The sequence below is a fragment of the Furfurilactobacillus milii genome (assembly GCF_009864005.1).
Lineage (GTDB): Bacteria > Bacillota > Bacilli > Lactobacillales > Lactobacillaceae > Furfurilactobacillus > Furfurilactobacillus rossiae_B.
The window spans coordinates 1-115,343 of the sequence record NZ_WEZQ01000002.1; the positions used below are offsets into that span (position 1 = coordinate 1).

Sequence of the window (115,343 nt, forward strand, 5' to 3'; positions counted from 1 at the left end):
CGTTATACTAACAGATGTGCTATTTGCCGGATTAGCTCAGTTGGTAGAGCATCGGTATCGTAAACCGAGGGTCAGGTGTTCAAGTCACCTATCCGGCATAAATTCGAGTGAATACCAAAAAAGCCGTCACATTTTGTGACGGTTTTTTTGATGACTAAGTCTGAAAATACGTGTTTATGTGATGCCATCACCTTAGATAATGGTTTGTTAGCGTCATAAAGCAAAAAATTTGCAATACGCCGACAACAACGCTTCTGCGCATTCTGCCACTTAAACATGAGAAAAACACTTGAAGATGGTTAAAAGATTAGAATTATTCGCCTAAAAATGGCGAATAAATTAAAAGAAGGTTTGACTATCGCCATTTATAACCGCTATAATTGTTGTATCGTTTTTTTAAACGGGGAACTACAACTGAATATTTAGAGCATTAAGAATCCCCGAAAAGTCATGGCCTTCGGGCTGCTATTGGGGGATAAATTAGGAGGATTCTTTTGGAAAACAAGAAATACGATACAGCGTTTTTTGGACAACCTCGTGGGTTGGCAACGCTGTTTTTCACAGAAATGTGGGAACGTTTCAGTTATTACGGAATGCGTGCCATTCTGTTGTTCTACATGTACTTCGCCATTGATAAGGGTGGTTTAGGCTTTAGCCAAGCTACCGCAAGTTCCATCATGGCTATCTACGGGTCACTTGTTTACTTATCCAGTGTGCTTGGTGGATTTCTGAGTGACCGTGTCTTTGGACCACGTCGCACAGTGTTCATGGGTGGTGTCCTGATTATGTTTGGACACATTGCGCTGGCCATCCCAGCTGGTGCAACGGCTTTATTCGCATCCATTGCGTTGATTGTTGTTGGTACTGGACTGTTAAAGCCAAACGTATCAGAAATGGTCGGTGCTTTATACACGACTGAAGACCGTCGTCGTGATGCCGGATTTAACATTTTCGTCTTCGGGATCAACATGGGGAGTTTATTCTCACCATATATTGTTGGGACCTTGGGTGAAAAGGTTAACTTCCACCTTGGTTTCTCCCTGGCTGCTATTGGAATGTTCTTTGGACTGATGCAGTACTGGATCGATGGTCGTAAGTATCTAAGCAAGGATGGTTTGTATCCATCAGATCCAATCGAACGTGATGACATCAAGCCATTAGCTGTTCGTTGGGGACTGGGCGTCGTTGCATTGATTCTAGTGCTTGTTTTAATGAAGTTAATGGATGCGTTGAACCTTAAGAACGTCATTTTGCTGATTAGTATTATTGCCGTTGCAACGCCGGTGGTTTACTTCATTATCATGTTGTCGAGTCGCAAGGTAACGAAGAACGAACGTCGCCATGTGGTTGCGTACATTCCACTGTTTATTGCTGCAATGTTATTCTGGGCTATTGAAGAACAAGGCTCTGTTGTGTTGGCACTGTTTGCACAACAACGGACTAACTTGCAAATTGGTGGCTGGACAATGCCGGCTGCGTACTTCCAGTCACTGAACCCTGCATTTATTATGTTATATACACCATTCTTTGCCATTTTATGGACAAAGTTGGGCAAGCGTCAGCCTAGCACGACGACTAAGTTTGCATATGGATTGGTAATTGCTGGTATTTCATACCTGTTCATGGCTCTACCTGGCTGGCTTGAAGGCACTTCTGGTCGTGTTTCCATCTTGTGGTTGATCGGAAGTTGGGCGATTGTTGAAATCGCTGAACTGTTGATTTCACCAATCGGACTGTCTGTTACAACTCGGCTTGCACCAAACGCTTTCCGTTCTCAGATGATGAGTATGTGGTTCTTGGCTGATGCTGCTGGTCAAGCCGTCAACGCACAAATCGTTCGTTTCTACACGAGTGATACAGAAGTTTCCTACTTCTTAATTGTTGGGGCTGTCAGCGTTGTTTTGGGACTTGTACTGTTTGCCTTCCGTAAGCCGATCTTTGGCCTTATGAAAGACGTCGAGATTGCCCAGGACTAAGAGTCTAAAACGTAATCATAAATAAGTTTGTGCTAAAATGTGCTCAACAGCTGTTGAGTACATTTTTTTGTAGAAGGTGAAGATAAACGATGGTACGTGTGGCCCTGACCAGTGATAATCACTTCGACGTTAATCAACTGGATAGTAATGAACTGTTGAAACATCAGGCTCAAGTATTAGCCGACTTAAAGGTAAACTATTACATTATTGCAGGCGACACCTTTAATGACTTTACGAAGACTGTGCACTATGTTGATGCGTTACAACATGAACTGGGAAGTCAAACGGAAGTTTACTTTTTGGCTGGTAATCACGATATGGCTGCCGGGGTAACGTATGCAGAGCTTGAAACCCGGATTAACGCACATTATCTGCACAATCAGTTTGTGGATATTCCGGGGACTGATTGGCGGATTGTCGGCAATAACGGGTGGTATGACTATACCTTTGCCAGCCAGTTGTTTAACGAACGCTCTGTCGCCGACTTTGCTCAGTGGAAACGCGCTTATTGGTTTGATGGCGTCATCAAGCAACCAATGACGGATCCGGAAAGAGAAGATGTGGTCTTACAGCAGACTACCAACCAACTTTTGGACGCTACAGTAGCTAACAAACGTGTTTTGTACGTCACACATTTCGTGCCACGGGCTGAATATACGCGGATTACGGATGATAATCGTTTTTGGAACATGGCAAACGCAATGTATGGTAGCCGGCGTCTTGGCGATGTATTGACCAAAGGACACGTTGTTTACGCCCAGTTTGGACATCTGCACATCAAGCCTGAGCCACGAACATTTGACCATGTGACCTACTTTAATCAGTCCGTCGGCTACAACACGCACCGTTTGCAAGAATGGCGTCATGCTGACTTTATGAGTGAATGGCAAACTCGACTAAGAATTTTGAACTTACAATAATTCCTGATTACGCTTGAATTCAATGGAAATTTTCGTTAGAATAAAAAAGTTGTCAGGAACGGCGGAATAGCGAAGTGGCTAAACGCAGCGGTCTGTAAAACCGCCCCGAAAGGTTCGTTGGTTCGAATCCAACTTCCGCCATTTATTGGGATATAGCCAAGTGGTAAGGCAACGGACTTTGACTCCGTCATGCGCTGGTTCGAATCCAGCTATCCCAATTATATAAATTAAGAAAGCAGGTATTACCGTCAAAGGTGATGCCTGCTTCTTTACGTTATAGGGATAACTATGGTATTCTTATATGCGAACATACGTTTGAAAAAAGGATAAATTATGACAGAACAAACATCACTTTTTGATCAAAATGACGCAAATCAACCATTAGCAAGTAGGATGCGTCCTCAAACGCTAGCAGAGTTTGTTGGGCAACAACAGTTACTTGGACATGGCAAAGTGTTGCGTCAACTTATTGATGACGACGCCGTCTCTTCGCTGATTTTTTGGGGACCACCGGGTGTTGGAAAAACGACTTTGGCCAGGATTATTGCCAATAAAACGCAGGCCCGCTTCATAAACTTCAGTGCGGTCACAAGTGGTATCAAAGAAATCCGTCAGGTTATGGAAGAGGCGGAAGGTAACCGACAAATTGGTGAACGCACAATTGTGTTTGTCGATGAAATTCATCGGTTTAATAAGGCACAACAAGACGCTTTCTTACCATTTGTTGAAAAGGGAAGCATCACCCTGATTGGTGCGACGACAGAAAATCCATCATTTGAAATCAATTCGGCGCTGTTGTCCCGAACCAAGGTTTTTGTGCTCCAGCCGCTAACGCACGACGATTTAATTCAATTGCTAAACCAGGCGCTTCACGACGATCGTGGTTTTGGCAAACAAAACATTCATATTAGTGATCAAACGATTGCGGCGATTGCGGACTTTGCCAACGGGGATGCCCGGGTAGCCCTAAACACGCTAGAAATGGCTGTATTGAATGGGCAGCAAGTGGGTGAAGTAACGACGGTCGATCAAGAAGATGTCGCCCAATTAGTTTCGCGAAAATCCCTAATGTATGACAAAAAGGGTGACGAACACTACAACATTATTTCCGCATTGCATAAGTCAATGCGAAATTCAGATGCGGATGCCGCACTTTACTGGCTGTCACGCATGTTGGAGGGTGGTGAAGATCCACTGTACGTGGCCCGTCGCTTAATTCGATTTGCTAGTGAAGACATTGGATTAGCTGATTCACGGGCCTTGGAAATTGCGGTGGCCGCCTATCAAGCGTCCCATTTAATCGGAATGCCAGAGTGTACCGTTAATTTGGCTCAGGCGGTGGTTTATTTATCGATGGCACCGAAGTCTAATGCGATTTATACGGCTTATTCAGCTGCCAAACACGATGCGTTGCATTCTATGGCTGAACCAGTTCCTCTACAGATCCGCAATGCGCCAACCAAGTTAATGGCTGACTTACATTATGGTGAGGGCTATCAGTATGCTCACGATACGAAGGATAAGCTGACAACATTACAGACGATGCCAGACAACTTGGTTGGCCACGTTTATTATCAGCCCACCACCCAAGGCTCTGAAAAGAAGTTCGCTGAGCGTTTGGCCCAGATTCGTGAGTGGCATGCCGAACACGATGATCATCAAAATGGTTAGCCAGATAATACTAATTGTTCACAGTTTAAGTAATCTAATATGTTTGGTTAATGACTTAAAAGCACTATAATAACTGCAAGTGTAACCAATAAGAAAATGAGGCGATTATATGGTTCAACCAGTAGCAGTCACAGATTTGTATAAGTTAGTTTCACTTGCACAACCCGTTGCGACACCAGATGCAGTCTTTTTCTTGCAAACGCAGATGCGTGAACAGGAAGACGATTATGCAACATCTATCCAACGGTTTGATTTACATACGCACGCAACGACAACGTGGGGAACATTGTCTGGCAAGGATAACGCGCTAGCAATCAGTGATGATCGGCGCGTACTGACGTTTACCAGCGAAGATACGAATCATCAGCGACAGGTTTTTGCACAATCATTAACTGGTGGCTCGCCAGTTCAAATAACGTTTGATGATTTTGGTGTCAGTGCTTATGACTGGGATGCCAAACATCAAGTCGTATACTATCAAAGCGCACCTAAGAAAGATGGCAAGCGACCGGTTAAAGCAGATCCTAAACGACCACAAACAATCAGTTACACTAAAACAATTTATAAAGATAATGATCTCGGCTATTTTGCTGAGGACGAACGCTATGTTATTAAGAAGCAAATCATTGGTCATAAAACGGCTACAGAGATCTTTGAAAATCCGGAAAAGTTTTCCATGGGCCCACTATCTCACGATGGGAGGTTGCTGACCTATTCAACGGCCGGAAAGCCAGAAGATGACAATGATTTTAGCGAGCTGACATATACGTTAGACACTGAAACTGGTGTAAAAACCGTTGTGACTGGCAGTTTAATGGCAGCTTCACTTAGTCCAGTTGGGTTTAATGAGAGTGACACTGATTTATTACTCTGGGGCACAACCAATGAGATTCCTAATATCTCTGCCTCACATTTATACAATTACCATTTCGCAGACCAACAGCTAACTGATCTAACACCGGATAGAGATGTTGTAGTCGGCGACATGATTATGAATGCTGATTTCCAACAAAACCTTAGTGGTCGTGTAGCAGCGTTCGTTAGTGATCAACAATATGTTTATACTCAGTTATCACATGGGACGTTACGGCTCATGATGGCCACGTTGGGTGATTCACTCAGTGATCATCAAGCAATCGTATCAGGGCCGCGGCATGTTACTGACTTTACAATTTCAGCAGACCATGGCGAAGTTTTCTTCACTCAATCTGCTTGGACGACGGTTGCTAAACTTTCAGCGATTACATTGAAGGATGGCAAGGAACGAGACCTGACTGATCCTAATCGTCATTATGAAACGACTCACCAATTAGTAGAGCCACTTCGGTTTACATTTATCAGTGATGACAATGTGGAAGTACCGGGCTGGTATTTGCCGCCAATTGATGCGCAGGCAAAAACAAATTATCCAGTAATTCTCTATATTCACGGTGGACCCGGTGCTAATTATGGGGAAACCTTCTTCCATGAATTACAATTTCATGCCAGTGAAGGTTATGGTGTGATTGCCATTAATCCACGAGGTTCGACCAGTTATGGACAGGAATTCCAACTTGGCGTCATTGGTCATTACGGTGAGGGCGATTATGCTGACTTAATGAATGGCTTAGATCACGTACTAGAACTGGATCCTAAAATTGATCAAGACCGGTTGTATGTTACTGGTGGTTCGTACGGTGGTTTTATGACCAACTGGATTGAGGGTCACACGAATCGTTTTAAGGCAGCTGTAACAGCGCGTTCCATTGCCGATTGGATCAGTATGTATGGTACGAGTGATATCGGATATTATTTCCTGCCATGGGAACTTACCGGTGAGCGAACGATGAAAGCTACTGATTTAACGCCACTGTGGAATGCATCGCCACTGAAGTATGTGGCCAATGTATCGACACCTACTTTAATTCTTCACAGCGAACAGGATTTTCGTTGTCCAATTGGTCAAGGTGAAGAGTGGTACACATCATTAAAGCTCAATGGTGTTGAAACGAAGATGGTCCGTTTTCCTGGTGAAAATCACGATTTGTCGCGAATAGGTAAGCCGCGTTTTCGAATTGAACGCATGCAACGGATTCACGATTGGTTTGCTACTCATCAATAAACTAGGAGGATAGCTATGGCCCAGTTATATCATGATGTCGTTGATACCAGTGTTGGTCAGTTACAGTTATTAGTTTCCAACAAAGGCTTGGTTTTTGTTGGTTCGCCCAATGCTGCGTTAAGCGAAGCAAAGAGTTATTTAAACAATGTAGATGCTGTTGATCAGGCAATCACTGATGACCAAAAAACGTTGAAGTATCGACAGCAAATTAGCGATTACTTTGAGGGTAAACGCCATGATTTTGATTTGCCGATTGACCATTTTGGCACCGGCACACGTCTTCAACAAGCAGTTTGGGATGCATTGGTACTAATTCCTTATGGGATGACTTGTGATTATACGACCATTGCTGCTAATATCGGTCAGCCGTCAGCAATTAGGGCGGTTGCGACAGCAATTGCGAAAAATCCGGTACTGATTGTAACGCCATGTCATCGAGTTTTGCGTAAGGATGGCGGATTGGGCGGTTATCGCGGTGGTTTAACGATGAAACGGCAGCTATTAGCACTTGAACGTACTGCATAGTATAAGGTGTGCAGCGTTAATCTGATGTGTAAAAAATTATTTAGACAACATAATTGTTTATCATTCACAGACGGATGGATTTAATTAAGCTGTTAGGTAGGCAATGGGCCCTTTTATGTTGTTAGTTACAAAGAACGCAGTTTTAGATTGGAAGGCCAATTTTTGACTACGTTCTTTTTGACCACTCATTTAGAGGAAAATTATTTTTTAGTGACTCGTAGTTGCATTATTGGTCTATATCAGTTACATTCTAATCAGATATGACATTATCTGCATTTTTTGTGACAGTGGTTATAAAAATACAGCATTTTAAAAACAGATGCGGGGAGAGACGGTTCATGCAACTCGGATTTATTGGTGTTGGCGGTATGGCTCAGGCGATTATCAAAGGATTGATTGCTGCAGATGCAGTGACACCTTCAGATATCATTGTGCACAGCGCTCATAAGGAGCACTATCAGGCATTTGCATCATCAACAGGTGTGCGGATGGCAGATAGTAATGCGGAGGTCGTTCAAGACAGCGATTTTGTTGTGTTAGCGGTAACGCCGAATATTGCACCTGAGGTTTTAAAAGAGACACGTGACGAGTTAAACCAAGGGCCTAAAGTATTAATTTCGATTGTTGCAGGTCTATCTTTACAAACAATGGAAGAACTGGCGGGATACGAAATGCCAATTCTGCGGACTTTGCCAAACGTTAACGTAGCCATCGATGCCGGGATGACAGCTTTAGCCGTTAATGAAAATTTAACAGGTGCCAAGTTAGCAGATGCTAAGGGGCTGTTTGATGCAATTGGTAGCACCACTGTCTTGCCAGAAGCAGATTTCAGTACCTTCTCTGCCTTGGCCGGCAGTTCGCCAGCCTATATCTACTTCTTTATTGACGCACTTTCACGTGCCGGCGTTAAGCATGGTCTTAATAAAAAAGAGGCGACGCGGATTGCTGCAGCCGTAACGGAAGGTTCAGCTAAAATGGTGCTTCAATCTGACAAAATTCCGTTTGATTTAATTGATCAAGTTTCTTCGCCAGGTGGTTCAACTGTCGCTGGGTTGCTAGCAATGGAAGAAGCCGGGTTCATGACTGCTGTAGTAAAAGGGATTGATGCCACAATTAAGCGTGATCAAGAATAAACGCGTTGAAAAAGTGGTCTATACCAGCTATACTAGAAAGCGTAACCAAATGAGCTTTTTCAATGGAGCGTGTTAACTACCCCAGTGTTTAAGGCGTAGCGGCACATTTATGAGGAGGAAGATTCAATGAGTACGGTTTTGAAACATGCGATCATCTACACGGGTGAAGAAAAGATTGATGATGGTTATTTGCGGTTTGGCAAAACGATCGAAGCAGTCGGCCCGATGAGTGATTACGTCGCTGAACCAGACGACAATGTAGAATTTGTGACGGGTAAAGTGATTGTACCCGGATTTATCGATGTTCACAGTCATGGTGGCTACAGTTTTGATTCGATGGACGGCGATCCTGACCAAATCAACGAGATGGTCAATGATATGGTTCACGAAGGAATCACAACATTGTTTCCAACTACGATGACGCAGTCTACCGAACATTTAAATCACGCGATGGAAGGTATTGCCAAGGCTGCTGAAGAGAACCCAGTTATTCAAGGAATCCATCTTGAAGGACCATTTATTTCCGCAACTTATAAGGGTGCTCAACCTGAAAAGTATATTTCAGATCCCAACATTGACTTGCTCGATAATTGGAACAAGCTGTCAGGAAACCGTGTTCGTTTGATTACATACGCACCGGAAGATCCTGGTTCGCGTGAATTCGAAAAATACTGTCTGAGTCATAACATTGTGCCATCAGTTGGTCACAGTAATGCTACCCGTGAGCAAATGCTTGCTTCCAAGGCAACGCACGTTACGCATTTGTACAACGCACAACGTGAATTTAAGCACCGTGAACCTGGTGTTACTGGCCATGCTATGTTGGAAGACAACATGTACTGTGAATTGATCTGTGATGGATTCCACATTGTGCCAGATATGATCAAGTTGGCTTATGAACAAAAAGGTGCTGAACGCATTGATCTAGTCACTGATTCAATGCGCGCCAAGGGGATGCCTGAAGGAATCAGTGAACTTGGTGGTCAAAAGGTTATTGTTAAGGATAAACAGGCACGACTGGAATCCGGCAACTTGGCTGGATCGGTGCTACGTTATGACGACGCATTCCGCAACATTCAATACTTTACTGGATGCGGTATTGAAGAAGCTGTTCAAATGTCCTCTGTTAACCAAGCTACCGAATTTGGTTTAACCAGCAAGGGTGGTTTACAGGCTGGTAAAGACGCTGACTTTAACATTATGGATCGTAATCAAAACTTGGAACGGACTTACAGTTATGGTCGTCGCTTTGATGACTAATTAGGTTTCAAATAACTGAATTCCAACCAGGCTTACTAAAACTAAGGGATGAAAAAAATGGCCTCACCTATTTACATTCAAATTCATAATCGTTTACGGAAAGCCGTGGAAGATGGTCAGTGGCAAGTTGGGGATAAAATCCCCTCAGAACGTGAACTTGCCATTCAGTTTGGCGTGAGTCGAATGACTTTACGACAAGCCGTTCAGACGTTAGTTGAGGAAGGCCTGTTAGAACGACGTGTTGGCGCAGGCACATATGTGGCTAATCGCAAGGTGCAAGAGCGTGTTTCTGGTGTGACCAGTTTCACCGAGTTAATGGAACAAGCTGGTAAGGTGCCATCCTCACGGACAGTATCCTATCACATCACAACACCATCGCTTTCAGAAAGTGAAAAATTACAACTGGCACCTAATGAACAGATTTTGCGAATGGAACGAATTCGTTTCGGCAACGATGAACCTATCTGTTTTGAAGTGGCCACTGTGCCTGAACGATTGATTCGACGCTTTAGCAAGGAAGATGTTACTAATTCACTGTACCGCGTGCTGGAAGACGAGGCCGGCCTTAAAGTTGGTCACGCTCAGCAAACGGTGTCGGCGATGACAGCCAGTGAACGGGTAGCAGAATATTTGAATGTTAAGCGTAGTGATCCATTACTGCGTTTGCGTCAAGTTTCATTCCTTGATGATGGTACGCCGTTTGAATACGTGCGGACCCAGTATGTCGGTAACCGATTTGAGTTCTACCTGGAACGTTAGTTGAGTAATAAAACTATGATTAAACGTGTGTCTGTGCGATTGTTTTCCATAATTATGACAAGCAAAGTAGTTCTTTTGTGTGTTGAAATTGTGGGGAATGGTCATGTGGGCACACGTTTTTTGATGCAATGAAGGCATTTAACAAAGAAATTCACAAGATATGGTAAAATATGGGAGTTAAGAAAAATTCGTCTAAACAGAAAGGGAATAATTGCGATGGTTACGCGTTATCCAGATGACAGCCTGACGCTTCATACAGATGCATACGAAGTTAACATGGTCCAAACTTACTTTGAGGATGGAGTGGCCGATCGGCACGCCGTGTTCGAATTATATTTTCGTGACCTACCATTTCACAATGGTTATGCCGTATTTGCGGGCCTAGAGCGGGTTGTCGATTACATTAATCAACTGCAGTTCACTGATTCTGACTTAGAGTATTTAGCGTCCACAAAACAATATTCGGAGAAGTTTTTAAATTATTTGCGGAATTTTAAGTTCACAGGGACGATTCGTGCCGCAAAAGAAGGCGACCTGGTTTTTAACAACGAACCACTGGTCCAAGTAGAGGGGACGTTGGCGGATTGTCAACTCGTTGAAACGGCCTTGTTGAACATCGTTAACTATCAGACTTTAATTGCTACAAAAGCTGCCCGCATTCGTTCAGTAGCTGGCAATGATGGAATCTTGGAGTTTGGTACGCGACGGGCGCAAGAAATGGACGCCGCCATTTGGGGTACGCGTGCTGCTTATATCGGTGGATTTGACGCTACTAGTAACATGCGCGCTGGTAAAATTTTTGGAATTCCAATAAGTGGCACCCATGCTCATAGCTTGGTCCAAACGTACCGTAATGACTATGACGCTTTTATGGCTTACGCTCGTTCACACAAGGACTGTGTCTTTCTTGTAGACACATATGACACACTACGTTCAGGCGTGCCAAACGCTATTCGCGTGGCCAAAGAGATGGGCGATAAGATTAACTTTTTAGGCGTTCGTATTGATTCTGGGGACATGGCATATATTTCAAAACGTGTGCGCGAACAACTTGATGAAGCGGGATTTCCGAATGCTAAAATTTATGCGTCGAATGACTTGGACGAAAAGACGATTACCAACCTTAAGATGCAGGGCGCTAAGATTGACGTTTGGGGCGTGGGCACAAAACTGATTACTGCGTTTGACCAGCCTGCACTTGGTGCTGTGTACAAACTGGTGTCCGTTGAAAATGAACGGGGCACAATGGTTGATACAATCAAGTTGTCGAGTAACGCTGAAAAAGTATCGACGCCAGGGAAAAAACAGGTTTGGCGGATTACGAAGAAGGCGGATGGTAAATCTGAGGGTGATTATGTTGCGTTATCTGACGAACGGCCAGACGAAGCGTCACGATTGCATATGTTCCATCCAAGCTATACGTACATCAATAAGGACGTGACGGATTTTGATGCTCGTCCCGTGTTGGTGACGATTTTTGAAAACGGCAAGCAAGTTTATGAGTTGCCTGAGTTACAAACGATTAAACAGTTTGCTGCAGACCAGCTAGCTTCTTTGTGGGATGAGTACAAACGGGATCTGAATCCGCAAATTTATCCTGTTGATTTATCGCAAAAACTTTGGGATCACAAACAAAATATCATTAAGCAAGTTCACAGTTATGTCAGTGAATTAAAGTTTGACGGACAGTCCTAGGCTATCCATCTATTTCAGTAGTAATTAAGTTATGGAGGCCTTCGGACATGAGGGAAAAACAGGCAGAAATTATTAAGGCACTCGGTGTTAGCGCTGACTTTGATGCGGAACAGGAAATTCGGAAAAGTGTTGAGTTTTTAAAGGACTATTTGAAAAAGAACACGTTCTTAAGGGCACTGGTTCTGGGAATTTCTGGTGGTCAAGATTCCACACTGGCTGGCAAATTATCACAGATGGCGATTGCAGAGATGCGTCAGGAAACAGGCGATGATCAGTATCAATTCATTGCAGTTCGTTTGCCATATGGTGAACAGGCGGATGAAAGTGACGCGATGGATGCCATCACGTTTATGGAAGCCGATAAGGTAATGCGGGTGAATGTTCAGGCGGCAGTTGACGCTGATGTTGCCGCGGTTGAAACTAACGGGCTAACGGTGTCTGACTTTAACAAAGGAAATATCAAAGCACGTGAGCGCATGGTGGCCCAGTATACGATTGCTGGTGAAGTTCATGGCGCTGTCGTGGGCACGGATCATGCGGCTGAAGCGGTTACTGGGTTTTATACAAAGTACGGCGATGGTGGCACGGACATTGATCCTTTGTACCGGCTGGACAAACGGCAAGGAAAAGCGATGCTGAAGGTCTTAAACGCACCGGAACATTTATACTTAAAGGTCCCGACTGCTGATCTGGAGGACAACCGTCCGGCATTACCTGATGAAGTGGCCCTTGGCGTCACATATGATGACATTGATAATTATCTGGAAGGCAAAACGATTAAGGACGCTGACGCTGATAAAATTGAAAATTGGTACAACAAGACGATGCACAAACGTCATATGCCGATTACGATTTTTGATAACTTTTGGCGTTAGTTCGAACTTATTACTTGTGTTTAACTAATCATTTCGATATACTTTTGCTTAAGATAAATGAGGGAGTAACTAATGGTGTCATCGCGCGCAGATATTGTGTTGTGACACCGTGGCAACGCCACCAACAAGATTCGTTCTGGTTTTGTCTTAAATAGTGAGACTCATGGTCTGCACATTTAGTGTGCGTCCATGGGTCTTTTTTCGTCCCATGAGCGATGTACACAGCCGATAATTTAAAGGAGAGATGTTAAGTGAAGCAAAGTAAATTACCGCAAGCAGCGCAATGGACCATTGATGAATCCCTTCAGCAGATGAAATCAAGTAGAGATGGGTTGACTGACCAAATGGTGTCGACGAGACGCGATGAGCACGGTCCGAACGCGTTAGCGGCCAAACGGCAAACAACCTTACTGGAAAAGTTTATTGCTCAGTTTAAAGATTTAATGATTGTAGTGCTGATTGTGGCCGCCATCATTGCTGCAATGACAGGTGAAGTGGTGGATGCCATCATTATCTTACTGGTAGTGGTGCTCAACGCCGTGTTTGGCGTTTTCCAAGAAGCGAAGGCAGAGCAGGCCATTAATGCGCTTCAAGAAATGTCGGCGCCAAATGCACACGTCCGTCGTAATGGCGAAACAGTGACGGTAAAAAGTGACGAATTAGTGCCTGGTGATATTGTACTTCTGGAAGCTGGTGATATTGTGCCAGCGGATATGCGTTTATTAGAAAGTGCTTCGCTTAAAATTGAGGAGTCTGCGCTTACAGGTGAGTCAGTGCCAGTCACTAAACAACTTGCTCCAGTGACGGAAACGAACGTTGGGTTAGGGGACATGAGCGACTTAGCGTTTATGAATAGTAACGTGACCTATGGCCGTGGTGTGGGGGTCGTTACAGCTACGGGGATGCAAACGCAGGTTGGCCGCATCGCTGGGATGCTTGATAACACTAAAGAACGCAAAACACCGTTGCAGGAAAATCTGGCCCATTTAGGTAAAGTGTTAACGGCACTGATTCTGGTGGTTGCTGTAATTGTCTTTGCAGTCGGCATGATTCGTGGTAATGAAACATTGATTAACATGCTGCTGACGGCTATTTCATTGGCGGTAGCGGCCATTCCAGAAGGATTGCCTGCCATTGTGACCATCACATTAGCTCTGGGGACGACGCGCATGGCCAAACTAAATGCTCTGGTTCGTCGTTTGCCTGCCGTTGAAACGCTGGGAAGTACGGATATTATCGCTTCAGATAAAACCGGAACCTTGACTCAAAACAAGATGACGGTTGAAAAACTAGTGGTTGATGGCGAAGTTCGTGAGGCTAAAGCTGGGGTTGGTGCAGCGGCTGATAGTGATGAGGGAATCTTAGCAACCCTGTTGATGTTGAATAACGATACCAAACTGACGTCCGATGGTTTAGTCGGAGATCCAACAGAAACAGCCTTGATTCAGTACAACATGGATCATGATGTAACTGCCGACAAATTTCTAGCTGCACATCCTCGACAAGCTGAAATTCCGTTTGATTCAGAACGTAAATTGATGACGACCGTTAATAAAATGGATGATACTGGCGCATTGTGGATTACCGTTAAGGGGGCACCAGATGAATTGCTAAAACGGGCCACGCAGGTTCAGCGCAATGGTCAGGTTGTGCCATTGACAGACGAGCTTAGGGAACAGTTGTTGACGATCAACCATCAGCTGGCCGTGCAGGCATTGCGAGTATTGGCGTTTGCTTACCGCCCGGTTGAAACCGTTCCGGCAACCATGACTTCAGATAAGGTGGAGCAAGATCTCATCTTTGCTGGATTTGTTGGAATGATCGATCCAGAGCGGCCAGAAGTAGCTGGCGCGGTTGCTGAAGCTAAAAGCGCGGGTATTCGACCACTGATGATTACGGGTGACCACGCGGATACAGCTAAGGCCATTGCCGTTCGACTCGGCATTATTCAGGCTGACGATGACGCTGGCGTCATCACCGGTGCTCAACTAGACGACTTGAGTGATGCCGATTTTGAAAAACGGGTATCGCAATATTCTGTTTACGCGCGGGTGGCGCCGGAGCATAAAGTTCGGATTGTGAATGCCTGGCAAAAGCGTGGCAAAGTTGTTGCCATGACTGGCGACGGTGTGAACGATGCTCCAGCGCTGAAAACTGCTGATATCGGCGTTGGGATGGGGATCACTGGGACAGAAGTGTCTAAGGGTGCATCCGATATGGTTCTTGCTGATGACAACTTCTCTACGATTGTGGTGGCGGTTCGTGAAGGTCGTAAAGTATTTGCTAACATCCAAAAGGCCATTCAATACTTGCTATCTGCAAACTTAGGTGAAGTGTTAACCCTTTTTGTAATGACCATGATGGGGTGGCAAATCTTGGCACCCGTGCACATTTTATGGATCAATTTGGTGACTGACACATTCCCAGCGATTGCGTTAGGACTGGAACCGGCCGAAAAGAATATCATGAAACAGAAGCCACGTGGTCGCACGTCAAACTTCTTGTCTGGCGGAGTATTTGGCAACATTATCTATCAGGGATTGTTGGAAGGTGGGCTGACACTTTTGGTTTACTGGTTAGCCTTGACATTCCCCGTTCATGCCGGTGCAGAACAAATTCATGCGGATGCGTTGACCATGGCGTTTGCAACGCTTGGATTGATTCAGTTGTTCCATGCATTTAATTCAAAATCAATTCATGGGACAATTTTTACGAAGCAGCTCTTTAAGAACCGTGCATTTAACTGGGCCATTCTAGTGGCATTTGTGCTGTTGGCCGCGACAATTCTAGTGCCTGGATTTAACACACTCTTCCACGTTACAACATTGGATTGGTTCCAGTGGTTAATCGTGATTGGTGCAGGTGTGACGATGATTTTAATCGTGGAAGTGGTAAAATTAGTGCAACGTCTAAGAAAGAGTGGTGCCGAAGCTCGGTAATACCCGAGCAATAACGTAAAGGTGGCGGCATGCAAGCGCAGTTCGCTTGTGGGCAGACAGCTTTGGGTTATGCAGAGGGGATTGAGCGATAGGTGCACGTTTAGAAGAGTGGTGCCGAAGCTCGGTAATACCCGAGCAATAACGGACAAGGAGATTATTGTGAAAAAGAACTTAATGATGGTTTACGGGCAGACATTGTCCAGAACGATTGCGGATACGGAAGATGTCCAAAAAGATTTAGAACCTTATTACACGAAGTTAAAAACAGCGATGGATGCCGATAAGTTGGCAGACCTTAGTGACGCTGACTTTGCTGATATTCAGTCAGAATTTCAGGATGGTACGGATCGTTATCTGAGCTACAATGATAAATTGAAAAAGTTACAAGCACCTGCGCGTTTCATGGGGAAGCATCAGACACTTAAGCGTGCCTATGACACTTATGCGAATGCGTGCCAGACGATGACGGACAGTTTGAATGTCAAGGAGCACACGGTCGACACGAAAAAGTTTGCCCAGGCAGAAATTGACCAAAATGAAGCCATGGATCGAATTATTCGTCTCATTCAGACAATCATGGCAACTAACGCTTAGTGTCGTTACATTTAGATTCTTTTACGTATGTAAAGGTATAGAATGTAGTGCTTAGCGTTAACAGAAAGGAACCGCTCATTCTGAACATTGGGATGAGTGGTTTTTCATTGGGTAATGAAATTGTGGAGGAAAATGAATGACAAATGATGAATTACAACGGTTGGTCATGCAAATTTCCACGCGGGAGTTTGGCAAACCGTTTAAACACCAGGTCGTGTTCAACTCGCGGTTGCAAACGACGGGTGGTCGCTACCATCTTCGGGATCATCATATTGATATAAATCCGAAAATGTTAACTGATTTCGGTGAAGATACCCTTGAAGGGGTGATTAAGCACGAGCTGGTTCACTATCACTTGTCGATGGCAGGATTGCCATTTAATCATCGTAGTCGGGAATTTCGAACCTTGCTGGCACAGGTGGGTGGCAGCCGTTTTGCACCGGCACCTAAACAACGACAAGGACAGACAGCTCACTCACGATCACGGCACATCTATATTTATGAGTGTGTAAAATGCGGTCAACGATATACGCGGCGTCGTCGAATCAATACACGGCGATTTGCATGTGGGATTTGTGGTGGTCGGTTAAATTTGGCAGAAGCTTATACTCAAGAATCTTAAGAAACCGTGAAACTCGTCTGTAGAATTCGAATGTCGTAATGGCTATTGTACACTGTATGGCAGAATACGCTATGATAGCTGTATCGATGAATGTGGGGGTAGGGTATGGAACGAATTTATCAGTGGCTTAAGAAAGAGGACGTTCAACTTTATTTAACCTTGGCGTTTTTGATCTTTGTGTTGTTTTGTTTTCGCCACTTTCTCTCCATTATTTTGCTAATTACGATTTTTTCTTTCTTAGCATTAAAAGTGACGACTCGTTTACGACAATGGTTACCCATTGGTCAGGTGCTGGCGACTTTGATTGTGTATGTGGTGGTGATTGGCTTAGTTGTACTAGCTATCTCCTACGCAGCACCCTCTTTGGCTAGTCAGTTTTCTGGCATCCCTCATTTGATTATGAAAGCGATCAATGATCATCCAGTTTGGGATAAGCAATTAGACACATGGGTGAATAAAGCACTCAACAGTAGTGAAATTATGAAACACGGCCAAACGGCTTTGGAAACGGGGCTACGTGGACTGGAAAGTGTCGGCACAGCCTTCTCGCACGTGGGGGTTGCCATTTTCTTAAGCTTGATTTTTACCGCGTCTTACGGCCGGATGAAGCGATTTGGGGACGCGTTTTTACACAGCCGTTTTAAAAAGTTCTTCACCAATGTTTATTTCTTGGTTCGCAAGTTTGTTACTATTTTGGGAACGGTTGTGGATACGCAATTAATTATTTGTTCAATTAACACGATTTTGATGACCATTGGCTTATTTTTCCTAAAGATGCCAAGTTTAATGGTGTTAGCCGTAATTGTCTTTATCCTTGGATTGGTGCCTGTTGCTGGGGTGCTCATTTCGATGGTGCCGTTAACGTTGATCGCGTTTGCTAGCGGCGGTATCTGGCGAGTCGTGGAAGTGATTATCTTAGTTATTGTGATTCACTTCTTTGAATCTTACTTCTTGCACCCACGTCTTATGGCTACTGCCACTGATTTGCCGATTTTTGTGACATTCATGACTTTGATTGTGAGTGAAGAGATATTCGGTGTTTGGGGACTGATTGTTGGATTACCAATTGTGGCATTCTTCCTCGATCTCTTTGGTGTTCATCCCCAGCCTAATGATGGACCAATCATGCAGCAGCTTCGTGGTGATAAATAAGTGCTAAACGGAAATATGCGGGGAGAATGTCAAAGAGTAATTGCCAAGTCTGCGAATGTCTGGTAGAATTATTTTCGTTGATGCGGCCATGGCGGAATTGGCAGACGCGCAAGATTAAGGATCTTGTGATCCCTTCGATCATCCGAGTTCAAGTCTCGGTGGCCGCATAATCAGATTGGTTAACTAGGCTGACCAATCTAAAAAGATCCTCGTAGTGATGATTTCACTACGAGGATCTTTTTTTGTCGTGGATGACTTTTAAAAACTGAGATTAATTTTTCGTTGGCTTAAGCCGGCGTCCACGTGAATATCATGAAGTTTAATTTCATAAGCAACTAGTTGTGGTCCAATGGCATCCCATACGTGCTGGTAATTAGGTACCAACTCTAAATAGCGGGGAAGTAAGTCATCAGCCATCGTTTTTTCAGATGGGGTAATGGTAACGTGATGGGCGCGGACAAAGGGATTTGTCGTTTCACTTTCGTGAGGGATGGTAATCAGGGCCGCATCTGCGTGTTCTGCGTAAATTGCCAATGCGTTACTGCCACGAACGGAAGAAAAATACAGCGTATCCGGCTGATCGGCATACCAGACAAAATTAATCACTTTAACGTCAGCAGTATCATTTAATGATGTACTTAGGGCGAGTTTGTCTGCTGTTGCATAAACCTGTTGCAGTAATTCGATGTCTTGTTTATCCATAATTAAAACTCCTTTTAGGAAACTAGTTTGAACTTTCCGAATCTGATGTGTGGAAATGAAAACGGGTGGATGGAATACCGATGTAGACAAGTAAAAAATCCGCTGCAAGCGCGATGGCGGTGAAAATAAAGACACCGCGGTAATCAAATAAGTTTGAAACAAATCCGCCAAGTAGTGAACCAAGCATACTGCCTAATGCTTGAAATGATTGATTCCAGCTAAATACCCGACCAGTTACATTGACTGGTGAGTTCTTGACCAGCAAAGTTTGAACGGTGGGAAATAACGCGCCATCCGAAATTCCAATCATAAAGCGCAGAACACCGAGCATACCAACGGTGCTGACAAATCCTTGAGGGAAGTACATAAGTACAGCAAAAATAAATCCACCCATGAGAACTTTTTCCGTGCCAATGCGATCGCCAAGCCGACCAAGTTGTGGTGCCGACACTAAGGTTGATATACCGGGTAGCGCCGCAATGATACCAGCAACAATCGTTAGATTAGCAGTATGCGACATTAATTCGCGAACGTACAAACTAAGAATCGGTGTGATTGAATTGTTGCCCATTTGAATAAGCATGGTGGAAATCAACAATATGATGATTGCCCTAGCAGATTTGAAAGAGGCAAAGACCTCTTTAGTTGACTGCATCTTGGCTCGTGGAATCGGTGTGAAATGTTCATGAACTAAAAAGAGACTAAGAAAAAAGACGACTGCGAGCAGGAAACCGGTAATGAAGAAGGTCATTCGAATGGAAAAAATTGCGGCCAATGTGCCACCGAGAATTGGTCCAATTAAGTTACCACTGACATAACCAGTGGTTAGAATGCCAAGTGCACTGCCACTTTTTGATTTTGGTGTTTCCGTGGCAATCAGCGCACTTGCGTTGGGAATGTATCCGGCACAAAGGCCTTGCAGGAAACGTAGCAGAATCAACATCCAAATATTATGAACAAAACCCATTAAGGCGATAACAACGGCCATCCCTGCGCTCGAACGCAGAAGCATCAGTTTTCGTCCTTTACGGTCAGCAAGTTGTCCCCATAACGGCGAGACAATGGCAATGACGAAAAATGTGACCGCATATGTAACACCACTGTAGATGGTTAACTGACCCTTGGTAAAGGTGCCAAGCTGATCAACGTACAGTGATAAAAACGGCATGATTTCACTGAAACCCATGCCGGCAATAAATGTTCCCAGCCAGAGTACAGCTAGGTTTCGAAGCCATCCATTCTGATTTTTCAAATAAAATCGCCTCCTTATTTATTAATCCATTGGATGTTGAATTGTATTTTTGATTTGCGGTTGTGACTGTCGATTGAACGTATTCATCAAAGTAATATTGCGTTCGTGTTCTTGGCGGCTTTGTTTACGATATGCGATGGGGTGGGTACCAATTGTTTTGGTGAAAGATTTGGTGAGGTAGTTGGCATCCAGGCCGATCTTAATAGCAATATCGTTTACGCTTAAATCTGTGTATTCTAAGTAGTTTTGTGCGTGTTTCAAACGAATGTGTTGCAGCAGGTTCATGGGAGTGAGGCCGGTTTCTCTTTTACAGATTCTGATCAGGTAATTCTTGCTGTAGTTAAAGTGGGCCGCTAGTTCGGGTAGCTGAATTGGCTCTGCATAGTGGTCTTGTAGATACTTTAATAGTGGAAAGTCAGTATTGATATCGATGAGTCGGTCCAAATCGTGCGTGCTAGACTCCGCAGGCTGCTGTTTGAAAATTGTTGATAGTAAGAGTTGCTTGAAATCAACATCTAGTTGCAAAGCGGCAGCGGGAAAGCGTTTTTGTTCCGCCGGAATGGCTTCGTTTAAAAGCGCATAAAAAGGAGAAACGTCTTCAACATCAAAAATACGTTGACTAGCGTTTTTTTCAATTAATCCTGCAATGTCGGCCTGAAGGTCAAACTTAACGTCGAGGACGACTGTTTCATGTTCGAAATGAAACGAATGTGTCGTGTATGGCGGAATAAAGACAAGTTGGTTTGCAAACACACTTACTGAAAGTGGATCTGTCCCGTTGGACTGTGTTAGATCAGTATACTCCTGTCCACTGAGGACGAATTGAACCTGCGCAAAATCATGTTGGTGTGGTTCCACAATTTCATGGCGGTGATACAGGCGGCCACTGAGCCATAGGACTTTGAGCTGTAGATCACGAACTTCTGACATGAGTTCTCTCCCAATCATTTTAGTGTGATAAATTCCATAAATCGAGCAAATTAAGGCAAAATGTAAGCGCTTAAGCTCTATTATAATGAATCATGAAAGCGAAGGATAGCTAGCAACTTCATGGAAAAGTTTTCACAAACCATAAAAATTACATGCATAAGGATGTGTTAATGATGACAGAGGCTAAGCAAAGCGCTCTTAAAAAGGTAACATGGCATATACTACCATACCTTTTTATCATTTACTTTATTGCCTTTCTGGATCGAAGTAGTATCACGTATGCTTCTATCGGGGGGATGGACAAAGATTTAGGTTTAACTGCAACCACATATGGGTTCATCGCCGGAATCTTCTTTATCGGTTATTTCCTGTTTGGAATTCCCGGTAACATGATGCTTGAAAAGATTGGTGCTCGTCGTTGGATGGCATTTATCTTGGTTTTCTGGGGTACGGTTACTTTGGTAACTGGGTTTGTTGCCAATGTACCAATGCTGATTGTGCTACGGTTCTTACTCGGTGTTTCTGAAGCTGGGTTGTTCCCAGGCATGACCCTCTACATTACGTATTGGATCCGCAGTAAAGATCGTGCACGGGCTATCGCAGCATTCATGGTTGCACCGCCAGTTGCAAACTCAATTGGTGCGCCAATTGCAACCTGGATTATCACTCAGGTTCACATGGCGTTAAACCTTGAAGGTTGGCGTTGGCTATTCATTATCATTGGGATTCCTGCCATTTTAATGGGTGTTTACACCGTCTTCTTCTTGGCTGACAAACCTAATACTGCTAAGTGGCTAACTGCCGACGAAAAGAGTTGGTTGGAAAAAGCACTTGCCGATGATGTTAAGCAGGAAAGTGAAAAGAAAGTCATCAAAGCCCCATTTGTTGACGCCTTCAAAGACGCTAAGATTTGGAAGATGACAGGGATTAACTTCTTTTATTGTATCGGTTTGTACGGGATTACATTCTGGATGCCACAAATGGTTAAATCCTTATCAAGCAGCTTGACGACAATGCAAGTTGGTTTGATTAGTGCTATTCCTTACCTGCTTGGTGCAGTTGCATTGGTTATCAACGGTCAGTGGTCCGACCGTAGTGGTGAACGAATCTGGCATACTGCCGGTGGTGCTTTGCTTGGTGGTCTTGGATTTATCGGCGCTGCATTAACCACATCTGTTCCTGTTATGTCCGTTGGTTTCATTTGCCTGTCTGCCATTGGGGTTTATGCTTACTCCGGTCCTTACTGGGCAATTACGACGACGGTTGATCCTCGGATTGCTGCCGTTGGTTTAGGAATTGTGAACGCTGTTGGTAACTTTGGTGGTTTCTTCGGACCATATGCAATTGGTTGGTTGAAGAGTGCCACTGGCAGCACTACGGTGGGGATGTACTTCTTAGCCGGTGCGTTGATTATTACCGGCTTGATTGTTCTCAGTTTGCACTCAAGTAAGAGTGCGACTCAAACAGCAAAGGCTTCGGATGAAGAAGTTACCGCCGATGCTGAAACACAGAGTCACCCAATTAACTAGTGATCAAATATTTTAAATAAAGAGAGGTTTTTATCATGGTTGAACGTTTCCAAAAAGATTGTATGTATTGTGCCCATACTGAAAAGCTTGACGCAAACTACATTGAAATCGAATCATTGCATGTTGCTACAGTTTACTTAGCACGTGACCAAACACACCTTGGTCGTGTTGCGGTTGTTTTGAACTGGCACGTTGACGAACCATTCCAGTTGACAGATGTTGAACGTCACGAATTCTACGATGATGTTGCGCACGCTGCCGAAGCTGTTGAAAAGGCCGTTAACCCTGGTAAGATCAATTACGGAACTTACGGCGACACGGTTTCTCACTTGCACGTTCACGTTGTGCCAAAGAAGCCCGGTGACAGTGATTGGAACGATGCCTTCGTTAACAACCCTGAAAAACCTAAGAAGTTGACCGATTCAGAATACGAAGACATTATCAACAAGATTAAGGAAAACCTATAGAGTGATGCCGACGCCCGGGAAGGCTCGAGCAATAACGTAAAGGTGGTAAGGCGCAAGCGTACTTTGCTTGTGGATTAACAGCTTTGGGTTATGCACAGGGTCTTGGGCATCAGGTGCACGTTTTAGACAAGTGATGCCGACGCCCGGAAATGGGCTTAGCACACAATTAAAAAAGGAGCGATTTTAGTTATGACTGTTAAAGGAAAAGTTGTTGTTATTGCAGGTGCTTCATCTAGTATTGGTGCTGCTACTGCTAAGAAATTAGCTGCACATGGTGCCAAGTTATTCATCGGTGCCCGTCGCGAAGACTTGCTCAAACAACAAGTTGAAGAAATTACTGCTGATGGTGGCGAAGCAGCTTACAAGACTGTTGATGTAACTGACAAGAGTTCTGTTGCTGATTTTGTTAAGGCAGCTCACGACAAGTACGGCAAGATTGATGTTATGTACAACAACGCCGGTGTTATGCCTAACTCACCATTACGTGATTTGAAGGTTGAAGATTGGGAACGCGCTTTCCAAATTAACGTTATGGGTGTCCTGTATGGGATTGCTGCAGCATTGCCAATCATGAAGGAACAAGGCTTTGGTCACTTCATCGCAACTGACTCAAATGCCGGTCACGTTATCAACCCTAATGCTGCCATTTACTCAGGTACTAAGTTTGCGCTTCGTGCCATCATGGATGCTCTTCGCCAAGAGGAAGGTCCTAACATGATTCGCTCAACCATCGTATCACCAGGTAACGTTAACACTGCATTATGGAAGACTGTTGGCGATCCTGAATTACAGAAGAAGGCCCGTGCTCGTGAAGAAGAAATCGGCTTGGACCCAGAAGATTTGGCAAACGCAGTTCTTTATGCCATTGACCAACCTGAAAATGTTGGTATCGATGAAATTCTGTTACGTCCAACTGTTCAAGAAAACTAGTTTAGTTTGTGCTCAAACTGACTAATTAATAAATCCCATCATCTCAGTATCAATTGCTAAGATGATGGGATTTTTGTTTGCTAGGCATACTATGACATCTTTTTATTTAAATGGCGGTGGATGACGCTTACGGTTGTCAACATTGATGCGCTCGTCGTGGGACCGGTTCAAGCCTGAAACCCACAGTCTTTCACCTCGCCGCAAAGCCTCGTGGGGAGCCGAGTCTTTGCGACCGTCCGTAATCTAAATTCGAGCAAGTCACTCGAATTTAGATTACTTTCTCGACTCGGTATCAATGTTGACGCCCTCCAGCTTGTATAGTTGCTAATTTAATGCAGATGTCGTTTAACGTCTAACGATCTTTTTTAAATAGTCGAATACCTTATACTATTAGTGGAGCTGACCAGAAACAAAGTTCCGTGTCGGCAACACTTGGCGGCAAGAATTTGGCCGCTTAGTGTTGCGGGATGACTTATGAGACGTGTGCTTCGGCTCATAATCAAGGGTGAAAATCGCGTTTATCGCGAGTTGAACCCGGTTCCACGGAACGGCGTTTCTGGTCAGCGTAACGGCATTGGTATCTCTGGAGCTAATGAAGGTGCGTTTGCGCAACTAAGTATGCAACTGTTCATAAGAAAAAATTAAAATCGCACTATAAACGGTAAATGTTTGCCGTTATTTCTCGCCTTGTGGACAAACTTGGTTTACAATCTGTAGGCGTGAGTAATTAGGAAGAATTAATTCCTTGGGGGACCCGAATATGGATAACGAACCAAATCAAGAACCATCAAGAATGCAACGCCATAATGAACAACCAACGAGTGGTAATAAGGGTGGCAACGGCCATCGCCGTTTTCATCCTTGGCGCTGGTTCTGGGGCATTGTCATAGTCTTAGTGTTAGTAATTGTCGGTTTTGGGGCAATGGCTTATCACAACATCAATTCAGCCAGCAACAAAGCTTATAAATCGGCCGGAATTACTAAGGCACGTGACACACAGTCAGTGCTAAAGAGTAAGAAGCCAATTTCAATTATGTTCCTGGGAACTGATACCGGTGCTTTGGGACGAACTGATAAAGGTCGGACCGACACGATCATGATTGCGACCATCAACCCACGGACTAAGAAGATGCTGCTTGTCAGCTTACCTCGTGACACGATGACAGATATTGCCGGTTACCCTCAGGATTCACCGGCCAAAATCAACGCTGCCTACTCATACGGTGGTGTTGGGACAACCATTAAAACGGTCCAGAATCTGTTAAACATTCCGATTGACTACTATGCACTGTTGAACATGGGTGGTTTGGAAAAAGCAATTAATGAAGTGGGCGGTGTGACGGTTACATCACCATTAACTTTCAATTATGAGGGTGCTTCTTTCGTTAAGGGGCAAACCTACCACATGAACGGCTCAACTGCCTTGAAGTTCTCACGGATGCGTTATGATGATCCTCAAAACGATTATGGTCGTCAAACACGTCAACGGTTAGTTGTTCAAGCGCTGTTTAGAAAGTCCATTTCTGTTCAGACGGTTTTGAACCCTAGCTTTTTAAACTCGATTGCTAATGAGTCACAAACGGATTTAACCAGCTCCGACTTGGTTAAACTTGCATCTAGCTATCGGTCTTCTACTAAAGACATGACCACTGACCACATGCAAGGACAAGGTCAGATGATTAATGGTCAGTCGTTTGAAGTGGTCGGTTCAAGCGAGAAGCAACGGGTTACTAATGAGATCCGTAAGAGTTTGGACCTTTCAGCAAAAACGGATGAATAAACTATTGTAAAGACAAAATAAAACTGCCAGAGTGATGACCAAATTCATCACTCTGGCAGTTTTTAGTTAAAAATTATTTATACAGATTGGACCAATGCATTACCAGCTAGCTTTACGAACACCAGGAATTTTGCCTTGTAATGCGAGCTGACGGAAGTTGAGCCGTGATAGGCCAAACTGACGCAAGTAAGCATGCGGGCGACCATCGATCTTATCACGACGGTGAATGCGTACTGGTGAAGCATTTTTCGGCAGGGTGGCGAGCCCAGCGTAGTCATGAGCCGCTTTCATTTGAGCACGTTGATCAGCGTACTTCGCAACTGTAGCTTCAATACGTTGTTCTTTAATAATCTTAGATTTTTTTGCCATAAACTGAATTCATTCCTCCTAAAATTGACTAACTTAATATGACGATAATAATACTTGTTACCAAGAACTGTAACGATTACTATTTAGTGTAACAGATATGCTTACTAAAACAAAGCATTTTACACACTTGATCCAAATCAAGTTTACTTTGGAATTTACCTGTTACAATATCTTGTATATGAGGAGGTGCCAAGATGCGGGAACAGAAACTGGGCACACACGATTGTATTCAACTGGTACCAATCTTTAAGCAATTGACGACGGTTGAATTGCAGCAGGTGAGCGCCATTGTTCATGAACATGTTTATGAAAAGGGCGAAACGCTGTTTAACGCTGGCGACGAGGCTAATCAGTTGACCATTATTGCCGCTGGTCAGGCCAAAGTTTATCAACTAGCTGCAAATGGACGTGAACAATTATTATACTTACTTCAGTCGGGGGATTTCGACGGCGAGGCGGCGCTTTTCAATCCGGTTACACGGACAAGTTATGCGGAAGCATTGGTGCCAACACAGGTGTGCTCGATTCAGCGTTCGGACTTTCAGACGTTGTTGGCAAGGGCGCCGCAACTAGCTCTAGGTATCCTTAATGAATTCGGCAAACGAATCAGTCAACTAGAGGGTAAGGCAACAAGTGTGACCACGAGTTCAATTGGCGGTCGTCTGGCCGACTATTTAGTCGAAACGGCTGCAAGTTTTCCAGCGCAGACAATGTTCACATTGCCGCTCCAAAAGAAGGAAATAGCCGTATACTTGGGAACTACACCGGAAACAATTAGTCGTAAATTAAATGAATTTCAGACAGCTGGTTGGTTAAAGAAGGGTCACGGTAATCAAATTGCGATTTTAGATGCGGATCAACTTGCATTACAAGATTAATTGCCGACAGGTTACGATTGATTTTTCAATTAAACATGTGACAAAGCTAAAGGAGATAGCGTCTTATGATGATTCAAGACGTTGTCTCCTTTAATTTCTTTAATTAACGAACACACAACACCCTGTACTGTAAATAGGCCACAAAAGGACTAATATTCATATTTGAAAACACGAAAGCGAGAGCACTAGACACCATCTTTTAAACGCGCTAAAAGAGGTTCAGATAAAAGGCAGATAACTTATCAAAAAAATCAAAATTTTTTAAAAAACGGAAAATGCCCGTCTATCAACCTGTCTAGTCCATTTTGAAACTTTTCGGACACTTAGGGGGTAATTTGTACTTGATGTAAGCGCTTCACTACGGTATGCTAGTCACGTGCTTAAGATATTAGGGACAAGCTTTCACGTACATATCAAGATGGGTTCAACGGATTTTTGTAAACAAGATTGTAAGCGCTTTACTGACAATCAATTAACAGCTATAATACGTATGTAGTGAAAAAGTCAATCTTATGCCATATAATTGACATTGTTCCCGATTGAGTCGTGAAGGGAGGTGCACACGAAATGCTAGCAATTGTTTTAGCCAGTCACGGTAGCTTTGCGGACGGCATTAAGCAGTCTGCCACAATGATTTTCGGTGATCAGCAAAAAGTGGCCACTGTGACGTTCATGCCAGACGAAGGTCCAGATGACTTGAAAAAGAAGTTTGACCAAACGCTGGCAAGTTTTGACGATGATGATCAGGTGTTGTTCCTCGTAGATTTGTGGGGTGGATCACCGTTTAATGTTGCTAGTCGGATCGTTGCCGAGCACACGGACCGGATGGGTCTAATCACTGGTTTAAATCTGGCAATGCTGATTGAGGCGTATACCGTTCGCAACCAAACATTGGATCAGGTGATCCCGCACTTAGAAGAAATCGCTAAAGCGGGCGTTAAACATTTGGATTTAACGACACCTGACGAGGAGGTCAACTAATGAGCATGGACATTCGGTTGGTAAGAATTGATTCACGATTACTGCATGGCCAGGTGGCAACGGTTTGGACAAAGGCAATCTCTCCAGATCGGATCCTGGTCGTGTCAGATGGCGTTGCTAAGGACAACTTGAGGAAGACGTTAATCACGCAAGCTGCGCCAGCTGGTGTAGAGGTTAATGTGATTCCGGTTGATAAATTGATTTCAGTTTATCAGGATCCACGGTTTGACCAAGTCAAAGCGTTCTTGTTGTTTGAAACACCACGCGATGTGTTGCGCGTTGTTAAAAGTGGCGTCGAGATTAAATCCGTTAACATCGGTAGCCTGAGCTTTACAGATGGCAAAAAAATGGTGACGGATGCCGTAGCAATTGGTGGGGATGATGCACAGACTTTCCGCGAATTGCACAATGCGGGCGTCGAATTGGAAGTACGAAAGGTGCCAACGGATAAAAAACGCGATTTAATGGCGTTGTTGGCGCAGGAAGGCATCTGATTTGATTTCCGGTAGCGTTTAGTTAAAACTAAACGTTGCGAATAATTAATGGCTTCACATTTTATTAATTTAGGAGGGACACACATGGTAGGGATTATCTTAGCCAGTCATGGCGGCTTTGCTGAAGGTATTTACCAATCAGGTGAAATGATCTTCGGCAAACAGGAGAACGTGCAAACGGTCACCTTGCTGCCAAGTGAAGGCCCAGATGATGTCCACGCCAAGTTCGAAAAAGCAGTATCGACGTTTGATGATCAAGATCAAGTGTTGATTCTGATCGACCTTTGGGGTGGAACACCATTTAATCAGGCAAACAGCCTGTTTGAAGAACACAAGGATAAGTGGGCTATTGTGACCGGCATGAACTTGCCAATGGTCATTGAAGCTTACGGTTCTCGGATGACAATGGATAACGCACATGAAATTGCTGCGCATATCCTACAAACGGCAAAAGATGGTGTACGCATCAAGCCAGAGTCGTTACAGCCAAAGGAAGAGGCTTCCAAGGCTGACGCTGGCAGTAACCAGCCAAAAGCCGCAATAGCACCAGGAACAGTCTTAGGCGATGGGCACATCAAGTTTGGATTGGTGCGTGTCGACTCACGTCTGCTTCACGGGCAAGTTGCCACTGCTTGGACCCGTTCTGTTAATCCAGACCGCATTATCGTTGTTTCAGATAATGTTGCTAAGGATAAGTTACGTAAGAATATGATTGTTGAGGCAACACCACCGGGTGTTAAAGCCAACGTTATCCCAGTCGACAAGATGATTGAGGTTGCCAAGGATCCTCGTTTTGGTGCCACAAAGGCGTTGGTTTTGTTTGAAACACCAGAAGACGCATTACGTGCCATTCAAGGTGGTGTGGATATCAAGACGTTGAATATCGGTTCAATGGCTCACTCAGCTGGCAAAGTTGCTGTCAGCAAGGTTCTGTCACTTGGTAAAGAAGACGTTGAGACCTTCGATAAACTTAAGCAAGCGGGCATTAAGTTCGATGTTCGGAAAGTGCCGGATGATTCATCAGCCAACATGGACGACATCGTTGAAAAAGCTCGTAAAGAACTACAAAATTCATAATTTTTATCACATAGATAGGAGGATTTTCAAATGTCTGCTATATCAATGATTCTGATTGTAATCGTTGCATTCTTTGCCGGCATGGAAGGAATCTTGGATGAATTTCAATTTCATCAACCCTTAATCGCTTGTACGTTAATTGGTTTGGTTACTGGTCAATTGACAGCCGGACTTATTTTGGGTGGTTCCCTTCAAATGATTGCCTTAGGTTGGGCAAACATTGGTGCCGCTGTTGCACCCGATGCCGCATTGGCATCAGTCGCATCTGCTATTATTTTGGTTCAAGGTGGTCAAGGACGCGCAGGTATTGGTTCAGCTATCGCGATTGCGATTCCACTGGCCGTTGCCGGTTTATTCCTAACCATGATTGTTCGTACCATCACGGTTGCTATTATCCATGTTATGGATGCTGCGGCCGAAAAAGGTAACTACCGCACAATTAATATGTGGCAAGTAGTTTGTATCTGTTTACAAGGTTTGCGGATTGCGATTCCAGCAGCATTACTGCTGATTATCCCAGCCTCACAAGTGCGGGCAATGTTGGAAGCAATGCCTAAGTGGTTATCAGATGGGATGGCCATTGGTGGTGGCATGGTTGTTGCCGTTGGGTACGCCATGGTTATCAACATGATGGCTTCTTCCGAAGTTTGGCCTTTCTTCGCGATTGGTTTTGCACTTGCTGCATTGACTGACCTGACTCTAATTGCTATTGGTACTATCGGCCTTTCCATGGCCCTGATGTACTTGAAGCTTGATGAACATGGTTCAAATGGCGGTAACGGAGGCGGTGGCAACAATAACACCGGTGATCCGTTAGGCGACATATTGGACGACTATTAAAATTAGGGGAGGGAAACGAAAATGGCTGATAATAAAACTGATACTAAAAAGATTAGTTTAACAAGAAACGACCGTTTAAAGGTTGCTTGGCGGTCAACGTTCATCCAAGGTTCTTGGAACTATGAACGTATGCAAAACGGTGGTTGGCTATATTCACTTATGCCTGCCCTGAACAAGTTATATACGAAAAAAGAAGACCGAATTGCCGCATACAAACGTCATTTGGAATTCTTCAACACTCACCCATACTTAGCTTCACCAATTCTTGGTGTTACGCTAGCACTTGAAGAAGATCGTGCCAATGGTGCGCCAGTTGACGACGTTGCCATTCAAGGGGTTAAAGTTGGGATGATGGGGCCTTTGGCCGGTGTTGGTGACCCAGTCTTCTGGTACACCGTTCGTCCAATTGTCGGTGCCTTAGGTGCTTCATTGGCGATTGCTGGTAACATTGTTGGACCAATACTGTTCTTCGTTCTTTGGAACTTAATCCGTTGGGCATTCATGTGGTACACCCAGGAATTTGGTTACCGTGCTGGTTCACGAATCACTGATGACTTATCTGGTGGTTTACTACAAAAGGTTACCCGTGGTGCTTCCATGATGGGGATGTTTGTTATTGGAGCCTTGATTCAACGTTGGGTTAAGATTGACTTCAAGCCCGTTGTTTCACGGATTACTCAACAAAAAGGTGCCTTCATCGATTGGAACCATCTCCCAAGTGGTGCTGCTGGTATCCACAAGGCCTTGACTGAGTACCAATTAGGTAAAGGTTTGTCATTAGACAAAGTTAAAGTAACGACATTGCAAGATAACTTGGATCAATTGATTCCAGGTTTGGCTGCCTTGTTACTGACCTTCTTATGTATGTGGCTATTAAAGAAGAAAGTTTCACCAATCATTATCATTCTTGGTATTTTCATCGTTGGTATTTTACTCCACGTGGTTGGTTGGCTTTAATCAAAAGTTACGGTTTGTTAGGGGCACTCATTTTCGGGCAACCGGAAGTAAGTGCCCTTGGCATTATAAATAGGTTATTGTTGCTGCGTTTGAAAATGGTGGTTAACGTAGTATGATGCGGATAGGCGTTTGAATACAGGTTAGGAGAGAAGAACATGGTTGAATCACTGAATACAAAGGTTGAAATGGTTATCGATGGCACTTCCTATATGGGGATGGGCGACTACGGCAAGATTATGGTCGGTGATAAGGCCTTCGAGTTTTACAACGATCGTGACAGCAATAAGTTTATCCAGATTCCATGGGAGGATGTCGATTTAGTGATTGCCTCCGTGATGTTCAAGGGTAAAGTGATTCCTCGTTATGCGCTTCAAACAACTCGGAACGGGACTTACAAGTTCTCTTCGCGACACCCCAAAGCTGTGCTTCGTGCCATTCGTAATCATGTTGATGCAGATCATATTGTTCGCTCATTGACGTTTTTCCAGGTTATGCGCCGCAATTTAAAAGCGCTATTTACCCGGCGGCCACGTTCACGAAAACAAAAACAACAGTAATTAACGATCAAAATTGTAAGCACCACGCATTGTCACTTGTCGACAATACGTGGTGTTTTTTGCCATTTAATCACGTTAAAGGGGAGTGCTATACTAGAAATCATTAACTAAAATATTAACTAACAGAAAGAATGACTGTAAATTCATGGGAATCTTTTTTGAAAGTGCACAGGGTGTTTTAATTATTATTCTGATGGTGGCTGTGGGATATGTCCTCGCAGGCAAAGGGTGGTTCAATGAGAACTCAACGAGATTGTTGGCTAAGTTGGTCACCCAGATAGCTTTGCCCGCATACATGATTATTTCTATTACACGGGATTTTTCCAAACGCGAATTGTATGCCTTATTGCCTGATTTACGTTTCCCTGTCATTTCAATGATGTTGCTGATGATTCTTGCGTGGGGACTGGTATATGTCCTTCGGATTGATCCAAGCCGCAGGGGCCTGTTTACATCCATGTTTTTTAACTCAAACACAGTGTTCGTCGGGCTGCCAATTAACATGGCCATCTTTGGTAGTAAGAGCTTACCGTATGTGTTGGTGTACTACATGGCCAATACGACGATCTTTTGGACGATCGGCGTCTACTTTATTCAACGTGATGGGTCAGTCGGAGAGCATCTCACGTTTGGCATGATTTTGCGAAAAATCTTCTCTGCACCACTGATCGGATTCATGATTGGGGTTGTGCTGGTCTTGGTCAACGTGCATTTGCCAAAGTTTTTGAACCAAACGTTTACGTATCTGGGCGGTTTGACGATACCGTTATCCATGCTTTTCATCGGTGTTTCCGTGTACAATGCAGGCCTTAAGAATATGCGGTTGAATCGAAACAGCTTGGGCGTCTTGTCCGGACGGTTCATCTTCGCGCCGGTTTTGATGATATTACTTGTTATGCATGCAGATATGCCGACACTGATGAAGCAAGTTTTCATTCTGCAGTCTTGTATGCCGGTAATGACAAACGCACCTGTGGTTGCCAAGTTGTATCATGCAGACGCTGATTTTGCGTCAATTATGGTTACAGAAACGACATTAATGTCACTTATCGTGGTCCCAATCATGATGGTTTTGATTCAAAAAGTGGTTTGATCCTTAGTGAATTCGTAACAACTTCACTTTTTCTTAATTTTTTTGTGTCCGCATGTTTGACAATAAGTTGCGCTAAACCGCGTTTTCAAGGGCTTTTCATAGAGCAGCGTAACTCTGTTGTAACATTTGTAATAAAGTGTTATATGGCTGGTATGGACCTGTTACACGCGAAGACTAGTATTAATCACAGTAATTGCTACATAGAGTCGTTCAAACGGGATGAATTGTTTAGGAGTGAATAACGTGAAAAAGTCTATTAAAAACGTATTATTAACAACTGCTGGTGCTGCCAGCGTTTTGGCTGGTGTTCAACTATCAGCTAATGCTTCAACTGTAAAATCAATTAAAGGTGACACTGTGTGGGCTTTCGCACAAAAAAACCACACGACTGTTGATGCTATTGTACAGGCGAACCATTTGACTGATGCCAACTTAATCTATGTTGATCAGGACTTGATTATTCCTGATGATAATGACAGCAAGACGTCATCATCACAAGCTAGTCAAGCTGCGCCAACTGCTAGTCAGGCTCCAAGTCAAGCCGCAACATCAGCTACGAGTGCAGATGCTAACGGTGACTACACAGTTGTTGCTGGTGACACGTTAAACGCCATCGCTTCTAAAACAGGTAAGTCAGTTTCTGACTTGGCTTCCTTAAACGGCATTTCAAATGTTAACGTTTTGATGGTTGGCCAAGTACTACACACAACTGGTACTGCTTCACAAGCTGCTAGTCAAGCACCAGCTTCACAAGCTAGTCAATCATCACAAGCTAGCCAAGTTCCTGCTTCACAGGCAAGCCAAGCATCACAAGCTAGCCAAGCACCTGCATCTCAGGCCTCACAGGCACCTGCTTCTCAAGCAACTAGTGTTGCTAGTCAGGCCGCTTCTCAAGCCCCAGCATCACAAGCCTCACAGGCACCTGCTTCTCAAGCAGCACCTGCAACAACTAACACGCCAGCACCTGCTGCCACTACAGCTGCCTTTGGTGGTGCTCAGGCTGCCGGTACTGCCGGTTTCTACAGCGGTGTTCAAGGTTACCCAGCTGGTCAATGTACTGCATTTGTAGCTGGTATCTTACAAGCTGAAGGTGTTTCCAGTTCTAAGTGGGCCTACCTTGGTAATGGTAACGCCTGGGGTGCTAACGCTGCTGCCCGTGGCGTTGCAGTTAACCAAACACCAACTGCCGGTTCAGTTGCATTCTTTGGCTACATGCACGTTGCTTACGTTACTGGCGTTAACGGTAACGGCACGGTTAACATCATTGAAGGTAACTTCAATGGTCAGGCTTACAACGCACGGACTATCTCTGCTAGCGAAGCTGCTGGATACATCCACTTCTAAATTGAATTTAATTAAAAGAATCGTCCTTGTGGCGGTTCTTTTTTTGTTTGAACTAGTTTCACTTCACCTTACTGGCATGGTACGATAGTTGATGTGAAGTAATAACACGTCAGGCTAAGTGGAAGAATTAAGACGAGTTGGGATGAGAGAAATGGTAGAGTTGGTTATTATTCGTCATGGTGAGAGCACGGCAAATCGTGACAATATTTATACAGGGTGGACTGACGTTCCGTTGACACCTAAGGGAATCGAGCAGGCACAGCAGGCTGGCAAAATTCTGGCAGCAACTGGGTTACAATTTACAGATGTGCACACTTCTTTGCTACAACGTGCGATACAAACCACCCACCTAGTCCTGGACGAGATTCATCAACTTTGGATTCCTGAACACAAAAGTTGGCGGTTAAATGAGCGTCACTATGGCGCCTTACGTGGACTTAATAAAGATCAAACACGAATTCAGTTCGGCGCAGACCAGGTGGCCAAGTGGCGCAGAAGTTTCAATGTTGTGCCGCCACTTTTGGACCAGCCAGATCATTTGTACGATCGACGATACGCTAGTTTTCCAAAGACGATTTTGACTCGTGGTGAAAGTTTAGCCATGGCCTATGACCGTTTGATACCATACTGGGTGGACGAAGTCGCACCACGTCTGCTTGATGGTCACAATCAACTGGTTGTGGCTCATGGCAGCACGCTGAGAGCGTTGATCAAGTATTTGGATCATGTTAGTGACGCAGACATTAGCAAGGTCGAGGTACCCAATGCGGAGCCAATCCACTATACGTTCGATGAGCATTTAAATGTGATTAATAAACAGATTTTGTAATTTTTAAGTAAAACAAAAGGGATTACCAACATTTGCGTGAGCACATGTCGGAAACCCCTTATTTTTTTGGCTTTGTTAGAGGGAAGCTAATGGTAAAAATGGTTCCTTGTGGATGATTGTCAGTGATAGTGACTTTGCCGCGGTGACTGTCAATGATCCACTTAGCGATGGAGAGGCCGAGACCATTGCCACCTGTTGCACGACTTCTGGACTTATCGACGCGATAGAAGCGGTCAAAAACGTGCGCTTTATCTTGATCTTTGATGCCGATACCCGTGTCTTTTACTTGAAGTTCCCAACGATTGCTAACGAGTCGAGCTGAAAAGCTGATGGTTGCACCTGCCTCGGTGTATTTCAGCGCGTTGTCCAAGAAAATGACAATCAATTGGTGGATTCGTTGCTTGTCGATCACTAAATCACGGTCAAGCTGAATGTTCTCCTCAAAGTGTTTATCCTGGCTGTCTGCGATTTCTGAGTACGGTTGAATGACTGTTTCTAAAAATGGTGCCATCGCGACAGACTCAGTTCGAATCTGTGTCATATCCGAATCTGAACGCGCTAGTAACAGTAGATCACTGGTTAGCGAATTCAAACGTCTTACTTCAGAAAGGGACATGGTGATTTGTTCAGTTTGATCCATGACCTTATCATTTGGACGGGTTAACATCATTTCGAGTTTGTTTTGGATGACAGTCAGTGGTGTTCGTAATTCATGTGCAGCATTGGCGACGAATTCGCGCTGTCGTTGCCAAGATCGCAGAATTGGCCGCATATTGAGACGAGCCAGCACATAACTCAGCAAGATTGAAATTAACCAGAAGGTTACCATCGTCCACAATAGTGTGCGTTTGAATACACCGACAGAAACGTGTTCGGAATCGGTGTTAGTCACAATCATTACATAGTAGCCGCCATAACCCAATGCATTGTTGGCAGCTGGAACTTTGATTGTCATCGTGCGAAAGTTGTTTTGGCCGTTCACGCGAATGTCGCGCAGTTCATTCAAATGATGTGGATTGAGTTTAATTTGTTGAAGCACGTTAACATAATCGTTTTGGGAACCATTTTTTTTCTTCTTTTTTGGCTGGTTAGCTGAGTTATTTGCATTTGGTGTGCCGGCCATCGGATTGCCATTGATGAGTGTACCGTCTGAGTCAAAGACCAGCAGGGACGTCCGAAAAGCAATGGCCCGGTATGCGTCCTGGCTAGCCGGACCGCCAGTTACACGTTGTCCAAGCAATATTTGACGTTGCACCTTGATTCCGCGCGTGACACTTTGGTAAATGGAGGGTTGAAAAACCTGCCATAAGATAGTGCCCAATGTGAGAAAGATGACGGCGAAACTGATGAGTTCGCTGACAAATAGCCACCATTGTTGTTTGCCGAAGGCGTGTTGTGCTTGTTTCGTTTTCACTGTTCTGCTCCCACAAGGTAACCAGCGTTACGCAATGTTTTGATGTATGCATCCGCACCGGTTGGCTTGAGTTTCTTTCTGAGGTTTGAAACGTAAACTTCGACTACTGTAATGGATGTTTCAGAATCAAATCCCCAAAGGCGATCAAAAATTTGGTCCTTGGTCACAATCGTTCCTTGATTTTGAATAAAGTACACCAGCAAGTCGAATTCTTTGCCGTTCAATTGCACAGGTTTGTCATTAACAGTAACAGCATGGTTTTGTAAATTAATACTGATGCTGCCCATAGTCAGAATGTTTTCGTTTAGAAAGCTACCACTACGTTTTAGTAGTGCTCGCACTCTTAATAAAAGTTCTTCACGATGGAAAGGCTTGGTGAGATAATCATCTGCGCCTAAGTTAAAACCACGGATTTTGTCATCCAAGCCATCCTTGGCGGTTAAAAATAGGACGGGGACGTCTAAGTGTTGTTCCCGAATGGCCTTGAGAACATCCAGACCACTTTCCAGTGGCAGCATCCAATCGAGGATGATGAGATCGTAAATTCCTTGAGTGGCCATGAATTCACCATCTTCACCATCAAACGCCTGGTCGCAGGTAATCACGTCGGTGAGTAATTCCTTGATGCTGTCTGACACAGTGTGGTCATCTTCAACAATTAAGCCTCGCGCAAGTTGTTGCATAATTTGTCTCCCCCTCGAAGATAAGAATTCTCTAGTTGTTAAACTTGTTTTATCAAATGTAAATTTATTTGGGTATTGGATTACTTTTGATTATTGTAGTCGAAAATGCCCTCCGATGCGACCGCTGGAACCAAGCGACTGGATGGATTAACTAGCCAACCGTTGTCACAGAGTTGGTGATAAGTTTTGGTAACGGGTACCCAGATCCCTTCACGTAAAATGTCAGCGATGGTGGCCCAAAACAATGGATCACGTTTTTGTTGGCGTGTGACGTTCACTTCAAACTTTTGACCGGTTTCTGTTTCGGCCACAAGGGTAGGGCATTGTGCCACAATAACTTTTGCTGAAATTAAATCACGAGAATCCTTTAACATATCGATCACTCCATTCGAACACAAGATGTTTAGTTCATTTCGATTGCTTTGGAACATGATTAATCATATTGAACGCAACATAAAGAGAGCTTAAAAGCTAGAAAAGAAAAAGTAAAGGGCCGTGGAAAATGGCAAACAAAAAACTGTGAGCACTAAACTCACAGTTTTTATCATACATTAAATATGCACTTATTAAGCTAAGGCACCCATTGGATCCCAAGGCTGTAACATTTTCGGCGCTTGTTCCTGAGCCTTTTGCAGGTTTTCAGGCATGAAGTTTTTGTTAACAACTACTTGGTAGCAGTATTCATCCATCCAGGCATCGCTCATAACAAAGTAACCTTTGTCACCAACTTTATCGCCCCATGAATTTTCAACCTTCCACTTAGTTGGCTTGCCATCGACAAGGTCAACACCAGTCAATACCATGGCGTGAGTCATCAGACTTTCACCGTAGTCCAATCGTTCAGCTTTGCTCATGGAGAAGTCAACGTCGAATAATTCATCCTTAGCGTAAACTTTAGTATCCATGATGCCGTTCTTACGGTCAGAACTTTGACCAACATCACAACCGAACCAAACACTTTGACCGGCTTGTAATTGTGCAATGGCCATTTGTTTGAAGTCTTCCATTGAGACGTTCAAATGTTTAACTTCACGGCCGCCGACAACGTTACCTAACATTTCAACGGTGTAGGTCTTGTTATATTCCTTGTCATCAGTTGGCGCATTGATGATAGAAACGTATTGAGACAGATCCCACTTAACATACTTGTCGTAGAATGTTTTAGGTGTTAAATCGCGATCAATATGGTATTCCTTGTTACTGTCACGGTATTCGAAATCAAACTTAGTGACAGGTTCACCGAAGCTGTAAGATAAGATGCGATAAACTTCTTGTAACTTACGATCTTTCATTTCGTCAATTTCTGCGCGGCTAGCCTTGTTAGCAACCAGTTCACGGAATTCAACGGCATCTTTACGTAACTTCAGGTTTAATAAACTGTTGATTTGACCAGAAGCAGATGAGTTAAAGGTTTCTGGCATTGCAGATTGTGGCACAACCCCATATTTTTCAATGATGGCACAAATCATGTCCCATTGACCACCGTCTTGTTGAGGCGTTTCCATCAAGAAGGCAACTTTACGGTCATCTAATGGCTTGTCGGCCGTATTGATGACATTTTCGTAAAAGTAGTTAGCCTTTTCGAACTTGTCCCAGAAGTAGGTGTAGTTTTGGGATAATTCAAAGTCACCAGGCAGGTTGAAGGTATCCTTCATAGCGTGGCGCATGGTGTTCAATGCGGCAAACATCCAGCAACGCCCACTTTGCTTCTGGTTAGCGACATGACCAGTGTCCAAATCAATGGAAAAGATTGGTGTCATGTTGACATTAGCAATGTCGTCTTGGGCAGTTGCTAGGATACCGTTCTTCTTAACGGCTCGTTCCAAAACAGAGGCGTCCTTGCGTTCTGACAATTCGCTTTCGTAACGGCGAATTTGATCAGGTGTAATTTCAGTACTCAAATGGCTCACTCCTTTTTATATGCATGAAAACAGTATACTGCATTAGAAGAACATTAAAAAGAGGTGAGTGGACGCAAACTAGATTTGTGCTTCCACAGTGGGTAAAGTTGTTAAACGAGAGCTGGGTCATGAAGTTTTTCGTTGTTAAGGCTAGTGCTGGATAACAGATAACATAGGTAGTTACGAAAAAAGACAATCAGCAAAATCGCTGATTGTCTTTTTTCGTGCATATTCAATTAACGGTCCAAGACCATGTCATAAGCGACATTTCGTTCGTCTGGCTGGCCGCCCGTGACGGGCACCAAACCGATGTATGAAAAACCATTCGTTTCGATTACATGTTGCATGCCAAAGTTTTGCGGATGAGTGTCAAGCCGCACGCTCTCAACGTCTGGGTCGAGACGGATCTGTTCCAACATGAGATCAAAGAAATCATGTGTTAGGTGATGACCACGAGATGCTTTAGCCATGGCAACGCGGTGAATAGATACGTAATTTGTTTCTGTGCCAGTTACACGCCATGTGCCATCCGTGATTGCTTCATATGGGTGATCGATACCTTTCACGAGAGAAGCAATCGCTAAAATTGTGCCTTCGTCGTCTTTTAAAGCAACGGTTTCGCCGCGATCAATATCACCAGCGATGACGCTGTCTTCTGGATAACCATCTTGCCATTGGTTGATTCCTTGTTCTGCCAAGAAGTCACGGGCATCAGTAATGATGTCCTTAATTGCTGGTAGGTCGTTCATTTCTGCGAAGTGTAGAGTTACGTTAAGCGTTGATGTTGTCATGAGACTCGCTCCTTTTTATTGGTGACATAACGAGGACAGTTCATTAAACGATATCGAATTTACGTTCAATGGCTTATCTGTGTTATGACACGCGCAATGTGCTGCTAATAGCAGCCAGGTTGATTCACGAGGAATCATGACAGTGACCATATTATGGGTGGGTAACTCCTCATCAGTTACACTTTTCATTGGCTGGTCACTGCCTGATGAAAAGGTCATTTTGTCGACCACGAAGAAGCATTTTACACGGTTTACTTACAAAAGGCTAGTGTTTTGAACATTAATTTTTAACTCATAATTTCAATTATAAAAAGGGCTCCAAAGGCTTACTAAATCAGGGAATGTGAAACTTTCACAACAGTGCACAGAGAACTCTAATCAGATGCTGCTGCAATGTCTGAAAGCAAAGTTGCTAGTCGAAAGATGAAACTGTAAAAAGCATAATCCGTTACGACCTTGTCAACAATCTTGTTGAGTTTGAAATATTTGATAAGAAATGCCACGCACGAGAAGTAATATTTTAGGTACTGAAACAAACAGTACAATAACTCATTATTGTTTAATACATCGTAAATGCTTGCCTCATACATGTTTATCGCTGGTTACTGTGACGCACGGTCTATATTGCGTAACTTTTCAGATCTTTTCTTGAAGAAAGAAGTTTATGCCGACTGATGACATTCATTTAGTGTTGAGCAAATTGGACGAAAATAATGAGTTGAAGTGTTGTTTGAATCGTTTGGTTTTTAAAACACTAATTTATAGACGCAAACCACTCTGGACACATTATTAGGAAGTTTAAATATGGCAAAACAGCAGACCGCTGCACAAATTGTAATTGAAATGATGGATGAAAGTTATCTACGTGATTTTCTCAAAGTTGAGCAACATTTAAAATGCATTGGAAAAAGTCTTGGTGTTGGATGGCGTGGACTATCCTTGCTTAGTCAGATTGCAAAAAATGATCGGATTACTTTAGACGTGTTGGCAAAACAAAATCATATTACCAAGGGCGCAATTTCAACACAAATAAAGACGTTGTTACAATTTGGTTTAATTGAAGTTGAAGTCAGTCCGGATGATCGGCGCCAGCATTTTATTCACCTTACACTCAAGGGGAAACGGGTGATCAAAGAATTAGATGTTCACGAAAAGAAAACGGTCGCAGCGATTCTTGAAAAAATGAGTCTCAAAGAAATCACACAGTTGAGTAAATACTTTGAACACTTTGTGGCTGTGTTAGATCAAAACGTAGAGAACTAAAAATATTGCGTGACCGATCACAATATCAGATCAGTTAATCATTTCGTATTGTGGTGTGTCATTGTTATTAAGGGGACACAGACAGTACTTATTTATTGATTCACTGATTTAACGTTAAGTAAAATCACCTTCGCACAGTAAAACGGACATTCAGATTTTCCCCTGAATGTCCGTTTTACTGTTTATTTGCGGTGCGAATTTTGTAAATGGCTTGTCAAAAATAGCCTATTAACTTAACGTGAAGACAACTTACTTGTCGAGTAAATCGTTTATCCATTCGATGGCTAAAGGTAACCAGTGGGCTACGTGTGGCAAATCTGTCCCTGGTTTCCAGGCGGTAACATTGTTGGCAAGCGCCAAGCCGTGTGGTCCGTGGTTAAAAACATGGAGTTCAAGTGGTAAGTTGTGATTATAACTTTCCTGAACGTACGATAATGTATTTGTTACAGGAACTGCTTGATCTTCGTTAGTAACCCAAGCGAAAACTGGCTTATTTTTCACGGTGACGTGTTGTTCAGCTGCATATTTAGTTGGATCATCAGTCCATTGTGCAATGGTTTTTTCATCCTTGGGAAAACCTAATAATGGGCTGATAACGGGATAACCAAGGATGGCGCCGGCTGGTTCCAACACGCTGGCGGTGGCACCGGTGGCCTCGCTTAACCATGATGAGGACCAGTAATCATTGTAGAGTGCCACAATGTGACCACCAACTGACATCCCAAATGGAATGACAGCGTTGGCATCGATTGGCCAATCAGGATTTTGCTTGAGTTGACTAATCGTTTGACCGAGTTCAACTATCGGTGCTGGCAGTAGGGGTGTGACTTCGCCGACGAAGGAATACCGCAAGTAGACGGCATTGAAACCCTTGGCAAAGAAGGTTAAAGCGACACTTTCAGCTTGTGCTTCAGGAATATGGGTGTATGAACCACCAGGCACAATTACGATAGTTGGAAAAGTGGTTTGACCTTGTTGACCGGGTCGATCTTGCATAAAACCCTTATAATAGCTGTGTTGGTTTAACATTTTTTTGACAATTTGCATGACATTCACCTCGTGTTTATGATAGAGCCCAATGATGACGGAGTGCAACTAATTCATGATGTAACGGCAAAATTGATTGGAAGGTAATGAGGATGGCAATACCATTAAAAACGGCACGTTTAGAGCTACGAAGTATTCGAGAATCTGATTTATCGGCTTTTACTCAAATTGTTGGAAATCCGCGTGTTGCGATGCCAGCAGGTTTTCAGCCGGTTCATAATGAATTTGAAGCACGTTTTTTGATGCGTCAAACATTGGGGCAACGCTGGATTTGGGGCGTTACCCGTCAGGAAGAGGGCCAAATTATTGGTACCGTTGGACTCTACGGCAGAACAGGACATGATGGCGCATTGGTGCACGGTGAACGGGACATTGGCTACATGCTTAACGAAAATTTTTGGGGTCACGGCTATATGCCTGAGGCGGTGATGGCGGTCCTAACTTATGGCTTTGACCAAGGGTTACAAGCAGTGTGGGGATCTTATTTTTCAGACAATGAACGCTCGGCGCGTATTTTTGAGCGGTTTGGTTTTCAATTTGATCATGAGATTCAGCATTCGGCAACTGATTTTTTTGCACCAGGGAAAACAGAGCGTTTTTTTCGGTTAACACCAAATGATTTTGCATTGAATCAGTAAAATGTGGTCGATGTTAATGGTTGAGTTACGTTTATCATTACTGTTTGGTATGCTATGATGGCAGTGGTAAGTTATCTCTATCGTGATAATTAGGTTAGGAAGAAATTATGCAATTAACGAGGGGCTTTGAGCAAGCCGCATGTATTTTAGCGTTACTCGCAACCCAAGATACGAACGTACCCATCACATCTGAAGTCATTCACACTAGATTGGGTGGCTCACAAACTTATATGCGAAAAATCATTCGCAAATTGGTCGTTGCTGGTCTAGTTAGATCCGTGTCTGGTAATCAGGGTGGATTTACGTTGGGGCGTAATTCACGTCAAATTACTGTTTGGGATGCGGTGGTAGCGACAGAGGGCGATATTCAAACATATCCCAATAATGGCTTGATTGATCGGGTGTTCGATGATGTTGAACCACTGGCTAACCGTGGCACACAGGTGTTGACAGATATTTTTGTTGCCGCAGACGAGCAGTATAAACATGTGTTACAAGAAACGTCGGTTCATCGGATTTTGGTCCATATTTTTCAGTCACAAATTATCCCGACTGTTGATTGGAATGAAAGTACGGTGAACTATCCGAATTTCACTGCCAAGCTAAAGGCACTTATCCATGGAGAAAATTAGCGTTTTCTCGGGTAAATAGCTGATTGATTTCATGAATACGCTTTCACTTTTGCTAAAAGCCTTGCAATTTGCGGGGCTTCTTTTTATACTCTGGTTATATCGAATGAAGAGGTTGCGACAATCATGAGTCGCCAAGTTGAGAACGTACAGGTTCTGTAACGCTTGGTTAAAGGGTGCGTCGCCGAAATGAGCTACTGCTGTATCAGTATCTTGTTGGGACGTTGGTGAATAATCAACGAACTGTCGTGGTAAATAAAAACGCCACGGAGCGCTATCTAACGATTGACCAGGATGAATTTGACGGTCGGTTTGTTTAGCGTGTCTTTGTGCATGATAAACAAACCGGCCTTTTATTTATTCAGATTACATCAAGTGCTTCTCTTTAGAAAATGGGAGGAACTCGATATGGCAGAAAATGAGAATCGCGCGGTTCGCCGCGAATTGAAGACGCGACATTTATCAATGATCGCGTTAGGTGGCAGTATTGGAACAGGGTTGTTCGTTGCATCCGGTTCCGCAATTTCAGCAGCTGGCCCTGGCGGTGCTTTGGTTGCTTATGTGGCAATTGGAATTATGGTCTACTTCTTAATGACCAGCTTGGGTGAGATGGCAACATACATGCCACTGACTGGTTCATTTGCGGCATATTCGACTAAGTTCGTGGATCCCGCATTAGGATTTGCGATGGGGTGGAATTACTGGTTTAACTGGGCGATTACGTTAGCCGTGGATGTTTCGACGGCGGCCTTAGTTATGCAATTTTGGTTACCAAACGTACCGGCATGGATTTTTAGCATGATCGCATTAGCAATTATTTTTACTATCAATGCATTATCGGTTCGTTCGTTTGGTGAAACAGAATACTGGATGTCCATTATCAAGGTGGTCACAGTTCTGATTTTCTTAGTCATTGGGACCTTAACGATTTTTGGTATCATGGGCGGTCACGCAACTGGTTTTTCAAACTTGACTTATAAAAAGGCGCCATTTGTTGGCGGTGTGCCAGCATTGCTCTCCGTGTTCGTTGTAGCTGGTTTCTCATTCCAAGGGACTGAATTAATTGGGATTGAAGCTGGTGAAAGTGAAACACCTGAAAAGAGTATTCCCAAGGCGATTCGCCAAGTGTTCTGGCGGATTCTGTTATTCTACATTTTGGCAATCTTTGTTATTGCCTGCATCATTCCTTATACAAGTAAGGATCTGTTGGGTTCAAGTGCCACGGACATTGCCATCAGTCCATTTACGTTGGTCTTCCGTCGGGCAGGGTTAGCTGCGGCCGCTAGTGTGATGAATGCGGTTATCCTAACGTCTGTTATTTCATCAGCTAACTCAGGGATGTATGCTTCCACTCGGATGTTGTATTCCTTAGCAAACGAAGGCTACGCACCAAGCTTCTTTGGTAAGACGAACAAGCGCGGAATTCCTATGGCTTCGTTGGTTGGAACCACAGTTATCGGATTATTAACGTTCTTGACCAGTATCTTTGGGCCAAAGTTATACATGTACCTAGTTGCCGCTTCTGGCTTGACAGGATTCATTGCTTGGTTGGGGATTGCGATTAGCCATTACCGTTTCCGTCGTGCCTTCCTTAAGCAGGGACATCAGTTAAGCGAACTCCGTTACCATGCAAAGTGGTTCCCATTTGGTCCCATTTTGGCGTTTGTGCTGGGGGTCGTCGTCATTGTTGGTCAAAACTTGAAGTCGTTTGCACAACTCGATTTGCAAGCTATCTTGGTAACATACATGAGTGTGCCGCTGTTCCTGATCCTGTGGGGTTATTACAAGATTCGTCACCGGACTCATATCATTCCACTGGACAAGGTTGACTTGACGCCAAAAACAAATGGTGAAAGTTACACGGCTGCTGATGCTTCAGCTGCCTCAGGTGATATTGAAAGTAGCGCAACAGTTGAGACGGTTGCACAAACGGGCAAAAAAACCGCAAGCGCAACGTCAGCAGCTCACGATTTGACGAATGACGAACCGGTAGCACCTAAAAATGATTCGATTAAATAATTGATTGATTTCAAATTGAATTAAATGTGAAACAAAATATAACTCGCTTGGTACGAATACAAAAATTTGTACCGGCGAGTTTTTATTATATTCAAAGCTAAATGTCATCAAATAAATATATTTAATTTTGGTCGGGCACAATATGAAAAGGCTATCTTTGTTAGTATAGCTAGTTTTGATAAAAAATAAGGTTGTCCATTTGGTTATGACAGAAAGATTACGTTTTAATTTGTAAGCTACAATATATGGCGAGATTCTCCGAGCGTGATACAATATGTAGGTAGTTAAAGGATAAACACGTTCTGTCACGGTTGACCACGCATTGTGGTGCGGTTGATAGAGATCAGGGGAGATAAAGACATGATTGTTTTAGCAGGAACGATTGGTGCAGGAAAAACGAGCTTAACTGATTTATTGGCAAGTCACTTACACACACAGGCCTTTTATGAATCAGTGGAAGATAATCCAATTCTGCCATTATTTTACAAGGATCCAAAAAAGTACGCTTTTTTGCTTCAAATTTACTTTTTAAATAAGCGAATGGATTCTATCAAGGCTTCTTTTGCCGATGATGAAAGTGTTATGGATCGTTCAATTTATGAAGATTCATTGCTTTTCCACTTGAATGCCGACCTAGGTCGTTCGACGGAAACAGAAGTTGATATCTATGATTCCTTATTAGAGAACATGATGCAGGAATTGCCGGATGCACCGCATGAAAAGAACCCTGATCTTTTGATCCACATCGACATTTCATTTGATACCATGTTACAAAGAATTCAAAAACGTGGTCGTGAATACGAACAAATTGATAACGATCCTTCATTGTACGAATACTACAAACAATTGAACGATCGTTACACAGCTTGGTACAACAATTATGATCATGGTCCTAAAATGCGCATCGATGGTGATAAGTATGACTTTGTTGAAGATCCAGATGCAGCAAATGCCGTTCTTGCACAAATTGATGCAAAATTGAGCACACTTCAATTGGCGACTGCTTAATTTGGGTTAATAAGGGTTGCACAAGTCTTTTAGTTGCTATAAGCTGTCCATAGACATAAACAGATATTAAACACAGTTGCATTTAGTATTGCGATTAAGAGAGCCGGTGGTTGATGAGAACCGGATCGCAATCATTCCAGCAACGTTTTAAGTGGGCGGTTAATCCCGCACGGCGAAAGTCGTTATGATGTTCGAGAGCACCAGCAATGGTGAACTTGGGTGGTACCGCGAATTCACGTCATTCGTCCCAATTGTGATGGGACGAGTGGCGTTTTTTTGTGAAAAAAATGGAGGTAGTTAGATGCTAGACATTAAACGGATTCGTAATAATCCAGATGAAGCTAAGGAAAAGTTGGCAACGCGAGCGATTAAGCCTGAGCAGATTGACGACGTAATCGCTTTGGATGAACAGCGTCGAGATTTACTCAAACAGACGGAACAGTTAAAAGCTAAACGGAACACGGTTTCGGATGCCATCAGCGTTGCCAAAAGAAATCATGAAGACGCCGATAAACAGATTGCCGAAATGCGCGAAGTCGGTGCTGATATCAAGACGTTAGACACCAAATTGGCTGAGGTATTGGACGAGTTCAACGATAAGATGGCCCGTTTACCAAACTTCCCACACGATTCAGATCCTGTCGGCCCGGACGAAAATTATTCTCGTGAAGACCGTAAAGTGGGCGCTATTCCTCACTTTGATTTTGAACCGAAGGCACACTGGGATATTGGTGAGGCTTTAGGAATTCTAGATTTCAAACGGGCCGCTAAGGTTTCCGGTGCCCGATTTGTTTACTACATGGGCATGGGCGCTAAACTAGAACGTGCCGTTTACAACTTCATGTTGGATCAACATGAAGAAGAGGGATACGAAGAAGTTATTCCACCTTACATGGTAAATGGAGCATCGATGTATGGCACAGGTCAATTTCCTAAGTTCAAGGAAGATGTTTTCCAGATTCAGGACCAGGATTTGACGTTAATTCCAACTGCTGAAGTACCGTTGACGAACTACTACCGCGACGAAGTGCTGGATGAGGCACAACTACCTGTTTATGTGACTGCTTTGACACCAAGTTTCCGTTCTGAAGCAGGTTCTGCTGGTCGTGACACTCGTGGTTTAATTCGGATGCATCAATTCAACAAGGTTGAAATGGTTAAGTACGTTAAGCCAGAAGAGTCATACAAAGAATTGGAAAAGATGACTGGGAACGCTGAAAATATTCTGCAAAAATTAGGCTTGCCATATCACGTCATTACTTTAGCAACAGGTGACATGAGCTTCACAGCAGCTGAAACGCATGACCTTGAAGTTTGGATTCCACATCAAGAAACGTACCGTGAAATTTCCAGTTGTTCTAACTGTGAAGACTTCCAGGCACGTCGAGCACAAATTCGTTACCGTGATGCGGATGGTAAAGTTCACTTGGTCCACACGTTGAACGGTTCCGGTTTAGCTGTTGGTCGGACGGTCGCAGCTATTTTGGAAAATTATCAAAATGAAGATGGATCGGTTACCATTCCGGATGTGCTGGTTCCCTACATGCATGGTGTGACTAAGATTACTAAAGAAAACGCCCACGCAAAGCACGTTGAAGACTAATTGATCTGCAATTTAAACAAACGAATCATGTGATGACTACCATTATGGTGGCCAACATGATTCGTTTTTTATTAGTGTTATTATTGGTTCGTTGGTTGAACTGAGTGTTTTTGAGAAGTTTTAATTGGCTTAATCTTGGCGATTCTGGATTGTGTTCACGTAACGCCGCTATTAACTTCGTTGGTTAACTTGCCAGTGCAATGTGAGCGGAAGAGTGTCAGGATTGAAATCTATAGTGAAGGTGTTGTAAATTCGGTGGGGGTTGCCGAATCTATAACACGAACGAGCTTGAAGACTTGTTCTTTAAGGCTTCAAGTCGAAGTGAAAGACCGGTTTTGGGGTTTGAACTGGTTCCACAATGATTTCAACCCTTACAATCGAACGTGGAAGTTTTCTTCAAACAGAATTTGAACAGTAAGAACTATAGTTAACCACGGTTAATGAAAAATAAATGGCAAAAATTGAAGAAAAATGCGGAACAGTGTTGACAGTTTTTGAGCGTAAATGATATTATCTAATAGTTGTCTGATGAGGGAACAGAATCAGATGCTGCGGATGTGGCGGAATTGGCAGACGCGCTAGATTTAGGTTCTAGTGTCTTTTGACATGGAGGTTCGAGTCCTCTCATCCGCATCATGTTGCCGACTTAGCTCAGTTGGTCAGAGCACCGCTCTAGTAAAGCGGGGGTCGGAGGTTCGAATCCTCTAGTCGGCATGGTTCCATTTGTTTTATTGTTATGCGGAAGTAGTTCAGTGGTAGAACATCACCTTGCCATGGTGGGGGTCGCGGGTTCGAATCCCGTCTTCCGCTTTTCATAACGCTGTTATGAGAATGCACCCATAGCGCAACTGGATAGAGTGTCTGACTACGAATCAGAAGGTTGTAGGTTCGACTCCTACTGGGTGCATCATGATGACCGCTGCCAGGTGCTGGCGGCGGTTATTTTATTTATCGGGACATAGCTCAGCTTGGTAGAGCACTGCGTTCGGGACGCAGGGGTCGCAAGTTCAAATCTTGTTGTCCCGATCATTGTTTAAAACGAACAGTCGTTAGTCAATGTTGACTAGCGGCTGTTTTTTTGACTGTTATTGTTGGCTACAACGTAAAACAAGCTATCGTTTTAGTCGTCAAGTTGCGAAAAATATGGCATGATGAACTTATAGACAGATTGAACATTTGAAAATTAATCATTCAGCCGTGTTGGCAATTGCAATAATTATTGCAGGATATCGGTAATTAGAGGGAGTTCAGTTATTATGAGTGACACAACAGCAATTTTTAACGCCATTGAACAGGCGAAGACAATTATCATCCATCGTCATCAGCGACCTGATCCAGACGCATTAGGATCTCAGTTTGGTCTAAAACTGACTTTACAGCACGCCTTTCCGGGTAAGCAGATATTTGCGGTTGGAACGATTCCGGATGATCTTGGTTGGTTAGGCCAGTCAGACACCGTTTCGGATGATCAATACGCGGATGCGTTAGTGATTACCGTTGATACGGCCAATACCGAGCGCATCGACGATGACCGGTTCGATCAAGGCCGACAACTCGTTAAAATTGACCACCATCCTAATGATGATAATTATGGTGACTTATCATGGGTGTTGTCGGACGCATCCAGTACCTCGGAATTAATTGTCGATTTTATTGATGCACATCAAGAAACGCTTAGTTTGACACGTGATGCGGCATTGCTGTTTTATGCAGGAATAGTGGGCGACACAGGTCGGTTCTTGTATCCGGCTACTAGTGCACACACTTTCGCCGTTGCCAGTGAATTGTTGGCAACCGGGATTGACGCTGCTGAAGTGGGGCGTCACGAAAATGAGTTGAGTCGTGGTCTCGGTCATTTGATGGGGGGTGTCTTGGCTAATATTGAAATTGACGACTTTGGTGCCGCACATTATGTGATATCACAGGCTCAGTTGGCTTCTCTTTCATTGGCAGCCAGTGAGGTTCAGCCACTAGTGTCGACTCCCGGTCGCTTGGCTGATGTTCGGGCTTGGTTATTATTTGTGGAGAATCCTGACGGTAGTTACCGAGTTCACTTACGTTCCAAAGGACCAGCAGTAAACGAATTGGCGAAGGCACATCATGGTGGTGGTCACGATTTAGCTAGTGGAGCGAATGCTGCAGATCAACAGGAAGTTGACGACATGATTGCGTCTTTGAGCAAGCTGATGCAGCAATGGCAACAAACGCATTAAGCGGTTGCCTTGTTAAGAATACTAATAATTTATAATAATCATTTTCTTGATAGCTGTATATTTAGGAACTGATTAGTTGGTCGAAAATTGATGCCATGTTACTTTAGGATTAAAGCGTCCTAGGAAGTGATGGCTGTGGATATTAAACATGAACATGCGGTAACCGTTTTTGATGAGTGGCTGACGGTCAAACGAAAGGATCGTCGTCATTTTCGTTTGATTCGTCACTTAGCATACTTAGATGGAATTATGACCGGCGAAGGGGTGGTGCCAGCTGTTGAAGACTTGGCGGCGGCCCAGGCGGTTAGTCAATTGGATAATTCAGAGTTTTTGCAATGTCTGATGAAATTACCGTATCGGCGCCAAGTATTGACAGGTGATGGCGAAGACGTGTTAGCTTGGTTTGATCATGCCGAAAAAACGGCGCACAGCCATCTATTTAGTAATATTGGATTGTTAATGGAAATTGTCTTGGATGAAGAGGCTGGCCACTCAGTCCAACAATGGGATTCAGCCACAATTGCGACTGCTCACCAGTTAGCAGAATTATCTAACGATCAGCTACTAACAGTAATTAGTCAGTTAGCAAGTGCGAAAAGCCAAGCAAAGTTAGCAGAGAGCCGACGTGTAAATCATCGTCAGCATGATCACCGTCTTCATTTGCACGGCCAGATTGAACCCGCTAATGATCCGCGACAAATTTAATGTCATTGAGTTGGTAAATGTAAAAAAGTTTCAACTAGACGAGCTGTGTTATTAATTAGTCATCGGCAATCGATGTGATTGATATCATGGCTCTTTCATGTGGACGACGGGGAATGTTCCGTGCACTCGTGAGCTACTCGCTTTGTGTTAACTGTTAATTCATGGTTATAATAAGTCAGTATGTTCAAAAAGGGGATGGTCAGAATGAATCAGAAGGCGAAACGTGCAACTGTTGCTGTTTGGTTACTGATGATCTTGTGTGTGATTTTATTGACGATTTGGCCGGCCATTCACTACATTACAGTCGCTAGTTTATGGCGGTGGTGGCTAGCTGTTGCAGTTTATAGCGTGGCCTTTGGCATTGGCTGGTACAAACGAAACCAGCGTATTGGTCGCTTCATTTTATCGATTACGGTTGCCTTAGCCGTAGTATTCGGACTATTTGTGCTACTGGTGGCACTTTTCGCTGAAGCGGGGTTAGTCCGGTATTTCGTTGGTCTCATTGCACTACTTGAAATTATTGCCGGTATTGTTTGGTATTCAGTTGTGTACGAACGTCATAACCGACTGAAGAATCGCCATTGGGATGCTTAATTTCTATGCCCAATGACCAGTCGTTGGGGGAGAAATTGTGGAAACACGTAATGGACATATTTTAACGGGAATCTTGTTAGCCAGTGGCGGTTCAATGCTGTGGGGTGTCTCAGGCGTGATTGCCCAAACGTTGTTTGAAAACAACATCGTTACCCCTGCATGGCTGACGACAATTCGGATGACACTGGCTGGCCTTTTGCTTCTTTTATTCAACGTTGTTCGACATCAAGATATTTTTGCTGTTTGGCGGTCATGGAAGACGGCCGGACAACAAATTATTTTTGGATTGGTGGGATTAATTCCTATCCAATACTTTTATTTTTTAGCAGTCCATTATGGCAATGCTGCGATTGCAACTATCTTGCAGTTCTTAGGGCCAATTGTAATCACGGTGTATTACGTGATTTTTCATCACCAATTACCATCACGTTCAGAAACTATTGGGATGGTGTTGGCATTGCTGGGCGCTTTTTTTGTCGTTACTCATGGTCACATTACGCATTTAGCCGTTTCACCAGCATTATTGTTCTGGGGGCTCATGTCGGCGGTTGCAGTAGCAACCAGTACACTATTGCCGCGGCCATTGCTACCGACGTTTGGCTCAGTCAACGTAAATGGCTGGGGCTTACTGATTGGTGGGGTCGCCATGAACTTTATTCAACCAATGTGGGTTGGCGTGCCGACACTGACACCGAAGACGGTTTTGTCGATTGGCGCTGTCGTACTATTTGGTACATTGATCGCGTTTGTCATGTATTCAGTCAGTTTGCTATACATCACTCCGACAACAGCAAGCTTAATGGATGCCTTTGAACCGCTGGCAGCAACGGTCATTTCAATTTTAGTGCTGCACACGGTCTTTACTTGGTCTGATGCACTTGGCGGTGGATTGATTATTCTAGCAGTGGTGATGCTCTCTATCAGTTACCATGCACCTAAGCGTGAGGAGGACTGAATGTTCATTCATAGATATAAATTCAAATAAACACGTCAATGGATTCTCAAAGAGAGTTCGTTGACGTGTTTTGGCGTTATTTTTGAATAGCAGGCGTGTGTTGAGATTATTGCTCAACTGGATGATCAAATGTATCTGACGTGTTCCATGGGAAATCGGTATTGGAAGGATGATGATTTTCCTGCAAAACAGCGTTAGTGCACTGGAGCAGCTGTTGCTGCAGTGCAAGATCCCATGGTCTAGCAGTAAAGGCTTGTTGGGCAACGGCCCAGTAGGCTAGTCGATTGGTGATGGGCACAATGTCTTGGACAATATCAATTTGCACGTGCTTATGTTTAGTTTTGAGAGCGATGACGCATTGATAATCGGTAATGAGGTAAAAGGCGCCGTGTTGCTGATCACGTAGATGGATGATGATAAATCGCTGTTGCAGATTTTGTGTTCGCAATTCTTGCTTTAAAGCGGCAAGTTGGGGAACAGATAGCTGTTGCATTTGATCACCTTCATTTCACCTATATTCTAACGCGTTTAGTTGTGATATAGGTAACAAACTTATAATATCGTAAAATAAAAAATGGATTGAAGCCACTGATACCAACAATTAATGAAAATTACTTTCAAAAAGTGAGGTTCACAAGCCTGAAAACGCCGCCACTACGCGGTTTTTAATGCTATACTAATGATGTAGTTTAAATATACATGGAGGTGTCTGCATTGAAAATTATTGCTTACGGCATTCGCGATGACGAACGTCCATATGTAGAAGAATGGTCCAAGGATCAAAATATTGAGGTTAAAATCGTTAAGGATTTGTTGACTGACGACACAGTTGGTCAGGCAAAGGGCTTTGACGGGGCAGTTGTTTACCAACAAAAGCCTTACACGGCCTCAGTTTTGGATCGTTTGGCAGAATTGGGAGTTAAGAACCTGTCATTACGTAACGTCGGTGTTGATAACGTTGACGCTGATGCTGTTAAACGTAACGACATCAAGGTTACCAACGTTCCTGCCTATTCACCAGCAGCAATTGCTGAATTTACGGTTACTGAATTGATGCGGTTACTTCGTCACACGACCCAGTACGAGCACCGTCAGGCCAAAGGTGACTTAAAGTGGGCTCCAGATATTGCAACTGAATTAAACAGCTTAACGGTTGGTGTTATTGCTACTGGTCGGATTGGCCGTGCTGCCATCCAAATCTACCGTGGCTTTGGTGCTAAAATCGTTGCCTACGATGTTTTCCACAATCCTGAATTGGAAAAGGAAGGCATCTACGTTGATTCTTTGGATGAATTATACAAGCAAGCAGATGTTATTTCCCTTCATGCTCCTGCAACGAAGGAAAACATGCATATGTTAAATGCTGACGCCTTTAACAAGATGAAGGATGGTGTCTACATCTTGAACCCTGCCCGTGGTGATCTGGTTGATACTGATGACTTGATCAAGGCTTTGGACAGTGGCAAAGTTGCTGGTGCTGCACTAGATGTTTACGAAAACGAAGTTGGTATTTTCAACACAGACTTCGGTAGCTTTGATGCTATTCCTGACGATCGTTTGAAGAACTTGATGAAACGCGAAAACGTTTTGGTAAGTCCTCACATCGCTTTCTATACCACCACTGCTGTTCGGAACATGGTTCAATTTGCTTTGAACAACAACAAACAATTGATTGAAACTGGTAAGGCTGACAACGTAGTGGCCTTTAACTAGATAATGAGTCTGATGTTTTATTAGACGATAGAAACATAAGCAACACGCTCAATAATAAATTGGGCGTGTTGTTTTTTGACTTTGCAAACAATCGTTCAAAGATGAATGTTGCGGTGAACCCTTCATTAAACTCATGTAATTGTTCACTGTTTCAGTCTGCAAGAGGATAATGGTCTTGATAGATTGAGTCTGCTGTTGTGGGACTGTCGGTAGGAATCGATACAGTATGGAAGACAAGGAGTCATTGTGATGGATTTTAGTCAGCAAGTTTATCAGCAAAATCAAACGGTGTGGCAGGAGAGCATTCATCATCCGTTTATAAAAAAATTAAGTGACGGCAGCATGACGTTGCCAACATTTCGTTATTATTTAATTCAGGATCATTATTATTTACGTGACTTTGCTCGAATTCATGAATTAGCGGCGGATGCAAGTCAGGACCAGGCAGTCAAGACGTTATTGCAGGAGTTGGCGAATAGTCTGCATGATGGTGAAATTGCAACGCGCAAGACGTTCTTTAGAGAATTAGGCATCTCTCAAAAAGATGAGGTCGATACACCAATTGCGCCGACGACATATGCTTACACGTCACATATGTATCGCACACTAACACAGGCTGGTGCACCGGCAGCCATTGCCGGATTGTTGCCATGTGCGTGGCTATATGCAGATGTTGGTGCGTCACTACAAGGAGTCACCTCACCAGTCCCAATTTTTCAAGCGTGGATTGACAGTTATCAGTCTGATGACTATACGGGACCAGTAGCGAAGCAAATTAAATTAACAGATCAAGTTGCCCGTCAAACAGATGCAACGGGTCGTGATGCAATGGCCAAAGCTTTTTCACGGAGTACCTATTATGAACGTGATTTTTGGCAGATGGCTTTGGATCACCAAGATTGGCAATAAGGTTTAATGTAGCGCACTGACGTTGCTACTAGTGAACTAAAAAACTTTTTAATTGCAATCGTCGTCAATCTTCGTATAATATAGTCAATATTAGTCAAAGATTGGGGTGAGCGATGATGGAAGGACCAACAAATATTTCGGATGTCATCGAAAAGTATCTGAAGGGAATCCTGGAGGATGCTGAGCAGGTAGAAATTAGACGTTCGGATATTGCCGACCAGTTTAACGTCGTTCCTTCTCAGATTAACTACGTCATTAAGACACGGTTTACCATTCAAAACGGGTATATCGTTGAAAGTAAGCGTGGTGGCGGTGGTTATATTCGTATTGAAAAGGTCAACTTACTGGCTGACGCCGATGTGTTGGATAATTTACTGAACGATGTGGTTGGTGATTCAATCAATCAACATGATGCATATGCTATAGTTAATTCCCTATTTAATGATGGGGTGTTAAAGGAACGTGAAGCCAACATTATTCTTTCGGCAATTGATAAAGATACACTCAATGTTGCCGACCGCGAAGTTGAAAATACATTGCGCGCCCGGATTCTAATCGGCGTGCTCAACCGCCTTCGTTTTGAAGACTAATGCTCATTAATATTGATTTAACGACGATTTGCAGGGGTTAATTAAGGCCTGCATTAATGAAAGGCAGGACAGAAGATGGACAATTTATTCACACCTAGTGCTAAAGATGTATTGGTATTAGCACAGGAACAAGCGAAGTATTTTAAACACCAAGCTGTGGGTACTGAACACTTATTGCTGGCCCTGACCATTGAACAAAATGGGATTGCTAACAAAGTCCTGCAGCAATTTAGCGTGACAGAAGAGGACGTCCGTGAAGAAATCGAACGTTTTACTGGTTACGGTACGCTGACGAACGCTGATAAGGATACGTATTTACCATATTCTCCAAAGGCTAAGGACATTTTGACGTTGGCCGGGGATGAAGCAAAACGTTTGGGCTCCACTAAAATTGGGACTGAACATTTGCTCTTAGCGTTGTTGTCTGATGAGAGTATCCTGTCATCGCGTATTCTGATGACACTAAATCTTGATTTAGCACAAACACGTAAAGTGATTTTGCGTAAGCTAGGTGTCGCTGACACACCGCGTCGGCGTCAACAGATGGCAAAAGCGACCAACAACGCAAATAAGCAAGAAGGCACACCAACGCTTGATTCATTAGCGCGTGATTTGACGGCCTTAGCTGCTGACAAGCAAATGGATCCGGTGGTCGGTCGTGCAAAAGAGGTCAAACGGGTGATCCAAATTCTCAGTCGTCGGACCAAGAATAACCCTGTTTTGATTGGTGAACCTGGGGTTGGTAAAACAGCGATTGCTGAAGGATTAGCCCAGAAGATCGTCGCTGGTGATGTGCCTGACGATTTGGCCGACAAACGATTGATGATGTTGGACATGGGATCACTGGTTGCCGGAACTAAATATCGTGGTGAATTTGAAGACCGTTTGAAGAAGGTCATTGAAGAAATTTACAACGATGGTCATGTTGTGCTGTTCATTGATGAACTGCACACGTTGATTGGGGCCGGTGGTGCTGAAGGCGCGATTGATGCTTCCAACATTTTAAAGCCAGCGTTGGCTCGTGGCGAACTTCAAACTATTGGAGCGACTACGCTTAACGAATACCAAAAGTATATTGAGTCAGACGCTGCTCTGGAACGTCGGTTTGCCACCGTTCAGGTTGACGAACCAACGGAAGACGAAGCAACGGAAATCTTAAAGGGTTTGAAGAGCCGTTATGAGGAACATCACCAAGTTGAAATCACTGATGATGCAGTTGAAGCAGCGGTTAAGCTGTCCTCTCGGTACATTACGGAACGCTTCCTACCTGATAAGGCAATTGATTTAATGGATGAAGCAGCAGCTAAAGTTCGCATTGATGCGTCTGGTCACAAGACCAAGTTGGCTAAACAGGAAGACAAGTTGGACGACTTGCGTCAACAGAAGGAAGATGCGATTGAAAACCAAGATTTCGATGGTGCTGCCGCATTGCGTGAAAAGGAAATGGCTTTGCGCAAACGTGTCGACAAGATGATGGACGATCAAGATAACGAAGCGTTGTCCGGTCAGCCGCATTATGAACTAAAAGTCGGCGAAGAAGACGTGGCTGAAGTTGTTTCCGAGTGGACTGGTGTTCCGTTAACGCAGTTACAGAAGAATGAAGAAGCACGTTTGCTGAACCTTGAAAAGGTGCTTCACAAACGTGTGGTTGGCCAAGACGAAGCTATTTCAGCCGTTTCTCGTGCCATTCGTCGTGCTCGTTCCGGTTTGAAAGATCCTAACCGTCCAATTGGCTCGTTCATGTTCCTTGGACCAACTGGGGTCGGGAAGACGGAACTCGCCAAAGCGTTAGCTGAAGCGATGTTCGGTTCAGAAGATAACATGATTCGTGTGGATATGTCTGAATATCAAGAACGCTTTAGCTCAAGTCGTTTGATCGGTGCTGCGCCTGGTTACGTCGGTTATGATGAAGGTGGTCAATTGACCGAACAAGTCCGTAACAAACCATACTCAGTTGTCCTCTTGGATGAAGCTGAAAAGGCTGATACTGAAGTCTTTAACCTATTGTTACAAGTTCTTGATGATGGTTTCTTAACCGATTCTAAGGGCCGCAAGGTTGACTTCCGTAACACGATTTTGATCATGACCTCTAACTTGGGGGCCACAGCCGTTCGTGACGATAAAGAAGTTGGTTTCGGTGCAACTAGCGCGACAGACAACTATGCTGCAATGTCAGACAAGATTCGACAAGCCCTACGTCAAACGTTCCGTCCAGAATTCTTGAACCGAATTGATGAAACAGTGGTCTTCCACTCATTGACGAAGCCAGAATTACACGAAATCGTGAAGATTATGGCCGGCAATGTGTTGGCACGAATCGCCGAACAGGGCATTAAAGTTAAAATTACGCCAGCTGCCATTGATGTTGTCGCAGATGCTGGCTTTGATCCTGAGTATGGGGCTCGTCCAATTCGACGCGCATTACAGACTCAGGTTGAAGATCAGCTGAGTGAGGCATTGATTGCTGGCCAAATAAAGACAAATGACGCTGTTACAGTTGGCGCTAAGGCTGGTAAGATTACGGTTACAACTAAGGAACAACCTGCCAAGAAACCGACAGTTGGTTCTAAGTAGTCTTAGTTGCTAATTGATAATTGCTAGTGAGCGGCTATTGAACTATTTTAAAAACGTTTGTCGAGTTGGAAAACTTGATGAGCGTTTTTGTGCTCTAAACATGTCTGTAAAAATTGCATTTTATGCGGAGAACAGGCACACTGGTGGAGATTAGGGAAAGACGAAGTCGTGCGTAGTTGTTGACGAACGGCTCGATGAGGTGAAAATATGAGTCGTGAGGCGCAGCTGGCTGCCACTCGAGAAAAAATCTTGGAGGCAGCTCGCGAACAATTTTTAATAAAAGGCTATGCGGACACATCCACGCGTGACATTGCGACAGCAGCAGGCATTACTCAACCGGCACTGTACCATCACTTTGCCGACAAAGAACTGATTTTTGTGCAGGTGATCGAAACTGTTGGTGGTGAGTTAGCAGCAAACATGAATCAAATTTTAGATGCTAACAAAGGGGATGGACTTGAAATCCTGACAGACATGTCAGCAGCAATGGTCGCTATTCATCCTCGTGACGCCTTTAGCTTGATTCATGGTAGCTTTCAATATCTGCGTCCTGAGAATCAGGCTCGGCTTGGTCGATTGTTTGCACAGGATTATTTGCAACCCATCATGCGCTTTTTTAAGTCTGATAAAGTGGCTTTACGTGACGGGGTTGATCCGGCAACGGCTGCCAATTTTTACCTCACCAGTTTGGCACCACTGTTTGCTAAGTTTCACCAACTGGGTGGCGCAAACTTGAGTCAGCGTGAGCACATTCAAGTGCTGCTACGCCTCATTTTGTTTGGTGTGGCAGAAAAATAAAAGTTGAGCGTTTCTCGTTGACACATTTAGCAAAACCGAGTATATTATTAATCGTATATCACTGTGAATAAAAATCGTCTTGGCGATCTATTGTCCGTCAAGGCCTTTATAGAGAAGCAAAAGCAGCTTTCATTTAAACTTTAAAAGAAATGGTGCTTTTGCCTTTTTTATGCCCAAAAACAGGGTTACAGGTCATTTGTAATGAAACTGTAACACTAAAACGAGGACTTATTCACTGGAAAATCATTTCGAAGGAGTGAAGAACTTGGCAGGGCATTTAGTTAAATACGGCAAACACCGTACCCGCAGAAGTTACGCACGAATCAAGGAAGTTCTTGATTTACCGAACCTGATTGAAATCCAAACGGACTCTTATCAATGGTTCCTGGACGAGGGCTTGCGTGACATGTTCGACGACATCATGCCAATCGATGATTTCCAAGGAAACTTATCATTGGAATTCGTTGACTACCAGTTACTCGAACCAAAGTACACCGTGGATGAAGCACGTGAACACGATGCCAACTATTCTGCACCACTGCACGTTACTTTACGTTTGACCAACCACGAAACTGGTGAAATCAAGAGTCAAGACGTGTTCTTTGGTGACTTCCCACTGATGACTGATCAGGGGACGTTCATTATCAATGGTGCTGAACGGGTTATCGTTTCTCAATTGGTTCGTTCTCCTGGTGTGTACTACACGGAAGACGAAGACAAGAATGGTCGTGAAGTTTACGGCGCAACTGTCATTCCTAACCGTGGTGCTTGGTTGGAATACGAAACGGATGCTAAAGAAATCTCTTACGTTCGGATTGACCGGACTCGTAAGATTCCAATGACCGAATTAGTTCGTGCTTTGGGTTATGGCTCTGACGACGAGATCATCTCAATCTTGGGTGATAGCGACGGCATCATGTCGACCTTGGAAAAGGATATTCACAAGAATTCCGATGACTCACGTGTCGAAGAATCCTTGAAGGATATTTACGAACGGTTACGGCCTGGTGAACCTAAGACAGCCGACTCTTCACGGAGCCTGCTGACGGCGCGCTTCTTCGATCCAAAACGTTACGACACTGCACCAGTTGGTCGTTACAAATTAAACAAGAAGTTAGACTTGCACACCCGTTTGTTAGGTTTGACGTTAGCGGAAACGCTGGCTGACCCTGACTCAGGTGAAATCATTGCTGAAAAGGGTACTGTGATCGACAAGACCGTTATGGCTAAGTTGGCACCATATCTGGATCAGGAAGACTTCAAGTCGGTAACGTTCACACCTTCTGATGAAGCTGTTGTGACGGAACCAATGAATGTTCAAATGATCAAGGTCTTCTCTAAGAAAGATCCTGAACAAGTTGTGAACATGATTGGTAACGGTCATATCGACTTAAAGAACCACACCATTCAGCCTGCTGACATCATCGCTTCCATCAACTACTTCTTCAACTTGCAAGAAGGTATTGGTTCAACTGATGATATCGATCACTTGGGTAACCGTCGGATTCGTTCTGTGGGTGAATTACTGCAGAACCAATTCCGGATTGGTTTATCACGGATGGAACGTGTTGTTCGTGAACGGATGTCCATTCAGGACTCCGCCACAGTAACGCCACAACAATTAATTAACATTCGTCCAGTTGTTGCTTCAATCAAAGAATTCTTTGGTAGTTCACAACTGTCACAATTCATGGATCAGACGAACCCACTTGGCGAATTAACGCATAAGCGTCGTCTGTCTGCTCTTGGACCTGGTGGCTTGACGCGTGACCGTGCCGGATATGAAGTCCGGGATGTTCACTACACTCACTATGGTCGGATGTGTCCAATTGAAACACCTGAAGGACCAAACATTGGGTTGATCAACTCATTGTCTAGTTATGCGAAGGTTAACCGTTATGGCTTTATTGAAACACCATACCGTCGTGTTTCATGGGACAACCACAAGGTTACTGACCGAATCGACTACTTAACTGCCGATGAAGAAGATAACTTTGTTATTGCCCAGGCTAACTCACCATTGAATGACGATGGTTCGTTTGTTGACGACACGGTTTTGGCTCGTTCAAAAGATGAAAACATTGAAACTTCCATCGACAACGTCGACTACATGGACGTTTCGCCTAAGCAAGTAGTTGCCGTTGCGACCGCATGTATTCCATTCTTGGAAAACGATGATTCTAACCGTGCTCTGATGGGTGCCAACATGCAACGTCAGGCTGTTCCTTTGTTGGATCCTCATGCACCACTTGTTGGTACTGGGATTGAATATAAGGCTGCCCATGACTCTGGTGTTGCTTTAATCAGTAAGGCTGCCGGAACTGTTGAATTCGTTGATGCTACGCAGATTCGCGTTCGTCGTGAAGACAGCACTTTGGACACGTACAAGTTAATGAAGTTCCGTCGTTCAAACGGTGGTAAGAACTACAACCAACGTCCAATCGTTAAGGTTGGCGACAAGGTTGATGCCGACGAAATTTTGGCTGATGGTCCTTCCATGGAAGGTGGGGAACTTGCTCTTGGGCAAAACCCATTGATCGCCTTTATGACTTGGAACGGTTACAACTTCGAAGATGCCATTGCGATTTCCGAACGGTTGGTTAAGGATGATGTTTACACTTCGATTCATATTGAAGAATACGAATCAGAAGCACGTGACACCAAACTTGGACCGGAAGAAATGACCCGTGAAATTCCTAACGTTGGTGAAGATTCCTTGAAGGATCTTGATGAACAAGGAATTATCCGGATTGGTGCTGAAGTTCATGACGGTGACATTTTGGTTGGTAAGGTTACACCTAAGGGTGTGACAGAATTATCTGCTGAAGAACGTTTGCTACATGCTATCTTTGGTGAAAAAGCCCGTGAAGTTCGTGATACTTCACTCCATGTTCCACATGGTGGTGGCGGTATTATCCAGGATGTTAAGATCTTCACTCGTGAAAACGGGGATGAATTATCACCTGGTGTTAACATGATGGTTCGTGTCTACATCGCCCAGAAGCGTAAGATTCAGGTCGGTGACAAGATGTCCGGCCGTCATGGTAACAAGGGGACTGTTTCAATTGTTATTCCTGAAGAGGACATGCCTTACATGCCTGATGGGACACCAATTGACATTATGCTTTCACCAATGGGTGTGCCTTCCCGTATGAACATTGGTCAAGTGCTGGAACTGCATTTAGGAATGGCTGCTCGTAAATTAGGTATCCACGTTGCTACGCCTGTCTTCGATGGTGCGCAGGATAAGGATATCTGGGATGCCGTTCAAGAAGCTGGTATGCCAGCTGATGCCAAGTACGTTCTGTACGATGGCCGTACTGGTGAACCATTCGACAACAGAATTGCCGTTGGTGTTATGCACTACCTGAAGTTGGCCCACATGGTCGACGACAAGATTCACGCACGTTCCATCGGACCTTACTCACTGGTTACGCAACAGCCACTTGGTGGTAAAGCGCAATTTGGTGGTCAGCGTTTCGGTGAAATGGAAGTTTGGGCTTTGGAAGCTTACGGTGCTGCTTACACGTTGCAAGAAATCCTGACCTACAAGTCAGATGACGTGGTTGGCCGTGTTAAGACTTATGAAGCCATCGTTAAGGGCGATCCAATTCCGAAGCCCGGTGTTCCTGAATCCTTCCGTGTGTTGGTCAAGGAATTACAAGCGCTTGGTTTGGACATGAAGGTTCTTGACAATAACAAACAAGAAATTGAACTGCGTGACATGGACGATGATGAAGATGACGTTGTGAATGTTGATGCATTGAGTAAGTACGCTGCTGAACATCCGGTTGACGATAAGTCAGACGATGCTAGTGCAAACACGAACTCAGCTTCAACTCCTGAACAGCCAGCAACTACACCGGCTAATGAGTCAGGAAACACCACAAACGAGTAGTGTGAACCGTCACCATTGAAACTAATAAGGAGGTCAATCCTTTGATTGATGTCAACAAATTTGAAAGCATGCAGATTGGGCTTGCGTCGCCCGACAAAATCCGCAGCTGGTCATATGGTGAAGTTAAGAAGCCTGAGACCATCAATTATCGGACATTAAAGCCTGAACGTGATGGCTTGTTCGATGAACGGATTTTTGGACCAACAAAAGACTGGGAATGTGCGTGTGGTAAGTACAAACGGATTCGCTACAAGGGTGTGGTTTGTGACCGTTGTGGTGTTGAAGTTACTCGTTCTAAGGTTCGCCGTGAACGGATGGGGCATATTGAATTAGCTGCTCCTGTTACTCACATTTGGTACTTCAAGGGTATTCCTAGCCGTATGGGTTTGGTTCTTGACATGAGCCCACGGGCACTTGAAGAAATCATCTACTTTGCTTCATACGTTGTGTTGGAATCAGGCAACACACCTTTGGAACGCAAACAGTTGTTATCTGAACGTGAATACCGTGAAAAGAAAGCCCAGTATGGTAACGAATTCCAAGCCGAAATGGGTGCCGAAGCAATTCGTAAGTTGCTGGCAGCTGTTGACTTGGATAAAGAAGCCAGCGAATTGAAGGAAGAGTTAAAGGATGCATCTGGTCAAAAACGGACTCGTGCCGTTCGTCGTCTAGACATCTTGGAAGCCTTCATTCAATCCGGTAACCGTCCTGACTGGATGGTTATGGATGTTGTTCCGGTTATTCCACCGGACTTACGGCCAATGGTTCAATTGGAAGGTGGTCGTTTTGCCACTTCTGACTTGAACGACTTGTACCGTCGTGTTATCAACCGTAACAACCGTTTGAAGCGATTGTTAGACTTGAATGCACCTGGTATCATCGTGCAAAACGAAAAACGGATGTTGCAGGAAGCTGTTGACGCGTTAATTGATAACGGTCGTCGTGGTCGTCCTGTTGCCGGTCCTGGTAACCGTCCGTTGAAGTCACTGTCTCACATGTTGAAAGGTAAGCAAGGACGGTTCCGTCAAAACTTACTTGGTAAACGTGTTGACTACTCTGGCCGTTCTGTTATCGATGTTGGTCCAACTTTGAAGATGAACCAAATGGGGCTACCTGTGCCAATGGCCATGGAACTCTTCAAGCCATTCATCATGAAAGAGTTGGTTAAGCGCGACCTTGCTTCTAACATCAAGAATGCCCGTCGTAAGATCGATCGTCAGGATAACGATGTTTACGATGTTCTTGAAGATGTTATCAAGGAACACCCAGTTCTGTTGAACCGGGCCCCTACTTTGCACCGTCTTGGGATTCAGGCATTTGAACCAGTACTTGTTTCTGGTAAAGCGATGCGTGTGCACCCACTTGTGTGTGAAGCTTATAACGCCGACTTCGATGGTGACCAAATGGCCATCCACGTTCCGCTGTCAGACGAAGCACAAGCTGAAGCACGTTTGCTGATGCTGGCTGCCGGACACATCTTGGCACCTGCCAATGGTCGTCCAGTGGTTACACCTTCTCAGGATATGGTTATCGGTAACTACTACCTGACTACTGAAGAAGCTGGTCGTGAAGGCGAAGGCATGATCTTTAAAGATCTGAATGAAGCCCGCGTGGCCTACCAAAATGGTTATGTTCACTTACACAGCCGTGTTGGTGTGCAAACTTCATCAATGCCAACTAAGCCATTTACTGATGAACAAAAGAGTCGCATCTTGATTACGACTGTTGGGAAGATGATTTTTAACGCTATTTTGCCTGACGAATTCCCATACTTGAACGAACCAACGAGTGACAACTTGACAGACGGTATTGATGACCGGTTCTTCTTGGAACCTGGTACTGACTTGAAGTCTGTGTTGAGTAATCAACCGTTGAATGATCCATTCAAGAAGGGCTTCTTGGCTGATATCATTGCTGAAGTCTACAAGCGTTACAAGGTAACAGCTACTTCACTGCTGTTGGACCGGATGAAGGATTTGGGTTACTACGAATCTACTAACTCTGGTTTGACGGTTGGGATTGCTGATATCTCAACATTGAAGACGAAGAATGACGTCGTTGCTGATGCACGTAAGCAAGTTGCTACGATTTCTAAGCAGTTCCGTCGTGGTTTAATTACTGATGACGAACGTTATCAACGTGTTATTGACGTTTGGAACACTGCTAAGGATGACATTCAAGAACAACTGGTTGACTCCATGGAGTGGAATAACCCAATCTTTATGATGAGTGATTCCGGTGCTCGTGGTAACATTTCAAACTTTACCCAGTTAGCCGGGATGCGTGGTTTGATGGCTGCGCCTAACGGTCAAACAATGGAATTGCCAATCGTTTCAAACTTCCGTGAAGGTCTCTCTGTGTTGGAAATGTTTATTTCTACTCATGGTGCCCGTAAAGGTATGACTGATACGGCTTTGAAGACTGCCAACTCTGGTTACTTGACTCGTCGTCTGGTTGATGTTGCGCAAGATGTTATCATTCGTGAAAAGGACTGTGGTACTGACCGTGGTTTGACGATTCATGCCATTACTAACGGTAATGAAATGATCGAATCCTTGTACGAACGGATTCTTGGTCGTTATGCAATGAAGTCAGTTAAACATCCTAAGACTGGTGAAACCTTAGTTAAGGCTAACCAGATGATCGATGAAGATGTTGCTCAATCCATCGTTGATGCTGGCGTAACAGAAGTTGTGATTCGTTCAGCTTTCACTTGCAACACGAAACATGGTGTTTGTGAACGTTGTTACGGTCGTAACATGGCCACTGGTGACCGCGTTGAAGTTGGTGAAGCAGTTGGTACTGTTGCTGCTCAATCAATCGGTGAACCTGGTACTCAATTGACTATGCGTAACTTCCATACTGGTGGTGTTGCCGGTGACGATATTACCCAAGGGCTTCCTCGTGTTCAGGAAATTGTTGAAGCTCGGAACCCTAAAGGTAAAGCTGAGATTACTGAAGTGACTGGGACAATTGTCTCAATCGAAGAAAATCCAGCTGAACGGACGAAAGAAGTTACGGTTAAGGGTGAAGCCGAGACACGTTCATACACGTTACCATTACGTGCGCGGATGCGTGTTGCTGAAGGTGACTTTATCCACCGTGGTTCAGCATTGAACGAAGGGTCAATTGATCCTAAGGAATTGCTGAAGGTTCGTGACGTTCTGTCAACTGAAAACTACCTGTTACGTGAAGTTCAACGTGTTTACCGGATGCAAGGTGTTGGTATTGCCGACAAGCATATTGAAATCATGGTTCGTCAGATGATGCGGAAAGTCCGTGTCATGGATCCAGGTGACACTGATATGTTGCCAGGAACATTGATGGACATTGCTGACTTTAAGGATGCTAACACGAAGACATTGGTTGCTGGTGGTATTCCTGCAACCAGTCGTCCAGTGATCTTAGGTATTACTAAGGCTGCTTTGGAAACAAACAGTTTCTTGTCTGCTGCTTCGTTCCAGGAAACAACGCGGGTTCTTACCGACGCCGCTATCCGTGGAAAGAACGACCCACTTGTTGGGTTGAAGGAAAATGTTATTATCGGGAAGATCATTCCAGCTGGTACTGGGATGCCAGATTACCGGAAGATTCAGCCTAAAGAAGCTGAAGTAACTGGTACCGAGGGCGTTTACTCCATCAGTGACTTAGAAAAGAAAATGCGTGAAGAGGATGCTAAGAACACAAGCACTAAGTAATTGGTTGCTATCCGTGTAATTAATGATTCTTGAATCGTGAAAAAGGTCTGCCGGACAATTTGTCTGGCAGGCCTTTTTACATAGTTTTTTTTAAGCTGACGCTTGTGGTTGTCAAAACTGAATGTCGCCGTGGGACCGGTTTAAGCCTCCTGAAAACCGGAGTCTTTCACCTCGCTGTTAAGCCGCAAACCACGTCTTACCGACCGTCCTGTGGTGTAAATCCGCCACAAAGACCGCCAGATTACCGCTACCTTCACGGCTTGCATTCGGTTTTGACGCTCTTCAGCTCATTTTGTATATAAGTGGCAATCGCATACCCGAATAATCCGCAATTGCAGATTATTGACAGTTGCATTACTAATCTTCATCAGAGGTATAGCTTTATACAAGAGTGAAGTCGACCAGAAACAGAGTTCTGCGAAAGCAATACTTGGTGGGCGTTTTGGGCCCGCGTAGTATTGCAGGACGAGCTTGGAGACTTTGGTCTATGAAGGCTCCAAGTCGAGGTTGAAGACTGCGAAGCAGGCTGATACCGGTCCCGTGGAACGGCGTTTCTGGTCGACGTAACGGCTCTCCACAAGGATAATAAAAGCAGTTCGCAACCTCCAAATCATAGAGGTGCGAGCTGCGTTGTTTGTTGCGAAATTAATTATCTGAACATTGTCTTGGTCGCACGGGCCATGACCTTCGGATCTTTTTCATAGTGGTGAAGCGGTGTCAGTTTGCTCAATGGAATACCCAAGAATGTGTACACAGCACGCTGTGCGCATCGGAATGAATATTGTTCTGTAAATACCATGTCAAATGGCATTTCAGCAAATTGACTGATAAAGGCGAGGTTGTGACTGTGCTTTGGAACCACTAATGGCCGGTCACCAACTGCCCGGCGGTTGAAGAGGGCACTGGCATAAGGCATGTAAACAGGAATGACGTTGACGGTTGAAGCCATAATGTCATCAATGTGATCACCAATTTTGTCGCGGCCATCATCAACTTCGTTTAAGTGACCAATAAGTTCGGTGAGAATTTCACGACCAGTCATTTCAATGAATGGTTTATTGACGTAATCACCGCGTCGTCGAGGGTACATAATGTATCCCCAGAAGACAGTTTCGTTTTCCTTTTGTGCGTGGAAATGAGGTTGATGATGAACCACGATCGACATTAATCCGGTACTGTCGATCCAAGTATTCAATGCATTACCGGGTTGTTGTTGAGTGATTCGGGTGATTTCATTAAGTAGTTTGTGGTCATTATTAGTGACCGTGAAGCTCATCCATTCACTTTGTTCCCGGTCATTAAAGAATTTATCTGGGTGACCAAGGTCATAGAAGTGCTCGGAAGCTTGTTTCCATAAAGCTGCACTTGGCGCATATTCGTGGTTTTCCTTCAGTGGGGTATCCATGTCTCCAAACGAAGAACTGTCGGTAATGGAACCGTTAGTGTCGAAGACAAAATCATCTTCATTAACGTCAACGTGGCCAGTTTGATGTTCGCCATCAACTTCTTCGTAATCGAAGCCGGTAACAATAATATCATCACGCATTGGCGTGTCCTTGAAGGTGAGCGCCGTAACCTTGCGATTATTAACGAAAGTTACGCCATGGTCTTCTAAAAACTTGCGCATGGGCAAAATAAGACTTTCGTACTGGTTGTAAGGTGTGCGAGTGACACCCTCGAGTGTATTAATACGACTAAATTCAAGGATCATACGGTTCATGTAGCGACGCAGTTCCATCGCTGAACTTTGACGTTTGAATGCGAAAGTTGTTTGCCACATGTACCAGAAGTTAGTGGTGAAGAAGTGTGGCGAACTAGCAAACCATTCATCAATCCCGATATCGTTCAATCGTTCTTCTTTGCTTTCCGGCATCAACATTAGTTTTGTCAGAAGGTAGCGGTCGCGGTTGTCAAACTGCATGTGGCGGTAATCATTTTCGTCGCCTTTGTTACGAATGCCATTTACTTTATCCATCAACCGGGCAACATCGTGAGTTGGGTGTGCATGGTCAAAGGCTAAAATCTCATCAGTCACAGATTGATCAGGGTGATCCAGTGACGGAACAGAACGCATGAGATCCCACAAGTTTTCATAGGTTTCTTCGTTGAGCATTCGACCACCTTTGGCAAGGTAACCCTGACTGTTTTTCAAGGCTTGGTTGCCGTATTCATTTTCGTAGCCGGTTACTGTATCACCATCATTTGCACCGTGGGTTTCAAGACCGTACATGGTGATCTGATCACCGTGCCAACCGCCATCGCGAATGAGGTAAATTCCTGCTGCTAAGTTACCAATTCCTGTACCAATCATGTATGCATGTTGTGCCATGTTCGCTCACTCCTTTGTTTGTTGAGCCGAGTTATTACTGTTCCTAATCGTATTTAACAGGTGACCAACTTGATCTAATGCGTCATTTACGGTTAGGTGATATCGATGATTAAGGCCTTCATGAGTGGTGGATACGAGGCCAGCTTGTCGCAAAATTTTGAGATGATGTGATACTGCTGGCTGTGAAAGGCTCATGTGTGAGGTCAATTCAGTAACAGTCAAACCAGTGTTCAAATGAGCACCTAATAAAATGATTAAGCGCTGTCGATTTTGATCGGCCAGTGTGTTCAACAAGTCAAGATTACTAATGAACTCGTCAAGAGCCTTTTGCTGACCTTGCGGTAATGTCGTTTCACTCATAAAGATCACCTCACTCTATCGATACATTTAACTACATGAATATAATAACGCGAATAAGTTACCATTGCAACCGCTTACAAAACGTCTGCTTGATTCGAATAAAGGGCTACTTATCAAATAAAAACGTACAGTTGGACGATAACTAGACCACTAAAAAGGTGCGGGATAAAAGGGAGTCGATTTGGGCGTTGATGGCTCAGATAGAAGTGAGACAAGGCGATTAATGATGCAAACAGGATACTGGCAATAGCCACCTGTATTGGAAACATTAAAGACAGCACGGCGATGCAGTCAACATCTCCATTGCCCATAAATTGAAATCGGTGGATAAAATAAAGCGATACTAAATACAGTGTTGTTACCATCAGTAATTTTGACCAGCTAAACTGATGACGAATCAGTGCTAATACTAATAAAGCCACGATTGGCCACACAGAGATGGCTAGGTGTGTAGCGTCCTGACAAGCCAAAGCCAGCAGGATCAAATTAAAAACGACTAGACTGACAGCCACATTAAAAGGATTGGAGTAAATGATGAGCGCGCCAAGCAGACCGACTGAACTTTCTACGAGTGGGTAGGTGAAAGAGACTGGTTGATGACAGTCGGGACACCGCCCTAACTGAAGTAGCCAGCCGATGCAGGGAATAAGCTGCCACCAGCGCAGGCGTTTCGCACATTGATCGCACCGTGATCGCGCGAACATGACGGGTCGGTTATTAGCTAACCTAGTGCTGATACACATGATGGCAGAAACAAAAAGCGTAATGTAAATGAAACTGATGCTGAAGATGATGTATGGCATAATAAAAACACCGTCCTTTATTGGTCTTGTCTTAACATACGTAAAGAGATCTGTGATGTTCGTCCATTATCTAAAAACTTCGATCGAACTAGCTTTTTTCGTGTTGAAACCTTGACGCATATGGACGGGGATGATATTCTATTAAAGGTGCTTTTTTGTGAAAGTGTCTGCCATCCATGGCGGCTGGAGCTAAAACAGCAATCATACTGGAAAACAGATTTGGGTTTTTCTTTTTTTATAACTTAAAAAGAACCGCCTGGATGTGTGGACTTAAACTAAAACAAAGAATCGGAAGGAGGACATTTAGATGCCAACGATTAACCAACTCGTTCGTAGTGGTCGTAAGTCTAAAACGTCAAAATCAGATGCCCCAGCTTTAAACTTCGGGTACAACAGTTACAAGAAAGAACAAACTAACAACGCTGCTCCTCAAAAACGTGGGGTTGCAACTCGTGTCGGTACTATGACACCAAAGAAGCCTAACTCAGCTTTGCGGAAATACGCCCGTGTGCGTTTATCCAACTTGATTGAAGTTACCGCTTATATTCCTGGTATTGGTCATAACCTACAAGAACATAGTGTTGTTCTTATCCGTGGTGGCCGTGTTAAGGATTTACCTGGGGTTCGTTACCACATTATTCGTGGTGCTCTGGATACTGCCGGTGTTACTGACCGGAAACAAAGCCGTTCTAAGTACGGTACTAAGAAGCCTAAGGCTTAATCAAGAAAGGAAGATAAACGATGGCTCGTAAAGGACATATTCCAGCACGTGAAGTGCTACCTGATCCAATTTACAACTCAAAGCTGGTTACCCGTTTAATCAACCGCTTGATGTTAGACGGTAAGCGGGGAACTGCATCAACGATTTTATATGATGCCTTTGATCAAATTAAAGAAACAACTGGTAATGAACCGTTGGAAGTATTTGAAGAAGCAATGAACAACATCATGCCTGTTATGGAAGTTAAGGCTCGCCGTGTTGGTGGATCTAACTACCAGGTGCCAATCGAAGTTCGTCCAGAACGTCGTAGTACTTTAGGTTTACGTTGGTTAGTTCAATACTCACGGTTACGTGGGGAACACACCATGACTGAACGTTTAGCTCGTGAAATCATGGATGCTGCCAACAACACTGGTGCTTCTGTTAAGAAGCGTGAAGACACTCACCGGATGGCTGAAGCCAACCGTGCCTTCGCACATTACCGTTGGTAAAAACAACCGACTATTTAGCCGGTGGCTCCCTTTGACACCCATCTACATGTGGTGTCATTTTTGGGATTTAAGCATTGCATAAGCTAATTTAAAGGAGAAAATAATGGCTAACAAACGTGAATTTCCACTCGAAAAAACACGTAATATCGGGATCATGGCCCATATCGATGCCGGTAAAACCACGTTAACTGAACGGATTCTTTACTATACTGGTAAAATTCACAAGATTGGTGAAACCCATGATGGTGCTTCACAAATGGACTGGATGGCTCAAGAACAAGAACGTGGGATTACCATTACGTCTGCTGCTACAACAGCGCAATGGAAGAACCACCGGATCAACATTATCGATACACCAGGACACGTGGACTTCACAATGGAAGTTGAACGTTCCTTGCGTGTGCTAGATGGTGCGATTGCCGTTCTTGATGCCCAGGCTGGTGTTGAACCACAGACTGAAACTGTTTGGCGTCAAGCTTCCACTTATAACGTTCCCCGTATCGTGTTCGTTAATAAGATGGATAAGTTAGGTGCCGACTTTGACTTTTCTGTTGACTCATTAGGCGACCGTTTACAAGCCAATGCTCATGCCGTTCAGATGCCAATCGGTGCTGAAGACGATTTCGAAGGGGTTATTGACCTGATCGAAATGAAGGCTGACTTGTACGATGAAGATGCCCTTGGTACTGAATGGGATACAGTTGATATCCCAGAAGAATACGTTGCGGAAGCTCAAAAGCGTCGTGACTCATTAGTTGAAGCTGTTGCTGAATCTGATGACGAACTGATGGAAAAATACCTTAACGGTGAAGAAATCAGTAAAGACGAATTGAAGGCTGGTATTCGTCGTGCCACTTTGGCAAACGAATTCTTCCCAGTTCTTGCAGGTTCTGCTTACAAGAACAAGGGTGTTCAGATGTTAATGGATGCTGTTGTGGACTACTTACCATCACCACTTGATGTTAAGCCTTATACAGCGGTTAACCCAGAAACTGATGAAGAAGAAGACCTTATTGCCGGCGATGACAAAAAATTCGCTGCCTTAGCATTTAAGGTTGCTACTGACCCTTACGTTGGTCGTTTAACATTCATTCGTGTTTACACGGGTACTTTGGAATCCGGTTCATACGTTTTGAACGCTACTAAGGACAAACGTGAACGTGTTGGTCGTTTGCTACAAATGCATTCAAACCAGCAAAACGAAATTCCAGAAGTCTTTTCTGGTGATATCGCTGCTGCTATCGGTTTGAAGAACACCACAACTGGTGACTCTTTGACTGATGTTGATCATCCATTGCACTTGGAATCAATGGTCTTCCCTGAACCAGTTATTCAGGTTGCCGTTGAACCTAAGACAAAGGCTGACCAAGACAAGATGAACAATGCCTTACAAAAGCTGTCTGAAGAAGACCCTAGTTTCCGTGCTGAAACGAACTCTGAAACTGGTGAAACTTTGATTTCTGGTATGGGTGAACTCCAACTGGACATCTTAGTTGACCGGATGAAGCGTGAATTTAAGGTTGAAGCTACTGTTGGTGCACCTCAGGTTGCTTACCGTGAAACAATTACGAAGTCTGCTCAGGTTGAAGGTCGTTTCATTCGTCAGTCTGGTGGTAAAGGTCAATATGGTGATGTTTGGATTGAATTCACACCTAACGAGACTGGTAAGGGTTACGAATTCGAAGACGCCATCGTCGGTGGGGTTGTTCCTCGTGAATACATTCCTTCAGTTGACAAAGGGTTACAAGAATCCATGGCCAATGGTATGATTGCTGGTTACCCAGTAGTCGACGTTAAGGCTAAGCTTTACGATGGTAGTTACCATGATGTCGATTCTTCAGAAGCTGCATTTAAGATTGCCGCTTCTCTGGCATTACGTGAAGCTGCTAAGAAGGCTGCCCCAGTTATCTTGGAACCAATCATGAAGGTTGATATTGTTGCACCAGAAGACAACCTTGGTGATGTTATGGGTCACGTAACTGCTCGTCGTGGTACTGTTGATGGTATGGAAGCTCGTGGGAATGCACAAGAAGTTCATGCATTTGTCCCATTGGCTGAAATGTTTGGTTATGCTACAACCTTGCGTTCAGCAACACAAGGTCGTGGGACATTTACGATGACATTTGACCACTACTCAGCTGTTCCTAAGTCAGTTCAAGAAGAAATTATCAAGAAGAATGGCGGTAACAACAGCCATCCTGAAGACTAATTGTCATTTAGTTGACATTAAAAAGGGTTCTCTGTCAACTGTTGTTGGTAACGACCATAATGCACCCAATCATTATTTGATGATTGGGTGTTTTGTTTTTGTCCTTAACATAACAAGGACGCGTATCCTTTTTTTCGTGTCAACATACATAGATTACAGAAAGAAAAATCTGTTGTCGATCATGTCTTGTGACATGACCAACAACAGATATGATAGAACCTTAAAAAGCGACATCTAGCAAATCTGCTAGGTGTCGTTTTTTAGTTAGTTCAATTTTGAACGGTGACTAATAGTTATCCCTCGTAAATGTACCGGGAACCAGGTTACCAGCGGTTCCAAGAACTTTACTTAGTAACTCGGATGTCTGCGCCACAATATGGTCGGCAGTTTTTTCGTTAGCCGCTGTTAGCGCATCTGTCAATGCGGCATCACTTAATTGAGCATTAGCTGTATCAATTTCGTACACGCGTTGGTGACCGTAACCTAATGTCTTCTCCTGATAACTTTCAACATCACTTATCGTGGTCTGAAAGTGGTCGGCAGCCAGAACCGCAATTAGTCGATTTGCCCAATAGGCATTTTTACTGTCGACTACAGCAGTCGTATCTCGGTAACTTGCGGGCGTATCATTAACATTTGTGAAAAACGGAACCAGTGTGTTAAATGGATTGGCAGATAAAGCCACCCATTGAATTGCGGCGCGCTCGGCAGGCACGTTTGGCCGAATTTGAAGAACACTCAATTCTTGTGTCCGGTTGATCCCGATTGGTCGGTAAGGAGCTGTTTCTTTAGTTGCACCCAGAGCGAACGGATCGTAGGGGGTATCCTGATAATGTGAGCTGAGGACAAACTTGATGTCTTCGATAGTTATTTTGTGATCAGCATGAGTAATAAACGGAAGGTCGTCGCTCATTGGTGTTTTGTCCTGGGTTGTTGCGTGGTTGAAGTATCGCTGAGCGTACCAAGCCCGTGGCGTATTGTAGTGATGGTCAAGTTGAGAATGTGACCCGAAAATCTCACGGAAGTTAAAATGATCACCGAGATTAAGGTGGTTCTCTTCAACGAAGGTTTGTAAGTCGTCCGCAAACATAAAATTAGTTGAATCTGCAAAGTTGACTTCTTGAATACCTGTCTGGTTAGGGGCAACAACGTAAGCATCATCCGGGATTCGCTGTGCAACCCAGTGATGACCACCAGCAGTTTCCATATACCAAATTTCATTCGCGTCAGAGAAAATAATTCCGTTTGATTCATAAGTGCCATGTATCTTCAAAATTTCACCGACACGTTCAACGCCTTCACGCGCGCTGTGAATATAAGGGAGGGTGACAGTTAGCAGATCCTCTTCGCCCACACCAGCTTTAGTTAGTGGGTCAGCCCCTAAGATGCGTTCGTTTGTGGTAATGGTTTCGGTAGCGCTCATTGCAACATTATCACTGTTGATACCAGCTTCACCCCAAATGCCTTGCTTGTCCACTGCGTTAGGAATAGCGGTGTAGCGTAAAGGATTGTCTGGCAGCGTAATGCTAAACTGACTCATCTTAGCTTTGTATTCGCGAGGTTGATCTTCGGGTTTGACGACAACGAACTTTTTAGGATCGGCAGCCGTGCCAGTATCTTCGTTACGCGCAATTAATGTTGAGCCATCGTAACTGGCATTTTTACCAACTAGAATAGTAGTACACGTACTTAATTCAGAAAGCGACATAATAAAACCTCCATGGTTAATTATCAGCTTGATGATATTTGGCCGATATTCTCCTTCACTATAACACTTGCCAATCTGCTCCGTGGTGTTGACCAGATAATGTCGCTAATTGGTTCGCACACTATACAATAGTAGAAACAGATCACGTACTCGCGTTTTTAAGGTTAAACAATCGTTGCACCAAGCGTATTTTCAAAGTGTTTCAAAGCCCAAGCGTGACCAACGGGATCGAAAGAGGCAACAGCGTCTTTGTGAACAGTTAGTTGATAATCCAAATTGTACGCTTCGACAGCTGTGTGCAATACACAGATATCCGTACAGACACCAGCAAGGTGAAGATTGGTGATGTGACGGCTGCGTAAAAAGTTATCTAAATTAGTGTTGGCAAACGCACTATAGCGATTCTTGTCGAAATAGTAGACGTGATCCTCATCCTTATGTGACTGGTACCATGATTCCAATTCACCGTACAACTCGCGTCCCCATGTATCCTTTAAGTTATGGGGTGGAAATAGCTTGGTTTCTGGATGGTAAGGGTCGACACCGTCATGCAAATCAGTTGGGAGAATGACGTAGTCACCGTTTTGAAGAAATTGTTTTGCGAGCGTCAAAATATTAGATTCAATTTCTTGACCAGGTTTACCAGTTGTGAGGGCACCTTTAGCAGCGACGAAGTCATTGGTGTAATCAATAATCAGTAATGCTTGTTTGCCAAAATCCATTTGTGTCATAGTTTGCCTCCAATTTTGAGTACGCGCGATTGACTTTATTATAGATAAAAAGATGTAGGTTTGATAAAGTTTACGCGCAGATTAAATAGAAAATTTCGTTTTGTAATCAAAACGAAATTAACAAACGTAAATAAAACCTTGCCATTACGGGCTTAGGTTGGTATAGTAGATAGGTGCTTGTGCGAGACAAGGGACAACTTTGCCCTTTAAATCGCGCAACAACAAGCGAGCATTGATGTGAAAGGTTGCGACACACCCGGCCGCTTTGCCACGGAGGTGTGGCGGTAATTTTCACGGAGCTAGCCTATTTCTAAAAAATAGACGTTAGGAGGGAACAAATATGGCAAGTAAGAAAATTCGGATTCGCTTAAAGGCTTATGAGCACCGTATCCTTGATCAGTCAGCTGACAAGATCGTGGAAACGGCAAAACGGACTGGTGCTGAAATTTCAGGTCCAATTCCGTTACCAACTGAACGGACACTTTTCACGGTGTTACGTTCACCACATAAGTTTAAGAAATCACGTGAACAGTTCGAAATTCGGACTCATAAGCGTTTAATCGACATTGTCAACCCAACTGCTAAAACAGTTGATTCATTGACCAAGCTTGAATTGCCAAGCGGTGTTGATATCGAAATCAAGTTATAATTTGATTTCCTCGTTCTAAACCGATCATTAATTTGACGGTAAAAATACATTATATCGGAGGTGTACTCATGACCACTAAAGGAATCTTAGGGAAAAAGGTCGGGATGACGCAAGTCTTCACTGAAAATGGCGAATTAGTCGCTGTTTCAGTTATTGATGTAACACCTAACGTAGTATTGCAGGTTAAGACTGTTGAAAACGATGGTTACAACGCAATTCAGTTAGGTTTCGATGACAAACGTGAAGTTTTGTCTAACAAGCCCGAGCAAGGTCATGTAGCAGCAGCAAAAACGGCTCCTAAGCGCTTCGTTCGTGAAATTCGGAATGTTGAGCTTGGAGAGACGAAAGTCGGTGACGAGCTTAAAGCAGACGTCTTCGCAGAAGGCGAAGCAGTCGACGTTACCGGAATCACAAAAGGGCATGGGTATCAAGGTAACATCCATAAGGATGGCCAATCACGTGGACCAATGGCCCATGGGTCTCGTTACCACCGTCGCCCAGGTTCAATGGGTGCCATCATTAACCGTGTCTTCAAAGGCAAGCCACTTCCAGGACGTATGGGTAACCACAAGGTAACCATGCAAAACCTGAAGATTGTTCGTGCAGACTTAGACAACAACGTGTTGTTGATCAAAGGTAATGTGCCAGGTGCTAACAAATCATTTGTTACAATTAAAAGTTCTGTTAAGGCCGGTTTGAAGAAAAACAACCGCCACAGCGAAAAATAATATAAGGGAAGGGAGGATTAATAGCTATGACTACCAGCGTTGATTTATTCAAGCAAGATGGTAAGAAGTCAGGCACAGTTGATTTAAATGATGCTGTGTTTGGTATCGAACCTAACAATAATGTCATCACCGATGCTGTATTGATGCAACGTGCCTCAATGCGACAGGGTACTCACGCGGTTAAAAACCGTAGTGCTGTACGTGGTGGTGGTAAGAAACCATGGCGTCAAAAAGGTACTGGTCGTGCTCGTCAAGGGTCGATCCGTTCACCACAATGGCGTGGCGGTGGTGTTGTCTTCGGACCAACTCCACGTTCATATGCTTACAAGTTGCCACAAAAAGCGCGTCAACTTGCCATGAAGTCTGTCTTATCACAAAAGGTCTTGGACAAAGCCTTGGTTGTCGTTGACGCCTTAGACTTTAAAGCACCAAAGACTGCTGAATTTGCCACTGTTTTAGACAACCTGAAAGTTGCTGAAAAGACCCTTGTTGTGGTTGAAGATGACAACGAAAACGCAGCATTGTCTGCACGTAACTTAGCTAATGTCACTGTTTTGACTGCTAAGGGCGTTAATGTTTTGGATGTTGTTAACAACGACAAGATGGTGATTACGCAATCTGCTCTTTCTCAGGTAGAGGAGGTGCTCGCATAATGGAAGCACGTGATGTGATTTTACGCCCAGTTGTGACTGAGTCTTCAATGGCTGATATCGATGACAAGCGTTATACGTTTGATGTTGATACTCGCGCAACCAAGACGCAAATCAAGAGCGCCATCGAAGAAATCTTCGATGTTAAGGTAATCAAACTTAATGTGATGAACGTTAAGGGACACCTTAAGCGCCAAGGACGTTACAGTGGTTACACTAAGAAGCGTCGTAAGGCAATCGTTACTTTGAGTTCAGACTCAAAGGAAATTAAGTTATTTAACGAAGAATAGTCTTCTTCAATCTATGCGCCGATGATGATACGGCTCCTCACAAGGGACAACCAATCACGGCACGAAAAATTAGGAGGAAAGTATAGTGGGTATTAAGAGTTATAAACCAACCACTAACGGTCGTCGTAACATGACCGGTTCCGACTTTAGTGAAATCACTAAAACGACCCCTGAAAAGTCGTTATTGGAATCACAAAGTCACCGTGCAGGCCGTAACAACCAAGGCCACATGACTGTTCGTCATCGTGGTGGTGGTACAAAGCGCGCTTACCGGATTATCGACTTTAAGCGTATTAAAGACGATTACAAGGCAACTGTTAAAGCTATTGAATACGATCCAAACCGGACCGCTAACATTGCTTTACTAGTTTATGAGGATGGAACAAAGTCATACATCTTAGCACCTAAGGGGCTAGAAGTTGGCACTGTTGTTGAATCAGGCCCTGAAGCAGATATCAAAGTTGGTAATGCATTGCCATTAACTAACATTCCAGTTGGTACTGTTATCCATAACATTGAATTAAAGCCTGGTAAAGGTGGCCAAATTGCTCGTTCAGCTGGTGCATCTGCTCAGTTGTTGGGTAAGGAAGGCAAGTATGCCTTAGTTCGTTTGGCCTCTGGCGAAGTTCGCATGGTTCTCGCTGCTGGTCGTGCTACTGTTGGTGCGGTTGGTAACGAACAACACGAATTGATTAACTTAGGTAAAGCGGGTCGTAAGCGTTATGCTGGTCAACGTCCACATGTTCGTGGGTCAGTTATGAACCCTAACGATCACCCACATGGTGGTGGTGAAGGTAAAGCCCCAGTCGGCCGTCCATCGCCAATGTCACCATGGGGTAAGAAGACTGCTGGTAAGAAGACTCGTAACCACAAGGCTCGTTCTAACAAGCTTATTGTGCGCGACCGTCGGAAGAAGTAATCTTTCTTATTCAATGCATATACGACATTAGTTGTTAAACACACGAACGCGTTAGCTAATAGCTAACAAGAGAGGAGGCCACACGATGGGTCGTAGTCTTAAAAAAGGACCTTTCGCCGATGAACATCTGCTGAAGAAAATCGCTGCACAAGCTGATTCTGAAAAGAAGACAGTGATCAAAACTTGGTCACGTCGTTCAACGATTTTCCCTAGCTTCATCGGATACACTATCGCTGTTTATGACGGACGGAAGCATGTCCCAGTTTTCATCTCTGATGACATGGTTGGTCACAAGCTTGGCGAATTTGTTCCAACGCGGACTTTCCGCGGACACGCTGGTGCCGACAAGGTTACTAGTAAATAATTAGGAGGACTGAACAATGGCTGAACAAGTTACATCTGCAAAAGCAACTGCAAAGACTGTTCGTGTCGCTGCTCGTAAGGTTCGCCTAGTTGTTGACCTTATTCGCGGCAAGAGCGTTAACGAAGCATTTGCCATTTTAAAATTCACGCCTCGCGGTGCTGCCGAAGACGTAGAAAAAGTATTGAAGTCTGCTGTTGCTAATGCTGAAAACAACTTCGACTTAGATCGAGCCGACTTAGTTGTATCTGAAGCATTCGCTAATGAAGGACCAACCCTTAAGCGGTTCCGTCCTCGGGCTAAGGGTTCCGCATCACCAATTAACAAGCGGACTAGTCATATCACAGTAGTCGTATCTGAAAAGTAGGAGGGAACAAGCGTGGGTCAAAAAGTAAATCCAAACGGATTTCGTGTCGGAGTTATCCGCGATTGGGAAGCCAAGTGGTATGCTGACAAAGATTACGCAACTTGGTTAATCGAAGACGTTAAAATCCGTAAGTTTATCGATCAAAGACTTGCCGACGCATCTGTTTCAACCGTTGAAATCGAACGGGCTGCTGGTCGAGTGGTATTATCCATTCACACTGCTAAGCCTGGGATGGTTATCGGTAAAGGTGGGTCAGAAGTTGAAAAGCTCCGTAAGGAACTTAACAGCTTAACTGGCAAGCAAGTACACATCAACATCATTGAAATCAAGAAGCCTGACTTGGATGCTCATTTAGTTGGGGATTCAATTGCCAAGCAATTAGAGCAACGTGTTGCTTTCCGTCGCGCTATGCGTGGTGCTATCCAACGTACTATGCGTTCTGGTGCACACGGAATCAAAACAATGGTTTCAGGCCGTTTAAACGGTGCTGACATTGCCCGTAAAGAACGTTACTCAGAAGGAACTGTTCCGTTGCATACATTGCGTGCGGACATTGACTATTCTTGGGACGAAGCACGGACTACTTACGGTATGCTGGGTGTTAAAACCTGGATCTACCGTGGTGAAGTTCTTCCTGCCAAGAAGTCAGCAAATACTCAACGAGGAGGGAAATAATCATGCTGGTACCTAAACGTGTAAAGCACCGTCGGGAATTCCGCGGTCACATGCGTGGTGAAGCCAAGGGCGGCAAGACAGTTGCATTTGGCGACTACGGTTTGCAAGCTATCACTTCATCATGGGTTTCTAACCGCCAGATTGAAGCGGCTCGTGTTGCCATGAACCGTTACATGAAGCGTGGTGGTAAAGTTTGGATCAAGATTTTCCCTCATAAGTCCTACACTTCTAAAGGTGTTGGTGTTCGTATGGGTAACGGGAAAGGGGCACCTGAAGGTTGGGTATCTCCTGTAAAGCGTGGCAAGGTTATGTTTGAAGTAGGTGGCGTTTCTTCTGAAGTTGCGCACGAAGCTTTACGTTTAGCTAGCCACAAACTGCCCGTTAAGACGAAAATCGTCTCACGAGAAGAAGCAGAAGCAGAAGTAGGTGGCGAATAATTATGAAAATGACTGATATTAGTAAATTAACCACTGCTGAAATGATTGATAAAGAAAAGGGCTACAAGGACGAATTGTTCAACTTACGTTTCCAATTGGCTACTGGTCAATTAGAAAACACCGCTCGTTTAAAGCAGGTTCGTAAGAACATCGCCCGGTTGAAGACGGCTCTCCGTCAACAAGAATTAAGCCAAAGCAAATAATTAGAATACGAAAGGAGAACTTAACCTATGACTGAACGTAACGCACGTAAGGTTTACCAAGGCCACGTGGTTTCTGACAAGAACGACAAGACGATTATCGTCGCAATCGATACTTACAAGACCCACCCAGTTTATGGTAAGCGGGTTAAATACACCAAGAAGTTCGTTGCGCAAGATGACAACAACGAAGCCAAGACTGGCGATATCGTACGGATTATGGAAACTCGGCCTTTGTCAAAGACCAAGCACTTCCGCCTATTGAATGTCGTTGAAAAGGCTGTCATCCTGTAACACCATTTCTACGTATTCTAATTAGCTGCGGAAGGAGGATAAAACCGTGATTCAACAAGAAAGTCGTTTAAAGGTCGCTGATAACTCTGGTGCCCGTGAAATCTTGACAATCAAGATCTTGGGTGGTTCCACTCGTAAGTCAGCCAACATTGGTGACATTATTGTTGCTACTGTTAAACAAGCAACACCAGGTGGCGTTGTAAAAAAGGGTGACGTTGTTAAAGCTGTTATCGTTCGGACTGTATCCGGTATGCACCGTACTGATGGCTCATACATTAAGTTTGACGACAACGCAGCTGTTATTATCTCAGATGACAAGAGCCCTCGTGGTACTCGTATCTTTGGACCAGTTGCGCGTGAACTTCGTGAAGGTAACTTCATGCGGATCGTTTCGTTAGCACCTGAAGTTCTGTAATCAAAGTAATCAAGCTAGATGCATAAGTTGAACGGGAGGTGCACAGCAGAATGTTCTTAAAAACTGGAGATCAAGTTCGCGTAATCGCCGGTAAGGACAAGGGTAAGGAAGGTGCCGTAAAGGCAACCTTAGCCAAGTCAGACCGCGTCGTCGTGGAAGGCATCAACATGGTGAAGAAACACCAGAAGCCAAACAACGAATACCCACAAGGTGGAATCGTTGATGTTGAAGCGCCAATCCACGTATCTAACGTAATGTTAATTGACCCATCAACTAAGAAGCCAACGCGTGTTGGTTTTAAAGTTGAAGATGGTAAAAAGGTTCGCGTTGCCAAGAAGACTGGCAATACAATCGCTTAATTTTAGGGAAAGGAGGAATATCTTAGAATGACTAACCGTTTGAAAGAACGATACGAAAAGGAAATCAAACCTTCCTTAATCGAAAAATTCAACTACAGTTCAAGCATGCAAGCCCCACACATCGACAAGATTGTGCTGAACATGGGGGTTGGTGATGCAACCACTAACTCAAAGAACTTGGACGAAGCCGTTAATGAAATGACCCTTATTGCTGGTCAAAAACCAGTTATCACAAAGGCCAAGAAGTCAATTGCCGGTTTCCGTCTTCGTGAAGGAATGTCCATTGGTGCTAAGGTAACTTTGCGCGGTGAACGGATGTATGACTTTTTAGACAAGTTGATCAATGTGTCATTGCCACGTGTTCGTGACTTCCATGGTGTTTCTAACCGTTCATTTGATGGACGTGGGAACTACACCTTGGGTGTTCGTGAACAACTGATCTTCCCTGAAATCAATTACGACAACGTTAACCGGGTTCGTGGTATGGATATTGTTATCGTAACCACTGCTAACACTGATGAGGAATCCCACGAGTTGCTTGCCCAACTTGGGATGCCATTTACTAAGTAATAGGAGGTTCCACAAACATGGCAAAGAAATCAATGGTTGTAAAAAGCCAACGCCCAGCTAAGTTTTCAACGCAAGCTTACACACGTTGTGAACGTTGTGGACGTCCGCACTCAGTTTATCGTAAGTTCCATCTATGCCGTCTCTGCATGCGTGAATTAGCCCACAAGGGTCAAATTCCTGGCATGAAGAAAGCTAGCTGGTAGACTTCGGTCTTTACTGAGTAAATTCGATTTGGATTCCTTTCAAGTCGTTTTATTGATTTTATCGATACTAAAAGGAGGCAAATATCGATGTCTATGACTGACCCGATTGCAGACTTTTTAACTCGGATTCGTAACGCCAACATGGTTCGTCACGATTCAGTTGAGGTTCCTGCATCAAAGATTAAACACGACATTGCGGAAATCTTGAAAAACGAAGGTTTCATTCGCGATGTTGAATACATTGACGACGACAAGCAAGGCATTATCCGTGTATTTCTTAAGTACGGTAAGGATGGCGAACGTGTCATCTCTGGCTTAAAGCGGATTTCCAAGCCTGGTTTACGTTCATACGTAAAGGCCGATTCAGTTCCTAAGGTTTTGAACGGTTTAGGGATTGCAATCATCTCTACGTCTGAAGGTGTGATCACCGATAAAGAAGCACGTCAAAAAGACGTGGGCGGCGAAGTGCTCGCTTACGTTTGGTAATCATTTAGAATCGATCGGAGGTGTAAAACGTGAGTCGTATTGGTTATAAAGTTGTAACTTTACCCGCTGGGGTAGAAGTTAAGCAAAACGGTAACGATGTGACTGTTAAAGGACCTAAAGGTGAATTAACCCGGACGTTCTCTGACATGATCACAATGAAAGTAGACGGTACTGAAGTTTCGTTTGATCGTCCTGACGACAACAACAAAACAAAGGCCGTTCACGGAACCACTCGTGCCAACTTCGCCAACATGGTTGAAGGTGTTACAGATGGTTTCAAAAAGACATTGAAGTTAGTCGGTGTTGGGTACCGTGCACAATTGCAAGGCACTAAGCTGATCATGAGTGTTGGTTACTCAAACCCTGTTGAATTCGATGGCCGTAAAGGTGTTACGGTTGAAGTTCCTGACAACACTACTGTTGTTTTATCAGGTATTTCTAAGCAACAAGTCGGTGACTTTGCTGCTGAAATCCGTGGTATCCGTCCACCAGAGCCTTATAAGGGTAAAGGTATTCGTTACGAAGGCGAATATGTTCGTCGTAAGGAAGGTAAAACTGGTAAGTAGGCTTTTGTCTACTTCTTTCTTTGCCACTATCGTGTCGCAGTGCACGTATTCACTGCGAATAAAATATGAGGTGAATTGTTGTGATTTCTAAACCAGATAAGAATAAAACACGTCAACGCCGCCATGCGCGCGTTCGTGGCAAGATTTCTGGTACTGCGCAGCGCCCACGCTTGAACGTTTATCGTTCTAATTCAAACATCTACGCGCAAGTAATTGATGACGTAGCGGGTGTGACGCTGGCAAGTGCCTCAACACTAGATAAAGATGTTAAAGGAACTAGCAAGACAGAAAAAGCTGCTTCTGTTGGTGAACTAGTTGCTAAACGCGCTAACGAAAAGAAGATTACTGATGTTGTCTTCGATCGTGGCGGTTACTTATATCATGGTCGGGTAGAAGCTTTGGCTGAAGCCGCTCGTGAAAACGGACTTAAATTCTAGAGAAGGAGGAATAACCAAATGGCTTTTATCGACCCAAGTAAGTTAGATTTAGAAGATAACGTCGTTTCCATCAACCGGATTACGAAAGTTGTTAAGGGTGGTCGTCGTCTTCGTTTTGCTGCCTTAGTCGTTGTTGGTGACCACAATGGTCACGTTGGCTTTGGTACTGGTAAGGCTCAAGAAGTTCCAGAAGCTATTCGTAAGGCTGTCGAAGCAGCGCACAAGAACTTAGTTAAAGTTCCTGTTGTTGGTTCAACATTGCCTCACGAAGTGCTGGGTATTTACTCAGGATCAAAGGTTATGCTTAAGCCAGCCGTTGAAGGTTCTGGTGTTGCTGCTGGTGGTGCCGTTCGTGCCGTCATGGAACTTGCCGGTGTTGCCGACGTTACAAGTAAGTCTCTTGGTGAAAGCACACCGATTAACGTTGTGCGTGCCACCTTTGAAGGACTTAAGGAATTAAAGCGTGCCGAAGACGTTGCTGCCTTGCGTGGTGTGTCTGTAGAACACTTAGCTGAATAGGAGGACGAAACTCATGGCTAATCAAGTAAAAGTTACTTTAGTGAAAAGTGCCGTTCACCAGAAGCCCAAGGTTCGTAATGTTGCGTATGGTTTAGGATTAGGTCGTGTTAACAGTACGGTCGTACGTCCTAACAACGAAGCAACACGCGGTGCCATCGCTAAGATCGCGCACTTAGTCACAGTTGAAGAAGTTAAGTAATCACATTTCTAGCGTAAGGAGGTGCCAACCTAATGAAGTTGAACGAATTACAACCAAGCGAAGGTTCTCGTAAAGCACGTATGCGCCGCGGTCGCGGTACATCAGCCGGGAACGGTAAAACTTCCGGTCGTGGTCAAAAGGGTCAAAAGGCTCGTAGTAAGACACGTGTCGGTTTTGAAGGGGGTCAAATGCCTCTGTACCGTCGTATTCCAAAACGCGGTTTCACTAACATTAACCGTAAGGAATACGCCATCGTTAACTTGGCTTCCTTAAACAGTTTTGATGAAGGTGCTGATGTTACACCAACTACCTTAGTTGAAGCAGGTTTAGTGAAGAACGAAAAGAGTGGCGTTAAGGTTCTTGGTAACGGTGAAGTTACTAAGAAGTTGACAGTCCACGCTAACAAATTCTCAAACGCAGCTGTAGCTGCAATTGAAGCAGCCGGCGGTAAGACTGAGGTGATCTAGTTGATCTCGACGATTTCGAATGCTTTTAAGAGTCGTGAAATCCGAAATAAGATCTTCTTTACCTTGTTTGTCTTAATTGTCTATCGGTTAGGCTGTTATATTACCGTTCCCGGAGTTAATGCGCATGCTTTACAAGCAGTGGCAAGCTCCGGGCTTGTTAATGTAATGAACATCTTTTCCGGTGGTGGTTTGACAAACTATTCCTTGTTTGCAATGGGGGTTTCCCCGTTTGTTACTGCTCAAATTGTCGTTCAATTACTCCAAATGGATATTGTGCCGCGATTTGTTGAATGGAGTAAACAAGGTGATGTAGGTCGGCGTAAATTGAATCAGGCGACACGCTATCTAACGATTGTGTTAGCTTTTGTTCAATCAATCGGTATCACAGCTGGTTTTAACGTCTTAGCTTCCATGCATTTGATAAAGACGCCAAATGCACAAACTTTTATCATGATTGGAATTTTGCTCACGGCTGGAACAATGTTTGCTACTTGGCTGGGTGATATGATTACTCAGCGTGGGCTAGGAAATGGTGTTTCAATGATCATTTTTGCCGGAATCATTGCGCGCACCCCAGTCGGTGTTCGTCAATTATGGCAAGAAAATGTCACTGACGCCTCCAAGGGCCAAATGTGGCAGGGCATCCTGTTCATCGTTGCTGTTCTCGTTCTAGTTATCGTAATAATCGTTGCTGTAACGTGGGTACAACAAGCTGAGCGGCGAATTCCGATTCAATATACGCGTCGTGCAACCACTTCTGGATCTGGCAGTTACCTGCCTTTGAAAGTTAACGTTGCCGGTGTTATTCCAGTTATCTTCGCTAGTTCTTTGATTTCGACGCCTCAGTCAATTCTGTTGGCGTTCCAAAAGAGTCATGGTGCGGATAACTGGTACCAAGTGATGTCTCGTATCTTCAATATGCAAACAACTGAAGGTGCCATTCTTTACACTGTATTAATTGTCTTGTTTACATTTTTCTATGCTTTTGTTCAGGTTAATCCTGAGAAATTGTCAGAGAATTTACAAAAACAAGGCAGTTATATTCCAAGTGTTTGGCCTGGTAAAGACACACAAAACTATGTTTCTCATTTGCTCATGCGTTTAAGTACTGTCGGCTCATTGTTCCTTGGGTTAGTTGCCTTAGTACCACTGTTGGCCAGTGATATCTGGGGCTTAGACGAATCCATTGGTCTTGGTGGTACGTCATTACTGATCGTTGTTGGGGTCGCCATTGACATTATTCGTCAATTGGACGGCTTAATGATGAAACGACAATATGTTGGTTTCATCCAAGATGATGCGCTTGAAGCACATGAAACAGAAAAACAGGAGGATTAATCATGGCATTCAATTTGATTCTGATGGGCTTGCCTGGTGCTGGTAAAGGTACGCAAGCACAAAAGATCGACGAAAAATATCAAGTACCGCACATTTCGACGGGGGATATTTTCCGCGAGGCAATGGCTAACAAGACTGAAATGGGACTTGCTGCTAAAGCTTACATTGATAAGGGTGAATTGGTTCCCGATGAAGTCACGAACGGTATTGTTCGTGACCGTCTCAGCCAACAGGACGTTTTAACGAACGGCTTCATGTTGGATGGGTATCCACGGAACTTAGATCAGGCAGCCGCTTTAGATAAAATGTTGGCTGACTCTGATCGTCACTTGGACGCCGTGATTAATATCGACGTTGAACCATCGGTGTTAGTTGATCGCTTATCTGCACGGTACATTTGCCGTGCATGTGGCGCAACCTATAACCGCATTAGTAATCCGACCAAAGTTGAAGGGACTTGTGATGTTTGTGGATCGCATGATTTCTATCAACGTGACGATGACAAGCCTGAAACGGTTAAGAATCGTTTGGCAGTGAACATTAAGATGAACACGCCACTGGTTGATTACTACAAGAATCAAAATGTTCTGCACACCATTAACGGCGATCGGGACATTGACCTCGTCTTCAAAGATGTTGCTGACGTGCTTCAGTCAGTTAACGACTAGAGTGTAGTGTTTGCAGTCCCTTTAAGAATGTGATAAACTCTCTTGGTATGGTTTGCGCAATGTTTTTGTAAAGAGGGTGGAAACGGTGGTTTTCGCCGTTTTTCCGTCGTTCGACGCCACCGTATTTATAAAATACTTTTTTAAAAGGGAGGTAAACCTGCTTGGCTAGTGACGTAATTGAAATCGAAGGTACTGTTAAAGAAACGTTGCCTAATGCAATGTTTAAAGTAGAACTTGAAAACGGTCACGAAATCTTGGCTCATGTGTCGGGTAAGATTCGGATGCATTACATTCGTATTTTACCTGGTGATAAGGTAACTGTTGAAATGTCACCTTATGACTTAACAAAGGGTCGGATTACGTACCGTTTCAAGTAATACCTAAGGCCTCATAATTCTGGAGGAAATATCATGAAAGTAAGACCATCAGTTAAACCAATGTGCGAACACTGCCGTGTCATCAAACGTAACGGCCGTGTTATGGTGATTTGCTCAGCAAACCCAAAGCACAAGCAACGTCAAGGTAAATAATTCATATAAAAGGAGGTAATTGTTATGGCTCGTATTGCAGGTGTTGACTTACCACGTGACAAACGGATCGTGATCGGTTTAACTTACATTTTCGGAATCGGTAATACTTCAGCTCAAAAGATTTTGGCTGAAGCTGGTGTTAGCGAAGACGTTCGTGTTCGGGACTTGGCTCCAGAAGACGAAGATAAGATTCGTGCAATTGTTGATAACTACAAGGTTGAAGGAGATCTTCGCCGTGAAGTTAGCTTAAACATCAAGAACTTACAAGAAATTGGTTCATACCGAGGCATGCGTCACCGTCGTGGTTTACCAGTGCGTGGACAACACACTAAGAACAACGCACGGACTCGTAAAGGCCCAGCTAAATCAATTGCTGGTAAGAAGAAGTAATTCAAGATAAAGGAGGTTAGCATTTCTTATGGCAGGTAGAAAAACATCGCGTAAGCGTCGTGTGAAAAAGAACATCGAGTCAGGTGTTGCACATATTCACTCAACGTTTAACAACACTTTAGTTATGATTACTGACGTTCAAGGGAACGCTGTTGCTTGGTCTTCAGCTGGTGCTCTTGGTTTCCGTGGTAGTCGTAAATCCACTCCTTTCGCTGCACAAATGGCCGCTGAAGCCGCAGCTAAAGGCTCTATGGAACATGGTATGAAGACGGTTGAAGTTGCCGTTAAAGGCCCAGGTTCCGGTCGTGAAGCAGCTATCCGTGCTTTGCAATCAACTGGTCTAGAAGTTACGGCAATTCGTGACGTCACACCAGTGCCGCATAACGGATCTCGTCCTCCAAAGCGTCGTCGTGTTTAATTGATGACATCACTTATTTGGAGTGATGAACATTCATTAATTAACAAGACGAGTTTTGAAAGGGGTAAACAAAAGAATGATCGAATTTGAAAAGCCAAATATTCACAAAATCGATGAAAGTAACAACTATGGGAAGTTCATCGTTGAACCACTTGAACGTGGTTACGGAACAACATTAGGAAATTCGTTACGTCGGATTTTGCTTTCATCTTTGCCTGGTGCTGCTGTCACCAGTATTCAAATCGATGGTGTACTTCACGAGTTCTCAACTGTTGAGGGCGTCGTTGAAGATGTTACACAAATCATCTTGAATATGAAAAAGGTTTCTTTGAAGATGGCGACCGATGAAGAAAAGGGAATGGACATTGACGTTAAGGGTCCTGCGACTGTCACTGCTGGTGATATTCAAACGGATGCTGATGTTGAAGTTATGAACCCTGATCTTTACATCTGCACGGTAGCAGACGGTGCCACTTTCCACATGCACTTAACTGCAAACAAGGGCCGTGGATACGTTTCAGCTGATGAAAACAAAGCTCGTCAGGATGATATGCCAATTGGTGTATTACCAATCGATTCCATTTATACCCCAATCGAACGTGTCAACTACCAAGTTGAGAACACTCGTGTTGGTCAACGTGATGACTATGACAAGCTGACATTAGACGTTTGGACTGATGGTTCAATTACGCCTAGTGAAGCAATTAGTCTCGCTGCGAAGATTCTAACTGAACACCTTGCAATGTTTGTTGATTTGACAGATACGGCTAAGAATGCCGAAATCATGGTCGAAAAGGAAGAAACACACAAGGAAAAGATGCTCGAAATGACCATCGAAGAGTTAGACTTGTCTGTTCGTTCATACAACTGTTTGAAGCGTGCTGGTATCAACACGGTTCAAGAGTTGACGGATCGTACTGAAGCCGACATGATGAAGGTTCGTAACCTTGGTCGTAAGTCACTTGAAGAAGTTAAGGCAAAATTGGCTGGCTTAGGTCTTTCTTTGAAACAAGAAGACTAGTCGGACTTATCAACAAAAGGAGGGTTCAAGCATGGGCTACCGTAAATTACAACGTACTAGTTCACAACGTAAAGCTTTGTTACGCGATTTAACAACCAGTTTGATTGTTAATGGTCGGATCGAAACAACCGAAGCACGCGCCAAGGAAGTTCGTAAGACTACAGATCAAATGATTACTTGGGGTAAGCAAGGCGACTTGCATGCTCGTCGTGAAGCAGCTGCTTTCGTTCGTGACGTTGTTGCAGATGTCAAAGAAGACGGTGACAACGTTAAAGCACAAACTGCATTGCAAAAGTTATTTGATGACTTAGCACCTAAGTTTGCTGAACGTAATGGTGGTTACACTCGGATGTACAAGACTATGCCTCGTCGTGGCGATGCTGCGCAAATGGTTATCTTGGAATTCGTCGACTAATCATTACCTGTTCAATGGTAGTCTGAATAGCTACCCTAAATATATCGACGGATATATTTAGTATTTGAATATTCAAATTAATCACTAGTGTCAATGGTATAAAGCGTTATGATGATGGCGATCGCGTTCGCCCAGTCTAGCTTGAATGAGTACTTTACTCGTGCCGTGATGCTAAGTGATTTTTTTGTACATAGAATTAATTGATTATACGAGTTTACTAGTGGTTTCAGCGTTGCTTGCGTATTGGTCTAGTTTTCGCTAAAATAGTGCGGTATTATTCGTTTTATAATGAGGTGAATACTGAGTGCAAACGAAACATGCAAAGTTAATTACAGGTCTTGTAGTTGTTCTACTGGCAGTGCTTGCACTCGGAGCAACCGCTATTACGACTATTAACGCTCAACGGCGTCACGAAGAACATGAATCACGTTTGCGTCGGCTAAGTGAGCGAGCGGCCAAAGTATTGCCTAAAGAGGCATTTAAACCTGGCGCGTATACGTTGCGTGAAAGTCATTATGTTGATGGGTATCGTGTGTTCGCTGTTGTTAACGTTGATGAACACGGACAACTTGTTAATGTCGCTTTTAATCAACTTGATCAGTTTGGATTGAATAATCCAGCGACGGCGACCGATATTACCCGCTGGAATACAGCACTGCTTAAAGAGCCTAATGTCGCTAAACTGTCTTTGAAACACGGTAATAAACAGTGTTTTCAGTTATATCAAAATTATATGGGGCGTCTGATTCATGCCGCACATACCGGCGAACAACACCAGTTTAAAATTAACAACCATGCCAGTACGGCAGGAAGTGGGGGAACGTCGTGACAAAGATCATTTCAGTTGACGATTTATCTTATCAATATCCCGATGCAGAACGGCCAACATTAAATCACATTTCTTTTGAGGTCAATGCCGGAGAATGGGTGGCTATCGTTGGCCATAATGGCAGTGGTAAGAGTACGTTGGTTCGCGCTTTAGATGGCCTTATTGATTTTAAATCGGGGACGGTTACTGTAGCCGGAACAAAATTGTCACCAGAGTCGGTTTGGTTAGTTCGTGAACACATTGGCATGGTGTTTCAGAATCCAGACAACCAGTTTGTCGGAGCAACGGTGGCCGATGATGTGGCCTTCGGCTTGGAAAATGCGGGGGTACCGCGTCCTGAGATGCAACATCGTGTTCAAGATGCTTTAGAAGCCGTCGATATGTGGCAATTTGCAGAACGCGAGCCCAGCCGTTTGTCAGGTGGGCAAAAGCAACGGGTTGCCCTAGCCGGAATCATTGCGATGAACCCCAGTATTATTGTACTGGACGAGGCAACTAGCATGCTGGATCCTCACGGACGGCAGACGGTGTTGTCTGTATTGCAACATCTACGTCGTTCTAATCAAGCACCGACCATTTTATCAATCACTCATGATTTAAGTGAGGCCGCACAAGCACAACGATTGCTAGTCATGGATAACGGCCAATTGATTAGTGAAGGAACTCCACGCGCTATTTTCAGTGACGAACAATTACTTGAGTCCACGGGTCTAGACTTACCGTTTAGCACAAAATTGAGCCAACAATTAGCTAAACAAGGACTAGTCACCCCAAAACAGTACCTAACAGATGACGAGTTGGAGGATTGGTTATGGCAATCACATTTGACCATGTAAACTATATGTACCAGCCCAACTCGCCGTTTGAGGCGGTCGGGTTAAGCGATGTTAGTTTCACTGTTCCTAGTGAATCGTTTACTGCGATTATTGGTCATACAGGGAGTGGCAAAAGTACACTTGTTCAGCACTTAAATGGTTTACTTAAGCCCACCAGTGGCACGGTTACAGTGGATGATTTTCAGTTAACTGCTAAAACAACAAATAAACACCTAAAGTCACTTCATCAACATGTTGGGATGGTGTTTCAATTCCCAGAGAATCAGTTATTTGACCAAACGGTGGAGCGTGACATTGCGTTTGGTCCACTTAACTTTGGCTTCACTAATGAAGAGGCAATGAGTTTGGCACATCAGGCGGCTCATGACGTTGGGTTACCAGATGAGTTGCTAAACCGGTCACCATTTGAGTTGTCTGGTGGACAGATGCGGCGCGTTGCCATTGCTGGCGTTTTAGCCAGTCAACCGAGCGTGCTTGTTTTAGATGAGCCAACGGCCGGGTTAGACCCACGCGGACGAGCTGAAATGATGGCCATGTTTGCTAAGTTAAAAGCTGACCAACAACTGACGGTTATCTTAGTGACGCACCAAATGGATGATGTTGCTGACTACGCGGATCAGGCGCTAGTGATGGCACACAGTAATTTGATTAAGGCAGGCACACCTGCTGAAATTTTTGCCGATCCTGAATGGGTAAAAGCACAGCAATTGGCATTACCAACAGCTGCTAATTTTGCGCAACACTTAGTGACTCGTGGATTTGAATTTGACTCATTGCCGTTAACGGCTGAACAACTGGCAATACAGTTGCGTGGTCAGTTACCGAAGGAGGGACGTTAATGCTTGAGCAACTTACGCTCGGACGTTATATTCCCGGCCATTCATGGTTACATCGGTTAGATCCACGAGCTAAGTTGCTGTTGGCTTGTTATTTTATTGTGATCGCCTTTTTAACCACAAATTGGTTAACTTATGTGCTGATGTTTGCCTTTATTGGCGGCGTTATCTTTTTAACAGGACTGAGTTTCAGCTATTTTGTGCGTGGTATTGGTCCACTGATTTGGTTGATTGTGTTTACGGCAATTTTGCAATTATTGTTTACGCCAGGCGGGCACATTTACTGGCATTGGGGTATTTTAATGATTACCTCAACGGGGATTCAAACGTCCACAGCAGTTTTCTTACGTTTTCTGTTAATTATAACGATGGCAACGGTACTCACGTTGACGACGGCGCCATTGGCGATTGCGGACGGCGTAGAAGCGCTTTTGCGACCGCTACGGGTTATTCACTTCCCAGTGGCGCAAACGGCTCTCATGCTCTCTGTGGCGCTTCGGTTTGTACCGACATTGTTGGATGAAGCGCAGACAATTATGAATGCGCAACGTGCACGTGGGGTAGAGTTTAATAATGGTGGTTTAATCAAGCGTTTGAGGGCGATTGTTCCATTGTTGATTCCGCTTTTTGTCGGGGCCATTGGACGAGCCGACGATTTAGCGACGGCCATGGAGTCACGTGGTTATCAAGGCGCCACTAACCGCACGCGTTACCGGGTACTGAAGTGGCATAACGCCGACACGATAGCAGTTGTTGTCATTCTTGTGTTAAATGTTGTTCTCGTTGTGTTGCGTCACATGTAAAAACGTTTCTAGAAAACTAGGGAGGTCGGTAATGAGTCAACGCTACAAAGTTGTTATTGAATATGACGGTACTGATTTTGCCGGCTTTCAGGTTCAGCCTCATCAGCGGACCGTTGAATCTGTTTTAACGAAAGTGGTAAACCAGATTGCAAAAAATCCTCAACCAGCCATTCAGGTATTTGGATCGGGGAGAACAGATGCTGGGGTACATGCTCACGGGCAGGTGATCCACTTTGACTTGCCAAAGCCGATTCCGGCCCCTAATTTACGGTTAGCGCTCAATAGTATGTTTCCGCTTGATATGGCAGTGGTGAGTGTTGAAGAGGTTGATGATACGTTTCATGCTCGTTTTTCGACCCATGGCAAACGTTATCGTTACATCGTTTCCAATACGCCGTTTGTCGATCCATTCAAACGGAACTATACTGGACACTATAAATATCCGTTAAAACTCGATAGGATGCAGATGGCGAGCCGTGATTTGATTGGTGAGCATGATTTCACCAGTTTTGTGGCTTCAGGTAGCCAAGCTAAGTCAAATATACGAATGATTTATGATGTTCAAGTTCACGAGCGTCCTGAAGATCATGAATTTGTGTTTGATTTTTACGGCAGTGGTTTTCTCTATAATCAAGTTCGGATTATGGTAGCATTGTTGTTACAAATTGGTAATGGGCGTCGTCCAGTTAATGACATTCCACGAGTGATGGCGGCTAAAGATCGCGAAGAAGCGCGTGAAACGGCACCGGCTAGCGGTTTGTATCTGGAATCTGTGCTGTATGACAAACACGTTTCAGATGAAAATAATAATTGACTTATGAGGGGCAGGACAGTACACTATTACTTGGTATTGTTTGCCCCACGATAAGCCCCGGAAAGTTTTATCGAGTGTCAAACAGACAAGAAATTGGAGGAAAATACCGTGCGTACAACATATTTAGCAAAACCAGGTGAAGTAGACCGTAAATGGTACGTGGTTGACGCCACAGACGTTCCTTTGGGACGCTTAAGTTCAGTCGTTGCTTCTATTCTTCGAGGCAAGAACAAGCCAACATTTACCCCTAATGTGGATACGGGTGACTTTGTCATTGTTCTTAATGCTTCAAAAGTGGGCTTGACTGGTAAGAAAGCCACAGACAAGATTTACTATCACCACTCAAACCATCCAGGTGGTTTGAAGTCACGCACTGCAGGTAACTTTCGTGATGAAAACCCAATTCGGTTGATTGAAACTTCCGTTAAGGGCATGTTGCCAGCAGGTACGCTTGGTCACAAACAACTGCTTAAGCTTCATGTTTATGCAGGTGACCAACATGATCAAGCTGCACAACAGCCAGAAGTTTTGGATATTACTAAATTAATCTAAGGGGGAAATCACATTGGCTACTGTTCAATACGCCGGCACAGGTCGTCGGAAAAACTCAGTTGCTCGGGTTCGCTTAGTTCCCGGTACTGGTAAAATTACCATGAATGGTAAGGATATTGAAGACTACATTCCATTCGCTAACTTGCGTGAAGTGGTTGTTCAACCATTTGCTGCAACAGAAACGACTGGTAATTACGATGTTATGGTTAACGTCAATGGTGGTGGCTTCTCCGGTCAAGCCGGTGCCACTCGTCACGGTATTGCCCGTGCTTTACTGACGGTTGACCCTGATTTCCGTTCAGCTTTGAAGAGCGCAGGTCTTTTGACCCGTGATGCTCGGATGAAGGAACGGAAGAAGCCCGGTCTTAAAAAGGCCCGTAAAGCTTCACAATTTTCAAAGCGTTAATCTTATCATTATCGACTTTGGATTCAAAAAGAACCTGCCAATTGGCGGGTTCTTTTTTGTACAAAATGAAGTTGATGCCAACATCGAGTGACAAAATATCAGTCCGTAGCTTTCAGCGCCGACACCATATCCAAGCGTTTCAAACGTCGGTGGGTGAACCAGATGACGATTGCTGTGAAAAGCGCCATTAGAATGGCAGCAATGATATAGCCTGGCCAATGGATGACTAGTGGAAACATCACCTGGGCGGTCGTTGCCTGCTTTAAAATATACCAAGTTAGGGCATTTCCGATGCCATAGCCTAAAATGACACCCACAATCGTGAGGACAATATTTTCACGGGCAACGTACATCGTGACTTCTCGATCATAAAAGCCTAAAACCTTTACTGTTGATAACTCACGAATTCGTTCTGAAACATTAATGTTTGTTAGGTTATACATCACGACAAACGATAATAGTCCTGACATCACAATGAAAATGACGACCACGGGGTCCAGCGTGGCTGACATGTTATCAATTGTGGTTCTTTGATCCGCAACAAAACTTGTGCCACGAACCGCACCGGACTGTAACAGTCGATGCGCAAGGCGATTTCGTTGTTTGCTCGACTGGGCACGCAGCTTGACAAGAAGCGCGTTGCTTTTGCTGGCCTTGTGCCAGACATGCTGATAGGCAGCGGGGCTCAGATAAAGGTAGTCGCCGATATAATTCTTTGTAATGGCCGCCACCTTTATGGACCGATTGGTAGCTGACGTAAGGTTTACGTTGATACTGTCGCCTACGTGAGCTCCAAGTAGAGTCGCCGTTTTCTGTGATAATACGGCACCACGTTGCGGCAGCACGATGTTACTGCCTCCTGGTGTCGTGAGGCGGACATAATCCGCGAAGTCCGTTGTTTGAGGAATGAAGACATTGACCGAGGAGACACTCTCATTTCCATGGCGAACTTTAGCGGTAGTAGCGGCGATGGGGGTGCTCTTTTGGTAGGATTCACTTTGTTGTAGCAAATGTTGTGTCTTATTAATGCCAGCATCTGCGCCATGAAGTGATACAACAGCTTGATATCGCACGATATCACGATATTGGCGGGCGCCCGCAGCTGTGATTGAATCGCGAATGCCAAAGCCACATAGAATCAGCGCACAGCCGCCCGCAATACCGACGATTGACATTACCATGCGACTTTTATAGCGGAATAAATTGCGATAGGACACTTTTTGATTAAAGTTTAGCCGTCGCCACAATGGTGTAACGCGCTCAAGTAAAATCCGTTTGGCAGACTTAGGCGGCTTGGGCAACATCAAAGCGGCAGGGCCCTCTTGCAGTTCACGCCAAACAACAAAGCCGGCTGCACCAACAGTAGCAATCAGTGAGAAGCACAGAGCTAAAATAATCGAAGACCATTCCAAACGGACTGTGGCGGACATGGGGATGGTTGAACTGTATAACGCCAGTACGAAACGTGGAATTGTTTCATTACCCAGTAGGGAACCGATGACACCACCAATCGTGCCGGCCATTAATGCGTAAGCAAGATAATTCCGTGCAATGGCCCACTTGCCGTACCCCAGCGCTTTGAAGGTGCCAATCTGGGCACGCGCTTCTTCAACCATGCGCGTAATGGTCGTAAAAGTAATGAGGGCTGCGATTAAAAAGAAGAAAACGGGAAAGACATTAGCGATGGCAGCAATTCGGTCACTGGATTCGCCATATGATGAGAACCCCGGCAAATCTGAGCGGTCCTGCCAGGTATAGTGCGTTTTCGTTTGCTGCTTGATTTTATTTCGAGCGCTTGTCAGTTTGCTCTGAGCCGCATTAATCGAAGCTAGTTGATTGGTTAACTCAGGGGTTGAGGTCATCGTGCCACCACTTGTTCGTGTCACTTCTTGTTGAGCAGCTTGCAAACGGACTTTAGCTGCTGTGAGCTTATTTAATTGATCGTCAAGCTGTTTCGTTGCATTAACATAGAGTGTACGACTTCGTTGATTCGCTCGCGGATTTAAAACTGTTTTGAGTTGCTTCAACTTGCGGTTACGAGTAGTGACGTAATGGGTTGAATAAGTGTCCGTGCCTTGTAAGGATTTGAACCGGACGGATAGCAGACTAGCTGGCATTTTTAACTGGCTACTTGGTACAGCTGCAAAAAAACGGACCGTGCCATCACCGACATTGGTGACGCCGCGAAGGCCATTATCAATATATTGAGGTGAGTCGACGAACCCAACAATGGTGAATGTGCGGTGCTGGAGAACGTTATTTTTGCTGAAAGTAAAGTGTTGACCAAGGCGATAGTTATAATCCGTCTTGGCCTTGTTATCAAGCACAATTTGGTTGGCCCGTTGTGGTAGATGGCCGGTGCGTAACATAAGGCGATTAAGGTTTGTCTTGGTGGAATAGCCATATAGCGCAACGGCAGCTGCGTTGGAACCACCAGTAGCGTATGTGAACTTGGTGGCCTCAGCAGTTGCGTCAGACACACTGTTGGCAACGCGCACGTCATCGTTTGTAAAACCAGTATTAGATAGCAGCTGAATGTCGCTCAAATGTCTACGTTGAACTATTGAGGTCATCGATTGGTTTAATACGGGACCGGTAGCACGAACGCCAACAAAGATAAGACTACCTAGCAGGATGATTAAGATGATCGCGATAAAACGGCCACGCGAGGCCTTTATTTCACGAAACAGGTTTTTAGTCAGTGGTTTCATCGTCTCTCACCACTCAATCTCAGCAATTGGTGTCGGGGCAGGGTTGTTAATTACTTCGCGCACACGGGCATCGTTAATGTGGATGACACGGTCAGCCATGGCGGCGATTGCTGCATTATGGGTAATAATCAGGACCGTTTTATTGTCGCGGCGAGAAGCGTCCTGTAGAAGCTGTAGCACCTGTTTACCAGTTTGAAAATCTAGTGCACCTGTTGGTTCGTCACATAATAAGAGTTTAGGATTTTTGGCTAGTGCGCGTGCAATGGCGACACGTTGTTGTTCACCACCGGATAGCTGCGCAGGAAAGTTGCCCAAACGTTTGCCCAAGCCAACCTTCTGGAGGGTAGTCTCAGCATCTAGCGCATCAGGGACGATGGAATTTGCTAACTCTACATTTTCTTTAGCCGTAAGATTAGGTACAAGGTTATAAAACTGAAACACAAAGCCAACTTGGTCGCGTCGATATTGTGTTAATTGCTGATCCGTGTAGCTAGCAATATCCACACCATCAATGAAGACTTCACCTGAGGTTGGGGAATCCATGCCACCAAGAATATTGAGAACTGTTGATTTGCCAGCACCACTTGGGCCTAGAATCACAGTAAGTTGGCCTTGTTCGCAGGTGAAATTTAAATCGTGGTTGGCATCAATGGTCGTTTCACCCATCTGATAGGTTTTGAATTCGTGTCTTACATCAATATATGCCATGAGTGCCTCCTGTAGTGATTACCTTTATTATGCCGATGTCATAAAATAGAGACAAGAATAAGCTTTGCCATTGTTCGTTTAAATTGATACACTTTACTAATTGCAATTTACTAATGAATTTATTACAGTGACTCATGAAAGGGGGCGCCGACAATGTCACAGATTCGCGATTTGTTCGTCAAAAAAGACACGAGCAATGATATTTTAAAACAATCTGGTTTGGAAAAAACGTTATCGGCTTTTAACCTCACGACCATGGGAGTGGGTGCCATTGTTGGCGCTGGGATTTTTATTACACCCGGAGTTATCGCGTCGCTTCACGCTGGACCAGCGGGGATGCTGTCATTTGTGCTAGCAGCATTTGTCTGTGCCTTAGCAGCGTTGTGTTATTCGGAATTCTCCTCAACGATTCCATTGGCCGGTAGCGCCTATACCTATGTTTACACAGTGTTTGGTGAGCTGGTTGCGTGGGTACTAGGTTGGTCACTGGTATCAGAATATATGTTTTCTGTTTCCTCAGTGGCCACGAGTTGGTCAGCGTACTTTCAAAATATTCTTGCTGGGTTTGGCTGGCGGCTCCCAGTTTTCTTGCGAGCTGCGCCAGGAACGGCCAGCGTACCAGGTGGGCGTTTTGACTTAATTGCCTTTTTAATTGTCATGATTATTTCTGTGTTGTTACTAGGTGGCGTGCACGAATCAGCGCGTGTCAACACGGCGATGGTCGTACTGAAAATTGCGGTTATCTTGCTTTTTATTGGTGTTGCAGTCTTCTATGTGAAGCCAGCAAACTATCATCCCTTCATGCCGTTCGGCGTTGGCGGAGTGTTTAAAGGAGCAGCGCTAGCCTTTTACGCTTACGTTGGCTTCGATGCTGTGTCGTCAGCTGCTGAAGAAGTTAAACGTCCGCAACGCGACATGCCCATCGGCATTAGCATGTCATTGGTAATTGCGTCTATTTTGTACATTGCGTTGGCGACGGTATTGGTCGGCATCGTGAAGTATACCAAACTGAATGTAGCTGATCCCGTCGCTTTCGCTTTACAGTACCTTCACTTAACAAACTTGTCTGGCATTATTTCACTAGGTGCAATTGTGGGGATGACGACAGTATTGCTAGTCATGTCTTACGGTGGTACACGACTGATTTTTGCGATTTCTCGTGATGGTCTGTTACCACAACGATTGCACAAGCTGAGCCCGAAAACACATGTGCCAGTATCAAACACCATTCTATTTGGCTTGTTTGCTGCCGTATTTGCTGCTTTTATTCCCATCAGCTTAGTCTCAGAGTTGGTTAACATTGGGACGTTGTTCGCTTTTGCGCTGGTTTCGTTAGGGGTCGTATTTCTGCGGCGCAATCCTGATTTTGCCCATGTTAAGGCAGCTTTTCATGTGCCGTTATACCCATACTTGCCGATTTTGTCATTCATTCTTTGTATCGGCTTAATGCTGATGCTGCAGGTCTTTACGTGGATTGCGTTTGTGATCTGGCAGGCCGTAGGGTTAACGATTTATGCAATTTATGGATACCGTCATAGTTTAGCGCGGCAACGATTATATAAGTGATTTTATCTGAATCAGAATCGTGAATACAAAAAATGAGCCTATGTATTTTACATAAGCTCATTTTTGTTCCCACGATTTAAATTAGTAACCAGCTGATAGGTCGACTTGGTTGCGACTGACCAATCCGGTGCTGACAAACGTTTTGAGGTTGTCGTACAAAATTGGGAAGAGACGCGTATCAAGGTGATCAACAACACCGGATACGTGCGGCGTGAGCAGAATGTGGTCATTAGCCCACAGCGGCGAATCCTTTGGCAACGGTTCTGGGTCCACAACGTCCAGCGCGGCATACTTAACGCGAGACTGTTGTAAGGCATTTAGTAAAGCTTCGTTGACGACGGAAGACCCTCGACCAACATTGATAAACAAAAGCTTATGGTCTAGCTGATCAAAGAACTGCCGGTTAAAGAAGCCGGTTGTGGCCGGTGTTCCGGGCATCACATTGATAATGATGTCAGCTTTTGCCAAACCTTTTTGATAGTCATCGATTGCATACGTTTCGTCAAAATTATCCGCTGGATGGCCAGTTCGGTTGACACCGGCGACATGAACATTCATCTGGTGTAGCAAACGTGCCGTTTCGACGGCAATGTGGCCAGTGCTGAAAATAATGGCCGAGGTTTCGTCAGCTACTAGCAGGTCGTCTGCGGACTGTTCCCAGAAACGTTGTGGCCGTCGTTGTTCAGCCGTCCAGAGACCACGGGTGAAGTAGAAGATATATCCCAAGATGGCCTGGGCAATTGCTGGACCATGAATCCCACTGGCGTTAGTCACTACGATGTGATGTTGCGCAATTTCTGACAGTGGCAAGTAGTCGACACCGGCAGAAAATGTTTGAATCCACTTCAAATGACTGTGCGGTGCTTTTAAAACAGGCAGACTGATTTCGGCATTCCAACCGTACATAATGGTGATATCGTCCGGTGCCACTTGTTTACGGGCGATGTCATCTGCAGTGACAATATTTACACCCATGTTTTTAACCGTTGAGCGTTGTTCTTCTGATAATGGCATTATTGCTAATAATTGTTCCATCGATGCCGTCCTCCTCTTAATCTGCAATGTATACAGGTTTATTATAGCGTGACTAAACAAAGATAAGTTAGTTTAAACGCTCGTTAAGTCACTTAACAGTATCGTCATTTAAATGCTGAAAATTAGATGTGAAAATGAAAGTAAATCGTCCTTAAATTTGAAAACTCATTTATCAGTCGATATAATTTGTTGTAGAGAGCGGTTTCATTCAATGGTATTTTTACATAATGTCTTGTTTACAATTGAATTGGCCGCCACATGATAATGCTGACAGCGTTTTGGCTAGTCCACCAAGATGCGGGTTCAGTTTATTTTGTGAAGTTACTCGCAATTATTCTTCATAATAAAGGGGCGAAGTGCGATGTCAATATTAGGTCTTAGCATTCTTTCGCTAGCTCGCTTTCAATTCGCGATGACAACCGTCTTCCACTTTTTCTTTGTACCGTTTTCAATCGGTTTAGGATTCGTGGTTGCCATTATGGAAACGAACTACGTTATTCAAAAGAAGGACATTTATAAGAAAATGACCCAGTTTTGGGGAAAAATTTTCTTACTGTCCTTCGCAGTTGGGGTAGTGACCGGGATCATTCAAGAATTTCAATTCGGGATGAACTGGTCACAGTACTCACGCTTCATGGGTGATATTTTTGGTGCGCCACTGGCCATTGAAGCGCTGGCCGCATTCTTCCTGGAATCGACATTCATTGGACTGTGGATGTTTACCTGGGATCGGTTTAAACCAGTTTGGCACTGTCTGTTTATCTGGTTGACGTCCATTGGTTCAATGCTATCAGCAGTTTGGATCTTGGCAGCCAACTCATTCATGCAGGATCCTGTCGGATATGCATTGAAAACAGTCAACGGCAACACCAAAGCAGTTATGGTTAGTTTTGCCGACGTGGTTAAGAACCCAGAATTGTGGCTAGAATTGCCTCATGTACTGTTTGGCGCGTTTTTAACGGCTGCCTTTGTCATTGCTGGGTCATCAGCTTGGCGGATCTTAAAGGGCAAGAATATCGAATTCTGGCGCAAGAGTATCAAGATTAGTTTGATTGTTGGTTTGGTTGCTGCTATCGGTGTGACTGCCGTTGGGGATAAGCAAACGCAATACATCATTAAGAACCAACCAATGAAGTTTGCGGCTACCGAAGGTTTGTACAAAACGACGGGTGACCACGCTTCATGGGCGATTGTTGAAGGCATGGACAACAAGGATCACAAGGTTACTTGGAGCATTGAGATTCCTTATGTTTTGAGTATGCTGTCCTATCACAAGCCAAGTGGTGCCGTTACTGGTGCTAATCCGTTGAACAAGCAGTTGCACAAACAGTATGACAAGAAATTTGGTAAGAACATGAATTACTTTGTTCCGATGCATACTTTGTTCTACAGTTTCCGGATCATGGCCGTTTCTGCTGGTGTCTTTGCTCTGTTAGCCATCTTAGGATTGTATTGGAACCGCAAGAAGTCTGATCAGATTGTGCGCTATCGTTGGTTCTTGTACATTTTAGGATTATCTCTATGGCTACCATTCATTGCTAACACAGCCGGTTGGTTTGTCACCGAGTTGGGTCGTTATCCATGGGTTGTTTATGGATTATTGACCATTGCCGATGCGGTATCGCCGCACGTTACGGTTGGCTCGTTACTCTTCAGTAATATCATTTACTTCTTGCTGTTTGCCGGCATGGGCGCGGTCATGATTGTTCTGAGCCACCGTGTTCTAGTCGCTGGACCAGATGCTGATTTGCAAAGTGGTTATGGCGTCAATGACGAAGACAAGCAGGATACGGATGAGAGTGTTGATCCGTACGCAAAGGGGGCCTTCAACCATGAGTAGCTTACAATTTGTTTGGTTCTTGCTCATTGGCCTGCTGTTCGCCATCTTCTTCTTCCTCGAAGGATTCGACTTCGGGGTTGGTATGTCGGTGAACACCTTGGCAAACAATGAGAGTGAACGTAATGCGTTAGTTCGTTCCATCGGACCACATTGGGACGGCAATGAAGTTTACCTGATTACCGCTGGTGGTGCGATGTTTGCATCCTTTGGCGCTTGGTACGCTTCCTTATTTTCCGGTTTCTACGTGATGTTTTTGCTAGTGTTAGTCGCGTTAATCATGCGTGGTGTTTCATTTGAATTCCGAAACGAAATGCGCACTGATTTTTGGCGTCGGTTCTGGGAGTGGTCACTGACGATTTCGTCGCTTGCCGCACCATTCTTACTTGGCATGATCTTTACTGATATGGTAAAGGGGATGCCGATCGATGCACAGGGTGATGTCATTGGCCACTTCACTGATTACGTTAACTGGTTCTCTATCGTGGGTGGTGTTGCTGTTGCCTTGCTCTGCTACCTTCATGGATTAAACTTTGTTCGTTTGAAGACTGAAGGAACGTTACGTGAGCGGGCGAGTGCCTGGGGCAAGGTTTTATATCCTGTTCTGTTTGCTGGCGAAGTCGTCTTTGCAATTTTGGTTTACGTCTACACGGATTTCTTCGCGAAGAAACCAATTTCAACGTTATTGATTTTAGCAGCCATTGTATTGTTGAGTGTTCTGGCTTATGTGGCCACATTGAAGGATTGGGAAGTAACGTCCTTTATCAGCGGTGGTTTGACACTGCCGGCTGTTGTCATGTTGCTATTCGTGGGCTTGTTCCCACGCGTCATGGTAGCCAACAATGCGGCTAACAGCATTCTGATCAAAAACGCATCAAGTTCAGCATACACATTGAACTTGATGACGTGGATTGCATTATGCATTTTGCCATTTGTCTTGGCTTACCAGATTTGGAGCTATTGGGTCTTTTACAAACGAATTAAGGCAAATTAGTTTTAGGCAGGGTTTGAATGAAGCATTGATTGTTTGGTTTACGGTTGAGGCGATTGCTCATTTAGCGGGAACCGTGGTGAAGTGTAGCGGGTGAGAGACAGAGTTTCGTGAAAGCAATATTACGTGGCAAAGGCCAGGTAATATTGCGGGACGACCTTCGAGACCTGGTTTGAGGGCTCGAAGTCGAGGTAGAAGACTCCGTGGTTTCCGGAGGCTGAGACCGGTCCCATGAAACGGCGTCCCTCACCAGCAAAACGGCAGTACCATCACCTGAGCGTATTCTTATCCAAACCAAACTAAAGTAATCGATGAAACATTGTAGAAACTGACCGAGATGTTGGGAAAAGTTAGGAGTGTAGGATTGAATGATTGATCGACGTATCTTTCGCTTGCCCGGCATCACGAAGATGTTAATCGTTCTGGCAGGTTTAGTGTTACTGCAAGCGTTTAGCATTCTCTTTCAAGGTGTGTTCTTATCGCGGACGCTGACAGATTTATGGAATCGGGAAGCCGAAACGCGCATTTTATGGCCCGTATTATTGTTTGCGGGCTTTTTTGCGTTAAGACAGATCTTAGTGATGCTGAAGAATCGGGTAATGCAGCCGTGGGCGGACCAAACGGTGTTTGATCTACGTCAACAGCTGCTACAGAAACTCGTGGCCATTGGTCCCAGCATTGTTGCCAAACAGGGAACTGGGAAAGTTGTTACCATGGCACTGGATGGTATGAACCAAGTCAACACTTACTTGATGTTGGTTGTTATTAAGATTTTTGACATGATGATTATTCCGACAGTATTGTTGGTTTACTTATTCTTTTTACGGTGGCAGGAAGCACTGTTCTTGTTAGTTATTTTTCCGGTCATTATTTTATTCATGATTATCTTGGGTTATGCAGCCCGTGATAAGGCTAACCGTGAATTTGCCAGTTATACGCAGTTATCGAATAATTTCGTGGATGCATTACGAGGGTTGCCGACATTAAAACAATTGGGCTTGAGTGAAGCCTATGCTGACAATATTTACGCCGTGTCTGAGGACCACCGTAAGCGGGTGATGGGGACGCTAACAATCGCCATTCTGTCAACGTTTGCGCTCGACTTTTTCACGACGCTGTCCATCGCTGTTGTCGCCGTTTTTCTAGGACTTGGCTTAGTCGCGGGCCACATCGCCTTGTTCCCGGCATTAACCATTCTCATTTTGGCACCAGAGTATTTCTTGCCAATTCGAAACTTTGCCAATGATTATCATGCGACGCTAAACGGGAAAAATGCGTTGACTGCCGTTCTTGAAGTGTTGAATACGCCAGTGCCAACGGATCGCAATTTGTTGACTGATCAGCAAGCTACGTGGACGCCCGAGAGTCAATTGTGTTTGGAACACGTTAATTTTGGCTATGACAAGCCCGATGAGACGGCCTTAACCGACATTAGTTTTACAGCGAACGGCTATCAAAAGATTGGTATTATTGGACCCTCGGGATCAGGAAAGTCAACCTTGATTAATTTACTTGGTGGCTTTTTAACGCCTAATAATCAAAATGCGGGTCGCATTTCGATAAATGGTGTTACAGTACCACATCTAAGCCAGCAGGCATGGCAGCGACAGTTCCTTTACATTCCCCAGGCGCCATATTTATTTCATGCGACGTTAGCGGATAACATTAAGTTTTATACACCAGACGCCGACGATGCGGCGGTTTCGCAAGCGATTGCCAGCGCTGGGTTGACGGACTGGGTCGCTACGCTACCGAATGGTCTGCAAACAGAAATTGGTGAAGGTGCCCGTGGTGTTTCGGGCGGACAGGCACAAAGAATCGCTTTAGCACGAGCCTTTTTGGATCAGAGTCGCCGCATTCTATTGTTTGATGAACCAACTGCTCATTTGGATATTGAAACGGAAGTTGGCCTCAAAGAAACGATCAAACCAGTGTTTGCTAATCACTTAGTCTTTTTTGCCACTCACCGTTTACACTGGCTTAATGAAATGGATTATTTGCTGGTGATTGAGCACGGGCGGATTGTGGAACAGGGCACGCCTGACGCACTGGCTAAGCAGAATGGGGCCTATACGGCGCTTCGTCGTGAAATGGGAGGTGATGCATTGTGAAGGGATTCTTTGATACTTTCAAACACGATTCATGGGTAATGCCTTACCTTCGCAAATATCGCTTCTTGTTGGCTCTGGTACTATTGCTGGGCTTTTTGACCACTTTTACAGGGTCGGCGCTGATGTTTACCTCGGGGTATCTAATCAGTCGCGCGGCGCAACACCCCTTTAATATCATGTTGATTTATGCCACTATCGTTCTGGTCCGGGCGTTTGGGATTGCCCGACCATCCTTTAAATATGCTGAGCGTTTAACCAGTCATAACTGGGTGCTCCGGATTGTGTCTGATTTTCGGAAGAAATTGTACCAATCTGTGGAGCGTGATGCGGTAGCGATTCGTCAACGTCATCAAACGGGGGATATTCTTGGACTATTAGCTGAAGATATTGCCCATATTGAGAATTTGTACTTACGAACGGTCTTTCCACTTATTGTAGGTTGGCTGCTGTATCTCTTCGTTGTCATTGCACTGGGGACTTTTAGTTGGCCATTTGCTGCACTGATGGCCTTGTTGTTGGGTGTGATTGTGATTTTGATGCCGTTAGTGTCCGTCGCCTTAAACGGTGCTCGCGAGTTTCATCAGAAGAAAACACAACAACGCCTGTATACGTCCATGACGGATGCTGTGTTGGGAGTCAGTGACTGGATGATTTCTGGTCGCGAAAAAGATTTTATGGATCATCAAACGGGTCCGCTGACAGATATGCGTGACTTGCAAACGGCTGACAACAAGTTTCAATGGTGGCGCGATTTAGTTGTTCAGTTAATGATTGGCGTTATTGCGGTCGTTATGATTTATTGGGCTGGCAGTTACTTTCAGACTAGTCATCTGGCACTGAACTGGATTGCTGCGTTTGTGTTGGCCATTTTCCCAGCCACGGATGCCTTTGCTTCGATTCCCCAGGGTGTTTCAGAATGGCCGGTTTATCAAGATTCAATCAAACGTGTTAACCAGCTGGACCAAAACATTGTGGCGCCAGTTGATCAAACACACCTTGCCGCCGAAGATTTTAAGTCACTGACCATCGATCACGTTGATTTCAAGTATGCAGATGGTCAGCAGGCCGTGTTGTCCGACATTGATTGGACTATTAACCGTGGTGACAAAGTGGCATTACTCGGACCTTCAGGCACAGGAAAGTCTACTTTGCTGAAGTTAATGCTGGGAGATGAACAGCCAACCCAGGGGACAGTCAAACTGAATGGCATCACGATTGATAAACTTCAAGATGATCGTGGCAAACTGTTTGGTGTGCTCGATCAACAACCATACTTGTTTAATACAACAATTATGAATAACGTGCGTTTGGGCAATCTCTCTGCAACCGATGACCAGGTTAAGGCAGCCATTAAAGCGGTTGAACTGGATCAGTTGGTTGAGAAATTGCCAAACGGCTATAATACACTCGTTGAAGAAGCCGGTGCGCGATTCTCTGGTGGAGAGCGTCAGCGTTTTGCGCTTGCTAGAATTTTATTGCAGGATGCACCGATTATTATCTTGGACGAACCGACTGTTTCACTGGATCCTATCACTGAACATGAGTTGTTAAATACAATCTTTGATTTGTTGAGAGATAAAACAATCATTTGGGTCACTCATCATTTGGAAGGGATCACACATGTTGATTCGGTTCGTTTTCTTGAACATGGTCAGTTTGAAATGATTGGCAAACCACATGAGTTGTATCAGACAAGTGACCGGTTTAGAAGCCTTTATGATCTCGACAAAGGTCGCTAAAACATGATTTAAAACAGTACGTTAAGATTGTGTTGTTAATGGCAAAAATCGAGATGCACGATTGCTTTGAAAATAAGTTGCATGCTAAAGACACCTTATTCTGGATGACGGAATAAGGTGCTTTTAGTGTGCAGTGTTTTTAAGACTCAGAACAAACGACTAGGCGTTTAATAAGCGTACTGATAATGGATAGTGATTCATTTTGAATAAATCGCGTATAATATGACCTAAACGTAGCGGTCTTTTTATAAAATTATGAGTTTTAGCAGAGGAGGGATTGTGTGGCTCTTTCATTTAACGCATTGATGGATGCAGTACCGATTGTAATTAAGGCTGGCAATGTGCCAAATATTGTTGGCGAGGCTGGGATTGGCAAGTCGGCTTTAGTGGCAGCCGTCGCGCAAAAGATGAGTGCGCAACTCTTTACGACGGTTGTCAGCCTGTCTGAAAAGGGTGATCTAGCAATCCCAGTGCCACCATTAACGGCAGATAGCTTCATTCAAACGGACCAGTATGGACGTTTGGCCGACGTTCAGTATGGTTACGCGCACACGTTGGTGGCCATCATTCAATATGCGGAACAGCATCCGGAAAAGCCGATTATTTGGTTCCTCGATGAATTTAACCGTGGCACCCAGGCCGTTCAAAGCGAGCTAATGAACCTAGTGTTACAACGACAGATTAATGATTTGGTGCTACCACAGCAGGTTAAGCTCGTATTGGCTGAAAATCCGGACTCACAAATGCAAGGTTTTGCTGATTCGCTGTACGGTGTTACGGCCGGTGATGATGCCATTAAGGACCGCACCACCCGGCTAGTGATGAGTGCCAGTACACCAGATTGGTTAGTCTGGGCGCAGCAAACTGATGGTACCGGGAATCCTAATATTATTCAGCCAGTGCGCGATTATTTGATGCAACAGCCAAATGATTTGCGACCACTGCAAAACGATGAGGATGTTTATCCAACACCACGGGCATGGCAACGCGTGTCAACTAATTTATCGCAATTAGATGACGCGCCTAAGGAAGTTCGACAAGCACTTCAGTTTGACATCATCACAGGTGATTTAGGCGAAACAGTAGGTGCTAAATTTAATCAATTTTTGACTCGGGGGCTCACCGTCACTGATTTGTTTAAACATGCGGATACGGATGCTATTCCTGACGAACAAGTTAATGCTGCTTTTACTGCCTTATCAGTTGGCGAACAGCAGTCGTTACTGATTGCGGCAGGAAAATTGACTGAGATGCCGTTAACCACGGGCATCTACGCTGCTAGGTGGCGGAGCTTGATGCAACAACTTCCCGTCGACGGCCAGTTTGCCGTGGTCAATTCGTTGGGCCAGCAAAATGGTTGGCTGATTGCACTGCAACAAGCTACTGACGAAGCTTCAAAGACACTAGCTAAAACGGTGTTGAATATTATGAACGGCCAGGCCTTTAATGCATGAGTGGCATTAACATCAACCAAGCATTGCAACAATTTCATCAACAAACGAAGGTAAACCGAAACGAAAGTGAGCAGGTCTTACAGGCGGCTATTATGCGTTTGCTACAGCAGCAACCTGTTTACGGACAGCTAATCGCTCAGTTACCGCGGCAACACGTGACGACGCCTTCAGAAGAATTAAAGGATGAACAGCGCGCGTTTGCGCCATTATTCGGCTTGGCATGGTCACAATCGACACTCATATTGCGCGTTAATGATTGTCACTGGCAACAAGCGCAAAATGAAGGGGTGTTGCTGGCATTACTAGTTCATGAGGCCTTGCATCTGTTATGGCAACATCCGTTGCGTTACTTACATGAATCAGGGCAAAACGTCGATATCGCTACTGATGTTGCAATCAATCAGGTAATGACCACACAGATCCCGGGCGCCTGGACACTTGGGTGGTTGAACCAACGTTTACAACGCCAATTACCGAGTAACGCTGATTCCGCCGTTTATTTAGCCGCTTTGAACAAGGTCAATGCGGACTCCACAAATCATGACCATACGAACAGTAAAACATTGTCATCATCACAAGGGTCAACAACAGATAAAAATTTATCCGCACAAGTTCGCTACACAGATGGGACGGGGCGACAGCAAGATGAACATTTTAACGAACCAAAGCGTAATGAACCACACCTCGCTGATAGTCACGACGGCTGGGCCAGTTCGTTGGTAAACGATGAGTTAGCCCGTACTAATTTGCGTCAACGAATTAATCAGGCGTTAGCGCGAACTACACCTACTCAACGCGGAAAGTTGCCGAGTAGTGTTCAGGCAAAGTTGGCTAGTTTTGCACAACAACGCGCGCAGTTGCCATGGACCGCAATATTAAGCAAATTAATCGGCACCGTGCCACATGGCAAACAGGATAGCCGAGCAAGATTCAATCGTCGTCAACCACAGCGCATGGCACTGCCCGGGCAAATAGCGAGAAGACGGGTCACTGTTACGGCCTTTATTGATGAATCCGCATCGATTTCAACGCAGACGACCATTCGGTTCATCAATGAATTGACTGGTTTAACGCGTGCATATGAACTGGCACTCACTGTCTTTCCGTTTGATGCTGCGGTTCACGATCCCATCACATTGTCATCGTCCTCACAGGTTGCCGAAAAACTGCATGCACGCCAGGTTGGTGGAGGCACAAGCTTTCAAAGTATTTTCGACTACTTAAAGCATGACCGTTTGCGTACACCGACATCACTCATTGTCATATTGACGGACGGTGAGGGTGAAACAAATATTGATGCACACGGTTATCATCGCGTTTTATGGGTATTAGTTGGTCAGCAAGAATTGAGTGTGCAAACGCCGCCAGGTTGGGTGGCAAATATTAACGAGTAAGGAGAACAAGTTCATGGCCGCAGTTATAATGACAGATGCAGATTGGCAAGACTACTTAAACAAAACCCCGCGCGCCATCCGTGCAGTGAGTTTGTTGACGGATCAATGGCAATCGGTATTGGTCGACAATCCACTGTTCATTTCTATGATAAGTATTGCTGATTTAGTTTATGCTAACCGACTTGCTGTTAATGAGGTACAGCCAAACGTTGAATGGCCGCTCGATACGTACGCACATCGCCAACAATTTCGGCGGCACTACGCCCGCTACTTAACGCCTGATAGTAATACGTGGCTGAAGCGGGAGGATTAAGGGGTAAGCAGGATTTGAACTAAAACAACCGCCAACGAATTGTAAAAAATCGTTGGCGGTTATTTTTGGGATTTAAAGCTTCGTGTTAGTCCAGTTTAGGTTCTTTCCAGTCAGGGTTTGGCCAGTATTCGAGACCAAGCGAGCTGATGATGGCTAGAATCGCAAAACTAATGAATAACAGTTGATATTGTTTGCTAGAAATAATCGGCGTATTAAATACATTTAATACGTGGTAGAGCAAGTAACGATGGGGATGTCCGGTGATTGCGTGAGTTGATAGCGGCAGGTACGGACTAGCAGTAGCCGGAATGTACAATGGTTGGTTTGTCCGGTTCGTGATCCGTAACGTGTAAGTGCCGGGATCTTGGAGTGTGTTTGCTGTTCCGGCATCGACATCCAATGACGACCACTGGTAAACGGTTTGCCGATTCATGCGTAATCCAACCGAGAAGTTTTCCGATTGACTGGCCACATCAGGTAAATTTAACTGACTAAATGGTCGTTTGGCAACGATCTTCTCAGAAAGCGAGTGATGTGGCGTTAGTTTAATCGCGTCATGTTGTGCGTAGTTGGACACCATCTGTGAGGAGACCGTTTGTGTTTGGACAACGGGAGTGGCGACCAACGGTTGGCGATTGTGGTGATCCGCATAACCTAAACCGATGGCAAAAATGAGAAGAGTGACAATTCCCGTCCATGTCCGGCCACGTTCACCATACGCTGGATGAGCGAAGAACTGCTGCAACAGATCGCTGATATCATGCAATCCGGTGGCCGCCATCATGAACAGGAAGGGAAAGGTAACGTATGCGTAATGAGCATCAACTGTCCAGAACAGCATGTGCATTCCATAAATCCCTAAGACGATTAATTCATAGAACAATACTTGATTACGACGAGGAGATAACATTTCAAACACAGAGCCGATCAGCATGGCTCCTAAAACAGTGATGTAAACGATCTGTGTTAAATTGACTAGTAAGAATTGTAGTTTGTTTTTGTGTTCCTGATAGAAACTTGGCTGTTTGAAGAACTGATTTGGTGATTGGAACATCCCTAAGTTACCGGTTGACCACATCGTCATGGTCTTTTGGTAACTTTGTTTGATGATTCCCCAAACGCCAGCATCTTGAAGCCGGTCGGAAAGAATTTTGTGTGTCGCTTTAATATTTTCTTTGCGGCCGTGCCCACTCATTGCTTGAGCGTCATGTTCGTTGAAGCGACCTTCACTGTCTTGATTCAATCCCATGGCTGTCCAAGCGGAGGTCGGTAAGGTTTTGCTTTGGTTGACATGGTAACCATAGTGTGATTGAACAGCATGACTGACGCCAACGCCAGCTAGCCAAATTGCGGCAAACACAACTAGGCCAACTAAGCCACGGATAACAGATGTCCGGTTAATTCGAGCGGCTAATAGCCAATAAATCAGAATGGCAATTGGCACAATTAGTAGGTTAGGTTTGATTAAATAGCCGATTGTGAACGTCACACCCAGTAATGCAGCATACCCGGCTTTGGACAGCGGTTGTTGTCGTGAAAAGTAACGATTAAGAAAAACGACCATCATCAGCGGAATAACAACTGCAACCGAATCAACGTAGAAGTTGAGCGCGAACCAGTAAAAAGGTGCAAAACTGGCAGCAAGAATAGCAAACATTGCTGCTGAACTGGCAGCCACATAACGACGAATTAAGCGCCAACTCATGATCAAAGTAAAGTCGATCAAGATGAAATTCAGAACGTTCAGCACATAGCCTGTGGCGACGGCTGAATGAACATGAAACAACTCAATGATCCAGGTGAGGAAAATCGTCAGGTTAACATTATGTGGATACCAAGCGAAATAGCTAAACCAATGATGTGAACCATTGGCTAAATTTAACGCTTGCAAACGCATTAAGGCAGGGTCTGTATTGCCGATGCCGACGAAGTGAAAGGCTAAATACACCTGAACAGCCACAGCAATGACAAGTACCACCGTGCTGACCCAATTGGCCACTTTTGCGGAGGCACGACCCAGCCACATATTAATCACGACCATGAAAACCCCGATGGTGAGTGACATGAAAAATAAACTTGAAGGTTGAAGCCACAGGGCCTGACCAAAGTCGCCTGATTGACGAGCTAGGGCCGTGAAAAAAATAACGCCAAAAATGATGGCGGTGATAGCGGCCACTGTGCGGCGTAATGCAATTTGAATGATGGTAACCTCCCAATGATTCCAGTTAAATATATTCTACCCATCCTGACAAATGAATGCTATACAAAGGTCGGCCAAATATGAGCATTTATTTATTAAAACACCGCCTAATAGCACTGTTTAGTGTTATTAGGCGGTGTTTATGACATTCTTGTTATTTTTTAAGCGTGCCGAACTAAAAGTTGTGAGACAAGAGCAGTCAATTGAGTTGCCAATGGTTCGGGCAAGGTAGCAATAAGTGATCGCGCTTTTTCTGTGTATTGTTGCGCCAATTGTTCCGCACGCGTCGGTCCGTCTGAGTCGATGACGCGTTGAGTGATTGTTTGGATAGCGTCATCACTGAGGTGTTGCTGATCTTGAAGGTGTTGCGCAAACCAGTCCGGTTCGTTTTTGCTTGCGAGAATAAGTGGGAGGGTGAACACGCCTTCCCGTAAATCATGGCGAACCGGTTTCGTTGCTGTTGACGGATTAGCGACATAATCTAAAATGTCATCCCTGATTTGATAGGCCATCCCCAGCGCAATCCCAATTTGCTGAGCCACTTTGGCCTCACTTGACGTTCCCTTGCTGATGACAACGCCGAATTGCATCGCGAAACCGAATAAACGAGCTGTTTTACCCTCGATCTCTGTTAAATAATCAGTCACGGTTGTTTGCGGATCAAAGTTTAAAGCGAGCTGGTTGAGTTCACCGGCTAAAATAAACCGCATAATATCATTGGCTGACTGAATTTCAGCATGACTATCCGTGGCTTTCAAAATTTCATCGAAGTAACTGGTAAATAGGAAATCGCCTGTGTAGATGGCAGTTTTATTGCCATGGCGAACTTGTAAAGTTGGCTGACCATGACGTAGCTCAGCATCATCCAGCACGTCATCGTGAATCAAAGTTGCTACATGTAACAATTCGATGGCCGCCGCTGCTGCTCGCTGTCGCTTTTCATCCTGAACAGGTCCCAACTGTGCGAACATGTAAAATAACCCAGGTCGCAACAGTTTGCCACCACTGGTGAGTAAGCCAGTGACTTGCTGATCAATTTCGGCATTTCCAGAATGAACCGTTGTTGCGAGGTACTGTGTCAGATCATTTAGTTTTCTATTGATGGTCGGAAATTGTTGCCAAAGTGCGTGCACCATATTGGTGAACATCCTCTCTGTGTAAAATGGTCATTAAACCGCATTATGTAAATTAGTTTAGTTAGAATTGATGAAATGAACTTGGCAACATGCCCTGACGTGGGCATAATGAAAGTATCGAACTAACTATTTTTCATGCTACAGAATCGATGAAAGCTTGTCAACGAAAGGCTTTGCGCCATACTAAAATGTTTTGAGGGGTCAAAATGAAACCAAAAGTATTTCTTGAATTTGTTGAATTTCAATCATTAGTTGCCAGTGTGTTGCCATTTACG

The 115,343-nt window shown here is 44.4% G+C and carries 115 protein-coding genes, 9 tRNA genes and 1 riboswitch (1 of these 125 running past the window's edge); of the genes, 103 read left to right on the forward strand and 21 right to left on the reverse strand.

The genetic code is table 11. The features are described 5' to 3' along the window. The first annotated feature begins 25 nt into the window (after positions 1–25). The 18 genes from GB993_RS01535 to GB993_RS01620 all read left to right on the forward strand — a co-directional run bounded on the left by GB993_RS01535 (position 26) and on the right by GB993_RS01620 (position 18,389). Positions 26–98, forward strand: a tRNA-Thr gene (locus GB993_RS01535). Between the two features lie 396 nt (positions 99–494). Next, positions 495–1,976, forward strand: coding sequence for a peptide MFS transporter (locus GB993_RS01540; protein WP_161002832.1), 1,482 nt, complete (start codon positions 495–497; stop codon positions 1,974–1,976). Between the two features lie 89 nt (positions 1,977–2,065). Then, positions 2,066–2,896: a metallophosphoesterase gene (locus tag GB993_RS01545; RefSeq protein ID WP_161000995.1), complete on the forward strand. Its 831-nt coding sequence runs from the start codon at positions 2,066–2,068 to the stop codon at positions 2,894–2,896. 60 nt (positions 2,897–2,956) lie between these two features. Next, a tRNA-Tyr gene (locus tag GB993_RS01550) sits at positions 2,957–3,037 on the forward strand. Between the two features lie 5 nt (positions 3,038–3,042). Further along, positions 3,043–3,114: transfer RNA gene (locus GB993_RS01555), tRNA-Gln, on the forward strand. A 115-nt stretch (positions 3,115–3,229) separates the two neighbouring features. Next, positions 3,230–4,567, forward strand: coding sequence for a replication-associated recombination protein A (locus GB993_RS01560; protein WP_161002833.1), 1,338 nt, complete (start codon positions 3,230–3,232; stop codon positions 4,565–4,567). A 109-nt stretch (positions 4,568–4,676) separates the two neighbouring features. After that, a complete protein-coding gene (locus GB993_RS01565; protein ID WP_161002834.1) occupies positions 4,677–6,668 on the forward strand; it encodes an alpha/beta hydrolase family protein in 1,992 nt (663 codons plus the stop codon). Positions 6,669–6,683: 15 nt separating this feature from the next. After that, on the forward strand, positions 6,684–7,193 hold the full coding sequence (locus GB993_RS01570; RefSeq protein ID WP_161002835.1) for a methylated-DNA--[protein]-cysteine S-methyltransferase: 510 nt from the start codon (positions 6,684–6,686) through the stop codon (positions 7,191–7,193). Between the two features lie 338 nt (positions 7,194–7,531). Then, complete coding sequence (gene proC / locus GB993_RS01575) at positions 7,532–8,326, forward strand: pyrroline-5-carboxylate reductase (RefSeq protein ID WP_161002836.1); 795 nt, start codon at positions 7,532–7,534, stop codon at positions 8,324–8,326. 126 nt (positions 8,327–8,452) lie between these two features. Continuing rightward, positions 8,453–9,586 carry an N-acetylglucosamine-6-phosphate deacetylase gene (gene nagA / locus GB993_RS01580; protein WP_161002837.1) on the forward strand — a complete coding sequence of 378 codons (1,134 nt, stop codon included), beginning with the start codon at positions 8,453–8,455 and terminating at the stop codon, positions 9,584–9,586. A gap of 57 nt (positions 9,587–9,643) precedes the next feature. Then, positions 9,644–10,345 carry a GntR family transcriptional regulator gene (locus GB993_RS01585; protein ID WP_017262591.1) on the forward strand — a complete coding sequence of 234 codons (702 nt, stop codon included), beginning with the start codon at positions 9,644–9,646 and terminating at the stop codon, positions 10,343–10,345. Between the two features lie 216 nt (positions 10,346–10,561). Next, a complete protein-coding gene (locus tag GB993_RS01590; RefSeq protein ID WP_161002838.1) occupies positions 10,562–12,040 on the forward strand; it encodes a nicotinate phosphoribosyltransferase in 1,479 nt (492 codons plus the stop codon). Positions 12,041–12,087: 47 nt separating this feature from the next. After that, positions 12,088–12,915: an NAD(+) synthase gene (nadE, locus tag GB993_RS01595; protein ID WP_161002839.1), complete on the forward strand. Its 828-nt coding sequence runs from the start codon at positions 12,088–12,090 to the stop codon at positions 12,913–12,915. 311 nt (positions 12,916–13,226) lie between these two features. After that, the gene (locus GB993_RS01600) at positions 13,227–15,854 is read left to right on the forward strand and encodes a cation-translocating P-type ATPase (RefSeq protein WP_162854015.1); all 2,628 of its coding nucleotides are present in this window, start codon (positions 13,227–13,229) and stop codon (positions 15,852–15,854) included. Between the two features lie 159 nt (positions 15,855–16,013). Beyond that, the gene (locus tag GB993_RS01605; RefSeq protein WP_161002841.1) at positions 16,014–16,448 is read left to right on the forward strand and encodes a hypothetical protein; all 435 of its coding nucleotides are present in this window, start codon (positions 16,014–16,016) and stop codon (positions 16,446–16,448) included. A gap of 136 nt (positions 16,449–16,584) precedes the next feature. Continuing rightward, positions 16,585–17,070, forward strand: coding sequence for a SprT family protein (locus tag GB993_RS01610; protein ID WP_161002842.1), 486 nt, complete (start codon positions 16,585–16,587; stop codon positions 17,068–17,070). Between the two features lie 105 nt (positions 17,071–17,175). Continuing rightward, positions 17,176–18,222 carry an AI-2E family transporter gene (locus GB993_RS01615; RefSeq protein ID WP_161002843.1) on the forward strand — a complete coding sequence of 349 codons (1,047 nt, stop codon included), beginning with the start codon at positions 17,176–17,178 and terminating at the stop codon, positions 18,220–18,222. A gap of 82 nt (positions 18,223–18,304) precedes the next feature. Beyond that, positions 18,305–18,389: transfer RNA gene (locus GB993_RS01620), tRNA-Leu, on the forward strand. Positions 18,390–18,480: 91 nt separating this feature from the next. Here GB993_RS01620 and GB993_RS01625 read toward each other — a convergent pair. Genes GB993_RS01625 through GB993_RS01635 form a run of 3 tightly spaced genes read right to left on the reverse strand, consistent with a single transcriptional unit; the run spans position 18,481 to position 21,106 of the window. Beyond that, positions 18,481–18,924 carry a pyridoxamine 5'-phosphate oxidase gene (locus GB993_RS01625; RefSeq protein ID WP_161002844.1) on the reverse strand — a complete coding sequence of 148 codons (444 nt, stop codon included), beginning with the start codon at positions 18,922–18,924 and terminating at the stop codon, positions 18,481–18,483. Positions 18,925–18,946: 22 nt separating this feature from the next. Continuing rightward, positions 18,947–20,176: a multidrug efflux MFS transporter gene (locus tag GB993_RS01630; protein WP_161002845.1), complete on the reverse strand. Its 1,230-nt coding sequence runs from the start codon at positions 20,174–20,176 to the stop codon at positions 18,947–18,949. A 21-nt stretch (positions 20,177–20,197) separates the two neighbouring features. Then, complete coding sequence (locus GB993_RS01635) at positions 20,198–21,106, reverse strand: AraC family transcriptional regulator (RefSeq protein ID WP_161002846.1); 909 nt, start codon at positions 21,104–21,106, stop codon at positions 20,198–20,200. 170 nt (positions 21,107–21,276) lie between these two features. Between GB993_RS01635 and GB993_RS01640 the strand changes: the two genes are divergently transcribed. From GB993_RS01640 to GB993_RS01660, 5 genes are all read left to right on the forward strand, one after another. Next, positions 21,277–22,635: an MFS transporter gene (locus GB993_RS01640; protein ID WP_161002847.1), complete on the forward strand. Its 1,359-nt coding sequence runs from the start codon at positions 21,277–21,279 to the stop codon at positions 22,633–22,635. 35 nt (positions 22,636–22,670) lie between these two features. Further along, the gene (locus GB993_RS01645; RefSeq protein WP_161002848.1) at positions 22,671–23,102 is read left to right on the forward strand and encodes an HIT family protein; all 432 of its coding nucleotides are present in this window, start codon (positions 22,671–22,673) and stop codon (positions 23,100–23,102) included. Between the two features lie 189 nt (positions 23,103–23,291). Then, positions 23,292–24,032 (forward strand): SDR family oxidoreductase, encoded by a 741-nt coding sequence (locus GB993_RS01650; RefSeq protein ID WP_161002849.1) that lies wholly within the window; start codon positions 23,292–23,294, stop codon positions 24,030–24,032. A gap of 474 nt (positions 24,033–24,506) precedes the next feature. Beyond that, on the forward strand, positions 24,507–24,677 hold the full coding sequence (locus GB993_RS01655) for a hypothetical protein (protein ID WP_161002850.1): 171 nt from the start codon (positions 24,507–24,509) through the stop codon (positions 24,675–24,677). Positions 24,678–24,792: 115 nt separating this feature from the next. Then, positions 24,793–25,812 (forward strand): LCP family protein, encoded by a 1,020-nt coding sequence (locus GB993_RS01660; protein WP_161002851.1) that lies wholly within the window; start codon positions 24,793–24,795, stop codon positions 25,810–25,812. A gap of 99 nt (positions 25,813–25,911) precedes the next feature. Here the strand turns inward: GB993_RS01660 and rpsN are convergent, their stop codons facing one another. After that, positions 25,912–26,181 carry a 30S ribosomal protein S14 gene (rpsN, locus tag GB993_RS01665; RefSeq protein ID WP_017262606.1) on the reverse strand — a complete coding sequence of 90 codons (270 nt, stop codon included), beginning with the start codon at positions 26,179–26,181 and terminating at the stop codon, positions 25,912–25,914. Between the two features lie 194 nt (positions 26,182–26,375). On the opposite strand from rpsN, the gene GB993_RS01670 reads away from it, so the two are divergent. From GB993_RS01670 to GB993_RS01715, 10 genes are all read left to right on the forward strand, one after another. Further along, positions 26,376–27,059, forward strand: coding sequence for a Crp/Fnr family transcriptional regulator (locus GB993_RS01670; protein WP_161002852.1), 684 nt, complete (start codon positions 26,376–26,378; stop codon positions 27,057–27,059). Between the two features lie 567 nt (positions 27,060–27,626). After that, positions 27,627–28,040: a PTS sugar transporter subunit IIA gene (locus tag GB993_RS01675; protein WP_161002853.1), complete on the forward strand. Its 414-nt coding sequence runs from the start codon at positions 27,627–27,629 to the stop codon at positions 28,038–28,040. After that, on the forward strand, positions 28,040–28,534 hold the full coding sequence (locus GB993_RS01680; protein ID WP_017262609.1) for a PTS sugar transporter subunit IIB: 495 nt from the start codon (positions 28,040–28,042) through the stop codon (positions 28,532–28,534). Before GB993_RS01675 ends, GB993_RS01680 begins: the two co-directional genes overlap by 1 nt. Positions 28,535–28,618: 84 nt before the next feature. Beyond that, positions 28,619–29,611: a PTS sugar transporter subunit IIB gene (locus tag GB993_RS01685; protein ID WP_161002854.1), complete on the forward strand. Its 993-nt coding sequence runs from the start codon at positions 28,619–28,621 to the stop codon at positions 29,609–29,611. Between the two features lie 30 nt (positions 29,612–29,641). Then, positions 29,642–30,451: a PTS mannose/fructose/sorbose transporter subunit IIC gene (locus tag GB993_RS01690; protein ID WP_161002855.1), complete on the forward strand. Its 810-nt coding sequence runs from the start codon at positions 29,642–29,644 to the stop codon at positions 30,449–30,451. Positions 30,452–30,472: 21 nt separating this feature from the next. Further along, the gene (locus GB993_RS01695; protein ID WP_161002856.1) at positions 30,473–31,408 is read left to right on the forward strand and encodes a PTS system mannose/fructose/sorbose family transporter subunit IID; all 936 of its coding nucleotides are present in this window, start codon (positions 30,473–30,475) and stop codon (positions 31,406–31,408) included. A 155-nt stretch (positions 31,409–31,563) separates the two neighbouring features. Then, positions 31,564–31,965 (forward strand): DUF956 family protein, encoded by a 402-nt coding sequence (locus tag GB993_RS01700; protein WP_161002857.1) that lies wholly within the window; start codon positions 31,564–31,566, stop codon positions 31,963–31,965. 145 nt (positions 31,966–32,110) lie between these two features. After that, entirely contained in the window at positions 32,111–33,058 is a 948-nt protein-coding gene (locus tag GB993_RS01705; protein ID WP_161002858.1) for an AEC family transporter, read from the forward strand. A 243-nt stretch (positions 33,059–33,301) separates the two neighbouring features. Continuing rightward, on the forward strand, positions 33,302–34,402 hold the full coding sequence (locus GB993_RS01710) for a LysM peptidoglycan-binding domain-containing protein (RefSeq protein WP_161002859.1): 1,101 nt from the start codon (positions 33,302–33,304) through the stop codon (positions 34,400–34,402). A 151-nt stretch (positions 34,403–34,553) separates the two neighbouring features. Beyond that, entirely contained in the window at positions 34,554–35,231 is a 678-nt protein-coding gene (locus tag GB993_RS01715; RefSeq protein WP_161002860.1) for a 2,3-bisphosphoglycerate-dependent phosphoglycerate mutase, read from the forward strand. 58 nt (positions 35,232–35,289) lie between these two features. Here GB993_RS01715 and GB993_RS13170 read toward each other — a convergent pair whose 3' ends face one another. The 5 genes from GB993_RS13170 to GB993_RS01740 all read right to left on the reverse strand — a co-directional run bounded on the left by GB993_RS13170 (position 35,290) and on the right by GB993_RS01740 (position 40,020). Continuing rightward, the gene (locus GB993_RS13170; RefSeq protein ID WP_161002861.1) at positions 35,290–36,645 is read right to left on the reverse strand and encodes an ATP-binding protein; all 1,356 of its coding nucleotides are present in this window, start codon (positions 36,643–36,645) and stop codon (positions 35,290–35,292) included. Further along, positions 36,642–37,328: a response regulator transcription factor gene (locus tag GB993_RS01725; RefSeq protein ID WP_161001021.1), complete on the reverse strand. Its 687-nt coding sequence runs from the start codon at positions 37,326–37,328 to the stop codon at positions 36,642–36,644. The genes GB993_RS13170 and GB993_RS01725 overlap by 4 nt, the downstream gene beginning before the upstream one ends. An 80-nt stretch (positions 37,329–37,408) precedes the next feature. Then, on the reverse strand, positions 37,409–37,702 hold the full coding sequence (locus tag GB993_RS01730; RefSeq protein WP_161002862.1) for a hypothetical protein: 294 nt from the start codon (positions 37,700–37,702) through the stop codon (positions 37,409–37,411). A 192-nt stretch (positions 37,703–37,894) separates the two neighbouring features. Then, on the reverse strand, positions 37,895–39,217 hold the full coding sequence (locus GB993_RS01735; protein ID WP_431188874.1) for a C1 family peptidase: 1,323 nt from the start codon (positions 39,215–39,217) through the stop codon (positions 37,895–37,897). A 248-nt stretch (positions 39,218–39,465) separates the two neighbouring features. Further along, positions 39,466–40,020 carry a GNAT family N-acetyltransferase gene (locus GB993_RS01740; protein ID WP_161002864.1) on the reverse strand — a complete coding sequence of 185 codons (555 nt, stop codon included), beginning with the start codon at positions 40,018–40,020 and terminating at the stop codon, positions 39,466–39,468. Positions 40,021–40,824: 804 nt separating this feature from the next. On the opposite strand from GB993_RS01740, the gene GB993_RS01745 reads away from it, so the two are divergent. Further along, positions 40,825–41,283 (forward strand): MarR family winged helix-turn-helix transcriptional regulator, encoded by a 459-nt coding sequence (locus GB993_RS01745; protein WP_161002865.1) that lies wholly within the window; start codon positions 40,825–40,827, stop codon positions 41,281–41,283. A 249-nt stretch (positions 41,284–41,532) separates the two neighbouring features. Here the strand turns inward: GB993_RS01745 and GB993_RS01750 are convergent, their stop codons facing one another. Then, positions 41,533–42,330 (reverse strand): lp_1002 family arylesterase, encoded by a 798-nt coding sequence (locus GB993_RS01750; RefSeq protein ID WP_161002866.1) that lies wholly within the window; start codon positions 42,328–42,330, stop codon positions 41,533–41,535. Between the two features lie 92 nt (positions 42,331–42,422). Between GB993_RS01750 and GB993_RS01755 the strand changes: the two genes are divergently transcribed. The 14 genes from GB993_RS01755 (at position 42,423) to GB993_RS01820 (ending at position 52,694) form a co-directional block, all read left to right on the forward strand. Beyond that, a complete protein-coding gene (locus tag GB993_RS01755; protein ID WP_161002867.1) occupies positions 42,423–42,968 on the forward strand; it encodes a GNAT family N-acetyltransferase in 546 nt (181 codons plus the stop codon). A 107-nt stretch (positions 42,969–43,075) separates the two neighbouring features. Further along, positions 43,076–43,600, forward strand: a complete 525-nt coding sequence (locus GB993_RS01760) for an Rrf2 family transcriptional regulator (protein WP_161001028.1) — start codon at positions 43,076–43,078, stop codon at positions 43,598–43,600. A gap of 98 nt (positions 43,601–43,698) precedes the next feature. After that, a riboswitch (Lysine riboswitch) is annotated at positions 43,699–43,882 on the forward strand. Between the two features lie 123 nt (positions 43,883–44,005). Next, positions 44,006–45,616: an amino acid permease gene (locus tag GB993_RS01765; protein WP_161002868.1), complete on the forward strand. Its 1,611-nt coding sequence runs from the start codon at positions 44,006–44,008 to the stop codon at positions 45,614–45,616. A gap of 360 nt (positions 45,617–45,976) precedes the next feature. Next, on the forward strand, positions 45,977–46,624 hold the full coding sequence (locus tag GB993_RS01770) for a deoxynucleoside kinase (protein WP_017262628.1): 648 nt from the start codon (positions 45,977–45,979) through the stop codon (positions 46,622–46,624). 301 nt (positions 46,625–46,925) lie between these two features. Beyond that, on the forward strand, positions 46,926–48,227 hold the full coding sequence (serS, locus tag GB993_RS01775; protein ID WP_161002869.1) for a serine--tRNA ligase: 1,302 nt from the start codon (positions 46,926–46,928) through the stop codon (positions 48,225–48,227). Positions 48,228–48,778: 551 nt separating this feature from the next. After that, a tRNA-Leu gene (locus tag GB993_RS01780) sits at positions 48,779–48,860 on the forward strand. Between the two features lie 7 nt (positions 48,861–48,867). Continuing rightward, positions 48,868–48,941: transfer RNA gene (locus tag GB993_RS01785), tRNA-Thr, on the forward strand. A gap of 24 nt (positions 48,942–48,965) precedes the next feature. Next, a tRNA-Gly gene (locus GB993_RS01790) sits at positions 48,966–49,037 on the forward strand. A gap of 23 nt (positions 49,038–49,060) precedes the next feature. Continuing rightward, a tRNA-Arg gene (locus tag GB993_RS01795) sits at positions 49,061–49,134 on the forward strand. A gap of 45 nt (positions 49,135–49,179) precedes the next feature. Further along, positions 49,180–49,253 (forward strand) — tRNA-Pro (locus GB993_RS01800). A gap of 230 nt (positions 49,254–49,483) precedes the next feature. After that, the gene (locus tag GB993_RS01805) at positions 49,484–50,440 is read left to right on the forward strand and encodes a DHH family phosphoesterase (protein WP_161002870.1); all 957 of its coding nucleotides are present in this window, start codon (positions 49,484–49,486) and stop codon (positions 50,438–50,440) included. Positions 50,441–50,575: 135 nt separating this feature from the next. After that, on the forward strand, positions 50,576–51,145 hold the full coding sequence (locus GB993_RS01810) for a hypothetical protein (RefSeq protein ID WP_161002871.1): 570 nt from the start codon (positions 50,576–50,578) through the stop codon (positions 51,143–51,145). Between the two features lie 204 nt (positions 51,146–51,349). Next, positions 51,350–51,739: a hypothetical protein gene (locus GB993_RS01815; RefSeq protein WP_161002872.1), complete on the forward strand. Its 390-nt coding sequence runs from the start codon at positions 51,350–51,352 to the stop codon at positions 51,737–51,739. A gap of 37 nt (positions 51,740–51,776) precedes the next feature. Then, entirely contained in the window at positions 51,777–52,694 is a 918-nt protein-coding gene (locus tag GB993_RS01820; RefSeq protein ID WP_161002873.1) for an EamA family transporter, read from the forward strand. 106 nt (positions 52,695–52,800) lie between these two features. On the opposite strand, the gene GB993_RS01825 is transcribed toward GB993_RS01820, so the two are convergent. Continuing rightward, positions 52,801–53,187 carry a hypothetical protein gene (locus GB993_RS01825; protein WP_161002874.1) on the reverse strand — a complete coding sequence of 129 codons (387 nt, stop codon included), beginning with the start codon at positions 53,185–53,187 and terminating at the stop codon, positions 52,801–52,803. A 221-nt stretch (positions 53,188–53,408) separates the two neighbouring features. Between GB993_RS01825 and GB993_RS01830 the strand changes: the two genes are divergently transcribed. The 7 genes from GB993_RS01830 (at position 53,409) to rpoC (ending at position 66,874) form a co-directional block, all read left to right on the forward strand. Next, a complete protein-coding gene (locus GB993_RS01830) occupies positions 53,409–54,407 on the forward strand; it encodes a D-2-hydroxyacid dehydrogenase (RefSeq protein WP_161002875.1) in 999 nt (332 codons plus the stop codon). A 249-nt stretch (positions 54,408–54,656) separates the two neighbouring features. After that, a complete protein-coding gene (gene tenA, locus GB993_RS01835) occupies positions 54,657–55,316 on the forward strand; it encodes a thiaminase II (RefSeq protein ID WP_161002876.1) in 660 nt (219 codons plus the stop codon). A 116-nt stretch (positions 55,317–55,432) separates the two neighbouring features. After that, positions 55,433–55,906: a CtsR family transcriptional regulator gene (locus tag GB993_RS01840; RefSeq protein ID WP_017262637.1), complete on the forward strand. Its 474-nt coding sequence runs from the start codon at positions 55,433–55,435 to the stop codon at positions 55,904–55,906. A gap of 75 nt (positions 55,907–55,981) precedes the next feature. Next, positions 55,982–58,480, forward strand: a complete 2,499-nt coding sequence (locus tag GB993_RS01845) for an ATP-dependent Clp protease ATP-binding subunit (protein ID WP_161002877.1) — start codon at positions 55,982–55,984, stop codon at positions 58,478–58,480. 207 nt (positions 58,481–58,687) lie between these two features. Further along, complete coding sequence (locus GB993_RS01850) at positions 58,688–59,278, forward strand: TetR/AcrR family transcriptional regulator (RefSeq protein ID WP_161002878.1); 591 nt, start codon at positions 58,688–58,690, stop codon at positions 59,276–59,278. 256 nt (positions 59,279–59,534) lie between these two features. Continuing rightward, positions 59,535–63,176 carry a DNA-directed RNA polymerase subunit beta gene (rpoB, locus tag GB993_RS01855; protein ID WP_161002879.1) on the forward strand — a complete coding sequence of 1,214 codons (3,642 nt, stop codon included), beginning with the start codon at positions 59,535–59,537 and terminating at the stop codon, positions 63,174–63,176. Between the two features lie 41 nt (positions 63,177–63,217). Next, positions 63,218–66,874, forward strand: a complete 3,657-nt coding sequence (gene rpoC / locus GB993_RS01860) for a DNA-directed RNA polymerase subunit beta' (protein WP_017262641.1) — start codon at positions 63,218–63,220, stop codon at positions 66,872–66,874. Between the two features lie 649 nt (positions 66,875–67,523). Here rpoC and GB993_RS01865 read toward each other — a convergent pair. The 3 genes from GB993_RS01865 to GB993_RS01875 form a co-directional block, all read right to left on the reverse strand. After that, entirely contained in the window at positions 67,524–69,203 is a 1,680-nt protein-coding gene (locus tag GB993_RS01865; protein WP_161002880.1) for an oleate hydratase, read from the reverse strand. 6 nt (positions 69,204–69,209) lie between these two features. Further along, on the reverse strand, positions 69,210–69,563 hold the full coding sequence (locus tag GB993_RS01870) for an ArsR/SmtB family transcription factor (protein WP_161002881.1): 354 nt from the start codon (positions 69,561–69,563) through the stop codon (positions 69,210–69,212). Positions 69,564–69,676: 113 nt separating this feature from the next. Beyond that, positions 69,677–70,366, reverse strand: a complete 690-nt coding sequence (locus GB993_RS01875; RefSeq protein ID WP_161002882.1) for a prepilin peptidase — start codon at positions 70,364–70,366, stop codon at positions 69,677–69,679. 307 nt (positions 70,367–70,673) lie between these two features. Here GB993_RS01875 and rpsL point away from each other — a divergent pair, with 307 nt between their 5' ends. From rpsL to fusA, 3 genes are all read left to right on the forward strand, one after another. Continuing rightward, positions 70,674–71,087, forward strand: a complete 414-nt coding sequence (gene rpsL, locus GB993_RS01880) for a 30S ribosomal protein S12 (protein ID WP_017262644.1) — start codon at positions 70,674–70,676, stop codon at positions 71,085–71,087. 20 nt (positions 71,088–71,107) lie between these two features. Next, positions 71,108–71,578: a 30S ribosomal protein S7 gene (rpsG, locus tag GB993_RS01885; RefSeq protein ID WP_017262645.1), complete on the forward strand. Its 471-nt coding sequence runs from the start codon at positions 71,108–71,110 to the stop codon at positions 71,576–71,578. A 103-nt stretch (positions 71,579–71,681) separates the two neighbouring features. Then, on the forward strand, positions 71,682–73,787 hold the full coding sequence (fusA, locus tag GB993_RS01890; RefSeq protein ID WP_161002883.1) for an elongation factor G: 2,106 nt from the start codon (positions 71,682–71,684) through the stop codon (positions 73,785–73,787). A 286-nt stretch (positions 73,788–74,073) separates the two neighbouring features. Here fusA and GB993_RS01895 read toward each other — a convergent pair whose 3' ends face one another. Next, the gene (locus GB993_RS01895) at positions 74,074–75,495 is read right to left on the reverse strand and encodes a C69 family dipeptidase (protein WP_161002884.1); all 1,422 of its coding nucleotides are present in this window, start codon (positions 75,493–75,495) and stop codon (positions 74,074–74,076) included. A gap of 164 nt (positions 75,496–75,659) precedes the next feature. Next, the gene (locus GB993_RS01900; protein ID WP_161002885.1) at positions 75,660–76,226 is read right to left on the reverse strand and encodes a cysteine hydrolase family protein; all 567 of its coding nucleotides are present in this window, start codon (positions 76,224–76,226) and stop codon (positions 75,660–75,662) included. A 340-nt stretch (positions 76,227–76,566) separates the two neighbouring features. On the opposite strand from GB993_RS01900, the gene rpsJ reads away from it, so the two are divergent. From rpsJ to rpsI, 36 genes are all read left to right on the forward strand, one after another. Next, the gene (rpsJ, locus tag GB993_RS01905) at positions 76,567–76,875 is read left to right on the forward strand and encodes a 30S ribosomal protein S10 (RefSeq protein ID WP_017262649.1); all 309 of its coding nucleotides are present in this window, start codon (positions 76,567–76,569) and stop codon (positions 76,873–76,875) included. 68 nt (positions 76,876–76,943) lie between these two features. Next, positions 76,944–77,603: a 50S ribosomal protein L3 gene (rplC, locus tag GB993_RS01910; protein ID WP_017262650.1), complete on the forward strand. Its 660-nt coding sequence runs from the start codon at positions 76,944–76,946 to the stop codon at positions 77,601–77,603. A gap of 26 nt (positions 77,604–77,629) precedes the next feature. Further along, positions 77,630–78,256 carry a 50S ribosomal protein L4 gene (gene rplD, locus GB993_RS01915; protein ID WP_017262651.1) on the forward strand — a complete coding sequence of 209 codons (627 nt, stop codon included), beginning with the start codon at positions 77,630–77,632 and terminating at the stop codon, positions 78,254–78,256. Beyond that, positions 78,256–78,543 (forward strand): 50S ribosomal protein L23, encoded by a 288-nt coding sequence (rplW, locus tag GB993_RS01920; protein ID WP_161002886.1) that lies wholly within the window; start codon positions 78,256–78,258, stop codon positions 78,541–78,543. Before rplD ends, rplW begins: the two co-directional genes overlap by 1 nt. Positions 78,544–78,628: 85 nt before the next feature. Beyond that, positions 78,629–79,462 (forward strand): 50S ribosomal protein L2, encoded by an 834-nt coding sequence (gene rplB, locus GB993_RS01925; RefSeq protein ID WP_017262653.1) that lies wholly within the window; start codon positions 78,629–78,631, stop codon positions 79,460–79,462. 85 nt (positions 79,463–79,547) lie between these two features. After that, positions 79,548–79,826 carry a 30S ribosomal protein S19 gene (rpsS, locus tag GB993_RS01930; RefSeq protein ID WP_017262654.1) on the forward strand — a complete coding sequence of 93 codons (279 nt, stop codon included), beginning with the start codon at positions 79,548–79,550 and terminating at the stop codon, positions 79,824–79,826. Positions 79,827–79,842: 16 nt separating this feature from the next. Beyond that, positions 79,843–80,190: a 50S ribosomal protein L22 gene (gene rplV / locus GB993_RS01935; RefSeq protein WP_017262655.1), complete on the forward strand. Its 348-nt coding sequence runs from the start codon at positions 79,843–79,845 to the stop codon at positions 80,188–80,190. Between the two features lie 12 nt (positions 80,191–80,202). Further along, positions 80,203–80,865 carry a 30S ribosomal protein S3 gene (rpsC, locus tag GB993_RS01940; RefSeq protein ID WP_161002887.1) on the forward strand — a complete coding sequence of 221 codons (663 nt, stop codon included), beginning with the start codon at positions 80,203–80,205 and terminating at the stop codon, positions 80,863–80,865. Positions 80,866–80,867: 2 nt separating this feature from the next. After that, complete coding sequence (gene rplP / locus GB993_RS01945; protein WP_017262657.1) at positions 80,868–81,302, forward strand: 50S ribosomal protein L16; 435 nt, start codon at positions 80,868–80,870, stop codon at positions 81,300–81,302. Between the two features lie 2 nt (positions 81,303–81,304). Next, positions 81,305–81,505: a 50S ribosomal protein L29 gene (gene rpmC / locus GB993_RS01950; RefSeq protein ID WP_017262658.1), complete on the forward strand. Its 201-nt coding sequence runs from the start codon at positions 81,305–81,307 to the stop codon at positions 81,503–81,505. Between the two features lie 27 nt (positions 81,506–81,532). Further along, on the forward strand, positions 81,533–81,796 hold the full coding sequence (gene rpsQ, locus GB993_RS01955) for a 30S ribosomal protein S17 (protein WP_017262659.1): 264 nt from the start codon (positions 81,533–81,535) through the stop codon (positions 81,794–81,796). Positions 81,797–81,842: 46 nt separating this feature from the next. Further along, positions 81,843–82,211 (forward strand): 50S ribosomal protein L14, encoded by a 369-nt coding sequence (rplN, locus tag GB993_RS01960; RefSeq protein WP_017262660.1) that lies wholly within the window; start codon positions 81,843–81,845, stop codon positions 82,209–82,211. A 50-nt stretch (positions 82,212–82,261) separates the two neighbouring features. After that, complete coding sequence (gene rplX, locus GB993_RS01965; RefSeq protein ID WP_017262661.1) at positions 82,262–82,570, forward strand: 50S ribosomal protein L24; 309 nt, start codon at positions 82,262–82,264, stop codon at positions 82,568–82,570. 27 nt (positions 82,571–82,597) lie between these two features. Beyond that, positions 82,598–83,140, forward strand: a complete 543-nt coding sequence (gene rplE, locus GB993_RS01970; protein WP_017262662.1) for a 50S ribosomal protein L5 — start codon at positions 82,598–82,600, stop codon at positions 83,138–83,140. A gap of 17 nt (positions 83,141–83,157) precedes the next feature. Then, on the forward strand, positions 83,158–83,343 hold the full coding sequence (locus GB993_RS01975; RefSeq protein ID WP_017262663.1) for a type Z 30S ribosomal protein S14: 186 nt from the start codon (positions 83,158–83,160) through the stop codon (positions 83,341–83,343). A gap of 87 nt (positions 83,344–83,430) precedes the next feature. After that, positions 83,431–83,829: a 30S ribosomal protein S8 gene (gene rpsH / locus GB993_RS01980; RefSeq protein ID WP_017262664.1), complete on the forward strand. Its 399-nt coding sequence runs from the start codon at positions 83,431–83,433 to the stop codon at positions 83,827–83,829. A 29-nt stretch (positions 83,830–83,858) separates the two neighbouring features. After that, positions 83,859–84,395 (forward strand): 50S ribosomal protein L6, encoded by a 537-nt coding sequence (gene rplF, locus GB993_RS01985; RefSeq protein WP_017262665.1) that lies wholly within the window; start codon positions 83,859–83,861, stop codon positions 84,393–84,395. 80 nt (positions 84,396–84,475) lie between these two features. After that, positions 84,476–84,832, forward strand: a complete 357-nt coding sequence (gene rplR / locus GB993_RS01990; RefSeq protein ID WP_017262666.1) for a 50S ribosomal protein L18 — start codon at positions 84,476–84,478, stop codon at positions 84,830–84,832. An 18-nt stretch (positions 84,833–84,850) separates the two neighbouring features. Continuing rightward, entirely contained in the window at positions 84,851–85,351 is a 501-nt protein-coding gene (rpsE, locus tag GB993_RS01995) for a 30S ribosomal protein S5 (protein WP_161002888.1), read from the forward strand. A 13-nt stretch (positions 85,352–85,364) separates the two neighbouring features. After that, a complete protein-coding gene (rpmD, locus tag GB993_RS02000) occupies positions 85,365–85,550 on the forward strand; it encodes a 50S ribosomal protein L30 (protein WP_017262668.1) in 186 nt (61 codons plus the stop codon). Positions 85,551–85,582: 32 nt separating this feature from the next. Beyond that, the gene (gene rplO, locus GB993_RS02005) at positions 85,583–86,017 is read left to right on the forward strand and encodes a 50S ribosomal protein L15 (protein WP_017262669.1); all 435 of its coding nucleotides are present in this window, start codon (positions 85,583–85,585) and stop codon (positions 86,015–86,017) included. Then, a complete protein-coding gene (gene secY / locus GB993_RS02010) occupies positions 86,018–87,355 on the forward strand; it encodes a preprotein translocase subunit SecY (protein WP_161002889.1) in 1,338 nt (445 codons plus the stop codon). Between the two features lie 2 nt (positions 87,356–87,357). Further along, positions 87,358–88,023 carry an adenylate kinase gene (locus tag GB993_RS02015; protein WP_161001053.1) on the forward strand — a complete coding sequence of 222 codons (666 nt, stop codon included), beginning with the start codon at positions 87,358–87,360 and terminating at the stop codon, positions 88,021–88,023. A 161-nt stretch (positions 88,024–88,184) separates the two neighbouring features. Further along, on the forward strand, positions 88,185–88,400 hold the full coding sequence (gene infA, locus GB993_RS02020) for a translation initiation factor IF-1 (protein ID WP_017262672.1): 216 nt from the start codon (positions 88,185–88,187) through the stop codon (positions 88,398–88,400). A gap of 33 nt (positions 88,401–88,433) precedes the next feature. Next, on the forward strand, positions 88,434–88,553 hold the full coding sequence (gene rpmJ / locus GB993_RS02025) for a 50S ribosomal protein L36 (protein WP_081495882.1): 120 nt from the start codon (positions 88,434–88,436) through the stop codon (positions 88,551–88,553). Positions 88,554–88,577: 24 nt separating this feature from the next. Further along, positions 88,578–88,943, forward strand: a complete 366-nt coding sequence (gene rpsM / locus GB993_RS02030) for a 30S ribosomal protein S13 (RefSeq protein ID WP_017262673.1) — start codon at positions 88,578–88,580, stop codon at positions 88,941–88,943. 28 nt (positions 88,944–88,971) lie between these two features. Beyond that, positions 88,972–89,361: a 30S ribosomal protein S11 gene (gene rpsK / locus GB993_RS02035; protein WP_017262674.1), complete on the forward strand. Its 390-nt coding sequence runs from the start codon at positions 88,972–88,974 to the stop codon at positions 89,359–89,361. 76 nt (positions 89,362–89,437) lie between these two features. Further along, positions 89,438–90,382, forward strand: coding sequence for a DNA-directed RNA polymerase subunit alpha (locus GB993_RS02040; protein ID WP_017262675.1), 945 nt, complete (start codon positions 89,438–89,440; stop codon positions 90,380–90,382). A 31-nt stretch (positions 90,383–90,413) separates the two neighbouring features. Then, positions 90,414–90,797: a 50S ribosomal protein L17 gene (gene rplQ / locus GB993_RS02045; RefSeq protein ID WP_017262676.1), complete on the forward strand. Its 384-nt coding sequence runs from the start codon at positions 90,414–90,416 to the stop codon at positions 90,795–90,797. Between the two features lie 304 nt (positions 90,798–91,101). After that, on the forward strand, positions 91,102–91,626 hold the full coding sequence (locus GB993_RS02050; RefSeq protein ID WP_161002890.1) for a hypothetical protein: 525 nt from the start codon (positions 91,102–91,104) through the stop codon (positions 91,624–91,626). Further along, positions 91,623–92,462: an energy-coupling factor ABC transporter ATP-binding protein gene (locus GB993_RS02055; protein ID WP_161002891.1), complete on the forward strand. Its 840-nt coding sequence runs from the start codon at positions 91,623–91,625 to the stop codon at positions 92,460–92,462. The genes GB993_RS02050 and GB993_RS02055 overlap by 4 nt, the downstream gene beginning before the upstream one ends. Next, on the forward strand, positions 92,438–93,301 hold the full coding sequence (locus tag GB993_RS02060; RefSeq protein WP_161002892.1) for an energy-coupling factor ABC transporter ATP-binding protein: 864 nt from the start codon (positions 92,438–92,440) through the stop codon (positions 93,299–93,301). Before GB993_RS02055 ends, GB993_RS02060 begins: the two co-directional genes overlap by 25 nt. Beyond that, the gene (locus tag GB993_RS02065; RefSeq protein ID WP_161002893.1) at positions 93,301–94,101 is read left to right on the forward strand and encodes an energy-coupling factor transporter transmembrane component T family protein; all 801 of its coding nucleotides are present in this window, start codon (positions 93,301–93,303) and stop codon (positions 94,099–94,101) included. The genes GB993_RS02060 and GB993_RS02065 overlap by 1 nt, the downstream gene beginning before the upstream one ends. Positions 94,102–94,132: 31 nt before the next feature. Continuing rightward, positions 94,133–94,915, forward strand: a complete 783-nt coding sequence (gene truA / locus GB993_RS02070; RefSeq protein WP_161002894.1) for a tRNA pseudouridine(38-40) synthase TruA — start codon at positions 94,133–94,135, stop codon at positions 94,913–94,915. A gap of 108 nt (positions 94,916–95,023) precedes the next feature. Then, the gene (gene rplM, locus GB993_RS02075) at positions 95,024–95,467 is read left to right on the forward strand and encodes a 50S ribosomal protein L13 (RefSeq protein ID WP_161002895.1); all 444 of its coding nucleotides are present in this window, start codon (positions 95,024–95,026) and stop codon (positions 95,465–95,467) included. A 13-nt stretch (positions 95,468–95,480) separates the two neighbouring features. After that, complete coding sequence (rpsI, locus tag GB993_RS02080; protein WP_017262683.1) at positions 95,481–95,873, forward strand: 30S ribosomal protein S9; 393 nt, start codon at positions 95,481–95,483, stop codon at positions 95,871–95,873. Between the two features lie 98 nt (positions 95,874–95,971). Here the strand turns inward: rpsI and GB993_RS02085 are convergent, their stop codons facing one another. Beyond that, on the reverse strand, positions 95,972–98,584 hold the full coding sequence (locus GB993_RS02085) for an ABC transporter permease (RefSeq protein WP_161002896.1): 2,613 nt from the start codon (positions 98,582–98,584) through the stop codon (positions 95,972–95,974). A 6-nt stretch (positions 98,585–98,590) separates the two neighbouring features. Beyond that, on the reverse strand, positions 98,591–99,292 hold the full coding sequence (locus GB993_RS02090; RefSeq protein ID WP_161002897.1) for an ABC transporter ATP-binding protein: 702 nt from the start codon (positions 99,290–99,292) through the stop codon (positions 98,591–98,593). 153 nt (positions 99,293–99,445) lie between these two features. Between GB993_RS02090 and GB993_RS02095 the strand changes: the two genes are divergently transcribed. After that, positions 99,446–100,858 (forward strand): amino acid permease, encoded by a 1,413-nt coding sequence (locus GB993_RS02095; RefSeq protein WP_161002898.1) that lies wholly within the window; start codon positions 99,446–99,448, stop codon positions 100,856–100,858. Positions 100,859–100,939: 81 nt separating this feature from the next. On the opposite strand, the gene GB993_RS02100 is transcribed toward GB993_RS02095, so the two are convergent. After that, complete coding sequence (locus GB993_RS02100) at positions 100,940–101,893, reverse strand: NAD(P)-dependent oxidoreductase (RefSeq protein ID WP_161002899.1); 954 nt, start codon at positions 101,891–101,893, stop codon at positions 100,940–100,942. Between the two features lie 361 nt (positions 101,894–102,254). Between GB993_RS02100 and GB993_RS02105 the strand changes: the two genes are divergently transcribed. From GB993_RS02105 to GB993_RS02135, 7 genes are all read left to right on the forward strand, one after another. Beyond that, complete coding sequence (locus GB993_RS02105; protein ID WP_161002900.1) at positions 102,255–103,733, forward strand: cytochrome ubiquinol oxidase subunit I; 1,479 nt, start codon at positions 102,255–102,257, stop codon at positions 103,731–103,733. Then, on the forward strand, positions 103,726–104,724 hold the full coding sequence (gene cydB, locus GB993_RS02110; protein WP_161002901.1) for a cytochrome d ubiquinol oxidase subunit II: 999 nt from the start codon (positions 103,726–103,728) through the stop codon (positions 104,722–104,724). The genes GB993_RS02105 and cydB overlap by 8 nt, the downstream gene beginning before the upstream one ends. A 365-nt stretch (positions 104,725–105,089) precedes the next feature. Continuing rightward, positions 105,090–106,832: a thiol reductant ABC exporter subunit CydD gene (gene cydD, locus GB993_RS02115; RefSeq protein ID WP_161002902.1), complete on the forward strand. Its 1,743-nt coding sequence runs from the start codon at positions 105,090–105,092 to the stop codon at positions 106,830–106,832. Further along, positions 106,829–108,571 carry a thiol reductant ABC exporter subunit CydC gene (gene cydC, locus GB993_RS02120; protein WP_161002903.1) on the forward strand — a complete coding sequence of 581 codons (1,743 nt, stop codon included), beginning with the start codon at positions 106,829–106,831 and terminating at the stop codon, positions 108,569–108,571. Before cydD ends, cydC begins: the two co-directional genes overlap by 4 nt. A 281-nt stretch (positions 108,572–108,852) precedes the next feature. Next, positions 108,853–110,025: a P-loop NTPase family protein gene (locus GB993_RS02125; RefSeq protein WP_161002904.1), complete on the forward strand. Its 1,173-nt coding sequence runs from the start codon at positions 108,853–108,855 to the stop codon at positions 110,023–110,025. After that, positions 110,022–111,419 carry a vWA domain-containing protein gene (locus tag GB993_RS02130; RefSeq protein ID WP_161002905.1) on the forward strand — a complete coding sequence of 466 codons (1,398 nt, stop codon included), beginning with the start codon at positions 110,022–110,024 and terminating at the stop codon, positions 111,417–111,419. The genes GB993_RS02125 and GB993_RS02130 overlap by 4 nt, the downstream gene beginning before the upstream one ends. Before the next feature lie 13 nt (positions 111,420–111,432). After that, complete coding sequence (locus tag GB993_RS02135) at positions 111,433–111,732, forward strand: hypothetical protein (protein WP_161002906.1); 300 nt, start codon at positions 111,433–111,435, stop codon at positions 111,730–111,732. A gap of 85 nt (positions 111,733–111,817) precedes the next feature. Here GB993_RS02135 and GB993_RS02140 read toward each other — a convergent pair whose 3' ends face one another. Together GB993_RS02140 and GB993_RS02145 are read right to left on the reverse strand one after the other, a co-directional pair. Further along, positions 111,818–113,908 carry a glycosyltransferase family 39 protein gene (locus tag GB993_RS02140; protein ID WP_161002907.1) on the reverse strand — a complete coding sequence of 697 codons (2,091 nt, stop codon included), beginning with the start codon at positions 113,906–113,908 and terminating at the stop codon, positions 111,818–111,820. 185 nt (positions 113,909–114,093) lie between these two features. Continuing rightward, a complete protein-coding gene (locus tag GB993_RS02145; RefSeq protein WP_161002908.1) occupies positions 114,094–115,068 on the reverse strand; it encodes a polyprenyl synthetase family protein in 975 nt (324 codons plus the stop codon). Between the two features lie 206 nt (positions 115,069–115,274). Here GB993_RS02145 and GB993_RS02150 point away from each other — a divergent pair, with 206 nt between their 5' ends. Next, a protein-coding gene (locus tag GB993_RS02150; protein ID WP_161002909.1) for a prenyltransferase crosses the window boundary here: on the forward strand, positions 115,275–115,343 show its 5' end (the start). Its footprint extends 852 nt past the window's final position; 69 of the gene's 921 nt are visible here — the first part of the coding sequence; its start codon is at positions 115,275–115,277; its stop codon lies beyond the right edge, outside the window.

Bases quoted from the DNA above. Each gene is read 5' to 3' on its own strand.
- GB993_RS01695 (WP_161002856.1), top strand. From the start codon at position 30,473: ATGGCTGATAATAAAACTGATACTAAAAAGATTAGTTTAACAAGAAAC.
- serS (WP_161002869.1), top strand. From the start codon at position 46,926: ATGCTAGACATTAAACGGATTCGTAATAATCCAGATGAAGCTAAGGAA.
- GB993_RS02060 (WP_161002892.1), top strand. From the start codon at position 92,438: ATGGCAATCACATTTGACCATGTAAACTATATGTACCAGCCCAACTCG.
- nagA (WP_161002837.1), top strand. From the start codon at position 8,453: ATGAGTACGGTTTTGAAACATGCGATCATCTACACGGGTGAAGAAAAG.
- GB993_RS01755 (WP_161002867.1), top strand. From the start codon at position 42,423: ATGGCAATACCATTAAAAACGGCACGTTTAGAGCTACGAAGTATTCGA.
- rpsL (WP_017262644.1), top strand. From the start codon at position 70,674: ATGCCAACGATTAACCAACTCGTTCGTAGTGGTCGTAAGTCTAAAACG.
- rplP (WP_017262657.1), top strand. From the start codon at position 80,868: ATGCTGGTACCTAAACGTGTAAAGCACCGTCGGGAATTCCGCGGTCAC.
- rplE (WP_017262662.1), top strand. From the start codon at position 82,598: ATGACTAACCGTTTGAAAGAACGATACGAAAAGGAAATCAAACCTTCC.
- GB993_RS01740 (WP_161002864.1), bottom strand. From the start codon at position 40,020: ATGACAACATCAACGCTTAACGTAACTCTACACTTCGCAGAAATGAAC.
- rpsK (WP_017262674.1), top strand. From the start codon at position 88,972: ATGGCAGGTAGAAAAACATCGCGTAAGCGTCGTGTGAAAAAGAACATC.
- GB993_RS01570 (WP_161002835.1), top strand. From the start codon at position 6,684: ATGGCCCAGTTATATCATGATGTCGTTGATACCAGTGTTGGTCAGTTA.
- GB993_RS01840 (WP_017262637.1), top strand. From the start codon at position 55,433: ATGGAAGGACCAACAAATATTTCGGATGTCATCGAAAAGTATCTGAAG.
- GB993_RS01700 (WP_161002857.1), top strand. From the start codon at position 31,564: ATGGTTGAATCACTGAATACAAAGGTTGAAATGGTTATCGATGGCACT.
- proC (WP_161002836.1), top strand. From the start codon at position 7,532: ATGCAACTCGGATTTATTGGTGTTGGCGGTATGGCTCAGGCGATTATC.
- GB993_RS01815 (WP_161002872.1), top strand. From the start codon at position 51,350: ATGAATCAGAAGGCGAAACGTGCAACTGTTGCTGTTTGGTTACTGATG.
- GB993_RS01770 (WP_017262628.1), top strand. From the start codon at position 45,977: ATGATTGTTTTAGCAGGAACGATTGGTGCAGGAAAAACGAGCTTAACT.
- GB993_RS01690 (WP_161002855.1), top strand. From the start codon at position 29,642: ATGTCTGCTATATCAATGATTCTGATTGTAATCGTTGCATTCTTTGCC.
- GB993_RS02065 (WP_161002893.1), top strand. From the start codon at position 93,301: ATGCTTGAGCAACTTACGCTCGGACGTTATATTCCCGGCCATTCATGG.
- GB993_RS01660 (WP_161002851.1), top strand. From the start codon at position 24,793: ATGGATAACGAACCAAATCAAGAACCATCAAGAATGCAACGCCATAAT.
- rplD (WP_017262651.1), top strand. From the start codon at position 77,630: ATGACTACCAGCGTTGATTTATTCAAGCAAGATGGTAAGAAGTCAGGC.
- GB993_RS01850 (WP_161002878.1), top strand. From the start codon at position 58,688: ATGAGTCGTGAGGCGCAGCTGGCTGCCACTCGAGAAAAAATCTTGGAG.
- GB993_RS01545 (WP_161000995.1), top strand. From the start codon at position 2,066: ATGGTACGTGTGGCCCTGACCAGTGATAATCACTTCGACGTTAATCAA.
- rpsE (WP_161002888.1), top strand. From the start codon at position 84,851: ATGGCTTTTATCGACCCAAGTAAGTTAGATTTAGAAGATAACGTCGTT.
- rpsS (WP_017262654.1), top strand. From the start codon at position 79,548: ATGGGTCGTAGTCTTAAAAAAGGACCTTTCGCCGATGAACATCTGCTG.
- rpmD (WP_017262668.1), top strand. From the start codon at position 85,365: ATGGCTAATCAAGTAAAAGTTACTTTAGTGAAAAGTGCCGTTCACCAG.
- GB993_RS01640 (WP_161002847.1), top strand. From the start codon at position 21,277: ATGATGACAGAGGCTAAGCAAAGCGCTCTTAAAAAGGTAACATGGCAT.
- rpsH (WP_017262664.1), top strand. From the start codon at position 83,431: ATGTCTATGACTGACCCGATTGCAGACTTTTTAACTCGGATTCGTAAC.
- rpmJ (WP_081495882.1), top strand. From the start codon at position 88,434: ATGAAAGTAAGACCATCAGTTAAACCAATGTGCGAACACTGCCGTGTC.
- rpsM (WP_017262673.1), top strand. From the start codon at position 88,578: ATGGCTCGTATTGCAGGTGTTGACTTACCACGTGACAAACGGATCGTG.
- rplW (WP_161002886.1), top strand. From the start codon at position 78,256: ATGGAAGCACGTGATGTGATTTTACGCCCAGTTGTGACTGAGTCTTCA.
- GB993_RS01760 (WP_161001028.1), top strand. From the start codon at position 43,076: ATGCAATTAACGAGGGGCTTTGAGCAAGCCGCATGTATTTTAGCGTTA.
- GB993_RS01645 (WP_161002848.1), top strand. From the start codon at position 22,671: ATGGTTGAACGTTTCCAAAAAGATTGTATGTATTGTGCCCATACTGAA.
- GB993_RS01975 (WP_017262663.1), top strand. From the start codon at position 83,158: ATGGCAAAGAAATCAATGGTTGTAAAAAGCCAACGCCCAGCTAAGTTT.
- GB993_RS02040 (WP_017262675.1), top strand. From the start codon at position 89,438: ATGATCGAATTTGAAAAGCCAAATATTCACAAAATCGATGAAAGTAAC.
- rplV (WP_017262655.1), top strand. From the start codon at position 79,843: ATGGCTGAACAAGTTACATCTGCAAAAGCAACTGCAAAGACTGTTCGT.
- truA (WP_161002894.1), top strand. From the start codon at position 94,133: ATGAGTCAACGCTACAAAGTTGTTATTGAATATGACGGTACTGATTTT.
- rplC (WP_017262650.1), top strand. From the start codon at position 76,944: ATGACCACTAAAGGAATCTTAGGGAAAAAGGTCGGGATGACGCAAGTC.
- GB993_RS01730 (WP_161002862.1), bottom strand. From the start codon at position 37,702: ATGTTAAAGGATTCTCGTGATTTAATTTCAGCAAAAGTTATTGTGGCA.
- GB993_RS02015 (WP_161001053.1), top strand. From the start codon at position 87,358: ATGGCATTCAATTTGATTCTGATGGGCTTGCCTGGTGCTGGTAAAGGT.
- GB993_RS01685 (WP_161002854.1), top strand. From the start codon at position 28,619: ATGGTAGGGATTATCTTAGCCAGTCATGGCGGCTTTGCTGAAGGTATT.
- GB993_RS01765 (WP_161002868.1), top strand. From the start codon at position 44,006: ATGGCAGAAAATGAGAATCGCGCGGTTCGCCGCGAATTGAAGACGCGA.
- GB993_RS01675 (WP_161002853.1), top strand. From the start codon at position 27,627: ATGCTAGCAATTGTTTTAGCCAGTCACGGTAGCTTTGCGGACGGCATT.
- nadE (WP_161002839.1), top strand. From the start codon at position 12,088: ATGAGGGAAAAACAGGCAGAAATTATTAAGGCACTCGGTGTTAGCGCT.
- GB993_RS01560 (WP_161002833.1), top strand. From the start codon at position 3,230: ATGACAGAACAAACATCACTTTTTGATCAAAATGACGCAAATCAACCA.
- cydD (WP_161002902.1), top strand. From the start codon at position 105,090: ATGATTGATCGACGTATCTTTCGCTTGCCCGGCATCACGAAGATGTTA.
- GB993_RS01875 (WP_161002882.1), bottom strand. From the start codon at position 70,366: ATGCCATACATCATCTTCAGCATCAGTTTCATTTACATTACGCTTTTT.
- rplQ (WP_017262676.1), top strand. From the start codon at position 90,414: ATGGGCTACCGTAAATTACAACGTACTAGTTCACAACGTAAAGCTTTG.
- GB993_RS02090 (WP_161002897.1), bottom strand. From the start codon at position 99,292: ATGGCATATATTGATGTAAGACACGAATTCAAAACCTATCAGATGGGT.
- rplX (WP_017262661.1), top strand. From the start codon at position 82,262: ATGTTCTTAAAAACTGGAGATCAAGTTCGCGTAATCGCCGGTAAGGAC.
- rpsJ (WP_017262649.1), top strand. From the start codon at position 76,567: ATGGCAAGTAAGAAAATTCGGATTCGCTTAAAGGCTTATGAGCACCGT.
- GB993_RS02095 (WP_161002898.1), top strand. From the start codon at position 99,446: ATGTCACAGATTCGCGATTTGTTCGTCAAAAAAGACACGAGCAATGAT.
- tenA (WP_161002876.1), top strand. From the start codon at position 54,657: ATGGATTTTAGTCAGCAAGTTTATCAGCAAAATCAAACGGTGTGGCAG.
- GB993_RS02105 (WP_161002900.1), top strand. From the start codon at position 102,255: ATGTCAATATTAGGTCTTAGCATTCTTTCGCTAGCTCGCTTTCAATTC.
- GB993_RS01895 (WP_161002884.1), bottom strand. From the start codon at position 75,495: ATGTCGCTTTCTGAATTAAGTACGTGTACTACTATTCTAGTTGGTAAA.
- rpsN (WP_017262606.1), bottom strand. From the start codon at position 26,181: ATGGCAAAAAAATCTAAGATTATTAAAGAACAACGTATTGAAGCTACA.
- GB993_RS01745 (WP_161002865.1), top strand. From the start codon at position 40,825: ATGGCAAAACAGCAGACCGCTGCACAAATTGTAATTGAAATGATGGAT.
- GB993_RS01600 (WP_162854015.1), top strand. From the start codon at position 13,227: ATGAAATCAAGTAGAGATGGGTTGACTGACCAAATGGTGTCGACGAGA.
- rpmC (WP_017262658.1), top strand. From the start codon at position 81,305: ATGAAAATGACTGATATTAGTAAATTAACCACTGCTGAAATGATTGAT.
- GB993_RS01625 (WP_161002844.1), bottom strand. From the start codon at position 18,924: ATGGATAAACAAGACATCGAATTACTGCAACAGGTTTATGCAACAGCA.
- GB993_RS01590 (WP_161002838.1), top strand. From the start codon at position 10,562: ATGGTTACGCGTTATCCAGATGACAGCCTGACGCTTCATACAGATGCA.
- fusA (WP_161002883.1), top strand. From the start codon at position 71,682: ATGGCTAACAAACGTGAATTTCCACTCGAAAAAACACGTAATATCGGG.
- GB993_RS02085 (WP_161002896.1), bottom strand. From the start codon at position 98,584: ATGAAACCACTGACTAAAAACCTGTTTCGTGAAATAAAGGCCTCGCGT.
- GB993_RS01715 (WP_161002860.1), top strand. From the start codon at position 34,554: ATGGTAGAGTTGGTTATTATTCGTCATGGTGAGAGCACGGCAAATCGT.
- GB993_RS01670 (WP_161002852.1), top strand. From the start codon at position 26,376: ATGCGGGAACAGAAACTGGGCACACACGATTGTATTCAACTGGTACCA.
- GB993_RS01805 (WP_161002870.1), top strand. From the start codon at position 49,484: ATGAGTGACACAACAGCAATTTTTAACGCCATTGAACAGGCGAAGACA.
- GB993_RS01635 (WP_161002846.1), bottom strand. From the start codon at position 21,106: ATGTCAGAAGTTCGTGATCTACAGCTCAAAGTCCTATGGCTCAGTGGC.
- GB993_RS01655 (WP_161002850.1), top strand. From the start codon at position 24,507: ATGAGACGTGTGCTTCGGCTCATAATCAAGGGTGAAAATCGCGTTTAT.
- GB993_RS01650 (WP_161002849.1), top strand. From the start codon at position 23,292: ATGACTGTTAAAGGAAAAGTTGTTGTTATTGCAGGTGCTTCATCTAGT.
- GB993_RS01750 (WP_161002866.1), bottom strand. From the start codon at position 42,330: ATGCAAATTGTCAAAAAAATGTTAAACCAACACAGCTATTATAAGGGT.
- GB993_RS01705 (WP_161002858.1), top strand. From the start codon at position 32,111: ATGGGAATCTTTTTTGAAAGTGCACAGGGTGTTTTAATTATTATTCTG.
- rpsG (WP_017262645.1), top strand. From the start codon at position 71,108: ATGGCTCGTAAAGGACATATTCCAGCACGTGAAGTGCTACCTGATCCA.
- GB993_RS01845 (WP_161002877.1), top strand. From the start codon at position 55,982: ATGGACAATTTATTCACACCTAGTGCTAAAGATGTATTGGTATTAGCA.
- rpsQ (WP_017262659.1), top strand. From the start codon at position 81,533: ATGACTGAACGTAACGCACGTAAGGTTTACCAAGGCCACGTGGTTTCT.
- GB993_RS01870 (WP_161002881.1), bottom strand. From the start codon at position 69,563: ATGAGTGAAACGACATTACCGCAAGGTCAGCAAAAGGCTCTTGACGAG.
- GB993_RS02135 (WP_161002906.1), top strand. From the start codon at position 111,433: ATGGCCGCAGTTATAATGACAGATGCAGATTGGCAAGACTACTTAAAC.
- GB993_RS01565 (WP_161002834.1), top strand. From the start codon at position 4,677: ATGGTTCAACCAGTAGCAGTCACAGATTTGTATAAGTTAGTTTCACTT.
- GB993_RS01865 (WP_161002880.1), bottom strand. From the start codon at position 69,203: ATGGCACAACATGCATACATGATTGGTACAGGAATTGGTAACTTAGCA.
- GB993_RS02145 (WP_161002908.1), bottom strand. From the start codon at position 115,068: ATGGTGCACGCACTTTGGCAACAATTTCCGACCATCAATAGAAAACTA.
- GB993_RS01680 (WP_017262609.1), top strand. From the start codon at position 28,040: ATGAGCATGGACATTCGGTTGGTAAGAATTGATTCACGATTACTGCAT.
- GB993_RS01615 (WP_161002843.1), top strand. From the start codon at position 17,176: ATGGAACGAATTTATCAGTGGCTTAAGAAAGAGGACGTTCAACTTTAT.
- GB993_RS02100 (WP_161002899.1), bottom strand. From the start codon at position 101,893: ATGGAACAATTATTAGCAATAATGCCATTATCAGAAGAACAACGCTCA.
- GB993_RS01585 (WP_017262591.1), top strand. From the start codon at position 9,644: ATGGCCTCACCTATTTACATTCAAATTCATAATCGTTTACGGAAAGCC.
- cydB (WP_161002901.1), top strand. From the start codon at position 103,726: ATGAGTAGCTTACAATTTGTTTGGTTCTTGCTCATTGGCCTGCTGTTC.
- GB993_RS01825 (WP_161002874.1), bottom strand. From the start codon at position 53,187: ATGCAACAGCTATCTGTTCCCCAACTTGCCGCTTTAAAGCAAGAATTG.
- rplO (WP_017262669.1), top strand. From the start codon at position 85,583: ATGAAGTTGAACGAATTACAACCAAGCGAAGGTTCTCGTAAAGCACGT.
- GB993_RS01900 (WP_161002885.1), bottom strand. From the start codon at position 76,226: ATGACACAAATGGATTTTGGCAAACAAGCATTACTGATTATTGATTAC.
- GB993_RS01610 (WP_161002842.1), top strand. From the start codon at position 16,585: ATGACAAATGATGAATTACAACGGTTGGTCATGCAAATTTCCACGCGG.
- GB993_RS01725 (WP_161001021.1), bottom strand. From the start codon at position 37,328: ATGCAACAACTTGCGCGAGGCTTAATTGTTGAAGATGACCACACTGTG.
- GB993_RS02130 (WP_161002905.1), top strand. From the start codon at position 110,022: ATGAGTGGCATTAACATCAACCAAGCATTGCAACAATTTCATCAACAA.